Annotated in this window: 106 protein-coding genes, 1 tRNA gene and 11 pseudogenes (2 of these 118 running past the window's edge); 54 read left to right on the top strand and 64 right to left on the bottom strand. The window is 61.6% G+C overall.

The genetic code is table 11. From position 1 onward, the window contains the following. The 6 genes from NKI16_RS17435 to NKI16_RS17410 form a co-directional block, all read right to left on the bottom strand. Positions 1-192, bottom strand: the 5' portion of a protein-coding gene (locus NKI16_RS17435; RefSeq protein ID WP_352923517.1) for a hypothetical protein. Its footprint begins 1,854 nt before the window's first position; 192 of the gene's 2,046 nt are visible here — the first part of the coding sequence; its start codon is at positions 190-192; its stop codon lies beyond the left edge, outside the window. Continuing rightward, the gene (locus NKI16_RS17430) at positions 189-1,529 is read right to left on the bottom strand and encodes a hypothetical protein (RefSeq protein WP_352923515.1); all 1,341 of its coding nucleotides are present in this window, start codon (positions 1,527-1,529) and stop codon (positions 189-191) included. The genes NKI16_RS17435 and NKI16_RS17430 overlap by 4 nt, the downstream gene beginning before the upstream one ends. Continuing rightward, positions 1,526-5,374, bottom strand: a complete 3,849-nt coding sequence (locus NKI16_RS17425) for a coiled-coil domain-containing protein (protein WP_352698370.1) — start codon at positions 5,372-5,374, stop codon at positions 1,526-1,528. Before NKI16_RS17425 ends, NKI16_RS17430 begins: the two co-directional genes overlap by 4 nt. Next, entirely contained in the window at positions 5,371-6,699 is a 1,329-nt protein-coding gene (locus NKI16_RS17420; protein ID WP_352698372.1) for a hypothetical protein, read from the bottom strand. Before NKI16_RS17420 ends, NKI16_RS17425 begins: the two co-directional genes overlap by 4 nt. Further along, positions 6,696-7,826: a hypothetical protein gene (locus tag NKI16_RS17415; RefSeq protein ID WP_245274782.1), complete on the bottom strand. Its 1,131-nt coding sequence runs from the start codon at positions 7,824-7,826 to the stop codon at positions 6,696-6,698. Before NKI16_RS17415 ends, NKI16_RS17420 begins: the two co-directional genes overlap by 4 nt. Positions 7,827-8,198: 372 nt before the next feature. Continuing rightward, positions 8,199-8,753, bottom strand: coding sequence for an Lcl domain-containing protein (locus NKI16_RS17410; RefSeq protein WP_031212469.1), 555 nt, complete (start codon positions 8,751-8,753; stop codon positions 8,199-8,201). A 102-nt stretch (positions 8,754-8,855) separates the two neighbouring features. Here NKI16_RS17410 and NKI16_RS17405 point away from each other — a divergent pair, with 102 nt between their 5' ends. Next, a complete protein-coding gene (locus tag NKI16_RS17405; RefSeq protein WP_352576703.1) occupies positions 8,856-9,197 on the top strand; it encodes a hypothetical protein in 342 nt (113 codons plus the stop codon). 215 nt (positions 9,198-9,412) lie between these two features. On the opposite strand, the gene NKI16_RS17400 is transcribed toward NKI16_RS17405, so the two are convergent. Beyond that, the gene (locus NKI16_RS17400; RefSeq protein WP_245274781.1) at positions 9,413-9,775 is read right to left on the bottom strand and encodes an Lrp/AsnC ligand binding domain-containing protein; all 363 of its coding nucleotides are present in this window, start codon (positions 9,773-9,775) and stop codon (positions 9,413-9,415) included. Between the two features lie 502 nt (positions 9,776-10,277). Between NKI16_RS17400 and NKI16_RS17390 the strand changes: the two genes are divergently transcribed. Beyond that, a complete protein-coding gene (locus NKI16_RS17390; RefSeq protein WP_156937418.1) occupies positions 10,278-10,454 on the top strand; it encodes a hypothetical protein in 177 nt (58 codons plus the stop codon). Between the two features lie 768 nt (positions 10,455-11,222). Here the strand turns inward: NKI16_RS17390 and NKI16_RS17385 are convergent. Both NKI16_RS17385 and NKI16_RS17380 read right to left on the bottom strand, forming a co-directional pair. Next, on the bottom strand, positions 11,223-11,528 hold the full coding sequence (locus NKI16_RS17385) for a hypothetical protein (RefSeq protein ID WP_352457223.1): 306 nt from the start codon (positions 11,526-11,528) through the stop codon (positions 11,223-11,225). A gap of 517 nt (positions 11,529-12,045) precedes the next feature. Beyond that, positions 12,046-12,948: a hypothetical protein gene (locus tag NKI16_RS17380; protein ID WP_352923546.1), complete on the bottom strand. Its 903-nt coding sequence runs from the start codon at positions 12,946-12,948 to the stop codon at positions 12,046-12,048. Positions 12,949-13,216: 268 nt separating this feature from the next. Between NKI16_RS17380 and NKI16_RS17375 the strand changes: the two genes are divergently transcribed. Together NKI16_RS17375 and NKI16_RS17370 are read left to right on the top strand one after the other, a co-directional pair. Further along, complete coding sequence (locus tag NKI16_RS17375) at positions 13,217-13,339, top strand: hypothetical protein (RefSeq protein ID WP_352923508.1); 123 nt, start codon at positions 13,217-13,219, stop codon at positions 13,337-13,339. Positions 13,340-13,673: 334 nt separating this feature from the next. Next, the gene (locus NKI16_RS17370; RefSeq protein ID WP_352678389.1) at positions 13,674-14,729 is read left to right on the top strand and encodes a GSU2403 family nucleotidyltransferase fold protein; all 1,056 of its coding nucleotides are present in this window, start codon (positions 13,674-13,676) and stop codon (positions 14,727-14,729) included. Between the two features lie 226 nt (positions 14,730-14,955). On the opposite strand, the gene NKI16_RS17365 is transcribed toward NKI16_RS17370, so the two are convergent. Both NKI16_RS17365 and NKI16_RS17360 read right to left on the bottom strand, forming a co-directional pair. Beyond that, positions 14,956-15,342: a type II toxin-antitoxin system VapC family toxin gene (locus NKI16_RS17365; RefSeq protein WP_352678391.1), complete on the bottom strand. Its 387-nt coding sequence runs from the start codon at positions 15,340-15,342 to the stop codon at positions 14,956-14,958. Then, positions 15,342-15,651 (bottom strand): annotated as a pseudogene (locus NKI16_RS17360) (type II toxin-antitoxin system VapB family antitoxin). Before NKI16_RS17360 ends, NKI16_RS17365 begins: the two are co-directional and overlap by 1 nt. 487 nt (positions 15,652-16,138) lie before the next feature. On the opposite strand from NKI16_RS17360, the gene trbB reads away from it, so the two are divergent. From trbB to NKI16_RS17300, 12 genes and pseudogenes are all read left to right on the top strand, one after another. Then, entirely contained in the window at positions 16,139-17,155 is a 1,017-nt protein-coding gene (gene trbB / locus NKI16_RS17355; protein ID WP_352923503.1) for a P-type conjugative transfer ATPase TrbB, read from the top strand. Next, a complete protein-coding gene (locus tag NKI16_RS17350; protein ID WP_352572203.1) occupies positions 17,152-17,493 on the top strand; it encodes a TrbC/VirB2 family type IV secretion system protein in 342 nt (113 codons plus the stop codon). The genes trbB and NKI16_RS17350 overlap by 4 nt, the downstream gene beginning before the upstream one ends. Next, the gene (locus NKI16_RS17345) at positions 17,493-17,756 is read left to right on the top strand and encodes a VirB3 family type IV secretion system protein (protein ID WP_023679160.1); all 264 of its coding nucleotides are present in this window, start codon (positions 17,493-17,495) and stop codon (positions 17,754-17,756) included. Before NKI16_RS17350 ends, NKI16_RS17345 begins: the two co-directional genes overlap by 1 nt. 9 nt (positions 17,757-17,765) lie before the next feature. After that, a complete protein-coding gene (trbE, locus tag NKI16_RS17340) occupies positions 17,766-20,273 on the top strand; it encodes a conjugal transfer protein TrbE (RefSeq protein ID WP_352923499.1) in 2,508 nt (835 codons plus the stop codon). Beyond that, a complete protein-coding gene (trbJ, locus tag NKI16_RS17335) occupies positions 20,270-21,019 on the top strand; it encodes a P-type conjugative transfer protein TrbJ (RefSeq protein WP_352875253.1) in 750 nt (249 codons plus the stop codon). The genes trbE and trbJ overlap by 4 nt, the downstream gene beginning before the upstream one ends. A 12-nt stretch (positions 21,020-21,031) precedes the next feature. After that, positions 21,032-21,403: a putative entry exclusion protein TrbK-alt gene (gene trbK-alt, locus NKI16_RS17330; RefSeq protein ID WP_352595173.1), complete on the top strand. Its 372-nt coding sequence runs from the start codon at positions 21,032-21,034 to the stop codon at positions 21,401-21,403. Next, positions 21,400-22,770: a P-type conjugative transfer protein TrbL gene (gene trbL, locus NKI16_RS17325; protein ID WP_352923497.1), complete on the top strand. Its 1,371-nt coding sequence runs from the start codon at positions 21,400-21,402 to the stop codon at positions 22,768-22,770. The genes trbK-alt and trbL overlap by 4 nt, the downstream gene beginning before the upstream one ends. Continuing rightward, positions 22,767-23,453: a conjugal transfer protein TrbF gene (trbF, locus tag NKI16_RS17320; RefSeq protein WP_352923494.1), complete on the top strand. Its 687-nt coding sequence runs from the start codon at positions 22,767-22,769 to the stop codon at positions 23,451-23,453. The genes trbL and trbF overlap by 4 nt, the downstream gene beginning before the upstream one ends. 32 nt (positions 23,454-23,485) lie before the next feature. Beyond that, positions 23,486-24,508: a P-type conjugative transfer protein TrbG gene (gene trbG, locus NKI16_RS17315; protein WP_352923492.1), complete on the top strand. Its 1,023-nt coding sequence runs from the start codon at positions 23,486-23,488 to the stop codon at positions 24,506-24,508. Further along, a complete protein-coding gene (locus NKI16_RS17310; protein ID WP_352923489.1) occupies positions 24,505-25,707 on the top strand; it encodes a TraB/TrbI/VirB10 family type IV secretion system protein in 1,203 nt (400 codons plus the stop codon). The genes trbG and NKI16_RS17310 overlap by 4 nt, the downstream gene beginning before the upstream one ends. Then, a pseudogene (locus NKI16_RS17305) lies at positions 25,704-25,811 on the top strand (DUF2274 domain-containing protein); the annotation flags it as partial. The gene NKI16_RS17310 and the pseudogene NKI16_RS17305, both read left to right, overlap by 4 nt. Before the next feature lie 89 nt (positions 25,812-25,900). Continuing rightward, entirely contained in the window at positions 25,901-26,140 is a 240-nt protein-coding gene (locus NKI16_RS17300; protein WP_502897606.1) for a DUF2274 domain-containing protein, read from the top strand. A 289-nt stretch (positions 26,141-26,429) separates the two neighbouring features. Here NKI16_RS17300 and NKI16_RS17295 read toward each other — a convergent pair whose 3' ends face one another. The 7 genes from NKI16_RS17295 to NKI16_RS17265 form a co-directional block, all read right to left on the bottom strand. Then, positions 26,430-26,849 (bottom strand): Ohr family peroxiredoxin, encoded by a 420-nt coding sequence (locus NKI16_RS17295; RefSeq protein WP_352698397.1) that lies wholly within the window; start codon positions 26,847-26,849, stop codon positions 26,430-26,432. A gap of 55 nt (positions 26,850-26,904) precedes the next feature. After that, a complete protein-coding gene (locus NKI16_RS17290) occupies positions 26,905-27,966 on the bottom strand; it encodes an alpha/beta fold hydrolase (protein ID WP_352698399.1) in 1,062 nt (353 codons plus the stop codon). A gap of 46 nt (positions 27,967-28,012) precedes the next feature. Then, positions 28,013-28,765, bottom strand: coding sequence for an SDR family oxidoreductase (locus tag NKI16_RS17285; RefSeq protein ID WP_352698401.1), 753 nt, complete (start codon positions 28,763-28,765; stop codon positions 28,013-28,015). 91 nt (positions 28,766-28,856) lie between these two features. Next, positions 28,857-29,513: a VOC family protein gene (locus NKI16_RS17280; RefSeq protein ID WP_502897608.1), complete on the bottom strand. Its 657-nt coding sequence runs from the start codon at positions 29,511-29,513 to the stop codon at positions 28,857-28,859. A 221-nt stretch (positions 29,514-29,734) separates the two neighbouring features. Beyond that, positions 29,735-30,382, bottom strand: coding sequence for a cysteine hydrolase family protein (locus NKI16_RS17275; protein ID WP_352698405.1), 648 nt, complete (start codon positions 30,380-30,382; stop codon positions 29,735-29,737). A 47-nt stretch (positions 30,383-30,429) separates the two neighbouring features. Beyond that, positions 30,430-30,966 (bottom strand): hypothetical protein, encoded by a 537-nt coding sequence (locus NKI16_RS17270; RefSeq protein ID WP_352454421.1) that lies wholly within the window; start codon positions 30,964-30,966, stop codon positions 30,430-30,432. A gap of 131 nt (positions 30,967-31,097) precedes the next feature. Continuing rightward, positions 31,098-32,417: an epoxide hydrolase family protein gene (locus NKI16_RS17265; RefSeq protein WP_352698407.1), complete on the bottom strand. Its 1,320-nt coding sequence runs from the start codon at positions 32,415-32,417 to the stop codon at positions 31,098-31,100. 207 nt (positions 32,418-32,624) lie between these two features. Here NKI16_RS17265 and NKI16_RS17260 point away from each other — a divergent pair, with 207 nt between their 5' ends. Further along, positions 32,625-35,486 carry an ATP-binding protein gene (locus tag NKI16_RS17260; protein WP_352698409.1) on the top strand — a complete coding sequence of 954 codons (2,862 nt, stop codon included), beginning with the start codon at positions 32,625-32,627 and terminating at the stop codon, positions 35,484-35,486. A 303-nt stretch (positions 35,487-35,789) separates the two neighbouring features. On the opposite strand, the gene NKI16_RS17255 is transcribed toward NKI16_RS17260, so the two are convergent. After that, on the bottom strand, positions 35,790-35,963 hold the full coding sequence (locus NKI16_RS17255) for a hypothetical protein (protein ID WP_245274779.1): 174 nt from the start codon (positions 35,961-35,963) through the stop codon (positions 35,790-35,792). A 63-nt stretch (positions 35,964-36,026) separates the two neighbouring features. Here NKI16_RS17255 and NKI16_RS17250 point away from each other — a divergent pair. From NKI16_RS17250 to NKI16_RS17210, 9 genes and pseudogenes are all read left to right on the top strand, one after another. Beyond that, a pseudogene (locus NKI16_RS17250) lies at positions 36,027-36,752 on the top strand (NADP-dependent oxidoreductase); the annotation flags it as partial. Between the two features lie 198 nt (positions 36,753-36,950). Next, positions 36,951-37,655: a gamma-glutamylcyclotransferase gene (locus tag NKI16_RS17245; protein ID WP_352698411.1), complete on the top strand. Its 705-nt coding sequence runs from the start codon at positions 36,951-36,953 to the stop codon at positions 37,653-37,655. A 43-nt stretch (positions 37,656-37,698) separates the two neighbouring features. After that, positions 37,699-37,821, top strand: a complete 123-nt coding sequence (locus NKI16_RS17240; RefSeq protein WP_352698413.1) for a hypothetical protein — start codon at positions 37,699-37,701, stop codon at positions 37,819-37,821. A gap of 113 nt (positions 37,822-37,934) precedes the next feature. After that, on the top strand, positions 37,935-38,117 hold the full coding sequence (locus NKI16_RS17235) for a hypothetical protein (RefSeq protein WP_023679139.1): 183 nt from the start codon (positions 37,935-37,937) through the stop codon (positions 38,115-38,117). A gap of 219 nt (positions 38,118-38,336) precedes the next feature. Beyond that, the gene (locus NKI16_RS17230) at positions 38,337-39,269 is read left to right on the top strand and encodes a sugar ABC transporter substrate-binding protein (RefSeq protein WP_352698415.1); all 933 of its coding nucleotides are present in this window, start codon (positions 38,337-38,339) and stop codon (positions 39,267-39,269) included. A 67-nt stretch (positions 39,270-39,336) separates the two neighbouring features. After that, entirely contained in the window at positions 39,337-40,392 is a 1,056-nt protein-coding gene (locus NKI16_RS17225) for an ABC transporter permease (protein WP_352698417.1), read from the top strand. Positions 40,393-40,395: 3 nt separating this feature from the next. Then, positions 40,396-41,175 carry an ATP-binding cassette domain-containing protein gene (locus NKI16_RS17220; RefSeq protein ID WP_352457238.1) on the top strand — a complete coding sequence of 260 codons (780 nt, stop codon included), beginning with the start codon at positions 40,396-40,398 and terminating at the stop codon, positions 41,173-41,175. Next, complete coding sequence (locus tag NKI16_RS17215; RefSeq protein WP_352457239.1) at positions 41,172-42,131, top strand: cyclase family protein; 960 nt, start codon at positions 41,172-41,174, stop codon at positions 42,129-42,131. The genes NKI16_RS17220 and NKI16_RS17215 overlap by 4 nt, the downstream gene beginning before the upstream one ends. A gap of 23 nt (positions 42,132-42,154) precedes the next feature. Continuing rightward, positions 42,155-43,630, top strand: coding sequence for an amidase (locus tag NKI16_RS17210; protein ID WP_352698419.1), 1,476 nt, complete (start codon positions 42,155-42,157; stop codon positions 43,628-43,630). Positions 43,631-43,646: 16 nt separating this feature from the next. Here NKI16_RS17210 and NKI16_RS17205 read toward each other — a convergent pair whose 3' ends face one another. After that, entirely contained in the window at positions 43,647-44,933 is a 1,287-nt protein-coding gene (locus NKI16_RS17205; protein ID WP_352595144.1) for an ROK family protein, read from the bottom strand. 156 nt (positions 44,934-45,089) lie between these two features. On the opposite strand from NKI16_RS17205, the pseudogene NKI16_RS17200 reads away from it, so the two are divergent. Further along, positions 45,090-45,266, top strand: a pseudogene (locus NKI16_RS17200) (SMC-Scp complex subunit ScpB); the annotation flags it as partial. A gap of 30 nt (positions 45,267-45,296) precedes the next feature. Here NKI16_RS17200 and NKI16_RS17195 read toward each other — a convergent pair. The 9 genes and pseudogenes from NKI16_RS17195 to NKI16_RS17155 form a co-directional block, all read right to left on the bottom strand. Continuing rightward, complete coding sequence (locus tag NKI16_RS17195) at positions 45,297-45,455, bottom strand: RES domain-containing protein (protein ID WP_023679132.1); 159 nt, start codon at positions 45,453-45,455, stop codon at positions 45,297-45,299. 14 nt (positions 45,456-45,469) lie between these two features. After that, a pseudogene (locus NKI16_RS17190) lies at positions 45,470-45,631 on the bottom strand (ISNCY family transposase); the annotation flags it as partial. A 413-nt stretch (positions 45,632-46,044) separates the two neighbouring features. Beyond that, a complete protein-coding gene (locus NKI16_RS17185; RefSeq protein WP_023679129.1) occupies positions 46,045-46,761 on the bottom strand; it encodes an ABC transporter ATP-binding protein in 717 nt (238 codons plus the stop codon). Beyond that, positions 46,758-47,498 carry an ABC transporter ATP-binding protein gene (locus NKI16_RS17180; protein WP_156937422.1) on the bottom strand — a complete coding sequence of 247 codons (741 nt, stop codon included), beginning with the start codon at positions 47,496-47,498 and terminating at the stop codon, positions 46,758-46,760. Before NKI16_RS17180 ends, NKI16_RS17185 begins: the two co-directional genes overlap by 4 nt. Before the next feature lie 2 nt (positions 47,499-47,500). Further along, on the bottom strand, positions 47,501-48,487 hold the full coding sequence (locus tag NKI16_RS17175; RefSeq protein WP_352698421.1) for a branched-chain amino acid ABC transporter permease: 987 nt from the start codon (positions 48,485-48,487) through the stop codon (positions 47,501-47,503). Between the two features lie 8 nt (positions 48,488-48,495). Further along, positions 48,496-49,368 carry a branched-chain amino acid ABC transporter permease gene (locus NKI16_RS17170; RefSeq protein ID WP_023679126.1) on the bottom strand — a complete coding sequence of 291 codons (873 nt, stop codon included), beginning with the start codon at positions 49,366-49,368 and terminating at the stop codon, positions 48,496-48,498. Between the two features lie 164 nt (positions 49,369-49,532). After that, positions 49,533-50,804, bottom strand: a complete 1,272-nt coding sequence (locus tag NKI16_RS17165; RefSeq protein WP_352698423.1) for an amino acid ABC transporter substrate-binding protein — start codon at positions 50,802-50,804, stop codon at positions 49,533-49,535. A 1,529-nt stretch (positions 50,805-52,333) separates the two neighbouring features. After that, positions 52,334-52,708, bottom strand: a pseudogene (locus NKI16_RS17160) (transposase); the annotation flags it as partial. Between the two features lie 134 nt (positions 52,709-52,842). Next, on the bottom strand, positions 52,843-54,588 hold the full coding sequence (locus NKI16_RS17155) for an adenylate/guanylate cyclase domain-containing protein (RefSeq protein ID WP_352923474.1): 1,746 nt from the start codon (positions 54,586-54,588) through the stop codon (positions 52,843-52,845). Between the two features lie 656 nt (positions 54,589-55,244). Here NKI16_RS17155 and NKI16_RS17150 point away from each other — a divergent pair. After that, a complete protein-coding gene (locus NKI16_RS17150) occupies positions 55,245-55,394 on the top strand; it encodes a hypothetical protein (RefSeq protein ID WP_502897605.1) in 150 nt (49 codons plus the stop codon). 81 nt (positions 55,395-55,475) lie between these two features. Here NKI16_RS17150 and soxR read toward each other — a convergent pair. Beyond that, positions 55,476-55,909: pseudogene (gene soxR, locus NKI16_RS17145) on the bottom strand (redox-sensitive transcriptional activator SoxR). A gap of 85 nt (positions 55,910-55,994) precedes the next feature. Between soxR and NKI16_RS17140 the strand changes: the two are divergent. The 14 genes and pseudogenes from NKI16_RS17140 (at position 55,995) to NKI16_RS17075 (ending at position 72,947) form a co-directional block, all read left to right on the top strand. Next, positions 55,995-56,717, top strand: a complete 723-nt coding sequence (locus tag NKI16_RS17140; protein ID WP_352923471.1) for an SDR family NAD(P)-dependent oxidoreductase — start codon at positions 55,995-55,997, stop codon at positions 56,715-56,717. Further along, positions 56,714-57,808: an S-adenosylmethionine:tRNA ribosyltransferase-isomerase gene (locus tag NKI16_RS17135; protein WP_352923466.1), complete on the top strand. Its 1,095-nt coding sequence runs from the start codon at positions 56,714-56,716 to the stop codon at positions 57,806-57,808. The genes NKI16_RS17140 and NKI16_RS17135 overlap by 4 nt, the downstream gene beginning before the upstream one ends. A 284-nt stretch (positions 57,809-58,092) precedes the next feature. After that, positions 58,093-59,835, top strand: coding sequence for an adenylate/guanylate cyclase domain-containing protein (locus NKI16_RS17130; protein WP_031212539.1), 1,743 nt, complete (start codon positions 58,093-58,095; stop codon positions 59,833-59,835). A gap of 379 nt (positions 59,836-60,214) precedes the next feature. Continuing rightward, a complete protein-coding gene (locus tag NKI16_RS17125; RefSeq protein ID WP_352757530.1) occupies positions 60,215-61,933 on the top strand; it encodes an adenylate/guanylate cyclase domain-containing protein in 1,719 nt (572 codons plus the stop codon). Between the two features lie 253 nt (positions 61,934-62,186). Next, positions 62,187-62,663, top strand: a pseudogene (locus tag NKI16_RS17120) (site-specific integrase). A gap of 468 nt (positions 62,664-63,131) precedes the next feature. Beyond that, positions 63,132-64,145 (top strand): ABC transporter substrate-binding protein, encoded by a 1,014-nt coding sequence (locus tag NKI16_RS17115; protein ID WP_352923461.1) that lies wholly within the window; start codon positions 63,132-63,134, stop codon positions 64,143-64,145. Between the two features lie 29 nt (positions 64,146-64,174). Then, the gene (locus NKI16_RS17110; protein ID WP_352700855.1) at positions 64,175-65,224 is read left to right on the top strand and encodes an ABC transporter substrate-binding protein; all 1,050 of its coding nucleotides are present in this window, start codon (positions 64,175-64,177) and stop codon (positions 65,222-65,224) included. Between the two features lie 46 nt (positions 65,225-65,270). Next, positions 65,271-66,281, top strand: a complete 1,011-nt coding sequence (locus tag NKI16_RS17105; protein WP_352595954.1) for an ABC transporter substrate-binding protein — start codon at positions 65,271-65,273, stop codon at positions 66,279-66,281. 42 nt (positions 66,282-66,323) lie between these two features. Then, a complete protein-coding gene (locus NKI16_RS17100; RefSeq protein ID WP_352923456.1) occupies positions 66,324-67,331 on the top strand; it encodes an ABC transporter substrate-binding protein in 1,008 nt (335 codons plus the stop codon). Beyond that, entirely contained in the window at positions 67,328-67,912 is a 585-nt protein-coding gene (locus NKI16_RS17095) for an SCO family protein (protein WP_352923453.1), read from the top strand. Before NKI16_RS17100 ends, NKI16_RS17095 begins: the two co-directional genes overlap by 4 nt. Beyond that, a complete protein-coding gene (locus tag NKI16_RS17090) occupies positions 67,878-70,532 on the top strand; it encodes a GAF domain-containing protein (protein WP_352699509.1) in 2,655 nt (884 codons plus the stop codon). The genes NKI16_RS17095 and NKI16_RS17090 overlap by 35 nt, the downstream gene beginning before the upstream one ends. After that, the gene (locus NKI16_RS17085; RefSeq protein ID WP_140762002.1) at positions 70,529-70,894 is read left to right on the top strand and encodes a response regulator; all 366 of its coding nucleotides are present in this window, start codon (positions 70,529-70,531) and stop codon (positions 70,892-70,894) included. The genes NKI16_RS17090 and NKI16_RS17085 overlap by 4 nt, the downstream gene beginning before the upstream one ends. Before the next feature lie 13 nt (positions 70,895-70,907). Then, the gene (locus tag NKI16_RS17080) at positions 70,908-72,056 is read left to right on the top strand and encodes a response regulator (protein WP_352923449.1); all 1,149 of its coding nucleotides are present in this window, start codon (positions 70,908-70,910) and stop codon (positions 72,054-72,056) included. A gap of 294 nt (positions 72,057-72,350) precedes the next feature. Continuing rightward, positions 72,351-72,947, top strand: a complete 597-nt coding sequence (locus NKI16_RS17075; protein ID WP_352699515.1) for a tyrosine-type recombinase/integrase — start codon at positions 72,351-72,353, stop codon at positions 72,945-72,947. Between the two features lie 177 nt (positions 72,948-73,124). Here NKI16_RS17075 and NKI16_RS17070 read toward each other — a convergent pair. From NKI16_RS17070 to NKI16_RS17060, 3 genes and pseudogenes are all read right to left on the bottom strand, one after another. After that, positions 73,125-73,301, bottom strand: a pseudogene (locus tag NKI16_RS17070) (LuxR C-terminal-related transcriptional regulator); the annotation flags it as partial. Positions 73,302-73,539: 238 nt separating this feature from the next. Continuing rightward, positions 73,540-73,734 carry a DUF4062 domain-containing protein gene (locus NKI16_RS17065; protein WP_352458912.1) on the bottom strand — a complete coding sequence of 65 codons (195 nt, stop codon included), beginning with the start codon at positions 73,732-73,734 and terminating at the stop codon, positions 73,540-73,542. A 222-nt stretch (positions 73,735-73,956) separates the two neighbouring features. Next, positions 73,957-74,628, bottom strand: a complete 672-nt coding sequence (locus NKI16_RS17060) for a Crp/Fnr family transcriptional regulator (protein WP_029356805.1) — start codon at positions 74,626-74,628, stop codon at positions 73,957-73,959. A 224-nt stretch (positions 74,629-74,852) separates the two neighbouring features. Here NKI16_RS17060 and NKI16_RS17055 point away from each other — a divergent pair, with 224 nt between their 5' ends. Further along, positions 74,853-75,014 (top strand): hypothetical protein, encoded by a 162-nt coding sequence (locus NKI16_RS17055; RefSeq protein WP_167522729.1) that lies wholly within the window; start codon positions 74,853-74,855, stop codon positions 75,012-75,014. A gap of 829 nt (positions 75,015-75,843) precedes the next feature. Here NKI16_RS17055 and NKI16_RS17050 read toward each other — a convergent pair. The 4 genes and pseudogenes from NKI16_RS17050 to NKI16_RS17035 form a co-directional block, all read right to left on the bottom strand. After that, positions 75,844-76,263, bottom strand: a complete 420-nt coding sequence (locus NKI16_RS17050) for a GNAT family N-acetyltransferase (RefSeq protein ID WP_352756224.1) — start codon at positions 76,261-76,263, stop codon at positions 75,844-75,846. Positions 76,264-76,414: 151 nt separating this feature from the next. Next, entirely contained in the window at positions 76,415-77,035 is a 621-nt protein-coding gene (locus NKI16_RS17045) for a hypothetical protein (RefSeq protein WP_352842416.1), read from the bottom strand. Positions 77,036-77,226: 191 nt separating this feature from the next. Beyond that, the gene (locus NKI16_RS17040; protein WP_352699746.1) at positions 77,227-77,682 is read right to left on the bottom strand and encodes a LysR substrate-binding domain-containing protein; all 456 of its coding nucleotides are present in this window, start codon (positions 77,680-77,682) and stop codon (positions 77,227-77,229) included. Positions 77,683-77,836: 154 nt separating this feature from the next. Then, positions 77,837-77,974, bottom strand: a pseudogene (locus tag NKI16_RS17035) (helix-turn-helix domain-containing protein); the annotation flags it as partial. A gap of 557 nt (positions 77,975-78,531) precedes the next feature. Here NKI16_RS17035 and NKI16_RS17030 point away from each other — a divergent pair. Next, the gene (locus NKI16_RS17030; RefSeq protein WP_352923445.1) at positions 78,532-79,308 is read left to right on the top strand and encodes a GHMP family kinase ATP-binding protein; all 777 of its coding nucleotides are present in this window, start codon (positions 78,532-78,534) and stop codon (positions 79,306-79,308) included. After that, positions 79,305-80,360, top strand: a complete 1,056-nt coding sequence (locus NKI16_RS17025; RefSeq protein ID WP_352923442.1) for a cysteine synthase family protein — start codon at positions 79,305-79,307, stop codon at positions 80,358-80,360. The genes NKI16_RS17030 and NKI16_RS17025 overlap by 4 nt, the downstream gene beginning before the upstream one ends. Positions 80,361-80,400: 40 nt before the next feature. On the opposite strand, the gene NKI16_RS17020 is transcribed toward NKI16_RS17025, so the two are convergent. The 6 genes and pseudogenes from NKI16_RS17020 to NKI16_RS16995 all read right to left on the bottom strand — a co-directional run bounded on the left by NKI16_RS17020 (position 80,401) and on the right by NKI16_RS16995 (position 86,065). After that, positions 80,401-81,132 carry an amino acid ABC transporter ATP-binding protein gene (locus tag NKI16_RS17020; protein WP_352923439.1) on the bottom strand — a complete coding sequence of 244 codons (732 nt, stop codon included), beginning with the start codon at positions 81,130-81,132 and terminating at the stop codon, positions 80,401-80,403. Continuing rightward, positions 81,129-81,785 (bottom strand): amino acid ABC transporter permease, encoded by a 657-nt coding sequence (locus tag NKI16_RS17015; protein ID WP_352458031.1) that lies wholly within the window; start codon positions 81,783-81,785, stop codon positions 81,129-81,131. Before NKI16_RS17015 ends, NKI16_RS17020 begins: the two co-directional genes overlap by 4 nt. Before the next feature lie 107 nt (positions 81,786-81,892). Beyond that, entirely contained in the window at positions 81,893-82,639 is a 747-nt protein-coding gene (locus tag NKI16_RS17010) for a substrate-binding periplasmic protein (protein WP_352458030.1), read from the bottom strand. Positions 82,640-82,802: 163 nt separating this feature from the next. Next, positions 82,803-84,095 (bottom strand): threonine synthase, encoded by a 1,293-nt coding sequence (locus NKI16_RS17005; protein ID WP_352458029.1) that lies wholly within the window; start codon positions 84,093-84,095, stop codon positions 82,803-82,805. After that, positions 84,092-85,251, bottom strand: a pseudogene (locus tag NKI16_RS17000) (M24 family metallopeptidase). The gene NKI16_RS17005 and the pseudogene NKI16_RS17000 overlap by 4 nt, the downstream one beginning before the upstream one ends. Positions 85,252-85,273: 22 nt before the next feature. Next, positions 85,274-86,065 (bottom strand): IclR family transcriptional regulator, encoded by a 792-nt coding sequence (locus NKI16_RS16995; RefSeq protein WP_352458027.1) that lies wholly within the window; start codon positions 86,063-86,065, stop codon positions 85,274-85,276. 128 nt (positions 86,066-86,193) lie between these two features. Between NKI16_RS16995 and NKI16_RS16990 the strand changes: the two genes are divergently transcribed. After that, a complete protein-coding gene (locus NKI16_RS16990; protein ID WP_352638213.1) occupies positions 86,194-86,454 on the top strand; it encodes a helix-turn-helix domain-containing protein in 261 nt (86 codons plus the stop codon). Between the two features lie 27 nt (positions 86,455-86,481). Here NKI16_RS16990 and NKI16_RS16985 read toward each other — a convergent pair whose 3' ends face one another. Beyond that, the gene (locus tag NKI16_RS16985; RefSeq protein ID WP_352756210.1) at positions 86,482-86,697 is read right to left on the bottom strand and encodes a helix-turn-helix domain-containing protein; all 216 of its coding nucleotides are present in this window, start codon (positions 86,695-86,697) and stop codon (positions 86,482-86,484) included. 127 nt (positions 86,698-86,824) lie between these two features. Between NKI16_RS16985 and NKI16_RS16980 the strand changes: the two genes are divergently transcribed. Beyond that, complete coding sequence (locus NKI16_RS16980) at positions 86,825-87,574, top strand: autoinducer binding domain-containing protein (RefSeq protein ID WP_352756209.1); 750 nt, start codon at positions 86,825-86,827, stop codon at positions 87,572-87,574. Then, positions 87,525-88,280 (top strand): acyl-homoserine-lactone synthase, encoded by a 756-nt coding sequence (locus NKI16_RS16975; protein WP_352923435.1) that lies wholly within the window; start codon positions 87,525-87,527, stop codon positions 88,278-88,280. The genes NKI16_RS16980 and NKI16_RS16975 overlap by 50 nt, the downstream gene beginning before the upstream one ends. A 195-nt stretch (positions 88,281-88,475) precedes the next feature. On the opposite strand, the gene NKI16_RS16970 is transcribed toward NKI16_RS16975, so the two are convergent. Then, a complete protein-coding gene (locus tag NKI16_RS16970) occupies positions 88,476-88,949 on the bottom strand; it encodes an Lrp/AsnC family transcriptional regulator (protein ID WP_352756207.1) in 474 nt (157 codons plus the stop codon). A 129-nt stretch (positions 88,950-89,078) separates the two neighbouring features. On the opposite strand from NKI16_RS16970, the gene NKI16_RS16965 reads away from it, so the two are divergent. Next, positions 89,079-91,469: a thiamine pyrophosphate-binding protein gene (locus tag NKI16_RS16965; protein ID WP_352699539.1), complete on the top strand. Its 2,391-nt coding sequence runs from the start codon at positions 89,079-89,081 to the stop codon at positions 91,467-91,469. Positions 91,470-91,573: 104 nt separating this feature from the next. Here the strand turns inward: NKI16_RS16965 and NKI16_RS16960 are convergent, their stop codons facing one another. The 7 genes from NKI16_RS16960 to NKI16_RS16930 are packed head-to-tail and all read right to left on the bottom strand — an operon-like array spanning position 91,574 to position 99,245. Beyond that, entirely contained in the window at positions 91,574-92,326 is a 753-nt protein-coding gene (locus NKI16_RS16960) for an ATP-binding cassette domain-containing protein (RefSeq protein WP_352699541.1), read from the bottom strand. Positions 92,327-92,335: 9 nt separating this feature from the next. After that, on the bottom strand, positions 92,336-93,535 hold the full coding sequence (locus NKI16_RS16955) for an alanine racemase (protein ID WP_352923432.1): 1,200 nt from the start codon (positions 93,533-93,535) through the stop codon (positions 92,336-92,338). A gap of 12 nt (positions 93,536-93,547) precedes the next feature. After that, positions 93,548-94,522, bottom strand: coding sequence for an ABC transporter permease (locus NKI16_RS16950; RefSeq protein WP_352621950.1), 975 nt, complete (start codon positions 94,520-94,522; stop codon positions 93,548-93,550). Positions 94,523-94,557: 35 nt separating this feature from the next. Further along, positions 94,558-95,619, bottom strand: a complete 1,062-nt coding sequence (locus tag NKI16_RS16945; RefSeq protein ID WP_352699545.1) for a substrate-binding domain-containing protein — start codon at positions 95,617-95,619, stop codon at positions 94,558-94,560. A gap of 60 nt (positions 95,620-95,679) precedes the next feature. Next, positions 95,680-96,741 carry a substrate-binding domain-containing protein gene (locus NKI16_RS16940; protein ID WP_352621947.1) on the bottom strand — a complete coding sequence of 354 codons (1,062 nt, stop codon included), beginning with the start codon at positions 96,739-96,741 and terminating at the stop codon, positions 95,680-95,682. A 33-nt stretch (positions 96,742-96,774) separates the two neighbouring features. Beyond that, complete coding sequence (locus NKI16_RS16935) at positions 96,775-98,034, bottom strand: M20 family metallopeptidase (RefSeq protein WP_352699547.1); 1,260 nt, start codon at positions 98,032-98,034, stop codon at positions 96,775-96,777. Continuing rightward, positions 98,031-99,245 carry an ROK family transcriptional regulator gene (locus NKI16_RS16930; RefSeq protein ID WP_352699549.1) on the bottom strand — a complete coding sequence of 405 codons (1,215 nt, stop codon included), beginning with the start codon at positions 99,243-99,245 and terminating at the stop codon, positions 98,031-98,033. The genes NKI16_RS16935 and NKI16_RS16930 overlap by 4 nt, the downstream gene beginning before the upstream one ends. A 218-nt stretch (positions 99,246-99,463) precedes the next feature. On the opposite strand from NKI16_RS16930, the gene NKI16_RS16925 reads away from it, so the two are divergent. Then, positions 99,464-99,545 (top strand) — tRNA-Leu (locus tag NKI16_RS16925). Positions 99,546-99,738: 193 nt separating this feature from the next. Here the strand turns inward: NKI16_RS16925 and NKI16_RS16920 are convergent. The 8 genes from NKI16_RS16920 to NKI16_RS16885 form a co-directional block, all read right to left on the bottom strand. Next, positions 99,739-100,431, bottom strand: coding sequence for an amino acid ABC transporter permease (locus NKI16_RS16920; protein ID WP_352699551.1), 693 nt, complete (start codon positions 100,429-100,431; stop codon positions 99,739-99,741). Between the two features lie 20 nt (positions 100,432-100,451). Next, a complete protein-coding gene (locus NKI16_RS16915; protein WP_023679367.1) occupies positions 100,452-101,168 on the bottom strand; it encodes an amino acid ABC transporter permease in 717 nt (238 codons plus the stop codon). 68 nt (positions 101,169-101,236) lie between these two features. Beyond that, a complete protein-coding gene (locus NKI16_RS16910) occupies positions 101,237-102,064 on the bottom strand; it encodes a transporter substrate-binding domain-containing protein (RefSeq protein WP_352923429.1) in 828 nt (275 codons plus the stop codon). Between the two features lie 24 nt (positions 102,065-102,088). Continuing rightward, entirely contained in the window at positions 102,089-102,829 is a 741-nt protein-coding gene (locus NKI16_RS16905) for an amino acid ABC transporter ATP-binding protein (protein WP_023679366.1), read from the bottom strand. A 168-nt stretch (positions 102,830-102,997) separates the two neighbouring features. Continuing rightward, positions 102,998-103,564 carry a peroxidase-related enzyme gene (locus tag NKI16_RS16900; RefSeq protein WP_023679365.1) on the bottom strand — a complete coding sequence of 189 codons (567 nt, stop codon included), beginning with the start codon at positions 103,562-103,564 and terminating at the stop codon, positions 102,998-103,000. After that, the gene (locus tag NKI16_RS16895) at positions 103,561-104,043 is read right to left on the bottom strand and encodes a CMD domain-containing protein (protein WP_352622741.1); all 483 of its coding nucleotides are present in this window, start codon (positions 104,041-104,043) and stop codon (positions 103,561-103,563) included. The genes NKI16_RS16900 and NKI16_RS16895 overlap by 4 nt, the downstream gene beginning before the upstream one ends. After that, positions 104,040-105,503, bottom strand: a complete 1,464-nt coding sequence (locus NKI16_RS16890) for an NAD(P)-binding domain-containing protein (protein WP_023679363.1) — start codon at positions 105,501-105,503, stop codon at positions 104,040-104,042. Before NKI16_RS16890 ends, NKI16_RS16895 begins: the two co-directional genes overlap by 4 nt. Then, positions 105,500-106,471 carry a LysR family transcriptional regulator gene (locus tag NKI16_RS16885; protein ID WP_023679362.1) on the bottom strand — a complete coding sequence of 324 codons (972 nt, stop codon included), beginning with the start codon at positions 106,469-106,471 and terminating at the stop codon, positions 105,500-105,502. The genes NKI16_RS16890 and NKI16_RS16885 overlap by 4 nt, the downstream gene beginning before the upstream one ends. Before the next feature lie 319 nt (positions 106,472-106,790). On the opposite strand from NKI16_RS16885, the gene NKI16_RS16880 reads away from it, so the two are divergent. The 4 genes from NKI16_RS16880 to NKI16_RS16865 all read left to right on the top strand — a co-directional run bounded on the left by NKI16_RS16880 (position 106,791) and on the right by NKI16_RS16865 (position 110,089). After that, the gene (locus NKI16_RS16880; protein WP_352644367.1) at positions 106,791-107,861 is read left to right on the top strand and encodes an NAD/NADP octopine/nopaline dehydrogenase family protein; all 1,071 of its coding nucleotides are present in this window, start codon (positions 106,791-106,793) and stop codon (positions 107,859-107,861) included. Positions 107,862-108,003: 142 nt separating this feature from the next. Continuing rightward, positions 108,004-108,285, top strand: coding sequence for a metal-sensing transcriptional repressor (locus NKI16_RS16875; RefSeq protein ID WP_352622689.1), 282 nt, complete (start codon positions 108,004-108,006; stop codon positions 108,283-108,285). Positions 108,286-108,295: 10 nt separating this feature from the next. Beyond that, the gene (locus NKI16_RS16870) at positions 108,296-109,630 is read left to right on the top strand and encodes a cation diffusion facilitator family transporter (protein WP_352699556.1); all 1,335 of its coding nucleotides are present in this window, start codon (positions 108,296-108,298) and stop codon (positions 109,628-109,630) included. 24 nt (positions 109,631-109,654) lie between these two features. Beyond that, positions 109,655-110,089 (top strand): YqaA family protein, encoded by a 435-nt coding sequence (locus NKI16_RS16865; RefSeq protein ID WP_352699558.1) that lies wholly within the window; start codon positions 109,655-109,657, stop codon positions 110,087-110,089. Between the two features lie 210 nt (positions 110,090-110,299). Here NKI16_RS16865 and NKI16_RS16860 read toward each other — a convergent pair whose 3' ends face one another. The 4 genes from NKI16_RS16860 to NKI16_RS16845 all read right to left on the bottom strand — a co-directional run. Further along, positions 110,300-111,073: a sulfite exporter TauE/SafE family protein gene (locus NKI16_RS16860; RefSeq protein ID WP_352699748.1), complete on the bottom strand. Its 774-nt coding sequence runs from the start codon at positions 111,071-111,073 to the stop codon at positions 110,300-110,302. A gap of 224 nt (positions 111,074-111,297) precedes the next feature. Continuing rightward, on the bottom strand, positions 111,298-112,185 hold the full coding sequence (locus NKI16_RS16855) for a DUF1259 domain-containing protein (RefSeq protein WP_352699560.1): 888 nt from the start codon (positions 112,183-112,185) through the stop codon (positions 111,298-111,300). 39 nt (positions 112,186-112,224) lie between these two features. Further along, entirely contained in the window at positions 112,225-112,695 is a 471-nt protein-coding gene (locus tag NKI16_RS16850; protein WP_352699562.1) for a chromate resistance protein ChrB domain-containing protein, read from the bottom strand. Beyond that, a protein-coding gene (locus tag NKI16_RS16845; protein WP_352622633.1) for a Fe-Mn family superoxide dismutase crosses the window boundary here: on the bottom strand, positions 112,692-113,502 show its 3' portion. It continues 164 nt past the right edge of the window; only the last 811 of its 975 coding nucleotides appear in the window; its start codon lies off the right edge, out of view; the stop codon is at positions 112,692-112,694. The genes NKI16_RS16850 and NKI16_RS16845 overlap by 4 nt, the downstream gene beginning before the upstream one ends.

Raw genomic sequence — 113,502 nt, 5'->3', positions numbered from 1 at the left:
GTCGGGCAAGTGCAGCAGCCGCTTCGCCTGGCTCCCGCTGGTGCAGCCGGCGAGTTCCACCGCCTTGCCGTCGAAAAGCGCGACATAGACGTCGTTGTTCTGGTCGGTGACGAAAGCGGCAAGCTGCGGCTCGGCGCGGGCCGCCGAAGCGCCCGCGAGAAGCAGGGTGAGCAAGACGGCCGCCTGTCTCATCGCAATTCGTTCAGGCAGCTTGCGGCGCGGGTGGGGTCCATATTGACCTCCATCATCAACGGATCGAGGCCAGCCGACTGGCACAGCGCCTTAACCGAGATTGAGTGCGGCCCCTGGAAATCGACCGTAAGAGTTCCATTGGTGACCTGCCCGTTCTGGCCGACGCACAGCGGATTGTTGGCGAGCGCCGGCCGACGACAGGTGCGGATGACGTCGGCCATCGCGCGGCGGTTGGTCAGTTCGCAGAAGTAGATGCGGCAGAGGGCGCCGACCGCGGCGCGGTTTTCGGCGTCAGCATTGATGATGCGCTTGATGTCGGCGATCAGCGCGCTCGCCTTGCCCCCAAAGGCGAGGCCTTCTACCCGCGTCTTCTCGCCCGCGATCTCGCCCGACCGTTCGGTGATCTTCGGCATCAGGTTGATGTTTTCCGAGGTTATGAACAGTCCGCCTTTCCAGCGGTCGAACTCGTCGAGGATCGAGGTCGCCCTCAGGATCGCCTCGCGGTAGGCGTTGTAGATCGGCCCCATCCTGGTGTCGCGCGCCGCTACGTAGACCTGGTTCAGCGCGGCGTATTCCTTGTTCACTGTGTCGGCGCCTGCCTTGATGTCGTCGATGCCGGCGCGCGAACTCTGCACCAGGCCTTCGGCGCGTTTCAGCTTGCGGGAAAACATCGCCGTGATCGGGCTCTCGACGCTGGCGAAGTAGCTCTCGATCACATTGTCGGCCGCCCCGTCGGCGAAGGCATCGATCTCGATGTCGGACAGATTGGAGATCAGGCCGCACTGGGCGTCGAAATCGGCGCTCAAGGGCCCAGCCTGGCAGGCGCTCATCTCGGCCAGCCTCTGCTCGAGCGTCCGGTTCGAAGCGAGCCCGTCGGCGTACTCGAACAGCGCATGGTTCCATTCGATCGCGTTCAGGTCTGCCTGGCTGTGCCGCCGGTCGCGGCAGAACAGCGTCTGCTCCATCCGGCTCTGGTTGCCCGAAGCGCGGTAGGCGTCGAGGTGACGCGTCGCCTCGGCGCAGATCGCCAGGCCTGAAACCAGCCCGGCGAGCTGCTGGTGGACGGGCGGCAGCCCGCGTGTCTGTGCCTCCCGCATCAGGCTGGCCGCGCGTTGGCTGTCGTCGGGACTGCGGGCTGGGCGGTGGAAGACGCAGAGGCCTTGCTCGAAGGTCTTCAGCGTGCCGTCAGGAATGGCCGGCCCCTCGCAATTTGGAGCGTCGAGAACGCGCGATTCGATTGTATAGCCGGCGAGATTGTCGACGAAGAGGTCGCGCGCGGCCGCTCCCGTCGCGCCAAACGCCAGAGCGAGCGCTGCTGTGGCGACGATGGCTCTCATGACGCGCTCGCGAAGATGAAATAGAGGGTGAACACAGCGCCGTCGAAGGGGCAGTCGCTCGGCTGCAGCGACAGCCGGTACGAGCCGATAAGCGGCGCGCCGAGATAGGGCAGGATCAGGCTGGTGTCGTTCGAAGGTCCGGGCGCGCGCGGAAACTTGCGCGCCTGGTAGCGATCCTGCACCCAGTAGCGGATGATCCGGCTGATCTCGTCGCCGCTGTCGGCCTGGTTGAAAAAGGTCTGCAAGGCGACCCGCTCTGGTCCGACCGAAATGTCGGCGCGGACCTCGTTCGACCCCTTGGTCAGCGGCTTGAACACGAAGCCGCTGCCGCGGTGTTGCAAGGCGAAGCGGTTCCACTGCGCGCCAGTGCACTGGTAGTCGGTGCCGACGAAGACATCGATCAGGGTCAGGTTCTTGCGCTCACGGAATTTGTTGGGCGCCCACAGCGCGAAATAGCCGTTCGCCTTCATCAGCGCGTCGGTCGACGCGAAGGGCGAAACCTCGAACTCGACATTCTCGTCGAGCGCCAGCTTGCGGGCGAAACCGGAATTGGCGGGCACTACGATCTGGGCGACATCGATATTGATCTGCCGCTCGTCGAAGAAGCGCTTGGCAACGATGTCGTCTATCATCGCCTGGAGCTGGGTTGCGTTGCGCACATAGACCACGGGCACGGTTGCGGCCTCGCCGGTGAAGGCCTGCACCACTTCAAAGCGGCGACGCATCAGGTGCATCAGCCGGTTGGCGGTCTCGAGCACGCGCCGCTTGGTCACCAGATATTCGGGAATGCCCTTCATCAGGTCGGCGACGGTCTCCTGGGTCGCGATGAACAGATTCTTGCGCGCCGCCGGATCGTCGATCTGGGTGACCAGCTTTGTCATGTCCTCCTGCTGCTTTGTCACCTCGGCCTGAACGTTGCCCTGGAACTTCAGAATGCTGTCCTGCAGCGCGCGGCTCTTGAGACCGAGATCCTTGGCTTGGTTCAGGCCTGCTACGAGTTCCTCGGTGTTGCCGCGCGACTGCGTGATGCGCTGCTCGACGAAGGCGAGTTCGGCATCGTTCAGCGCCAGCATCTTCTCCTTCTGCCGGTCGCGCAGCTCGTTGATCAAGTTGGTCGAGGCATTTGATTCCTCGGCGAGACCGGTCACTGTCGTCTGCGCAGCGCGGACGCGGTCGATGCGGCCGTTGGTTGCAGCGACCAGTTCGGCGACACGTGCATTATCCTGGTTGAGCTGGGCTTCCGACAGGGACAGCTTGTCGAGTTCCAGATTGAGAATCCCGATCTCGTTGGTCAGCCGGTCGATCGTGCGCTGCTGGTCGGTGATCTGGAAACTGAGCATGTCGTTTTCGCGCGCCTGAAGATCGAGCCCCGCGAGGATGCGTTCGTGGTCGGACTTGAGCCGCGCCACCTGCTCGTCGATGCCGAGATCCTGGCTCTGGCAGTCGACGGCCGCCATCGAGCCTTGCAGCGCCAGTTCCTTGATGTCCTGCGCCCCTTGCGCCAACCGGCCGGCCAATTGGAAATGCGTGTCGACCAGCGCCCTTGCCTTGAGGGCCTTGTCAAGATCGAGTTGCTCGATCGCCTGGCGGAGCTGCGTAAGACGCTGCTTCAGCGCATTGATTTCATTTATATTCGCCTGAGTGATCTGGCCGGTGTTGATGATCGTCGACAGGATGGATTGGGCCGCTTCCAAGGCCGCCCTGATCGGTTTGGCGACGTCTATCACCGTCGCGACGCCGCTGCCCAAACCGCAGGCGCAGGTGATGATTTCGGGCACTGCGGCGCCGATCGAGTATGCACCTTGCACCGACGTCAGGATGATCTGCGCGGCCTGTGTGGTGCCGTTGAACGCGGCAAACCAGGTGATCACTTCCGTCAGCTGGCCGTCGACCTGGTCACGCGCCTCCTCAAGGTCCGCCTTCTTCTTTGCATAGACGTCCCGCTCGGCTTCGTACAGTTTCTTGGCGAAGTCGGTTTCCGTCTGGGAAAAAGAACCGCAATCGACGTTCGCCAGTTCCTGCGGCAGCGGGATGTTCGACGTGATCATTTGCTGGTCGGACATCAGCGGCTCGACATCGGCGAAGTCGGCGTTGCCGATGACGCACTTCATCAGGAACGCTCTCGCTTGTGTCTGCGTGTTCACGAGCTGCGCCCTGAGGCCCGACTGACCGTCCGGGCCGCACATCTGGGTAACGTATTGGTTGCGCGTGAAGGCCGGCGTCACAGTCTGGCATACCTGTTCGCCTGCGAGCAGCGGCGTGAACGGATGGTCGGCCGTGTCTCCAATCAGGGCAAGCTGGTTCTCGATGCCGCAAAGCTGCTCGCGGTCGACGGCCCGGCGGCGCTGATAGAGGTCGGTCTGGCGCAGTTGCAGTTCGGTGATTGCGTCGTTGGCGCGGCCGATCGCACCCTGGTTGTTGGTGATCTGCGTTTGAAGGATCTGCCGCTGGCGAACCGCCTGTTCGAGCTCGTTGGCGTTGCGTTCGGTCTGGCGGGCATATTCGGTGATCTGGCTCTCGAGCGAGGAAATCTGCAGATCGAGGTTCATCTGCGTCATTTCCCAGTTCAGCAGCCAGCGCAGTTCGTTGCGCCGCTCGACTTCGGCCTCCTTGGAGAGGACGATTAGGTCGAGTTCCTGTCTGTTATTGATCTGACGGCGCTGGTTCTCGAACTCGGCGATCTTGGTGCCGAGCTCGATCTCCAGCGACCTGATCTGCTGGCGATAGCCGAACGTGTCCTTCTCGGCGTCGACCGCGTTGATCTCTTGCTGGACGGTGGTGGCGAAGGTCTGCGCTTCGTGCTCCAGCTTGCCGATCTTGTGGGCGATCAGGTTGACTTCCTGGCTGCGGATCGTCCGCTCCTCGTCGAGCGCGCGCGTCGCTTCGCCTTCCTTGTTGGCGTACCACCGCTCAACCAGCGCCTCGACATTGCGCTCGACCTCGGTCAGTCGCTGTTCGCTTTCGGCCAGGGCCTGCTGCAGTTCCTCGAACGGGATCGTCGTGAACTGCATGGGGTCGATGTTGAGGAACAGGAAACCCTTGCGCACGCTTTCCATGCGCGCATCAAGGTCGCTCTGCTGAAGCAGCAGATCGGCGCGTAGGTCGTCGTAGGTGGACTCGCCCGGAATATCCATCTCCGTCTCGACCAGCACCCACATTGCGGCCTCGTAATTGGTGTAGGCCTTGGAGAGGTTGGGTTGACTGTTGAGGCCGGCGCCTCCGGCAGCGCCCAGCGTATCGCTGACCAGGAAGTCGAGTGCCTTGACGCGCGCCTCCGAGAGCGTCTGATACCAGACGTCGCCGGTGTTCATCAGCAACTGGATCTTCAAAGAGGACAGCGCCGTTAGCTGCCGCACGAAGGTGCGGTAACTCGCATCCTCTCCCGCCGCGGCTCCCTGGTCACCGCCTTGCTGTCGTGCGAGAATGCGAAGGCCCCGGTCGACGATCTCGATGCCTTGGCGGCCGAATTCCTGCGCCGCCTGCGGCGAAACCGGCGTATCGTTGCGGCTGACGCCGCTGGCCGACGACAGGAACGGCATGTCGGCGGCGAGGAACAAGCGATAGCGGCCGAGTTGCAGGTGGCAGTCGAAATCGCACACGATCGCCAGCCGTCCGGTCGCCTCGTTGCCGCAGGTCGTCAGGAACTGTTCGAGTTCGGTGGCGACTTCACCCATATATTTCACGTCGGCGCGGAAATTGGCGATCTTGAGCAGCGTCGTCAGCTCGCCGGCATGGCCGGCCGCCGCGTCAACATCGAGCGCCATGCAGTCCTGCGCGCGCGCCATTCCGGCAGCGCCAAAGATGAAGCCGACGACCAGTCCGCAAAGCAGGAAAAACCGTCTCATGGCTGCCCCGTCGTCAACAAGACCTCGGAAATCTGGCGCACGTGCCGGGCAAGTTCGGCCATCTGCACCTTGGAAAGCGATGGGTTCTGGAACCGCCCGACCACAGCCCGGGCATGGTTGATGCAGTCCTCGTAGGGGCCGTTGATCTTTGCGGTCAGTGCGCCGGTCTCGAGCGTGAGGTCGAGCGCCGAATACGCGCCGGCCAGTCCCGCGCAGGAAGAAAGCTCTGCCGTGATTGTCGGATCGTCGACGACATGCGCGAGGCCGGACAGGGCCGTCATCACGCCTTCGATCTGCCCGACGATCTGCGTCATCCTTGCCTTGCCGTCTTCGAATTCCTTCAGCGAATCCGGCTGGTTGAGGCTGGAGAGATCGACGGCTTGCAGCGTGGCGATCGTCTCGGCTGCCTTCAGCTGATCCTCCTTGACGAGCACCATGTTGGCCTGCGCGTTGCCGAGCACACGTTCCAACTCCATCACCTCGGCAGACTTGATCGACACGTCCATTTCGTTGACCAGCGACTGGTATTCGGTCGAAGCGGCGTTCATCAGGTTGAGCGTGTCGTCGACCTTCGTCCTGACCGCCTTGACGATCTGCCCGCGCACCCGCGTTTCGATCAGATTGGTCGTTTCGGCGCGCCCGCGCACTGGCTTGGCCGAACAGACCAGCTTCGCCAGCGCGTCCGAGCCGAGCCGTGCGCGTACGGCTTCGATTATCGGGAATAGCGGACGCCAGGCGGCAGGCAGCACATCCGCGCTTGCGCCCGATAAAGGCCCGGCATCGATCTCGTTCATCCGCGTCAGATGCCGGCATTTCTCCGGCAAGTCGGCCCCGGAGAAGTAAAGCCGCCCGGTAATCAGATAGGCCTCGACGCCAGCGGCGTATTGTCGGCCGACGAGGGCGGCGAGCTCTTCGGCGTTATCGGTCGAGACTGGGGCGAAGAAGCGGTAGCGGCTCAGATAGATCTCCGCCCAGGCGAGGCGTCGCATCAGCACCGAGGCGTCGTCGGCCGAAAGCGGGATGACCGGAAAGCCGACGCTGCGGCTGCCGCCGGAGGGGCCTGACGCCTCGCCGATCACCTCGCCGGTGAAGGGCAGGCCGAAATCGGGCTGCGTCGCCTCGTGACTCGGTTCGACGGCGGCGGGGCCGGGGGCGAGCAGGCTGAACCGGGTCGTCTCGGGCGTCGCGCTGGAGAGCGTCGCGTTCCAGAAACCATCGAGCTTCTCCGACGTGTAAGCGCGCTCCAGGATCGATCCGGCGCCGGCTTCGCCGGCCAACACGCAACTGACGATCACGAACAACGCAATGTCTCGGAAGCTTGTCATCGGCAGTACCACACCCTGTCGGCCGCGCCAGCCTGGGCGCAGATGCCGGTCGCAGCGCCGTGCGCCTTCCAGTCCGCCTTAATCTTGGCGAGATCGTTGAATGCGCCCTGTGCCGCGTTGTCGGCATGAACCTCGGCATCCAGTCGCCAGAAGGGCTTTGCCGGATCGGTCGGCAGCAGCACCCCGATCATGTTGATGTGGAAGGCGGAGACTTTGAGAAAGTCCTCGGCGCTTGCGACCGTCTTGCGATTGAGATTGGCGTATTGCTCAGGCGTTACGTCACCGAGCGCCCGCTTGAACTCTTCCTCCGAGACTTCGACGGAGCGCAGCATCTGCGTCGTCTTCGCCGCCAGCCCGTCGAGGATTGAGGTGTTGGCGACCAGCGTCGCGCCCGCACCGCTCACCGGTCCGAAGATCTCCGCGAAAATGACGCGGATCGCCTTCAAGTGCGTATCGGCCGATTTGATCTCGACGCGGCGCAAAGCGATGCCTGTTTCGAGATCGGACGCCCGACTGACGAAGCCGCTCAGCGCGCCTTGCAGCGTTTTGAACGAGGAACGGGCTTCCGGCGGCGGCTGCAGGAACACGGAGCGCGCATAGCGTACGGCCTCACTGCGGGCGATGTCCTCGACGGTGGCGCGTGTGAGCGCCGATTCCGGGCAACCGGTGACGTCGCCGAGGTCAGTCAGCATCTGCGCGGCATGATAGATTTGATCCATCTGTCGCACCGTCCCGAACGAGCCGCTGGTGGTGAACTTGGCCTCGACTCCGGACAGGTAGTCACTCAGGTATTCGCGCGCGAACTTCACCATCTCGCACTGCACGCCGGCGGCGCGTTCGCGAATGTGGCGGCCGTAGAACGAGGCGCCGACGAAGTATTTCTGGTCAGGCGTCGGTTCGAACCGTTCGACGAAGAGCGACTGGATGACGGTATCATATTCGCCGCACGCATAGGTGCGTTCAAGGCATGCGGGGTCGGTCTGCAGGTCGCACTGCGATAGCGCGGGGCCGCACATTTGCTGAGCTGCCGCAAGGTCAATCCCTTCGCCGTAGACAAGAAACGCTGCCACGACGATCGCCGGATTGAAGATGTATCTCTTCAGCAAGACGATCAAAAGAAAATGCACAAAAGCCCCCCGGCCACCGAAGCGGCGGCCTCATCGCTCCTCTACAGGCAATATTTTTGCAGGATTAGTTTTGTATTGGCTCGTTACAGCGAGGATCGGCCACGGAAAGCGTGGCCAATTCAAATTCAACTTCGCTTTAAAATGCACTGCTAAAGTAAGATAGAACGGTTTGTCTGTCGATACACGTGGCTTTTTGCATTCCGTTACGGAAATCCGTGCCTAAGTGTCGATGCAGTTAACGTTTCGTAAAGAATTGTCTTTTCCGCTCTCTTGGCCCGTCCAAGCATCGTTCGCGCCCACGGTTCGAATGCGGGAGGTCACGATCCGGCCTTGGGCCTAACCTCAACCAATCTGCGCGGGCTGCCAGGTTAGCTAGTCCAAGCCTGTGGCGGGCGCCCCAAAAACGCACCATACGCCTGCCTTCTTGGACGCTTCAAGCGGACGCACCAGAGTGGTGGGGGCACTGAACGCAACGACCGCAAAGGACCCTGCCAGGCCCGGCCATTCAGTGCGGGTCCAGTATTCGGTTTCGCTACGCGCGAGCGGCGGCAGCTTGTATTGCGCGAACGCCTCGCGCTGGCTTGGCCAGTCCGCCGAATCGAGGCTCGTCAGTTCCGCCATCGTCGGAAGCTGCCAGCCCATGTCGCCGTACGGCCCGCCTTGCCCGAGCGTAGCGCAGTACCCCATCGCGTCGCTCAGCGTTGCGGGTTGATCAAGCCTGTCTAGCCGGGCAACGAGGCAAGTGCGTTGGTCGACGAAGGCTTTGCCGTCATGTTCAGCGAGCAGCCAGAAATTTTGATCACTCAGCGGCTGGCGGGCCTGCTTGTGCACGATACCGCAAGGTGCGGCTTGGGATTGTGGCGCTGATATGGTTGCGAAAACGGCAAGCCCTATGCTGAAAGTCGCAAGAGTGGCGATCCGAAGCATGCCTTCCTCCTCCTTGGCCGCGCGTTCGACATGGCAATCGAATAAGCGTAGTTGAACCGGCGAACAATTGAAAGTTCCTGCACTTCCCCGGTTGCCTTGTAGATGATCGAAGCCTTGGCCCGACGAAGCGAATGCGTGCAGGAATCCTCGAGCCGAACACCGATCGTTTTCAACGCATTCATCGAGCACCCGGGAGTATTGCCTTGTGCTCATATGCGCCGAACGATCAATTCTGGTCTGGAAGTAATCCTCGGTCGTTTCTGCGCCGTCGAGCTAGAGAACAAGCTCGACCGCACGCGTCCGCATCTTCGGACCGATGAGCAAGCTTTCGATCTTGGTCTTCACAAGGTCACATCCGCGCAACATGCTAACGACGGCGAGATTGAACAAAGCTCGATGACGCGAGCGACCGTCTCGATCGAGGAAGCGTGGCATAAGGGGTGAGATCAAGCAGTCCTGGCCAGTCAGCGATGCGCTAGCGGGAAATGGCCTGCCGCGGAGAGGGCGCGTGTCTCAAGTCCCCAGGAATCGAGGGTAACTTTGACATAGTTGAACGACAACGCTGGCCGCGCCCTATGTGACCGAAGACATCTTCACCCCACTGGCTACCCGTTAGGTCGTGTGGACACTTGTGTGATCGATAGGACGATCCGCAGGCGTCAAAGCGGCAACAACGCGTCGGGCTTCACATCACCGATCGATGCGAAACGATGCGTTTCCCTGACACCAGGAAGCGGCAGAATGACCCGCTGCAGGAATTCCTGAAACGTCGCCATGTCAGCTATTCGTGCTTTGACCAGGTAGTCGAAACCACCAATCACCATATGGCATTCGATGATTTCGGGTGCCTTCGCAACAGCCTCCGCAAAGCGGTCGAAGACGTGTGGCGCGGTATGATCGAGCCTTACCTCGACAAAGACGCCTGTGATCGAACCCTCGAAGATCGGACGCGGCACCCTGGCGGTTCGGCTTCCTTGCAACCCAAGGGTGTCAGATCTTGCGTCTCGACGCAGGGCTGCCATTGCGCATTTGTGCCGTGGGGCTCCGCGGAAGGAAAGGGACGGGGGGGCACCCATTGAGACGCTGGCGCTGTTCGTCCGCTTTTGGCTCAACTCGACCCCAGCCTTGCCGGAATCCGCACAGACCGAAGCCCGCGCGAAGGGTTTGCAGCGCTATGACAATTTCGTCGATGCGCTCGGTCGCCGGCTCAGCAAAGGACCAAGGCTGAGGCAAGAAATAGCCGACGATGTCCCGCCAGCGCCGCCAGCGACTGGATGAGCTGCCGGCAAGGCAGGCGCTTCAACAGCCCAACGCCGGTGCCCGATTGCGGAGCTATTTTGCGCAGCTGATGCCCATCAGATCACCGTTCATCGGAGCGGCGGGCCTCGGCAAGGGTTATTGCCAGCGAAACCGGACATCGGACCACAATCGATGCTCAGGGCTTCCTTCTTAAGCGCAGTAACTTTGAAACAAATCCTGCCGGCAGGCCTTCCAGGATGGCGGGCGGCGTTGCCGGAGGACCCAATGCCCGACGAATACAATGACATCGTCATCCCCCAAGACCACGATGCATCGCCACTTCGGGAGGAGGAGTATTTCGTCGTCTGCCCGGCGTGCGGTCAGGCGTTCGACATCAGGTGTATGGCAGAGGCGCTTCATCACAACGAGCTGGGCCACGAGCCCTACGACCTTGACTCATAGTCGGCAGTTACCGACGACCCTCGACGAACGTCGAGCCTGGTCGAGACCCACACCGAGGGTAAGTTCTCGCTCATCTGGCCCGGCGTTGCCGTCTGATCGGCTTACAACGAATCCCGTCGCAAGGGCGGAGCTTCGCCGGCACGCTATGTCGTGACAGATACCTTGCGGCCTTTCAGCGACGACTTGATTGCCGTTGCGGTTGTTGTCGATGCGGTCGCGGCCGTCACCGACCGGGTTGTTAACCCAGGGGAGGCGCTTACTCCACCGCAACCATGTCGCCCAGTTCCGTCGCGACGCTCCGAAGCAGACCTATTGCCGGCATCGGGGCCGGGACGAACATGTGATCTCCATAATGGGTACGAGCCGGAGCCCATCGCGATTGAAACTGCTGACCGGCGATCAGGCGCTCGTTGCAGAGAAAGGTTACGATCAATCGCGATGCCCGCGCTGCCTTCACCCGAAATGTGCTGGGCGTCTCCTTCCACAGCGCACACGTGCGACACGTCCTGGACGGGCGCGTCGCCTGTTGCCGAGAGCGACGATCGCGAATCCGAACGCTGGACGGCAGGTGAGGCGCGGTTGCGACTTGCTTCACCAGTAATCCGAAGACGCCAGGGACGCACTACGCTGGACGCGTGCCCTAGCTGTCGAGTTCCCATTTATCCGTTCGTCCGCTCCATATCCGGCTGGACCGCGCCGCACCCTTGGGCTGTTCAAAGGCGTTGGCATCTTCCCTACGCCGACACCGGCCGTTGTATCGCCGGAGCGTCAACCCGCTGAAGTCCGGCGGTGCTTTCTCAGCCGAGTGATCGCCGACTTGTCGACCGTGATCACCCCGCCGCAGTCAATCCGCACAGAGAGTTTGTTCGCCCCGCAATCGATGCGGGTGACGTCCCCAACAAGAACCACTCGGTCGCCGGCCCGGACTTTGGGTGGCGGATCAATCGTATAAGGATGGTCATACGAAGGAATGCTCACCCTGGCGCGCCCGCTGGGGAGAATCGTGATGACGGTACCTGCCAGCGCAACCTCATCGCCGACCTCAAATTCGCGAGGCATGTTAACGTGCAGCATGGTCTTCCTCCCGATGCTTTCCAAATTGATGCTTTGCTAATGCCCGGCCAACCAGGTTGGTTGCTTGCAATCGGCTTCGTACGGTTCCGCACAATTCCAAGCTGGGGTATGCACTCCCAGTTGGCCTCGGATCGGCATTGTGTGCGTCGAATTCTGCAGAAATGGCTTTACATTCAGCGATGACCTTGGCGCGCCCAGGCCCGTGTTAGCGGAGCGGCGAACTTCCTCTCGGTCGGCGATGGCCATAAACGCGGAGCGTGGAGCGAAAATGGATCCTTCGCCTTCGGGTACTTCGTCCGGTAAATTCGAAGAACGCCGACGCTGGCTTCAGCTGCCACGCGGGTTATTGGAGCCAGATCATTGATGCGCGTGTCGCGCGCCTACGGCAGGTCAAGTTCGGTTTCATGCGTCCCGATCTTCAAGGCCAGCGACGCCATCATCCGGCAATGTTCAGCCAGCTCATATGTTGTTCGCAATTGCTGCACATGGAAGGTTCCGATCGGTTGACATTTCAACACTAGAGCAACCGGACAGACGCTGGAAGCGGCCCAAGCCTTGCCCTTCTTCGGGCCAGGCTTCGAGCTTTTTGGCGAGCTATCCTGAGTTCGGGCAGCGTTGGTTGCCACCAGCCTCGTTGCCGTTCCGCTAACTCGGCAGCACGCCGAGCGGGCCATGTTCTAATCAATTCAGCCAACGTCGCCGGACGCCATCTGCCCCAGACATGGTCGACGTTCGCCTCGATCAAATGCGGATAGAACGCTGCTAACTCCGAGGCGTCGACGAGTTCGCCCGAAATCTCGGTGAAGACCACAATGCCGTATTGCTCCGTCGCCACGGCACGGCCAAGCCGGGGTAAATCGTCAGGGGGCAGTGGATAGCGACGTCGCCTGCGTTCGGCATACCGCAATCTAGCGGCTTTATATTCCTCGGAGTCTTTGGACGCTTCCCGTCGCCGTTTCCTCGCCTCCGGTTCTGCGCGGCCTGCGGCCCTTTCGATGCTTGGCCAATGGCGCCTCAACTCCTCGTATGAGCGGAAAGGCACCCTCCAGGCCCGCAGTTCGTCGTCCCAGCTCGCCCATGGAACGGCTCGCAATTCCTCAAGAACCGTCCGCGAATATGGCGTGCGGATTCGTAGGTCGTCCGCGACTTCCAGATACCGGCTCGACAGGGGATCGAAGGCGAAGGCATCCCGTCCCTTGCTGTCATCATGTGCTACTCGTAGATCCGCCTCTTGCGCCTGCCAGCGCAGGATGCGCCGCGCGGCAGTCTTTCCCGGCACGAACCAGCTTTTGCGCTCGTAACTCCACCTGGCGCGCGGAAATGCCTGTCGAAACCGCTCAACCGCCGCGCGATCGTACGGAAAGCGCGCTTCGGCTCCAGGAGCTGGCTGCGGTGCAGCAGGGGCGTCGGATTTTTCCATCAGATTGCGAAGCACAGCACTGCTCGCAAACAACGCGGTGCAGTTCATTTGGGTCCAAGAGCACCAGAACGTATGGTCAGAGCCGCTAGGGGCAGCCAATGAGGCGATCGGTGAAACTGCTGAATGCTAGCGTGGGAAAGCTTCGCCGCGCCGGACCGTTTATTTTGCTCCAGGAGAGGTCCATTCATGCCCAGACTAGATGCAAAAACCCAATTGCCAGACGGCCAACGAGCCCTCGTTCGCGTCCCCTGAAAGCGAGGAGACGGAAGTGAACCGCTTCGTCGAAACGCAAAGTGTATCGCCAGCCCAGGCGCGGGAGCTTGTGCGGCGCCACGGAAACGACTGGCGTAAGATCGATAATGCCGCCAAGTCTTATAAGGACGACAGCTAAGCACTTCCAAGCCGGGGGAAGGGAGCTTTGTCACGACATCCGCGGAGTTGCAAACCGAGCGGATCGGCTTGAGGTGACGAATGACCACCATCGCCATATTGGTAGCTTTCTCAGACCGTTTGCACCGGCCCGGTCTGGGGATCGAATAAAACCATCGAAGGCCGCGTTCGAGCGGCGCTTTTGCTTCGACTGCGCTGCCGTAGAAAAGCCGCTCCGTCGTCATATTTTTTAATTAATACAGTTACTTCAACAGTCGCAGTGGAATCACGTGAGAGCTGTTGCAATCGGGCGCTCCGCCGCCTATTGTGCCTTGCAACAGCTCTGAGCTAAACGTATGGTAACTGTTGAATTGATTGATTTTGTTGAATTAAATAACGATCAGCGTCGGGAAAAAGTCAATTCCGACCAACGTTTCATTGCGCTCCAAGAGGCCCAAAGGAAGGCGAAGAGCTTTCGGGGATCCCTCGTCTGGCACACCGTGAACGGCATCGACCATTTGATGCGAAGCTACTACGACGCCGCTGGCGTACGACACCAAAAGGCAGAGGGTCGGCGCTCGCCGGCGAGCGAAGCTGTCAAGGCGGATTGGGAAGCAGCTCGCGCGTCCGCCCAAGAAACGCTCTCTGCGCGACAGGAGCAGATGGAGCGCCAATCTGCTGTCAATCGCGCGCTCCGGCTTGGGCGTGTTCCCCTGATCGCCGCAAGAATTATCAGAGCAATCGATAACGCCGGTCTTCTCGGGGAAGGCATTCGTATTGCAGGCACGAATGCGATCTACGCCTATGAGGCGGCGGCCGGAGTGTTCGTGGATCCCGGAATCACATCGACGCAAGATATCGATCTCCTCATGGACTCCCGCCAGTCCCTCAGGATCATGTCTGGCGCCAACGTCGAAGATGGAGCGCTCATCAACCTTTTGCGCAAGGTCGATCGGTCTTTCGAGCGTTCATCCGCCACATTCCGCGCGGTGAACCGCGACGGATATCTCGTCGATCTGATCAAACCGCTCGCAAACCCGGCGTGGAAGCCGAGCCGGGGAACTATCGGGAAGGCTGACGACGAATTGGTGGCCGCCGAGATCGCCGGCCTGGCATGGTTGGAAAATGCCCCTGCTTTCGAAGCAATCGCCATCGATGAAAAAGGCGGACCGTTACGGCTCGTGGCACCCGATCCGCGTATTTTTGCCGCTCACAAATTCTGGGTCTCAAAACGAGCTGATCGCGAGCCAATCAAGCGCCGTCGCGACCTGGCCCAAGCGCAAGTGGTTGCCCGGCTGACGTCGCAGTATCTCGAGCATCTCCCCTACGAAGCAAGCGAGCTTCGGGTCCTCCCAAGGGCCGTTTTCGACGAGGCCCATCATTTGTTCGCACAACCAGCGTCGCGGCCGTGAATGTCTGAGCAACATGTTTGCCGGCTGGATTGGCCCTCAACTTCCAACCGATCGAAGACGCGGCCCAGCAGCGCCAGATCGGAGGGACGAAAGACGCCAGCTTGCTCTGCTTTGGGACCAATTGGCACGACACCCCTTGATGCAGGCCCAGCCGACAGGATCGAAACTAATTGGCGCTATTACAGGGTTCAAGCTGGAGACAGCCGGTGATCCTAGAGTCTCGTGCTCATGCCGGTTCGATATTCGTTTGGAAGAAGTCTTTGCCGATGAAAAGCAGCGGTTCGTCTGCACGCTTTGCCAAAGCATAGGACAGGAAATCGGCAAAATTCAGCGCCGCCGGGTGGTGGCCTTTGCCGTAGGTCAGCCAAGCCTGGGTCGCCAGATCAACCAATTCGGAGTCGACAGGAATGATGTCGGCCTCGATTTTGCGCAGCCAAAGATCGATCTCGGCCAATGCGTGTTCGCCGCGCCTGCTGACCAGCACCATGCGTGCCTCGGGCACCCCGGTTGCCGGGACCAGTCGGATTGGGTCGGAGACCAGCGCTCGTTCCAGCCTTGCTGCCTCAGGCTCGCTCCGAAGGATCGCTACAACAGCTGAGGTATCGATCACCATCAGTTAGGGATTCCATGCTCGTCATACCCGATGATCTCCTCGTCGCTGCGAGCATCCAGTTCAGGCAATCGTGCCACTCTTTCTCGGATGGCGCGCAATTCTGCCAGCAGACGCTCCTGAGCGGTCTCTCCAAAGCCCAAGCGATGCAAGCGCTTGATGGATTGCTGCTGTCTTACTGATACCCTGGCGGCGTGCGAGTTCATCGGCGAGAGCAACGGTGGCCGGATTTTTGATATTCAGGGACACGAGAAACTCCAAAAATCTACCTTTCTGGCAATTTCCACCATAGTTCTCTAGGCTCTTCAACATACCTGCTAGCCTCGCCTACACCCGCGCCGGATTGATCATGACAATTGCCAGGCCGTTGCCTGCCAAGGCGGCGACCGCCAGTCTCTCGAAGCTGCCTGTCGACTCCAATCCGACAACGGCCGGCGAAAGGGCTGCCAATCGCCGAACCAGAGCCTCCACCCCGGCATGGTCATACCCACCGAGAACGCCTCGCCGGACGGCAAAACATGCACGTCGAGCCGATCCTTGGAACGTCGCTGCCAATAATGACTTCCCAATCGGGCTTCGCTTGCGGCCCTAGATACAGCCGGCTGTTCTGCTGGAGCGGAGATAGCCAGTCGGGCACCGGGTTGCTGAGCTATCGCGGTCGACGCACCGCATTTCGCAAGTCTCTGCACGTCATTCCACGATCGCCGGTTTTGCTAGTTGCAAGGCCGGCGCTCCTGCCTTTTCTAATGATCCCCGACCGCGCCACGAATCAGTTCGTGGCGAGAAACGGGGACCCCGCATGGCGACCAACCATCATGCCAGCAAGGGAGCGGTATCGCGCGGCGCGCGCATGCTGCGCACCGCCCTCGGCCCGGCGATCGCAGGCTTCCTTGACGATCCAGCCATTGTCGAGGTGATGCTCAATCCCGACGGTCGCCTGTGGGTTGACCGTCTCAGCGAAGGACTCGCTGCAAGCAATGAAATACTGATCGCGGCCGACGGCGACCGGATCGTCAGGCTGGTCGCGCACCATGTCGGTGCGGAGGTGCATTCGGGCTCGCCGCGCGTTTCGGCCGAACTGCCCGGGACCGGCGAACGGTTCGAGGGTCTGTTGCCGCCTGTTGTCACGGCGCCAACCTTCGCCATCCGCAAGCCGGCAGTCGCGGTGTTCACGCTTCAAGACTATGTCGCCGCCGGCATCATGACCGAAGCCCAGGCTGGCGTCCTGCAGCTTGCCGTGAAGACACGGAAGAACGTGCTGGTGGCCGGCGGCACGTCGACGGGCAAGACCACGCTCGTAAACGCGTTGCTGGCGGAGGTCGCTAAAACCGCCGACCGCGTCGTGCTGATCGAGGATACGCGAGAGCTGCAGTGTGCTGCGCCCAATCTTGTGGCGCTGCGCACCAAGGACGGTGTCGCCTCGCTTTCCGATCTGGTGAAGTCGTCGTTACGCCTTCGGCCCGATCGCATTCCGATCGGCGAGGTACGCGGTGCGGAAGCGCTCGATCTGTTGAAGGCCTGGGGCACTGGCCATCCCGGCGGCATCGGCACCATCCACGCCAATTCTGCCATTGGCGCACTGCGGCGACTGGAGCAGCTCGTGCAGGAGGTGGTCATTACGGTTCCGCGCGCACTGATTGGCGAAACCATAGATCTCATCGCAGTTCTCGCTGGCCGCGGCTCAGCGCGCCGGCTCGTCGAGATCGCCCTGGTCGACGGGCTCGATCCGGCCACCGGCGACTACCGCACCCTGGAAGCAAATTTCGAGACCACAACGACCGTGAATCGCCACTCTCCCTATGGAGCTTCAGAATGACCCAGATCCGCTTCAATTCATCGGCTATCCGCAAACTTGCCGTGGAGCTGTCGTATGCGGCGACCGCCGCGATCATTACGACTGCGCCCGCCCATGCTGCCGGTTCCTCCATGCCCTGGGAGGAGCCGCTTCAGCAAATCCTTGAGTCAATCGAGGGGCCTGTCGCCAAGATCGTGGCGGTGATCATCATCATCATCACCGGTTTGTCGCTCGCCTTCGGCGACACGTCAGGCGGATTTCGCCGGCTGATCCAGATCGTCTTCGGGCTGTCGATCGCTTTCGCGGCAAGTTCGTTCTTTCTGTCCTTTTTCTCCTTCGGTGGCGGAGCTCTGATCTGATGGATGAGGAGATCCGTGGCTTTTTCGCGCCGGTGCATCGCGCGCTCACCGAACCGATCCTGCTCGGCGGCGCGCCGCGTGCGGTCGCCATCGCAAACGGCACGCTGGCCGGCGCGATCGGATTGGGGCTTCGCTTGTGGATCGCGGGGCTCATCATCTGGGCGGTCGGACATCTCGTGGCCGTCTGGGCGGCAAAGCGCGATGCGCAATTCGTCGATGTGGTTCGCCGCCACCTGCGCTATCCCACGCATTTCGGATGTTGAGGTTTCGCCATGATGAACCTCGCGGAATACCGAAAGAAGAGTGCCAGCCTCGTCGATTATCTGCCGTGGGCTGCCCTGGTAGCGCCGGGCGTGGTGCTCAACAAGGACGGCAGTTTTCAACGGACGGCGCGTTTTCGCGGGCCGGATCTGGACTCCGCGACGCCGGCGGAGCTCGTCGGCACGACCGCGCGGCTCAACGGCGCGCTGCGCCGGCTCGGCTCCGGCTGGGCACTTTTTGTCGAAGCCCAGCGCAATCCTGCCAGCGGCTACCCAGACAGCCGGTTCCCGGATTGCGCATCCGCACTTCTCGACATCGAGCGTCGCGAACAGTTCGAAGACTCCGGTGTGCTGTTTGAAAGCAGCTACTTCCTCACCTTCGTGTGGCTGCCTCCGGCCGAGGAAGCGTCGCGCATGGAGAGTTGGCTCTACGAAGGCCGGGAAAAGACCGGCGTCGATCCTTGGGAGCTCCTGAAGATTTTTGTCGACCGCACCGACCGCGTGCTCAACCTCATCGAGGGCTTCGTTCCCGAAGCTGACTGGCTCGATGACGGAGAGACGCTGAGTTACTTACACTCAACCATTTCGACCAAGCGGCATCGCGTTCGCGTGCCAGAAACGCCGATGCATCTCGATGCTCTGCTTGTCGATCAGCCGTTGGCCGGCGGGTTAGAGCCGAGGCTTGGCGATGCGCATCTGCGCACACTCACCATCACCGGGTTTCCGACGATGACCTTCCCGGGGATTCTCGACGATCTTAATCGCCTTGCCTTCCCCTACCGCTGGTCGACGCGGGCGATCATGCTGGACAAGACCGACGCGACCAAGTTGGTGACGAAGATACGCCGTCAGTGGTTCGCGAAGCGGAAATCCGTCGCCGCGATCCTCAAAGAGGTGATGACCAACGAGGCATCCGTTCTCGTCGACACGGACGCCGCCAACAAGGCGGCCGATGCGGACGCGGCGCTCCAGGACCTGGGCTCTGACCAGATCGGCGAAGCCTACGTCACCGCCACCGTTTCGGTCTGGGATGCCGATCCGTCGATCGCCGACGAAAAGCTGCGTCTGGTCGAAAAGATCATTCAGGGCAGGGACTTCACCTGTATCGCCGAAGGCGTCAACGCTATCGAAGCTTGGCTGGGCGGTATTCCTGGCCATGTCTATGCCAATATTCGCCAGCCGCCGCTTTCCACGCTCAACCTCGCGCACACGATTCCGCTCTCCGCGGTCTGGGCAGGTCCGATCGAGAACGAGCATCTTGGAGCGCCGCCGCTGTTCTTCGCCAGAACGGAGGGCGCCACACCGTTCCGGTTCAGCCTGCATGTCGGCGACGTCGGCCACACCCTCGTCATCGGCCCGACGGGCGCTGGCAAGTCGGTCCTGTTGGCGATGATCGCGCTTCAGTTCCGGCGCTACGAAAACAGCCAGGTCTTTGCCTTTGATTTCGGCGGCTCAATCCGCGCGGCCATACTCGCCATGAATGGTGACTGGCACAATCTCGGAAGCGATACCGCAAGCGGGCAAGGGTCTGACGATCCGTTGCCCTTGCTCACTTTGACCGATCTGTCGGACGACGTTGACACCGTGTCGCTGCAGCCGCTTGCCCGCATCCATCATACGCCGGAGCGGGCCTGGGCGGCCGACTGGCTTTTCGACATTCTACTGCGCGAAGGCGTGCCCATCACGCCGCAGGTCAAGGAACATCTGTGGTCGGCGCTGACGTCGCTGGCTTCTGCGCCAGTCCAGGAGAGGACACTGACTGGCCTGTCCGTGCTGCTGCAGTCCTCGCCGCTGAAACAGGCGCTTGGTCCCTACTGCATCGGCGGCGCTTTTGGCCGGCTGCTTGATGCCGAGTATGAGCGTCTCGGCGAAGCCTCCGTCCAGGCGTTCGAAACCGAGGGCCTGATCGGCACGGGTGCTGCTCCCGCGGTGCTTGCCTATCTTTTCCACCGCATCGAGCAGAGGATGGACGGCCGGCCGACACTGCTGCTCATCGACGAGGGCTGGCTGGCGCTCGACGATGGCGGTTTCGCCGACCAGCTGCGCGAATGGCTGAAGACGCTGAGAAAGAAGAACGCCAGCGTGGTCTTCGCCACGCAGTCGCTTTCCGACATCGCCGGATCGCCAATCGCGCCGGCAATCGTCGAAAGCTGCCAGACGCGGCTGTTCTTGCCGAACGAGCGCGCTATCGAGCCGCAGATCGCCGAGATCTATCGACGCTTTGGTCTCAACGATCGTCAGATCGAGATCATCGCCCGGGCGATACCGAAGCGCGACTATTACTGTCAAAGCCGCCGCGGCAACCGTCTGTTCGAACTGGGACTCGGTCCGATCGCGCTGGCGCTCTGCGCCACATCGTCCAAATCAGACCAGGCCGCGATCGACCGGACAATCGCCGAGGCCGGCCGAGAGCATTTCCTCGAGGCCTGGCTAGCGGAGCGCGGTCTCTCCTGGGCGGCCGACCTCATCCCAGGTCTCACCAACGTGATCGACCAGTCCACAGAGGAGATTTCGTCATGAATTCCAATCTTGCAGGCAGCCGAATCCGTCGCAAGGCGGCAGCCGGCGCCATCGCCGTCGCCATGGCGCTGTCATCGGCACCAGCATCGGCGCTGATCGTGTTCGATCCGAGGAACTATGCCGAAAACCTGCTTTCGGCATCGCGTGCCCTGGAGCAGATCCACAACCAGATCACCTCGCTGCAAAACGAAGCGCAGATGCTGATCAACCAGGCGAAGAATCTCACGTCGCTGCCGACCTCGCTGCTTGGCCAGATCGAAGGCAATTTTTCCGAGATGAAGAGCCTGCTCGGCGAGGCCGAGAAGCTGGCCTACAGCGTCCAGGACATCGAGAGCCAGTTTACCTCCGCTTACAAGAATTTCGGTTCGGAACTCTCCAGCCAGCAGCTTGTCGAGGGCGCGCGTCAGCGCTGGCAGACCTCGGTGTCTGCCTTTGAGCATTCGCTGAAAACCGGCGCCGTCGCGGTCGACAACATCGCCGGGACACAAGAGCAGACGAGTGCGCTGGTCGGTGCCAGCCAGTCGGCCGTCGGCGTGCTTCAGGCAACGCAGGCCGGCAACCAGCTCCTCGCCGTGCAGGCCAAGCAAGTTGCCGATCTCACTGCGATGCTGGCCGCACAAGGACGAGCCGAAGCCCTTGAGCAGGCGAGGCGGGCGGCCGCGCAGGAGCAGGCACGCGAACAGTTCAGCCGTTTCATGACGGGCAGCAGTTACAGCCCGTCATCGGTAAAAATGTTCCACGACTGAGGCGAGAATCGCATGGATCTCAAGATCGCCGCCCGGATAGCAGCCGTTCTTGCCCTTGGCACCGCCATGACCGCCGCCTCCATGGCGCTGCGCGGCGACGGCTCGCACGACGCGTCCTCCCCGCGCTCCGCATATCCGGGCGGCGAGCCGGCTAAGGTCGAGCTTGCCCGATGCCGGGCCATCGGCATGGCGGCCGTTGACGACGAAGCCTGCAGGAGAGCCTGGGCGGAAAGCCGCCGACGCTTCCTGCAACCATCCCTCCGCCCCATCGCGCCAAACGCGGCTCCGTGGATCGAAAAGGACCAGAGCCGAATGCTGCCGCTCCAACCGCCAACTCCGCCTCGCGCGGAAGACCGGCTGCATCCGGAAACGGTGGCGCCATGAACGACACCGGCGTGATCGATCGCTTCCTGGAGACCTTTACCCGCTATATCGATTCTGGCTTCGGGCTGCTCGGCGGCGAGGTCGCATTCCTCACCTCCACTTTGATCGTCATCGACATCACGATTGCCGGCCTGTTCTGGGCTTGGGGTGCGGATGAGGACGTCCTGCACCGACTGATGAAAAAGACGCTCTATATCGGCTTCTTTGCCTTCATCATCGGCAACTTCAATCGTCTGGCCGGGATCGTCTTCGAGAGCTTTTCCGGGCTCGGTCTGAAGGCGGGAGGTTCGGCACTTTCGGGCGCCGCACTGCTGCAGCCGGGCCGCGTCGCGCAGGTCGGCGTCGATGCCGGCAATCCAATCCTCGAAGCCGCCAGCCAGTTGATGGGCTACGTCTCGTTCTTCGAGAATTTTGTTCAGATCGTGGTCCTGATGATTGCTTGGGCGATCGTGCTGATTGCGTTCTTTGTTCTCGCCGTACAGATCTTCGTCACGCTGGTCGAATTCAAGCTGACGACGCTTGCCGGCTTCGTGCTGATCCCTTTTGCGCTGTTCAACCGGACCGCCTTCCTCGCTGAAAAAGTGCTCGGCAACATCGTTGCCTCCGGCGTGAAAATCCTGGTGCTTGCCGTCATCGTCGGCATCGGCTCGGGCCTCTTCGGCGAGTTCACTCAAGGCTTTGGTGCCGAACAACCGACGATCACCGATGCGCTGTCGCTTGTTCTCGGCGCATTGTCGCTGATGGGCCTGTCGATCTTCGGTCCCGGCATCGCGACGGGGCTGGTTTCGGGTGCTCCGCAACTGGGCGCAGGTGCCGCTGTTGGCACGAGCCTCGCCGTTGGTGGCCTTGGCGTAGCCGGCGCTATGGGCGCCCGCGCCGGATTGAGCGGCGCAGCAGGCGGGCTCAGTGCAGGCGGGCGCATGTCGGCAGCCGCCGCACGTGGTGGCGCGCATCTGGCCGGCAGCACTTCGGCCGCCTGGGAACTCGCCGCAGCCACGTCTGGAAGAGGTGGTGCAGGCTCAATCGCCGCCGGCATGGCGGGTGTCGCAAAGGCTGGTGCCAGCGCTGCCGTTCAACCCGTCAAGCAGGCAATGTCGCGCGCCGCGTCAGCCCTGTCCGATAGCTACGAGGCCGGCCGCTTGGCAGCTTGGGCCGCGACGAGTGGAGAGCGATCGTCGCGAACGGCTTCCTCCGGTGACTGGTCGACCACCCAAACCAGTGCCGACGCCCCGCCCGCATGGGCAAAACGCATGAAGCGCGGCCAGGCTATGAGCCATGGCGCCAGCATCGCCGCGCATTCAGTTCATTCGAGCGATGATGGCGGCGGCTCAATGAATGTTTCCCTCGATCAGGACGACCGCCGATGACCCCCTTTAGACGCCCTTTTGTTCGTTACGGAAAAACGCCTCAACCCGAGACGCCCTATCAGCGTGCAGCCCAGATTTGGGACGAGCGCATCGGCTCGGCTCGCGTCCAGGCGAAAAACTGGCGGCTGATGGCCTTCGGCTCGCTCGTCTTGGCCGGCGGTTTTGCATCCGCATTGGTCTGGCAGTCGACGCGCGGCTCAGTGGTTCCCTGGGTGGTGGAGGTCGACAAGTTCGGCGAAGCGCAGGTTGTCGCTCCGGCCGTTGCCGACTATCGGCCGACCGATCCGCAGATCGCCTGGCATCTGGCCCGCTTCATCGAACAGGTCAGAAGCATTCCGGCCGACCCGGTCATCGTCCGCCAAAACTGGCTGCGCGCCTACGATTACACCACAGACCGCGGCGCCATTTCCCTCAATGATTATGCTCGCTTGAACGACCCTTTTGCCAAAGTGGACAAACTCCAGATGGCCATCGAGGTTTCCAGCGTCATCCGTGCTTCGCCGGATTCCTTCCGCGTCGCCTGGATCGAGCGCCGCTACGAGAACGGCACCTTGGCCGGCACCGAGCGCTGGACCGCAATCCTCACAGTCGTGATCCAGCCAACCCGCGACGCCGACCGGCTGAAAGCCAATCCGCTCGGCGTCTACGTCAATGCCATCAACTGGTCGAAGGAGCTTTCATGATGTCTGCGGCACGAACATTGGCGAGACCGGCCATGCGCAATGGGCCCAGGGCGCGCATGCTTGCCCTGGCACTAACGTCAGCAACGGCGCTCGCCGGCTGTGCTTCGAAAAAATACATTCCACCCGAGATCCAGTATGACGATGCCAGGCCTGCCGTGCAGAAAGTCCACCCACCTGCTCCAGTGAAGGTGGTGGAAGTGCCAAAGCCGCTTCCACTGCCTGGTCAGTTGAAACCAGTAGAGGCCACGAAGGTGAAGCCGGAGCCAGCCGATCCGAAGCAGCGGATCAGCCAGGCCAATGAGGCCGCACGCATGCAGCCGGTTCGCGACGGTTTCGTCAATGCGATCCAGCTCTATCCCTGGAGTGAGGGCGCGCTCTACCAAATCTACGCCGCACCCGGCCAGGTCACCGACATCGCCTTGCAGCCCGGCGAGCAGCTTGTCGGCTCCGGGCCAGTCGCCGCAGGTGACACAGTGCGCTGGATCATCGGCGATACGCAAAGTGGGACAGGGGAGCGCCAGCAGGTCCACATTCTCGTGAAGCCGACACGGCCGGATCTCCAGACCAACCTCATCATAAACAGCGACCGCCGCACCTATCATCTCGAGCTCCGCTCGACCGAAAAGACCTACATGGCCTCCGTCTCCTGGCAGTATCCGCAGGACCAACTGATTGCGCTGCGGCGCCAGAATGCGCAGGCTTCCGCCACAAAGCCGGTCGCGACCGGCATCGACCTCCAGAGACTGAATTTCCGCTACCGCATCGAGGGCGATGCCGCAGCCTGGCGGCCGCTTCGCGCCTTCGACGACGGTGCAAAGGTCTACATCGAGTTCCCGTCGGGCATAGGGCAGGGGGAAATGCCGCCGCTGTTCGTCGTCGGCCCTTCGGGTGGTTCGGAACTGGTCAACTACCGCGCTCGCCAGAATTACTACGTCGTCGATCGGCTGTTTGCCGCCGCTGAATTGAGGCTCGGCGACAAGACGAGTGAAAAGCGCGTCCGCATCGTGCGTACCGACGGGAAACGAACCTCGCCCAGCACGAGGCTGTTTCGATGAGCGACCCCGCAAATGCACCCAACCAGGACATTCGAGCCGAACTGCGCCTGCGGCCCGAACCGGCCAGGGTCACGCGATTGTCGCGCAAGGCGCTGATAGGGGTTGGTGGGGTTGCCAGCGCTGCGATCCTCGGCACGTTGATTTGGGCGCTCGACACTGGACGGCGCGGCACCGAACAACCGCCCGAGCTCTTCACCACTGAAAACCGCTCCACCGCCGACGGGCTGCAGAGCCTGCCGAAGGATTATGCCGGAATTCCGCAACTCGGCCCCGCGCTGCCTGGCGATCTTGGCCGGCCGATCTTGCGTGCGCAGGAACGCGGCCAGCCGACCGGGGCGCCGACCATCAGTGGATCGCGCGCCGATCCGGAGGAGCAGCGCCGACTGGCCGAGATCGAGTCCGCACGCGTGGCGAAGCTCTTCACCGATACGAACACGAGAGCTGGTCCGGCACGACAGAGTGCTGGCAGCAGAGTCGCCCAATCTGGTCTGACTCCGCCCCCCGGGCCGCCACCGATCGATCCTGGTGCCGCGCAAAACGTGCAGGATCGCAAGCTGGCCTTCGTCAAGGCCGAGCCAGACGGTCGCACCGTCAGTCCCAATCGGCTCGCCGAGAAGGCCTCGCCCTATGTGGTGCAAGCCGGCACCGTCATTCCAGCTGCCCTTATCACCGGCATCCGCTCCGACCTGCCCGGCGACATCACCGCTCAGGTCACGGAAAATGTCTACGACAGCCCGACAGGATCCCATCTCCTGATCCCGCAGGGTGCGAGGTTGATCGGCCAGTACGACAGCCACGTCGCCTTTGGTCAGTCGCGCCTGCTGCTGGTGTGGAACCGGCTGATCATGCCCGATGGCACATCGATCGTGCTGGAGCGGCAGCAGGGCGCTGACACGCAAGGGTTTTCTGGCCTTGAAGACGAGGTTGACCATCATTGGGGCCAGATGTTTCGGGCCGCCGCGCTCTCGACATTGCTGGGCATTGGGACATCGCTTGGGTCCAGCGACGACGAAAGCGAAATCGCCAAGGCCATCCGCGAAAGCGCGCAGGACTCGGCCTCCGATATTGGCCAGCAGATCGTGCGCAATCAGCTCAACGTGCAGCCGACGCTCACGGTGCGGCCCGGTTTTCCGGTTCGCGTGATCGTCAATCGCGACCTTGTTCTTGTGCCGTATGGTGCGCCGAAGGATCCGTCATGACCAAGCTGAAACGCTCCGCCATTCCCGATAATCGTCCGGTCAAGATCACGGTCGAACTGCCCGGCGCCGTTCATCGCGATCTCGTCGCCTATGCTGATTATCTGAACAGTCAACATGTCTTTGTCTCACACGCAGGAGGTGAACAATGCCAGATCTGAGGCTCGGTCGGCTGCCGAAGGTTGGTGTCGTCCGCATGACCATCATCCTGCCAGAGCCTCTCAAGGAGGAACTCGATCAGTATGCGGCCGAGCACAGCCGGCTCTATGAACCCGTGGACACCGCTGCCCTGATTCCGCACATGCTGGAAGCCTTCGTCAGTTCGGATCGCGGTTGGCGCAGCCGTAAGGCGAAGGCCGGCCGTGGCCGTCAACGAGGGGCGTCTCCAGCCAGCAGCACGACGCGAAGCGGTGCTGAAGGTGATGGCTCCGCCTGAAGCTGTCCTAATGGCTTTACCCCAAGCGGAATATCGGTTCCGGCCCTAAGCGGAAGCTCGCATGCTCCGGGCCAATTCACGGCCATGACCCAGAGCGGACATTTCGCGCTCAGAAGGGATTATCACGGTGACCGGAGGGATACCCCTCCTGTCATCCTGACCGTATTTGTGCTGGATGCGCTCTGACAGGTGCGATGCCGTGGCAGGTTTTTGCAGACCTTGGCGAGAAGGAATGATCCAAAATGTAACCCTGGCCATGCCAATTGCTTCAATGATCGATGCAATCCACTCAGAGCAGGTTGATCGCAATTTGAACGTTGCCGCGCGTCGCTTTCGAGTACGGACAAATGTCGTGCGCCTCGTCGATCAGGGCTCGTGCGGTATTGTACTCCACGCCGGGCAGGCTGACGTTGAGCCGAGTGCTGAGAGAGTAGCCGTCGTCCCCGAGATTCAGATCAACCTCGGCATCGATTCTCACTCCGGCCGGCAGCGCAATTTTTTGTTCGTGAGCCACAGACGCAACCGCGCTTGCGAAGCTGGCCGACCAGCCGGCTGCAAGCAGTTGCTCCGGGTTGGTGCCGATGCGCGCCGATCCGGGTATGGAAAGCCTGATGTCCAGAAGGCCATCAGAGCTGCGCGAGGCGCCATTCTCGCGGCCACCTGTGGTTGCGGTCCTGGCCGTATAAACAACCCTCGCGATCCGGTTCATAGGCATTCTTTTGGTGGTTGTAGTACCTGCCGGAGGGGCGGCGCCGCGAACTCGATCACGCGTCGACCTCGACAACGGCGTCGGCAAAGGCCTGTGGCGCTTCCTGAGGTAGGTTGTGTCCAATGCCGCCCATGACTACCCGGTGGCTATATCTGCCTGAAAACATCTTGGCGTAAGCGCTGGCGTCCGGATGCGGCGCGCCATTGGCGTCGCCCTCGAGCGTCATCGTGGGCACGGAGATGACGGGTGCCTGAGCAAGCCGCTGCTCCAGTGAATCATATTGCGCCTCGCCTTCTGCCAGGCCGAGCCGCCAGCGGTAATTGTGGATGACGATCGCGACGTGATCCGGATTGTCGAAGGCCGCAGCACTCCGCTCGAACGTGGGCTCATCGAAATTCCATTGCGGCGAGGCGAGCTGCCAAATCAGCCTGGCGAAATCGCGCGTATATTTCTCGTAGCCGACACGGCCGCGATCGGTAGCGAAGTAATATTGGTACCACCATTGCAGCTCGGCCTTCGGCGGCAGCGGCAGTTTGCCGGCTTTCTGGTTGCCGATGAGGTAGCCGCTCACCGAGACCATCGCCTTGCAGCGTTCCGGCCACAGGGCGGCGATGATGTTCGCCGTCCGAGCGCCCCAGTCGCAGCCGGCAATCGTCGCCTTCTCGATACCCAGCGCATCCATCAGCGCGACGATGTCGCCAGCGATGGCCGACTGCTGACCATTGCGCATCGTCTCGTCCGACAGGAACCGCGTCGTGCCGTATCCGCGCAGGTAGGGCACGATCACGCGGTGGCCTTTCACCGCCAGAATGGGCGCAACGTCGACATATGTGTGGATGTCGTAAGGCCAGCCATGGAGAAGGATAACGGGCGGACCGTCGGCAGGGCCGGCCTCTGCATAGCCGACATTAAGGACACCGGCATCGATCTGCCTGGGTGCGCCGAACGAGTTCTTTGCCGTGTGCATCGCAGACGCCGTCGTCTGGTCGACTCCGCTGGGTGCCGCCTTCGCTGTCGCGGTCATGCCGAGTTCGGCAAGCGTCATGCCCATTGCGGCTGCACCGATCAGGCGACGGCGGCGCTCATCGATTTTGTCGCAAACACTGATCGTGTTCATGGTGATGTCTCTTTGTGATGAGGCAATGTGCTTTGTTCCTGCGTAGTCACGAGACGAGCTGCTGGCCGCCGTCGACGTCGTATGTCGCGCCCGTCAGCGCCGTGTTGCTCATGATGTAAACGGCGAGCGCGGCAACATCAGCCGGTCCGACGACACGTCGGATCGGCAGCGTCGCGCGCAGTTCGTCGCGCCGCTTGTCGAGGTTGTCGCCGAGCAGCGACGCCGACAGTGGCGTGTCGACGAAGCCTGCGGCGATCAGGTTGACGCGTATCGGCGCGAGCTCGAGCGCGAGATTGGCGATGAGCGCGGGGAACGCGACGGTAACCGTCGAGACGATCGCGAGGCCTGGTTTTGGGCGGCGTGCGCCCGTGCCGCCCATGAATATCAGTGAGCCGGCCGACCCGACCTTGCCAGCGGCGCTGCGTGCCACATTGAGCGCGAGCAATAGGTGGTCCGTGAGATCGTGTCGTGCCTCCTCGGGAGGAATTTCGAGGGGTGAGCGATAATGGGGAGCGCCGGCAGTAACCATCACATGGTCGATCAAGTCCGGCAGATCTTGAAAGAACGACTTCAGCTGGGTCGCATCGTTGGCGTCGAAGGCGGCGGTGCCCTCAGCGCTAATCTCGCACGCTGCTTGATCGAGGCGGTCGCGATTGCGTCCGGTGAGGATGACGCGGGCGCCTTCGGCGCGGGCACGCCGGGCGGTCTCCAGACCGATGCCGGCGCTACCGTCGATGACGACGACCGTCTGGCCAAGAAGTTCAGGTTCGCGCTGAGTGGGGATGGCTGCGGTACTCATGATTTCCTCCGATAAAGGCCGTCAGGTCGCCACGATCTCCGCAGGCCGCGGACGAATACGGCGGCAGTGTGCCGCCGTCTGGAAGCTCGTCCTACTGCGGCAGTTCCTCGGCAGACTGCTCGGCCACCATGTATTCGGCGTACCAGTCCGGCCAGTTCTCGTCGCGCTGGCCGCCGGTCCGCTTCTCGTGCTCTCCGTGGGCGACCGACGCGCGCCGCATTGCGGCGGCCAGGTCGCCCTCGGAGGCGAAGCTCGTCGCCTTGGAGTCGATCCGGCCCGGAAACCGGGTGGTGATCTCCTGGAGCAGCCAGCCGTTCCCGTCGGGATCGCTGAACGTTGCAAAGGAGACGTAGCTGCGTCCCTCCGGGTCCCGACCATTGACAGCAGGCTGTCCCGGACCGGCACGGTGGAACACTTCGCTCACATCTGCACCATGAGCGATGAGCTCGGCGCGCGCCGCCACGATGTCGGACACGATGAGATAGAGACCCTGTGTCGACCCCGGCGCGGCCGAGGTGACACCCTTGCCGAAGTGGATCGAGCCAGGCGAGCCCGGAGGCGTGAACTGCACAACCCGGAACGTGTCGCCGACCGCGAAGTCGGCATCGAGCCGCCAGCCGAGGCCCTCGTAGAACTGCTTGGAGCGGTCGACGTCTGCGACCGGAATAACGACAACCTCGAACTTCAGGTCGACGGGACGTGCGCTTGCGGTGTCGGAGGTCTTTTCGCCCTGACGGGCCGTTGCGATGTCTGACATGGTCGTTTTCTTTCCAGTTGGGTGGGACCTGGTCCTGCCCGATCGTTGCCACGTAATGACCGAGCCTGTTCTTGATCTCTCTGCTGGATGTCGGCGAGAGCCAAGTTCTCTTCGACGTATTTTGACGCGTCGAGCGCACGGAAACGGTCCGCCGGTGTGAAGAGTGAGATGCGCACGGTTGGCCATTCCCTCGCGTGTGAGATCGATCATCACTACGCCTCGGCGGCCGAGGTCTGGACGGCAGAAATCGAGTCGATGATTTCGTCTGTCGTGACAATCGCGCTGGCGTAGTTCGGCATGTTGACGTCGAGAGCCGCGTGCATCTCCTCATCCGAGTAGTCTGCCGTCGCGTCCCTCACCACGGTTACGTCGTAGCCGAGCTCGGCGGCGAAGCGAACGGTCGCTTCGACGCAGGTGTGTGCGATCAGTCCGATGACAATGAGTTTCTGGATTCCGTGCCTTTTCAGCTGCAGATCCAGATCCGTATTGGCGAACCCACTGGAACACCAATGTTCGGTGGCGACAGTCTCGCCTGGCTTGGGCTCGAACTCGGACCGAATCTCGCCGCCCCAGGTGCCGTATTCAAAGCTCTTGCTCTTCCATGCTCTCTTCTGGACGGGCGCGACGTAAGTCCATGTCTCATAGTCGCCCGGACGGTATTGATGATGCATTGCATAGAAGACGCGAAGCTTAGCTTGACGCGCGGCATTCAGGACTTGCAGCATGTGAGGCACGCAGCCGTTCGCCTCTGCGACAGCCCGGATGCGGGGCCATATCTTGCCCCCATCGGAAATGAAGTCGTTGTACGGATCGATCACCAGAAGTGCGGTGACCTCCCGGTCATGTGCGTGCCTCGTCATTGTGCCTCCTCCATGGAGCGGCTAGATCACAAGCCAGATGCTGCCGCTCAGTTCCTGAGCGCGGCTCGTTCGATGCTGGCCGCAAAAAGCGGCGTCTCGCCCTTGTTGTGAGCGATCGACATGGGCTGGCGCTGTGACCGAAGCACCTCGAACGGGATGCCCTGGCGCTCGAAGAAAGCCATGAATTCCTTCGTGGCCCAGGACCGGACGTGGTTGGTAAACTCACATCGGCGACTGTCGATAGCCTTGACGCTCAGCTCCCAATGCACATGGATCGTGGTGCGGCCAGTAGGCGTGAAGAGGTCTGAAACCGACTCCAGGATGAGGTGATCCTTGCGGCCGAGCGTCTCGACATAATGTTGCACCATCAGGCTGCCGCCGATGATCTCGACATTGATCGACATGCGCTTGCCATCCGGCGTCGTCGTGAAACCCGCCGCTATGTGGGCGGGCGAACACCCCTGATATTCATGTTCCGACAGCGCGAAGCACCAGTTGGGAATGTCGATCTTCTCGATCGGCGCGTTGATGATAGCCGTAAAGCTTGAATCGACGATTTCATGGTCCTCGACGGGGGCTGCCATCTTCGTGATGGGTTCGTGCGATGCGGAAGATTGCGCGATTGCTGACATGACGTTCTCCTTTGTCCCGGGTTCAATCGGGTTGCCTTGGGCAGTCGAGCAGGTGTGACTGCAAGCGGAACCCTGTTGGGGGTTCAGATTTGCTGGCGCAGCGGACGAAATGCCGTCCGGAGTTCGGCGGTGAAGGCCGCGGGCTGCTCCCAGGCTGCGAAATGGCCGCCCTTGAGGAGCCGGTTGTAATGGATAAGCTTCGGATACGCCTTTTCAGCCCAGCTCTGCGGCGCCTGGTAGATCTCGTCCGGGAAGGCGCTCACAGCGACCGGGATCTTGATGCCCCTGGGGTCGAAGAAGCCTCCCGTCGGGTGGTGCGCGTTGTCCCAGTAAAGACGCGCCGAGGAGATCGCCGTGTTGGTCAGCCAGTACATCGTGACATTGTCCAGGATATCGTCCTTCGTCAGCCCTTCCGCCTGCCCGTCGAAGACGCGTGCGATCAGCTCGTAGCTGCGGATGTCGTGGTCGAGCATCCAGGCTGCGAGACCAACCGGCGAGTCGACGATGCCGTAGAGCGTCTGCGGGCGATTGTTCATCTCGATCGCGTAGCCCAGCCCGTTCTTGTAGAAGTCGTCGAGCTGGTCGTAGGCCCGCTTCTCGTCGGGCGAGAGGCCGGCGGGCGCCGGGCCGCCGGCGGCAAGCGCCTTCGAGATGTCGGCGGGCACGGTGGCAGCCATGTTGGTGTGGATGCCAAGCAAGCCTGGAGGCTCTTGCAGCGCCATCGTCTCCGACACTGCGTTGCCCCAGTCGCCGCCCTGTGCGACGTATTTCGTGTAGTCGAGACGCTGCATCAGCGTAGCCCACGCCTTGGCGATGCGGGCAGGGATCCAGCCAGGTGCCGTCGGCTTGCCGGAGAACCCATAGCCCGGCAAGGACGGGATCACCACGTGGAACGCATCCGCCTCGGTCCCGCCGTATGCAGTTGGATTGGTGAGTGGCTCGATGACCTTCAACTGCTCTATGATCGAGCCAGGCCAGCCATGCGTGACGATGATCGGCAAGGCATTCTCATGCCTGGAGCGGACATGGATGAAGTGGATGTCCAGCCCGTCGATCTCGGTGATGAACTGCGGCAGGGCATGGAGCCGGGTCTCCATCTTGCGCCAGTCGTAATCCGTCGCCCAGTACTTCGCGAGCTTCTGCATTGTGGCGAGCTGCACGCCCTGGGTGTCGTCGGCCACATTCTCCTGGTCCGGCCAGCGGGTCGCGGCGACGCGTCGGCTAAGCTCGTCGATTTCCTCCTGAGGAAAGCTGACCTTGAAGGGCCGGATCGCATCGCCCGCGGCTGCGGCGACCGATGGGAGCAGGCTGGCAGTACCTACGGCGGCAATGCCCATTGCGGCCGTGCTCAAAACCAGGCGGCGGTCCTGATCGATTAGTTCGGGAGTCTTGTTCGTATTCATGGGTCTCTCCTGGGGGGTGCTCGGTGCTGCCGAAAACTTACGCCCGCAGGACGAGAATCGCCCGTTATGTGTTGTGAGCCCCCTGTTAGTCGCTGTCAGCGCTGGTGGCTCCGGGCAGCGGGGTCCTGCCACCGTTCGCCTATGGCGCAGGTGTTGTACTTGACTTAGACTATAGGCTTGGTGGCGGGCGGCTCCGAGAGAAGCGCCATGACGATAGTGGCAGGTCAGGCCAAGGACGGACTGTCGTTCGGTCCTTTCCATCTGGTTGCGAGCGAAAGGCTCGTCACAAAAGACGGCGCTCCCTTGGCGCTGGGCTCGCGTGCACTGGACATTCTCATTGTCCTGATATCCACGCCGAATGAAATCGTCGGCAAAAAGGATCTGATGTCGCGGGTTTGGCCCGATGTCGTAGTCGAGGAAGGCAGCCTGCGGTTTCACATGGCCAGGCTCCGCAAGGCGCTGGGTGACGGAAAGGACGGCGCACGATACATCGCGACACTACCAGGGCGGGGTTATTGCTTCATCGCGCCCGTCTCGCAGATCGGCGGTCCGCGCGATGAAGAGCCTGCAGCTGCCGCCAGTTTTCCGCACGCGAATCTTCCGAGCCGCTTGGGCCGAATGGTTGGCCGGGACGACGACGTTCTCCAGCTGTCGGCTCGACTGAATGCGTCGCGCTTCGTCACAATCGTTGGCGCGGGCGGCGTCGGCAAAACCACCGTCGCGATCGCGGTCGGACATCACCTCATTGACGCCTTCGCGGGCGCTGTGCTGTTCGTCGACCTGGGAATGCTCGGCGATCCCGACCTGGTGACGACAGCCGTCGCCTCCATGCTTGGGCTGTCGGTTCAATCGAGTGACGCGACGCCCAATCTGATCGCCTACCTGCGCAACAAGCGGATGCTTTTGATCCTCGACACCTGCGAGCATCTCGTCGATGCGGTGGCGCCTCTGGCCGCAAGCATCATCGACGCGGCGTCGCAGGTCCACATTCTGGCAACAAGTCGCGAAGCGCTTCGGGTCGAAGGCGAGCATATCTACCGATTGGATGCCCTTGCCTGTCCGCCGGACGACCCAAGGCTTACGGCGGCGGTTGTCCAGACGTTCCCGGCCATTCAACTGTTCGTGGAGCGCGCGGTGGCAAGTGGCGCGCGCTTGGATGTCAGCGATGCGGAAGCCCTGATCGTCGCAAGCATCTGTCGAAAGCTTGACGGTGTGGCGCTCGCAATCGAGTTGGCGGCCCGGCGGGTCGAGTCTTATGGATTGCAACAAACCGCCGCGCTTCTCGATCAACGTCTGACTTTGCTGTGGTTGGGATCGCGGACCGCGCCACCGCGTCAAAAGACCCTGCAGGCCACGCTGGATTGGAGCTTTGGGCTACTTACCGACCTGGAGCGCGCAGTGCTTCGCAGGCTCGCTGTATTCCTTGGTCATTTCACGCTCGATGCGGTCTTGGAAGTCGTCACAAGCGCTGCCCTCGACAGGTCGACCGTTCTTAATGCCATGGATAGTCTTGTTGCCAAGTCGATCATAGCGACGCGCCCGCTCGGAGCGATGATGCGCTATCGGCTCCTGGATACCACGCGCGCCTATGTCCTCGATATCAGCATAGATGACTCCGAGGCCGCCGATCTGGCGGTGCGCCACGCCGCCTACTATCGAAGATGGCTTGAGCAAACAGGTATCGAGTGGCCAGGTCTGGCGACCGGCGAAGAGCGGGCTCCTCACTTCGCCGCCATCAACAATGTGCGGGCCGCTCTGGAATGGTGCTTCGGCGAGGGCGGAAACGCCGATATCGGCATCGGACTTGCCACTGCTGCCGCGCCTGTTTTCCTGGCGATGTCCTTGTTGCCGGAGTGTCATCGCTGGTCAGAATGCGCGATATTCGCTCTCGACGATGCCGCTCTTGGCGGACTTGACGAGATGCATCTCCAGGCAGCCTTGGGTGTGTCCCTGATGTTCATGCGGGGAGGGCGTGATGCGGCGCGCGTCGCCCTGGAGAAAAGCCTGGCGATTGCCGAAGAACGCGGTGATACGTTGGATCAAGTGCGCCTGCTGGGTCCGCTCAACATGTTCCACCTGCGGACAGGCAATTTCGTGACCGCCCTCCAGTTTGCAAAACGCTGTTCAGCCATAGCCGCGACCCTGGAGGATCCGGTCGCGATTGCGTTGGCGCATACCATTCTGGGGATATCGCTTCACCTTCGTGGTGACCTGGCCGAAGCCCGCGCGGAGCTTGAGGCGGCGCTGGATCGCGGACCGCGCGCTCAGCGAACCACGACGATCTATCTCGGTTTCGAAGGCAAAATCCTGGCCAAGGCTATTCTGGCCAGGAACCTTTGGCTGCAAGGCCATCCGGATCAAGCCATGGAACGCGCCCGGCAGGCCGTCGAAGAGGCCGCCGCCATGGATCATTCGCTGACGCTGGCGATAGCCTTGATCTGGGGAATATCGGTATTCCTGTGGGCAGGCGAACTGGAGAGTGCTGAGGCATACATAGACATGCTCATTTCCCGCGCCGAGTCCCATTCCATGGCCCCTTACCTGCTGGTCGGTCGGGGATTCAAAAGCGAAGTCGCAATCCGGCACGGGGATGCGACAGGTGGGGTCGGGGGCCTCCAGAGTTCTCTCCAAAAGCTCCACGCAGCACCTTACGAATTGCTCACGACCGAGCTCAACCTCTCGCTGGTTAGAGGACTATCCGCGATCGGTCAGGTCGACGAAGCAGTCGCGCTGATCGGTGATTCAGTTGGTCAAGTCGAAAAGAACGGTGACCAATTGTACCTTCCGGAGTTGCTGCGGATGAAGGGAGGCCTTCTTCTCCAACAACTGTCGGAACCCAATCGCGACGAGGTCGGCGCATACCTAATGCAGGCACTGGAGTTGAGCCGGAGTCAGGGCGCGCGGGCATGGGAGCTGCGAACCGCAATTGATATGGCAACGTTGATGGCTGGGCGAGGGGAGATCGACGGCGCTCGCGAGCTCTTGCAATCGGTTGCGGAGCATTTCGTAGAAGGCGCGAGTACGGAAGATTTGAAGGCTGCCGCGCGCCTGTTGGCGACGCTGAGCTAGCTACCGCCGATACGCGTTTACACTTTTGCAGACGGTCCGACGGCAGCTATTGGCGCACCCAAGGCAATGCAGGCTCAACTGTAAAATTGCCGGGAGAATTTAATCGAAGGACTGACTCGGGTGGAAACCGGAAGTTCGACGCGAACCCAACAGAGAGCTCGCCGGCTGTTCACGGCTGCTCTACTCGCTCAGTCCTCGGACAAGCCGGCCAGAGAACTATCCTTCCAGAAGCGACACGGGATCAAGGGACGTCGCCTGGCCGGACGTGACGCGCAGGAGAGGGCATCTTTGCAAACGCGACGATCACTCCGGCACGCCGGAGATGCCCAGCGCCTCGACGTAACGCTCGGCGAACACCTTGTCCCGCCACGGGTTGATCTGTCTCTGCAGGGTGAGCGTGTAGGTCGGGAACGCCTCCATCAGCCGCCGCGCCGCCGCCTGCGCTTCGTCCAGCCGGTTGAGTTTGACCAGCGCCATGATCACCACCCGGTGCGAGGAGCCGTAGTTCGGCATCTCGTGCAGCGCGCGTTCTCCCCTTTCTGGGAAACATTCACTGTCTCAAGCGGCACGGGATTGCGGAAGGTTGACCTGGATGTTGGGTCCATTTCGACGGCCCTCGGCGTCCTCGGAATGCCAGGCCAGACAGCGTATACCGGAATGCTCAATATCGGCCGGCCGAAACAGGGCGAAACACTTGTGGTTGCAGCGGCCAGCGGGTTGGTCGGCTCATTGGTCGGCCAGATCGGGAAATTGCACGGCTGCCGGGTGGTTGGCGTTGCCGGCGGCGCTGAGAAATGCCGCTATGTCAGGGAAGAACTCGGCTTTGACGTCGCGCTGGACCATCATGCTGCCGACCTCGCGGAGCAGTTGCGCTCCGCCTGCCCGGACGGCATCGATATCTATTTCGAGAACGTTGGCGGGCATGTTTGGAATGCCGTGTTTCCGCTTCTCAATGATTTTGCCCGCATCCCCGTCTGTGGCTTGGTTGCCCATTACAGTGATGTAGGACCTCCGGCTGGTCCAGACCGTCTGGTTGCGTTCATGAGAGCAGTGCTGACGAAGCGATTGACGGTCCAAGGCTTTATCGTTTCTGATTTCGGCGCGCAGATCGACGACTTCCGCAGGGACGTTTCGGCCTGGCTCCAAGCGGGGAAGGTCAAATATCGTGAGGACATTGTCGAGGGACTCGCGAATGCGCCGATGGCCTTCATCGGTCTTCTCAAGGGCCGCAATTTCGGCAAGCTGTTGGTCAGGGTTTCACAGTGAGTAGAAAAGCGTCTCCCAAACCTAGATTGCCGAAACCACATGGAATCGTTCGAGGGCGAATATGCGGGGCGCTTTGCTGTCATCGGTGAAGGGGCAAAGACTCATTCACGCCGTGCATCGGTTCGTATCTTGCAACGCCCGTAGTATCTGCCAAGGATACGCGATCCTGATCCGATGGAGCACGGGATGTCGAGCCAAATGAGAAAGCTGACCTTGACCGCGGACCACGTCGCGCGGGTCCACAAGGTCGTTCAGGACCAGGGTTTGACGCCAGGTGCCGAGCTACACACCGATGCCGACTACGACAGCTGGGTCGAGCAAATGATCCGAACTCATCCGGCCCCGAAAGCACCGACCCGCCTGTTCGCCTACGGCTCCTTGATCTGGAAGCCGGAGATCGAGCATATCGGTGAGCAGGTAGGCCTCGCTCGTGGGTGGCATCGCGCTTTCTGCTTTCGCATGACCCGTTTTCGGGGCACGCCGGAGCAGCCAGGCCTTATGATGGCCCTCGATCGTGGGGGGCAATGCAGCGGCGTCCTGTACGACCTGCCAAAGGACAACCTCGAACGCCAATTCGGCAAACTCTTTCGACGCGAATTCACCTACAAGCCGGCCAACAGCATGCCCCGGTGGATCACGGTGGCGACCGCTTCCGGGCCTATCTCGGCCTTGGCCTTTGTGATGAACCGCGCGTCACCTCTCTATGCCGGTCGTCAGTCGCTTGAAGCCGTTGCCGATGTCCTGGCCCTGGCCTGCGGTCATTGGGGAAGCGGGGCCGAATACCTGTTCAACACGGTTTCTCACCTCGAAGCCAAAGGCATACATGACAGCAGCCTCTGGCGGCTTCAACGCCTTGTGGCGGAGTTGATAGAGCGAAACCCGGCGGAGCGGAACGTTCTTTGAGCCGACGGAGCGGTCGCTTCAAGCATCCGCAGTTGGCGCGAACATGACCTCCAGCATTGTCACCCGCGATGTCCGCTTCCGGGCGGAGGCTGAAGAGACTGCCACCGCACTTTTCAACCTCGCCAAGGAACACCTCGAACGGCTCAAGGCGAGGCCATCGACTTAAGCCTAGCTGTGCGTGTTTCGACATTTCGACGTTGCGGTGTCGGATTATTTGCATGCAAACCAGTTTTACGACGCTATCCTCCCATCCTCAACGGAAGATTCTGGGAGGAATGCATGGCTGCGCATGAGCAACATGCCGTTGAAATCATTAGGGACAAAGAGTGGTCGGTTCGCGTGACGGTCAACGGCACCACCACCACGGTCCCTTTTACATCTGAGAGCTACGCGCGTTCGTTCGCAGACGGTCAGGCGTTCCGACTGGGCGTTCAGGTCGCGGAGATCAAGAAGGCGGCCTAGCTGCGCGCTTGCCCCAAGAGCCCCACAGCGATTGAACCTCGAGTGACCAAAGCCGGTTGAAATTAGCCGTTGCGCGGCATAAGAGCCTGTGCCTATAGTTAGTACGTGGCTCGCACGAACAAACAGACTGACTGTGACGACCTGTAGATGGCGCCGAAGCTGGGCTGCTGCGCGGTCTGGAGGTGAGCCGGAACACTCGGTCAACAGGGGATACGCACAGTGAACCGCTTTCAGAAACTCTCGACCGCAGCGCTCGTCGCAGCATCCTTCACGTCGACCGCCCTCGCCACGAATGACAAGCTGACGATCGGCATCGTCACCTTCTCGACATCCGACGTCGACACAAACCAGATGGTCGACACGATGAGCCAGGAAGCCAAGTCTAAGGGCTGGTCGGTGGAAACGCTCAATGCCAATGGCGATCCTTCGCAAGCGATCACCAGCATCAAGCAGCTGGCAACCAAGAAGGTGGACGCCATCATCGTCACGGTCTTCGATTCGACGGGCCTGGCGGCCGGGCTCCAGGCGGCGGCGGACGCAAAGATCCCCGTGCTTTCGGCCGGCGGCGGCATGGCAGACGGGATCGCGCTATCTGCAAGTACCGGTGCTGCGCAACCGCTGATCGACTTGATGCTGAAGGACATCGGCAAGTCCGGAACTGTACTCGACCTCACCTACCATCCCGGCATTCCGTGCCGCGAACGAGCCGACGCCTTCGATGCGGCGGTCAAGGCAAATCCGGGGCTCAAGGTGACCTCGCACGAGATCAGCATCCCAGGTGCTGCCGAATCGTCGCAGGCCGCGACCAGCGCCTGGCTTGCAGCCAATGCCAACGCCAAGGGGCCGTTCGCCATCTTCAACTGCTATGACGACAACGCTATGGGCGCGATCGCGGCGCTGAAGCAGAACGGCCGCAGCGACGTGAAGGTCTATTCGTTCAACGCCACGGCGCCCGCTGTCCAGGCTGTCAAGGACGGGACGATGACCGCCACGCTCGGTGTCGATCTGACTTCGGCAGGCAAAATGCTAGTCGATCAGATTCCCGACATCCTGGCAGCTGGCGACCAGTGGAAGCCCAAATCCTTCGTGCCAGGCTATACGCTCGTTACCAAAGAGAACGTCGACAAGTTCATCAAGGACAATCCGCAGTAAGCTCTCCTGATTGTGGGTCTGGGCCGGACTTGCCTGGCCGGGCCGGAGTGCTGTCATGAGAGCCGCCATGTCCGCTGATCATTCCCTGCCCGAAACCCACGCTCCGGCAGAGCCGCCCCGCGTCCTGCCGTCAACGCAGACCGGCTATGCCTCGCCCAATGCCCGACAGCGGCGCGCGTTGCTCATGCGCCTGCTTGGAACCTACGGCACCATCATCGTGCTGGCGTCGATGCTGGGGATCTTCTCGGTGCTGGAGCCGGGGACCTTCGCAACCATCGGCAATTTTCGCAACATCGTAAACGACATGGCGATCGGCACCATTGTCGCGGCCGGCCTCACCGTGCCCCTCGTCGCCGGTGATTTCGACCTCAGTATCGGCTATGTCGCGAGTTTCTGCGGGCTTCTCGTGGTCGGGCTGTTGAGCAGCAGTGGCTTGCCGATCCTACCCGCCATCTTCCTTGTCGTCGGCCTCGGAACGGTCATCGGCATTGTCAACGGCATTGTCGTTTCGAAGATCGGGGTGAACGCCTTCATTGCCACGCTTGGCACGGGCACCATCGTCGTCGGGCTGAACTACGCCTATTCGGGCGGAATTCCGCTGCAGCTCACCCAGTCGCGCGAATTCACCAATATCGCGATCGGCCGGATTGCCGGAGTGCCGCACCTCGTCATCATCATGGCCGTCGTGCTTGCGCTGCTGTGGGTGATCCTCAACCGAACAGTGCAGGGCCAACACATCAAGGCCATCGGGGTCAGCCCGGAATCAGCGCGCCGCGCCGGCGTCGCCGTCGATCGCAGCCGCATCGTTGCCTTCGCCATCGCCAGCACCTGTGCTGCTATCGGTGGCGTGCTGATGGCCTCCAATCTCGGCTCCGGCCAGGTGACGGCGGGTGACAGCTTCATGCTGACGTCGTTTTCGGCCGCCTTCCTCGGTTCGGCGGCGCTGCGAGAGGGTCAGTTCCATATCCTCGGCACCTTGATCGGCGTGCTGACGGTCGCCGTCGGCAACAATGGGCTGGCCATGATAGGCGCGCCGATCTTCACGCAGTTCCTGTTCACCGGCTGCCTTCTCGTCGTCGCCGTAGCGCTCGGCGGTATTGGCCGCCGCTATGCGAGGGGATAGGCCATGGCGCAGAAGATGCTGCTCAGCCTGCGCCGGATCTGCCGCAGCTTCGGCGGCATCCAGGCACTCGATGACGTTTCGCTGGACATCGCCAGGGGCGACATACTCGGCCTCGTTGGCGACAATGGTGCCGGCAAGTCGACGCTGATCAAAATCCTGGCCGGCGCGCATGACCCAACTTCCGGCGACGTGATCCTCGAAGGGCGGCCGCAAAAGTTGTCGCCGCCGTCCGAAGCGCAACGCCTCGGCATCGAGACGGTCTATCAGGACCTGTCGCTGATCGGCACGTTCACTGCCGCCGAAAACTTCTTTCTCGGCCGCGAGATTGCGCTTGGCCGCGGCCCGGCGCTGCTGCGCTGGATCCGCCGCAAATCGATGGGCGACATCGCGATGCGCGGCCTCGAGGAACTGCACATCGAGATCCCCGGGGTGCGCAGCAAACCGGTGGATCGCATGTCCGGCGGCCAGCGCCAATTGGTGGCGATCGCGCGCGGTGCCTTTTGGGGCCACAAGCTGCTGCTGCTCGACGAGCCCACCGCGGCGCTCGGCGTACGCGAATCCCGTGAGGTGCTCGACCTCATCAAACGACTCGGCGCCCAGGGGCTGACGATCGTCATGGTCACCCACAATCTCGATCATCTCTGGCAGGTGTGCAACCGCGTGGTGGTGATGCGCAGGGGCCGCAAGGTCGCCGATCTCGCAAGTTCCGGCACCAACATGGAGGACGTCGTCGCTTATATCACCGGCGCCAGGCAGCCGGCGACCGCGCAGGCGGAAGCATGAGCGCGGCTGAAACGATGACGCTGCGCCGGCTGCTGGGCAATGCGCCGAGCCGCTGGGGGCATTGGGGTGCCGACGACGAGATCGGAGCGCTCAACTATCTGACCGCCGACGAGGTCAAGCGCGGCCTGGCGTCGGTGCGGGACGGCCGCACCTTCACCCTCGGCGTGCCGGTCGGGACTTCTGAGGGCGATGCCGTCTTTCCCGGCCGCTGGCCGGCGAAGCATTTCATGGTCGCCGACAAGGCCGGCTTCGAGAACGGTCACTGGCAACCGCTTGCCGGCGGCCTCGAATTCGCAGACGACTATATCACCAGCTTCGCACAGGCCGGCACGCATTGCGACGCGCTCGGCCACATGTGGTTCGACGACACGCTTTGGAACGGCTTCGCGGCAAGCAGTACCAATGGCGGCATGACCAAGGCCAGCATCATGCCGATCGCGGAGCGCGGGATCGTCGGACGCGGCGTGCTGCTCGACATCGCCCGGTTCCGCGGCAAACCGGCCCTTGAGCGCGCTGAAACATTCACGCATCGCGACCTCATGGAATGCGCCCGGGCCCAAGCGGTCGATATACTGCCGCGCAGCATCCTTCTCGTTCGCACCGGCTGGGTCGGCGCACTGGCGGCGGGAAGCCAGCGCGTCGGCGATGGATATTGGGAACCCGGACTGACCTTCAGCCTCGACCTCGTGCGCTGGTTCGACGAGATGCAGATCCCCTGTCTGGTTACCGACACACTGGCCAACGAGACAACCTACGAGCCCGAGACCGGGTTGATGCTGGTGCTGCACGCCGCGCTGATGCGCAATCTGGGCGTGGCGTTCACCGAAATGGCATCGCTCGACCTGCTGGCCGCCGACTGTGCCTCGGACCGCCGCTACGAAGGCTTCTACTGCGCCAGTCCGGTCAAAGTGAGCAAGGGCACCGGCGGCGCGGCAAATCCAGTGTTCATCAAATAGCACCCAACAAGGTGGAACGGCTTATGACTTCTGCAGACGACCAGATCTGTTTCCTGCCGGCCACGGAACTGGCCCAGCGCATCCGGCGCCGCGACCTGTCGCCGGTTGAAGTAACCGAGGCTTATCTGCGCCGCATTGAGGCGCGCAACCCGGTGGTCAACGCCTATACGCTGGTTCTCGGCGACCAGGCGATGGAAGCTGCGCGGGCCGCCGAAAAGGCCGTGATGGCAGGCGGTCCGCTTGGACCGCTGCATGGCGTCCCAGTCGGCATCAAGGACCTCGACGATATGGCCGGCGTGCCGACCTCGATGGGGTCGTGGGCGGTGCACGACCGGGTGCCCAAAACAAGTGCTGTGGCGGTCGAGCGCCTGCTCGACGCAGGCGCCATCGTGCTCGGCAAGACCAACACGCCGGAGTTCGGCCATAAAGGTATCACCGACAATCTGCGCTTCGGGCCGACCAGCACGCCCTTCGCGATCGGCTACAATTCCGGCGGCTCGTCCGGCGGCAGTGCGGCAGCGGTCGCCGACGGCATGGCGGCCCTGGCGCAAGGCACGGACGGCGGCGGTTCGGTCCGCATCCCCGCCTCGTTCAGCGGCACCGTCGGCTTCAAGCCCTCTTTCGGCCGCATTCCTTCGGTGACTCGCCCCGACGCCTTCTTGTGGGGACATCCTCTGGTCCATATCGGACCGCTGACCCGCACCGTTGCGGACGCCGCGCTGATGACCAAGATCATGGCCGGGCCTCACAACCGCGACCCGTTCTGCCTGCCGGATCACGGCGTTGACTATGTCGGCGCCGTTGCCGGGCGGACGCCGAAACTGCGCGTGGCCTACAGCCCGCGACTGGGCAATTTTCCGGTCGAAGCCGGGGTCGCCACCGTCGTTGCCCGGGCCGTCGATGTCGTGCGAGCACATGGCATTGAGGTTGATGAGGTCGAGCTCGATTTCAGGGCCGATCACAAGGAACTGGCGGCGCTTTGGGTGCGCACGATCTCGATCCACTATGCTGCCATCGCCGTGTACTGGAAACAGGAGGGCATCGACCTAATGGGCAAGCACGCCAAGGTGCTCACCCCGCAGTTCCTCGCCATGCTGGAGGGCGCCTACAAGGTGTCCGCCGTCGACCATGCGCTCGACGATCTTTTGCGCACCGGCGTCCTTGACGGCCTCGAGGATGTATTCGAAGCCCATGACCTGATCGTCTCGCCGACGCTGGCCGTTCCGCCCGTCAAGAATGCCCCCGACGGCAACACGATCGGGCCGACATCGATCAATGGCGAGGCGGTCGATCCGCTGATCGGCTGGTGCATGACCTATCCGATCAACTATACCGGCCATCCGGCGATTTCGGTTCCGGCCGGCCTGACGGCGCAGGGCCTGCCGGTCGGCCTGCAGATCATCGGGCGGCGGCACGCCGACGAAACCGTTCTGGCGATGGCGGCTCAGTTCGAACGTATGCAGCCCTGGTTCCAAAGCTATCCGGGGCTCGCTGGATAGTTGGGTGTCGGAATACCTAGATCGGAAGCTGCAGCAGCTCGGAAATCACCAGACCGGCTGCGCCTAGGAGGGCGGCCCGGTCACCTGCATCGCCGGCAATGAATTCGATCGCGCCGCCGGGTCGTGACGGAACCATGGCGCGGACATGCTCCGCGATTGCGCCGAGCAGGCAATCGCCGCCGAGCACGACATCGCCATGCATGATGAAAATGTTGGGCGCCACCGTCTGCTGCAGATTGGCGATGCCGACGGCGACGTTGCGGGCATAGCGGTCGAGCAGCTCAGCCGCTCCCGGCAGCCGCCGCGCCGCCATGTCGACGAGGCGGGCCGAGTCGATCAGGTCTGGCTCTGGCAGAGCCGTGCGGGCGGCCTCCCGCCGGAGCCAGCTCAAGGTGGCAATGGTGTCCCAGCAGCCGCGCCTGCCACAGCGGCAGGGCTCGCCGTCGAGCTGCACGAAAGTGTGTCCGAGTTCGCCGCCTGCGCCTGCCGTGCCACGATAGAGGTGCCCGTCGAAATAGAGTGCGCCGCCCAGCACCTCGCCCGTGTAGACGACCGCGAATTGCCTGACGCCGCGCCCGGCGCCGAACCAGCGGTCGCCGACCAGCAAGGCGCGCGGATGATGGTCGAGCTTGACCGGCAGGCCGAAGCGTCGCCCGAGATCGTCGGCGAGCGGGTAGCGGTCGAGCGCCGGCGCGAGATTGACAGCGACGATCGACCCGCGATCGGTGTCAACCATGCCGCCGACGCCAACACCGATCCCGAGAGGCATGCGCCGCGCCCTGGAGAGAGTGTCGCCGACGCATTCAGCGATCGACTCGATGATTGGCCGGACCGGCCCCCTGCCGTCCGGCAGGGCCATCTTGCGTTCCGATTCGATCTTGCCGTCGAGCGTCGCCACGCAGGCATGCACGGCATCCGGCATCAGCAGCACACCGCAGATCGGACGGGCATTGGGCGAGAACCACAGCGGCCGGGCCGGCTTGCCGCCGCCCGGACTGGGAGGAACCGGGTCGCTCTCGACCAGCACCTGATCGTCGATCAGCGGCTGCACGATTCCGGAAATGGTGGTGCGGTTGACCCCGGCCAGGCGGGCCAGTTCAGCCCTGCTCGTCGGCCCAAGATCGAACAGGGCCTGCAGCACACGGCCGCGATTGGTCGAGCCGACCATCGAGGACGACAGCAGCGCCTTGCGCCGGCGCGAAACCCGCTCCGCGCCGGACGCATCGCCGGGCGGCGTGAACAGAGCGCTGCGTCCGCCATTCGGGCGCCCATCGTCGGTATCGTCCATCGTCGGGTTTTTCATAAGGGGCATCCTGCCAGCTCTTCTAACCCAGGACCTTACCGGTTTCGAGCACTTTGTGCGAGCAGGCAACAAACTCGTGCATTACCAGGACAAGATGCGTCGCAAATGTTCAAAGACACGCCAGCTCGGCGTCTCCTGACTAATTGGTGTCACAATAAGTTCCTGACCCACTTCGGCTTTGACACGTTGCGCGACCTGCCGGATTTCGAGGCACTCGAGGACGCTGGCCTGCTGTCCAAGGACAAGCTGCTCGCCGGCGATATTCCGGTTGGCCAGACGAGCGGGGAGCGTGATGATGAGGTGGACATCGTCGCTGAAGGCGAGATGCCATGAGCAGACAGGTCTCTTCGACTCTCGGCAATCTCACGTCCAGGATGACCGATCGCGTGGCAATCGGTGATCGGGATCATGGACTTCAACCACATCGCCTTCGACAAGATTGGCTGGAAAGATCACCAGATTCGTCCCGCCGGCATGACGCAGCGACGGAAACAAAATACCGCGAAGCCCCTTGATGATCACCTGGTCTGCGAGCTTCCGGTGGCCTTGACGTCGACCCGCACCAAATCGCGCGCCACGAAGCCAAGCAGGTCGCGATGCTCATCCAGCCATTGCGACATCGCCTTCAACTCGCGACCGATCTCGTGCGTGGCGAAAAGATCGAATATGCTGGCTTGGACGGTGCGTTCTTGGCGCATTGTCGGCTCCGGCGGTGGCAGGGCTTTGGAGTCAGTCGCATGATCCAAGATACCTGAAACCGCCGGGCCTTGCTCGCGCAAAGCCGCGGTTCATTCAACAGAATCAACCGTTTGCCGTTGATGGACGGGAACTAGCTAGCACTTTTTCACGATGATTTCGCCCGGCGTCGCTGACCAGACTGGCAAGCCACGGACGCTGGGATCGTCGAACGTCGGCATGCAAAAGGAAAAAGACAGGACGTTGGTGGTTTCAGGTTTTGCGATGGTTTCGAGGTGCGAGAAGTCGGCTCGAGCATTGGCGCGCAGAGCGGCTACCTCGCTGCCCCTTGCGTCCGGGCGTCTATAAGTAATCTCTAGTAAACGAGCTGAATGATTAGGATTGGGACCGCAAGAGCAGAACTGCAAATGCCCTCTCACGCTCCACCCATATAGATATCCATGATCTGCCGATCGTCGCGCACATCCTGAGGCTTTCCCTCGAAGCGCCTTTCGCCGGCCGCCAGGATGTAAAGCTTGTCTGCCATCGGCATCGCCTCACGGATATTCTGCTCCACCATCACGATGCCGATGCCGTGCGCGGTGAGGCTGCCAATGCGCTCGAGCGTCTCGATGACCATGGCCGGCGATAATCCGGCGGAAGGCTCGTCGAGCAGAATGAAGCGCGGTTCCGAGACCAGCGCTCGCCCCAGCCCAAGCATTGCCTGCTCGCCGCCAGAAAGCGAACCGGCCGCGGTTCGCCGTCGCCGCGCCAAAGAAGGATATTGCTCGATCACCGCCTCGATGCGCTGTTCGACTAGCCGGCTGTCCGCGATGGCGTAGCCCCCCATGCGCAAATTCTCCATCACTGTGAGGCGCGGAAACACACCGCCGCCCTGCGGCATCAGCACCAGCCCCTGGCGCACCACCTCATGGACGGCAAGGTTGGAGAGCGTTGCATCGCCCAGGCTGGCCGTGCCGCTCCACACCGGCAGCGCGCCGGCAATCGCCTTGAGCAGGGTCGACTTGCCACAGCCGTTCGGTCCGAAGATGCAGGTGATCTTACCAGCCTCCGCGCTTAGCGAAACGCCATGGACGATCTCCTGCTTGCCGTAGCCGGTGACGATGTTTTCGGCGGTGAGGGTGGTGCTCATTGCGGCCGCCCCAGATAGGTCTGCATAACTTCCGAATTGCGAACGATGTCGTTAAAAGAGCCGCTGGCCACGACGCGCCCTGCATCCATGACGATGATGCGATCGCACACGTTGCGTACCATCTCCATGTCGTGCTCGATGACCAGGAAGGTGATGCCGTGTTCGCGCAGCCGCGCGATGGCCTCTAGGATGATCTTGCGGATGTTGGGATGCACGCCCGCCGTCACCTCGTCGAGCAAAATGAGCGTGGCCTGGCGCATGATGACGCGCCCGAACTCCAGCAGCTTCTGCTGGCCGCCCGAAAGGTCCGAAGCGCGATTGTCGGCGACATGGTCCAGCGTGAGCAGCGCCAGCGTTTCGGCTGCCCGATCACGGGCGCCCTGCCAATGGCCCTCGGCCGCTGCCGCTAGCAGGTTTTCGGTGACGCTCATATTGTCGAACATGGCCGGAATCTGGAAGGTGCGCGCAAGCCCCAGCCGCGCGATCGCGTGAGCCTTTCGGCCGCCAATTTCGTGACCGTCGAAGCGGATCTGGCCACGATCCGGCGCCACCGTGCCCGACACCAGGCTGAACAGAGTGGACTTGCCGGACCCGTTGGGCCCAATCAGGCCGGCGATCTCGCGCCGACCGACCTCCAGAGACACACCGTTGACAGCCTTGATGCCGCCGAAATGGCGGTAGAGTTCGCGCACGACGAGGATAGGGTCGCCGGCCCCGGCCGTTTTGCCCTCGACCACGCTCAATTGGGCCCTCCTTGGCCGTCGCCGACAACCTTGCCGACCGCCTTGTCCAGCACGGCGCCGGACTTGGCCCCGTGCCGCGAAAACAGACCGGCGATGCCGTTCGGCATGAACAGCACCACCAACACGATGGCCGCGCCCAATATGGCGATATAGAAGGCGGTGTCGCCCCAGTACATCCAGATCACGCGGTTGACGACGAACAGCCCTACACCGCCCAGTGCCGGCCCCCACAGGCTGCCTAACCCGCCCAGCAGCACCATTACCACCATCTGGTCGGTGATGTCGCCGCCGAAGACGCTTTTCGGATTGATGAAGGTGACCCAGTAGGCGAAGATCGCGCCGAACACCGAAGCGGTGACGGCGCTGAGTACGAAGGTTTGCAGCTTGACCAGCGACGTGTTGATACCGATTGCCTCGGCAGCCGGCTCGTGGTCGCGCAGCGCCTTGACCTTCAGCCCGAAACGCGACCGCTCGAACAGCGCCCAGGTGATAAGGTAGGTCAGCGCAGCCGCGCCGAACATGGCGAAGTAGAAGAAGCGCTCGTCGAGAAAGGGCGGCAGCCCAATTCCGCCAATGCCGCCGGTGAAGTCCATCACCGAGGTGAACTGGATGAGCACCTCGGCGAAGGCCCAGGTGGCTATAGCGAAATAGGCGCCGCGCAGGCGAAGTGTCGGCGCGCCGATCATGATGGCAAACAGCGCCGTCACCACGACACCGGCCGGGACGGTGGCAAAGAAGGGCCAGGCGAGTTTGTCGCCCATCAGCAGCGCCGTGACATAGGCGCCGAGCCCGAAGAAAGCCGAATGGCCGAAATTGATGTAGCCGGCATAGCCGCCGAGCATGTTCCAGGAGCAGGCCAGCCCCGCCCACATCAGCGCGCCGGTGGCGATGCGCAGCCAATAGTTGTTGACCAGCATCGGCAGGAGCGCCAGCACAATGATCACCCCAATCAGCAGGAGGAGGCCGGTCCGGCGTTGCTTCATGTCCGGCCTCACAGGCCGTGTCGCAGAATCCCGCTCGGGGACAGGAGCAGGACGAGGAACAGCGTGGCGAAGATCGCCAGCAGCGAATAGCTCGACCCGACATAGGTCGCGACGAAGGCTTCGATGACGCCGAGCAGCAAGGCGGCGACAAGGGCACCGCCGACGGAGCCCAACCCGGCAAGCACAGCCACGAAGAACGCGAACAGCGTATAGCGCAGGCCGACCTCCGGATTGACTGAAAAAATTGCACCCATCAGCACGCCGGCCATGGCGGTGATGCCTGCGTAGAGCCCGTACACATTGGCGCTGAGGCGGCGAATGTTGACGCCCATCAGCGCAGCGTTCTGCCGGTTTTCGGCCGTCGCTCGGATGGCCAACCCATAGCGGGTGCGGTAGAGGAACAGGAACAGCCCGCCGGCGATGGCGATGGCGAACACCGCCGCCGCCACGCGGATCAGCGGCACCGTCACCGGCCCGACGGCAAGGCTCTCGCCGCTCAACGCCGTCGGAACGCTGTGGGTATTGAAGCCCCACGCGGTCAGCATGCCGCCGCGTAGCAGCGTGAACAGGCCGAAGGTCAGTGCCAGCGCCATCAATTCCGGCCGCGCCGTGCGGCTGTTGCGGACATTGTAGAGGATCGGCCCAATCAGATAGCCAATGGCGCCGAACAGCACGAATGCCACGGGGATCGCCAGGAATCCGTCTACGCCCAGTCCGGCGGCCATGTAGTACCCGAGATAGCCACCCAGTACGACCCAGCCGCCCACAGCGAAATCGATGACGTGCAGCACGCCGAAAGCGAGCTGGAATCCGATCGTAAAGGTGGCGATGACGCCGCCGATCAGAAGGCCGTTCAGCAAGGTCTGTAGGAAAAGATCCAAGGCGGGAACCATCCGTCAGTCAGCCAAACCAAAAAAACGCGGGGTGCCGCGGCAAGGCGGCCGCACTCTAGGCACGGTCCGTTATTTCTGAGCACGCGCAACCGTCGTCGTTCCCCCAGACAGGGTGATGGCGATGAGGCTGCCCACCCCCTGTCCGAAGCCGCTTATTTCCAGGCCGGCAGCGGGTAGGTGAGGTTTGCCGACGCGGCCTCCTTCGGGCCCACCGCCACCGTCTTGCCGCCCTGAATCTGGATCAGCACCGGAACCGGTTGGACGTTGTCATGGTAGTGGTTGCCTTCCTTCTCGAACTTGATCGGCCCATAGAAGGTCTGGATGTCTGTCTCCGCGATCGCGTCCTTCAGCGCCACCCTGTCTTCGGGCGTTAGTGCCGGCTTCTTGCCGAGTCGCTTGACGGCATCGCCGAAAACGAGCCCGCTGGCCGCGCAGGCCGCTTCGGTGTAGTCGGGCTCGTGCCCGGACTTCTTTTGCGCCATCTCGGCAAACTCCCTTGCGGTGCCGAAGACGTCGTCCTTGTACGGAACCGATGGCAGCCACACCGAGACGCCGCAGGTGCCGTCGGCGTCCGCGGCCAGCGCCTCGGCGAAGGCCGGGTCGGTGACGCCGTAGTGCATTATCAGCGCCTTGGGCCGGAAGTTTAGCGACTTCGAGGTCTTGACGACATTGATCAGCGGCTCCTCATGGCCGCCGACGGCGACGATGTCGGGATTGAGCGCTGCGATCTTAGAGATAACTGGGGTTAGGTCGCCCGAGGCGGGCACCAATTCGTAGGCGACGACTTCCAGCCCGGCCTCCTTGGCTCCGTCGCGGAAACCTTCGCCGGTTTCCTTCGAGAAAGGCTCGTTGACCCCGATCACCGCAATCGTCTTGGCCGTGGGGTTGGACAGTTTCGCCAGCACGGCCAGCGACTTACCGGCAGTGGTGTCTACGGCCGGGATGATGCCGAAGTTGAATTCCGGCTTGGCCTTCCAGACGTTCGGCGATTCCGCGGAGCCGGAAATCATCGGCACCTGATACTTCTGGCAGATCGGCTGCACGGCGATGGTCGAGCCGCTGGTGTAGGGGCCGAACAGCACGTCCACCTCGTTCTGCACGATTAGGCGCTCGGCGGCGTCGGCGCCGGTCGCCGGGTTGCTCTGGTCGTCACCGTAGAACATGTCGACCTTGAAACGCTCGCCGGCGACCTCGACGCCCCCCTTGGCATTGATGGCCTCCGCCCACAGGTCGTAACCGCGCTTGGTCAGGTTGCCGCCGAGGATGTTCTCGCCCGACAGCGAGGTAATAACGCCGGCCTTGTAGGTCGCCACCTGCGCGTGTGCCGTTCGCACGAACGGCATTCCCAACGGACCGGCCGCGAAGGCGACAGCGCTGCCGCCGAGGACCCAGCGACGCGAAAAACCTTTGCTGTTCGTGGACATCATTCAACTCCCTTTGCCCGGCTATGAGATTTGGAAACCGACCATATTCTTGTTCCTACCACTATATGCCCTTTGTGCGGATAAGGAAGATTTCGCTGCCGTCCTCGGATCACGGCGGCGCAGGCGGCGATGAAAGCCATCTGGAATGACGATGGCTCCCGCTCGGTAGCCCTATGTTGATGACTATCGCAAACTCGCCAGCTGATTGCTCATCGGCTTGATTAATGCCAGCGCGGGCCGGCGCTTCCCCAATGCCGCGCCGCTCGCCGTCAACTGCAGAAAGGGGACAGTCGTCATCAGGACAGGTCAGCTCGTCGCTGCTCGACTCCGCGATCGAGAGGAGAAACGCCGGAAGTGGCGGCTTAGCTCAAGCCAGGATGGAGCGACCCGGCGCCCGCAGGTCAAATCCTGCTGTCGCAACGATTAGGAGGGCCCGAGGACGAATATGGCCAGCAGGGCAACAAGAGGGTGATCGCGATGCCCCACAGGAGAGTGCTTTGGCATTGTCCAGAACTGGCAGTTTGGCGCAGGTTCCAGACGGCCGACTGGACGCGTGAGCGAGCATCCAAGAATCTGCCAAAGGGGCCGACCACGCAGTGAAGCCGGGCCGGGGATCATGGTCCCCGTGGAGCATCCTCTCAGGGGCGAAGAAGACTTCCGCCATGCCTCACTGCAGGATTTCTGAGATGACGAGTATCCCGCCGTTTCGATCTGACGAGTTCAAGCAGCTCAGCCTCATCCGCGTCAGCCTCCTGCAAGGCGACCAAAATTTCCAGGGCTAGGTGCTCGGCGTCCAAGGATGACCGGGCGATATGCTGGTCGCTGCATATCTGGTCGAAAATCCGCTGGCAAAGATCGACGTCGGAAGGATATGGGCCGGCGCGTTTGAAAGGCATTTTGAAAGGGCCATTGGGCTGGCTAAGTCAACGGCGTGTAAGAAGCGGACATTCGCGATGATCGTCACGCCCCAACCGGCTACGGACACTCGTCCCACTGGCGTTGGTAGACGCAAACTGGCACCGCGCGTATCGTTTCTCACGATCCGCGACACAGGGGTAAAGCCCGACCAGACCCCAAGCCCCCGTGCTTGGTGCAACGCTCGATCGAACCGTCGCGCTTCGGAGCGCGGCGGGTTTTATCTTGAGCACTCGTTCTAGTCGCGAGACTTTTGCTGCCATAGTGTCAGCCCTGGACCTTGCAATAGTGCCGCCGGGGATGTCGTCGACGAGATCAATCAGCTTGCCGTAGCATTCGGCCACGCCGCGGTCGCTGCAACCGACATGCACAACTATCTTGCAAATGGCGCCGACAGCCGAGGTTCTATTGCCTGTTCATCGCTGCACGCTCTTCACGGTCGGAATCTGTACCCGTTCATGCAACCTCGGGCCCTGCCTTCGCGTTGAGCCGCCCAACGCGGAGAGCGACAACAATGCCGGCGTCTACCTTGATCGCAACGCCACGGTAGTCAAGACGATAGCTGACGCCGCGAAAGCGCTGGAACAACCATGGCCATACATGGGCAGGCAAGGGACGTTGTGGAGGCGTTTCATCAGGAAGTGGGTGGCGCCCATGCGGGCCTTGATCGTGCCGAAGGGATGCTCGACCGTCTCGCGCCTTGTCCGCATGGCGTCGGGATTGGCGTCGAGCCGGCGCTGGATCTCCTCCACGACATGCTCGCGCTCCCATCGGGTGATCCGGCGCTCCTTGGACGGCGTGCATTGCCGCTTGATCGGGCAGGCCGCGCAAGCTGCGGTCGACCAGTAGCGACGCAGCGTCATGCCATTCTCGACGTTGCTGTAGTGGTAGGTCAGCAACGCTCCGGACGGGCAGCGATAGACATCCCGATCAGGTAGATAGGCGAAGTCCTGCTTGCCGAACCGTCCGTCGGCCTTCGCGCCGGCTGTTCACGGCTGCTCTACGCGCTCAGTCCTCGGACAAGCCGGCCAGAGAACTATCCTTCCAGAAGCGACACGGGATCAAGGGACGTCGCCTGGCCGGACGTGACGCGCAGGAGAGGGCATCTTTGCAAACGCGACGATCACTCCGGCACGCCGGAGATGCCCAGCGCCTCGACGTAACGCTCGGCGAACACCTTGTCCCGCCACGGGTTGATCTGTCTCTGCAGGGTGAGCGTGTAGGTCGGGAACGCCTCCATCAGCCGCCGCGCCGCCGCCTGCGCTTCGTCCAGCCGGTTGAGTTTGACCAGCGCCATGATCACCATCCGGTGCGAGGAGCCGTAATTCGGCATCTCGCGCAGCGCTCGTTCTCCCCAAACCAGCGCTTCCTCGTAGCGTTCGAGCATCAGGTAGCTCATCCCGATGCCGGAGAGCGCGATGCCCTTCTCGGGGTCGACCGGACTCAGCCGCATTGCCCTGTGGAAGTGCTCGATCGCGACGAGGGGGTGGCCGGAATGGGCGTTCACCCAGCCGCTGCCCGTATGGCCCTGCGCCGAATTGGGGTTAAGGAGCAGGGACCGTTCGATCGTGTCCAGCGCCGTCTCGCAATCCTTGGCGCTGTAGGCGATCACCTGCGCGGCGAAACGCAAGCTTGTCGGGTCGTCTCGCGCGTCCGCCAGCACCTCGCGAGCCATGCGCACGGCGACGCGGATATCGTCGGGCTCGTGCCAGCACTGACTCACCGACAGGCTGCGGATATAGGCACCGAGTGCCTTCGCTAGGGTGAAGCCTGGGTCGATGCTGAGCGCCTCGTTGGTGAGCCGGCGCACGTCGGCGAAGCCTTCGCGCCTCATGCTGTAGAAGCGCGGCAGCGCACGAAGGTAGAGGTCGTAGGCACCGATGTAGTCGGTCGGCTTCATGCGCGCCTGCTTGATCTCCTGCAGCCGGATGCTCGGTTCGACAGCGCCGACGACGCTCTCGGTCACCTTGTCCTGCAGGTCGAAGATATCGCTCACGTCGCCCTCGAAGCGGTCGGCCCAGACATGGTGTCCGCTGATCGCGTCCACCAACTGCCCACTGATGCGCACCCGCGATCCTGCTCTGCGGATGCTGCCTTCGAGCACGTAGCGGACGCCCAGCTCGCGCCCGACCTGGCGAAGGTCTACCGCCCGGCCCTTGTAGGTGAAGGACGAGTTGCGGGCGATCACGAAGAAGGAGTTCACCCGGCTCAATCCCGTGATGATGTCCTCCACCAGCCCGTCGGCGAAGTATTCCTGGTCGGGATCGCCGCTCATGTTGGTAAAAGGCAGAACCGCGATCGAGGGTTTCGCGGGCAGCGGAGGCGATGCAGCCACCGAGGCACCGGCGTCGGTCTCGACGCGGTAGGCGCGCACAGGCCGCTCGATGTTCTTGAGGCGCAGGTCGCCGAGCGGCGTGAAGCCGCAGTCGAGCTTGCCCTGAAGGTGGTCGTAGGCGGTGCCTGAGACGACCACGGTGCCGGGGTCGGCGATGCTGTCGAGGCGCGCGGCGATGTTGACCCCGTCGCCGTAGAGGTCGCCGTCCTCCTCGCAGACCACGTCGCCGAGATTGATGCCGATGCGGAAGCGAATCCGCTCTTCCTCGGGCATCTCCGCCTCGTGTTCTGCCAGGGCCTGCTGGATCGCCATCGCCGAGGCCACCGCGTTGACGACGCTCGCGAACTCACACAGCATGCCGTCGCCGGTGAGCTTGACGATCCGACCCCGGTGCTCAGAGACCAGCGGTTCGAGGAGGTCCTTGCGGTAGATCTTCAGCCGCTCGAGCGTGCCGCGCTCGTCGCACTCCGTCAGGCGCGAATAGCCGACCACGTCGCAAACCATGATCGCTGCGAGGTGACGCTGCGTGGTCATTGCACCGCTCAGCCAAGCGCCTGCACGCGGGCCGCCCCGCGTCCATGTCCTGCCAACTTCCAGACGCCCCATGTGCATGGTATCCGTCTCTCCCAGTCGCCGCCCGTCGCCGATACAGAACGGAAAACGCAGCTCGACCTTGCCTTCACGAGATTTCGCTATCCCGCTTGCGAGGCGTGGAGCGTTCCAGTCGCCGCGCTAACAGCCAACCGGCGACACGCCCACGCAGCCTCTGGGGACGCTGACATGCCACTCCCAGAAGGCCGGAGATATTTGCTATCCTTGGTAACCGGTTGACGCCACCGTCGCGGTGCTTTTGTCACCGCGATGTAACAGCGAGATGGCCCTACGAACGCGCGCATCGGGCATCACACCAGACGTTCGCGCTTAGAGGTGCTGAGGTCGGAAAGTGGCGCGTTCTTCCGCTTGGCGAACGCGTAACAATGACCCTCGTTGCTGCCGTTTAGTCGCAAAATCCCAAAGCCCGGATCGGGTGACGCGCATCTACTGTTCCGAGACACCGGCCGCGCGGTGCGAGGCCATGTCTGCGGCCATCCGCTCGACATCACTACGGAACTGCGTTCTAAACCAGGACGTGATGGTGAACGTTGGCCGCGCCGCGACAAGCTGCGCCGCCCATCCGACGAGCTTCTTCGATGCGCCCCGCCTGCTCCTGGATCATCATGATGTATTGGCATGGCGCGACCCCAACTACGGCAATGTCGCATATTGCTATTCAGGAATCACTCGATTGCAAGGCCGTCGAGCGGATGGAGAAAGTCAGCGACGAACAATACCGCCGCTGAACCTTACGGGGCCGCAGCGTCTCGCACTTGGCGAAGTCTTGCGCTGCCGAGTTCTGCAATAGTGACAGGCAGGCTGCCAACTCACCCCAGCCAATACCTCGGCCCCGGCCCCTTGCGTCCTGCCATATCGGCAGGGTTCGCAAGGCTACACCGGTCGATCGACAGGCAGCCGCAACCGATGCACTCGGTAAGCCCCGACCTCGGCGCTGCAACTCGGCGATGCGCTGGTCGATGCGCTTGGTCCACTGGCCCGATAACCGCGACCAATCCCGACGCGACGGCACGCGATCGGCTGGCAACTTGGCCAGCTCGCCGCCGATCTCCTCAAGCGTCAGCCCAATGCGCTGCGCGAAGACGATGAAGGCGATCCGGCGCAGCACGGATCGCGGGTAGCGTCTGTGTCCCGAGCCGGCCCGCTCGGACGCGATCAGCCCGCGCTCCTCGTAGAAGCGCAGGGCCGATGATGCGACGCCGCTGCGCCGCGCCACGTCGGTGATGGTCAGCATGGAATCCATGCATGAACGAAAGCACGATTCCCGCTTGACTTCAAGTTAACTTGAACTTGTACCAAGAGGCATACGGATTAAAGGAGCACTGGCAATGGAGACGAATGTCGAACTTCAGGGACTTCGCGTGGCGGTCACGGGCGGCACGTCCGGCCTCGGACTGGCGCTTGTGCGGCAGCTTGCCGCGATGAATGCGTGCGTCGCCTTCGTCGCCCGCACCGCCGCGAATGTCGAACGCATCGCCGACGAGACGGGCGCGCACGGTATTGTCGGCGACGTCGGCAAGAAGGAGGACATCTACCCGATCGCGTTGCAGGTCACTGCCAGCCTCGGCGGGCTCGATGTCCTGATCAACAATGCGTCGAGCCTCGGCCCTGTCCCTCTGGCGCTCCTTGCCGATACCGAGTGCGAGGAGCTGGAAATGGCGCTCGCGGTCAATCTCGTCGGCGCGTTCCGGCTGACGAAAGCCCTGTTCGGTGCGCTTGCCGCGTCCGCACGCGAGGGCCGCGGCGCGCTGGTCATCAACATTTCCAGCGACGCCGCGGTGAACGCCTATCCCGGCTGGGGAGCATACGGCGCGAGCAAGGCCGCTCTTGCCCATCTGACGGCGATTTGGGACGAGGAGGCGAAAGCAGACGGCATCCGGCTCCTCGCGCCTGACCCCGGCGATATGGACACCCCACTGCACGCGCTCGCGATCCCTGATGCTGATCCGGCGACCTTGAAGCGCCCCGAGCAGGCAGCTGCCGAGATCATCGAAAAGATGCTCGACGCGTTGCCGGTCCGCTCTACGCTTCTCGCCGGAGCACATGGATGATTGCCGCCGATCGTCCCGATCGGCGCTCCGCCAGGCTGTTCGTCGTCGAGGCGGACGGCACGATGCGCGACCTGCCGCGAGTTGGACTCGCGACGCTGTTCAACCCCGGCGATCTGGTCGTCGCCAATGACGCCGCGACCTTGCCTGCCAGCTTGCACGGCACGCATGTCCCAAGCGGTGAGGCGATCGAGATCCGCCTGGCGGGCTGGCTGTCACTTCCCGATCCAACCCGTTTCGTGGCGATTGCCTTCGGCTCGGGCGATCACCGCACGCGCACGGAAGACCGGCTGCCTCCGCCTCCGCTGTCACCAGGCGATCGCCTCCGGCTCGGCTCGCTTGACGCCGTCGTCGAGCGCCTTCTCGACCATCCACGCCTTCTCGAGTTGCACTTCCCAGGCAACCGCGCAGCGGTGCTTGCAGGACTGGCGCACTACGGCCGGCCGATCCAATACGCGCATGTTCCCGAGCCGTTGGCACTGTGGGATGTTTGGACGAAGATTGCCGCCGGGCCGGTCGCGTTCGAGGCGCCGTCGGCAGGCTTCGCGCTCGACTGGCGCACGCTCCAAGCCTGGCGTCGGCACGACGTTGGCTTTGCAACCCTCACGCATGCCGCCGGCGTCTCTTCCACCGGCGATCCCGCGCTCGATTCGCGTCTTCCCTTCGACGAGCCCTACCGCATCCCTGGACGCACCGCAGCGCAGGTCGCGCGGGCGAAGCTCCGCGGCAGCCGCATCATCGCGATCGGCACGAGCGTAGTGCGCGCTCTGGAGGCAGCCGCCAATCCCGATGGCGGTGTGCGTGCCGGAAAACGCATTGCGACAGGGCGCATCGCGCGGGGCACGCGGCTTCGCGTGGTCGATGCGATTCTCACAGGCGTCCACCAGCCCGGCGAAAGCCATTTCGAGCTCCTGCGCGCCTTTGCCGACGATGCTCTGCTCGCCAAGGCCTCCGCAGCCTTCACCGCGTATCGATACCGCGCGCATGAATTCGGCGATTCCATGCTGCTCAATCGCCAACCGCTGCTTCTATCGCGCGAACGGAACCGTGCCGAGGTGCTCGAGACGAAGCCTCTACTCGAGGCGTGGCTATGATGTCGGCAGGTTCGGTGGCATTCCGGCCGCACCGCGAACGTCAGCTTCGGAGAAGCGCCGGAAAGGTCGGCAATTGGCGCGATCGAGGCGATGCGGACTTCGCCTACTCAGCAGTTGCCAGCTCGGGTCAAACGGCTTGGTTGGGTGGCAGTCGGTCATCCGCGTCGGCCTTCGGAAGGAGCAGATCGCCGCCGTGCCACGCCACGTCCCGCAGGTGAACTATTCCCAGATTCACGACCCGTCGTATGCTATCCTTGGCCGATTGGTCTGCTTGAGGAGAATTCTTGGAGAGAAGGCTCGCAGCCATCCTGGCGGCTGACGTGGTTGGCTACTCGGCGCTCATGGAGAGTGACGAGGCAGGGACCTTTGAGCGTCTCAGAGCGATACGCACGGAACTGTTTGAGCCCAAAATAGCGGAACGACACGGACGCATATTCAAGCTCATGGGCGACGGACTGCTCGCCGAGTTCTCCAGCGTGGTGGATGCGGTCGAGTGCGCGGTGGCGCTGCAGAGTAGCTTGGTCGAGCGCAACGCGGATTCCGTCGCGAACGATCGCATTGAGGTGAGAATAGGCATCAATCTCGGCGAAGTAATTGTCGAGGGCGAGGATCGCTACGGCGACGGCGTCAACATCGCAGCGCGCCTGCAGCAACTAGCGGAGCCTGGCGGCATCTACATCTCCGGTAAAGTTGCTCGCGAAGTCGAAAGGAAGCTTCCCTTTGGCTTCGAATCGATGGGCGAGCAGCATGTCAAGAACATCGCTGAACCGCTCCCGGTCTATCGCGTTCTTCGCCAGCGGTTCGTCGCCGACATGCAACAGCTCAGATCGCCTTCGTTGCCCAACAAGCCGTCCATCGCCGTGCTGCCGTTCACCAACATGAGCGGTGATCCCGAGCAGGAGTATTTCACGGACGGGCTGGTGGAGGACCTCATCACGGGCCTGTCGAAGATACCCGGTCTGTTCGTCATCGCGCGGAACTCCACTTTCGCCTACAAGGGCAGAACGCTCGATATCCGGCAGGTCGCAAGAGAGCTTGGCGTCCGCTACGTGATGGAAGGGAGCGTGCGGCGGGCTGCCGACAGACTGCGCATAACCGCACAGCTTATCGAGGGCAAAGATGCAACCCATGTTTGGGCAGACAAGTTCGAGGGCGCGGCGGAAGACGTGTTCGACCTGCAGGACCGATTGACCGAGAGTATTGTCGGGACGCTTGAACCCACCCTGCGGCGCGCTGAGATCGACCGAGCGCGCCGCAAGCGGCCGGACAGCCTTGACGCATATGATCTCTTCCTGCGCGCCTTGCCACATGCCTACGCCAACACGCCGGCCGATACCAACGAAGCCCTGCGCCTGCTGAACGAGGTCTTGAGTCTCGACCCGAACTACGCTTCCGCACATGGCTATGCGGCCTGGGGATACGAACAGCGCTTCCTGCGCGGAGGCTTCCATCCCGAAGACAGGGCTGCCGCGCTGAAGCACGCCAACATCGCAATGGCGATCGGCGCCGACGATCCCCAGGCGCTGTCGATGGGGGCGTTCGTTCACGCCACGATTACCCATGACTACGCACGGGCCATCAGCGCTCTCGATAGAGCTTTGAAGCTAAACCGCAACTTAGCTCTGGCATACGGCTTCAGCGCGATGGTGCACATGTACAGCGAAACCTATGAACGTGCGTGCGATCACGCGTTCAAGGCACTTCGCCTCAGTCCTTTCGATCCCCTGAACTATCATTCGTACCTGGCGCTGGCCTGGGTCCACCTCTTCACTGGCCGGTATGATGACGCGGTGAACTATTCGACGCTGGCGATCCAAGTAGCGCCCGGCTTCAGCGTCCTCTATGCCAGCCTCGTCGCAGCCTATGTCAATCTCGACCGCCTGGATGCCGCACGCGCAGCCGCCTCGCGGCTGTTGGAGGTCGCGCCGGGCTGGACAAACAGCGCATTCGTGCGGATGAGCGTCGTCCGACCAGAACTCATGGAAATGCTGGCGTCGGCCCTGCGAAAGGCGGGATTGCCGGAATGACCGGGCGAAGCAAGCGCAGGCAGGAAGGGCTGTCGAGAACCATGAAGCCGGCGGCTGGGGCGCCGTCGGTGCACCGGCTAGGCGTATCGTTGCGGCGTCTGCAGAAGGTGTGCCGAGCGCGGCGAAACGATAATGGCCCGCCTGTGGGACGAGCCTCTGAATCGTGCAGCCGGGCTGCTCATCGTGCCGGATGCGGCGAAGCGGACCATAACCGACATTGCATTCCGCTGCGGCAGGAGAGCCGGAGCGTCGCGCGATCAATAGTCTCAAGAGGCGTGATCTGTGGTATCAAAGGCCGGTAAGGGCACGCCGGAGGCGCCGATCCCTACCCGCCTCTGACCTGCGGCTTGCGTGTCGCGAATCCTAACTGAGGCCCAACATGGAGCGGAAGCTCGCTGCCATCCTTGCCATCGATGTTGTCGGGTACTCGACGCTCATGGAGGCGGATGAAGCGGGCACCTTCGACCGGCTAAAACGTGGCCGCAAAGAGCTGTTCGAGCCGGAAATCGCAACACGACACGGGCGAATCTTCAAGCTTATGGGAGACGGCCTGCTGGCGGAGTTCGGCAGCGTGGTGGATGCGGTCGAATGCGCGGTCACGCTTCAACGCGGCATGGCGGAGCGTAACGCGAGCGTCGCCGAAGACCAGCGCTTCGAAGTCAGGATCGGAATCAACCTTGGAGAAGTGATCGTCGAAGGGGACGATCGCTATGGCGAGGGCGTGAACGTGGCCTCGCGCCTCCAACAACTCGCCGAGCCCAGTGGCATCTGCGTTTCAGAGAAGGTGTCCAAGGAAGTCAGGCAGAAGCTGGCGTTTGCGTTCGAGCCTATGGGCGAGCAGCGGGTGAAGAATATAGTCGAGCCGATATACTGCTATCGCGTAAACCTGCAGCTTCCGAGAGCCGCTCCGGTCGGCCGACTGGCATCGCTGGAATTGCCCGATAAGCCCTCGATCGCGGTTTTGCCTTTCACTAACATGAGCAACGATCCGGAGCAGGAAACCTTTGTCGACGGCTTGACCGAAGACCTGATCACCGACCTATCTCGCTGCGCCGGCCTCTTCGTTATCGCGCGCAACTCGACCTTTGCTTACAAGGGGCGGTCGGTCGATGTGCGTTTGGCCGCGCGTGATCTTGGGGTGCGCTATGTGGTTGAAGGCAGCGCCCGGCGCGCCGCGGGGCGCGTGCGCGTTAATGCGCAGCTGATCGACGCAATCGGCGGCGATCATATCTGGGCCGAGCGCTATGACAGCAGCCTCGAGGACATCTTTGCAGTGCAGGATGAGGTCACGGCCAAGATCGTCGAAGCCCTAGTCGGCCGATTGGCCGGACGGCCGGCGCGCAAACGGCCGACGAGTCTCGAAGCCTATGACCTCTGCGTGCAAGCCCGCGGCGTCAGTTTTCAGACCGGGTTAGGCGCGCGGGAAGCGCGCATGCTCCTGGAAAAGGCGATTGGTCTCGATCCCGACTATGCCGAAGCACATAGCTGGCTGGCCCTCAATCTTTGGCTCGGCTGGCTGTTCTGGGATGAGCCGAAGGAAGCCAACCAGCCTCGCTCGCTCGCGGAAGCGCAGCGGGCAGTGGCGCTCGACCCTAACGATGCCGGGAACCGCTGGGTGCTGGGCATCATACTTGGTCACGAACGGCGTTTCGCGGAATCGGATGCTGAGTTCGAGGCGACCTTCAAGCTCGATCCCAATCATGCCGATGCCTGGGCGATGCGCTCGGATCTCATCACCTTGAGGGGCGACGCGGTCAAAGGCGTCGAATTCGTGAAGCGGGCATTGCGGCTCAATCCGCGCCCACCGGGGTGGTATTATTGGATGGCGGGCCAAGCCTACTATGCGCTCGGCGACTATCAATCCGCGGTCGAGGCTTTACGCAAGCCGGAAACCTACCGCACCACGTCGCGGCGCATGCTAGCGGCAGCCCTCGCGCAGCTCGGGCGCCAGGATGAAGCCCATCAGGAGGCGGAATTCTTCATGATGAGCAATCCCCATTTCAGCATCAGGCACTGGGCAACATCGCAGCCATTCGACGACGAGGAATTGCTCCAGCGCTTCGTCGAAGGCTACCACAAGGCTGGCCTTCCCGACTAAAGGGCGTATCGCTTTGGATCGCCTACTTGCTCTCGTCAGACATAGGCTCGTTTTGGTTGTGAGGGCGATGGCCGTGGGTTCCGATCAATGTCCGTTAAGGGCGGGTTGTGCCCCATTGTGAAGGTGCACTTCATCGGCACCGACAACCAACAACTCTCAAACCGAATCCTTTGTAGCGCTTCCAGGTGAGACGCTAGAATTCGCGGGCTCACGTCGAGCGCTGCGGCTGCGGAGGGCGGCATGGAGAAGAACCATGCCCAGCTGGAACAGAGGCCACATTGTCGGTCAGAAGCCTCCTCTCAAGCCGTGCGAGGTCTGGAGCATTAGAACACGACTGCAGGTGTCAGGCGCGGCACGTGATCTGGCACTGGTCAATTTTGCCATAGACAGCAAACTTCGATGCTGTGACCTCGTCACGATCACGGTCGGCGACGTGGCACTATCCGGCACGTTTCGCGACCGGGCGGTAATCGTCCAGCGCAAGACCGGACGACCAGTACAATTCGAGATCACGGAGCAGACTCGAGCTGCCATCAGCGCCCAGCGTCGGGCTCGATCCCAAGCGATACCGAACTCATTCGATGAGGCGTACCAAAGCCGCGCAGATCTACACGAAGACGGGAAACATTCGCGCGGTGCAACTGCTCCTGGGCCATACGAGAGCACGGTCCGCTATCTCGGCATCGAAGTGGACGACGCTTTGGCGATCTCTGAACAGATCGACCTGTGAAATGAACCTGCGACAACGGACAGAGCGACGCGGGCTGGAAGCGTCGCTTTGTGACCCTTTCGAGACCTTCCGAGGCCGATTTTCCTTCCCGGAACCGGACGTTAAGCGCAACCAGTACTGATGACCCTGTGCAGACCTTTGCGTCGATGACTCGGCCCGGCCGCAGTAAACTCGAAGTGGCCATTCTGAACCGCGCAAACAGTCTCCCTGACAGCGAGGTGCTGGCGGGACGTTTGGCGGAGTAAGTTTTGCGCTCGCAACCAACGCAAATTGGGCGTACCGTGGCATATCGTCGGTTGCTAATACTGGGCCGGCGACTGAGAGCGCAAGACTCCCGCATCAAGACTCTGGGCGCGCTCGTAATTCGCTGTGTTCGGCGCGCTCACAAGACTGTCTGTCACTGCCGGAACCTCTTTTGCTCGGTTCCGGCCAGAATTGCCATTTGCGATTCGGAAGAGGAGCGTTCGGATGCAGATCATGCAAACCCGCCGCCGATTCCTGGCCGGCGCTGCAGCGGTAAGCGCTGCCGGTATTGTCGGTTTTCCGGAGTCGCTTCACGCGGAACCGCCGCTGGAAACGACCACGGTTCGGCTGCCGCGGTGGGTTGGTGGTTCCTACTGCTGGGCCGGCGCGTACATCGCCGGAGAACTGATGCGCGCAGATGGCTTCACCGACGTTCGCTACGTAGAAGCCGACAGAAGCGTCGACCAATCGGAGTGGATCGCACGCGGTGAGACGGATTTCTCGGTCAACTTTCCGCCGAACCAAATCGCGTCGATCGATGCCCGCGTGCCGATCAAGGTGCTAACCGGGTTGCACTCGGGATGCCTCGAACTGATCGCCAAGGAGAGCATCCGCAGCGTCACGGATCTGCGGGGCAAGAGGGTGGGCGTTGATGGTTTCAACAACTCGCGACACGTGTGGCTGTCCCTCATGTCCGCCTATGTCGGGCTCGATCCCGTCAACGATATCCAGTGGGTCTTGACTGAGGGCGTCAAGCCCACGGAACTCTTCGTCCAAGGGAAGATCGACGGATTCCTCGGCACGCCGCCCCAGCCGCAGGAGCTGCGCGCCAAGAAGATCGGCCACACCATCCTCAACAATGCCGTCGACCGCCCATGGTCACAGTATTTCTGCTGCATGATCTCCGCGACGTCGGACTACGTGAATAGGTACCCGGTGGCGACCAAGCGGGTCTTGCGATCCATCCTCAAGGCCGCTGACCTCTGCGTGTCGAATCCGCAGCGGGTGGCTCGGCAGATGGTCGATCGCGATTTCGTCCCATCGTATGACTACGCGCTCCAAACGCTGAAGGATATCCGGTACGACCGGTGGCGGGAATTCGATCCTGAAGACTCCCTGCGGTTCTACACACTCCGCATGCAGGAGACGGGCATGATCAAATCGAGCCCGCAACAGATCATCGCCGACGGAACGGACTGGCGCTTCCTCGACGAGTTGAAGCGTGAGCTGAAAACCTGATCCCATTTGTCTCAAGGGGAGACGTGGACATGGAAATCATCCAGAGCCGCCGGCGCTTCCTGGCCGGCCTTTCGGCAGCCGGCGCCGCGAGCCTAGTCGGGGTCCAGCAATCGCTCCCCTCAGAGCCACCGCCGGAAACGACTAGCGTCCGCAGGCGAGCCGCTGCGGAGCCACCGCCTGAGACGACGCGGATCCGGCTCGTCCGGATTCCCAGCATCTGTCAGGCCCCCCAGTATGTAGCCGAAGAACTGCTGCGCAGCGAAGGGTTCACTGAGGTGCACTACCTCCAAAAAGAGGGGACCGCAGACATCGCGCCGGCCCTCGCCTCTGGTGAAGCCGACCTCAGTGCGCATTTCGCCGCCCCGCTCCTTCTCAGCCTGGAAGCGGGGGATCCCATCGTCATCCTGGCAGGACTCCACGTCGGCTGCTTTGAGCTGTTCGGCACCGATCGCATCCAGTCGATCCGCGACCTCAAGGGGAAGACCGTGGCCGTGCCAGCGCTAGATTCCAGCCGATACGTCTTTCTCGGCGCTATGACGGCTTATGTGGGCCTGGACCTCCATAAGGACATACACTTCGTCACGCATCCGGGACCCGAGTCCATCCGGCTCCTAAGTGAGGGGAAGATCGATGCCTACCTAGGCTTTCCCCCCGAACCGCAGGAGATGCGGGAGCGGCAGATCGGCCATGTGGTGATTAGCAGCACCGTGGACCGGCCCTGGTCGCAATACTTCTGCTGCATGCTGGCTGGGAACCGGGAGTTCGTCCGCACGTATCCGGTGGCCACCAAACGCGCCCTCCGCGCCATCTTGAAAGCGGCGGATTTCTGCGCCAGCGAGCCGGAGCAGTCCGCGCAGTACTTGGTGGAGCAGGGCTATACTAGGCGCTATGACCATGCCCTCCAGGTCATAAAGGGGCTCCCCTACGGTTGGCGTGGGTATAGCGCTGAGGACACCCTGCGCTTCTACGCCTTGCGCCTCCACGAGGTCGGGATGCTAAAGAGCACCCCCCAGAAGCTCTTGGCCCAAGGCACCGACTGGCGCTTCTTCAGCGAACTGAAGGAGGAGTTGAAGACGTAGGCAATCGCCAACACGCCGTGCGCCCTATCGAGGGAAGGAGTGGCTTATGCAGATCATCCAGAACCGCCGCCGTTTCCTAGCCGGCGCTGCGTCAGCCGGCGCCGCGGGGCTTATCGGCACCTCTACGCAAGCCTGGGCTGAGCCGCTGCCGGAGACCACCTCGGTCCGCCTGCCGCGCTACATCGGCGGCGCCTATTGCTGGGCGGGCCTGTACCTCGCCGGAGAGATGCTGCGCGCCGAGGGATTCACCGATGTCCGCTATGTGCAAGGTGACAAGAAGGTTGATCATTCCGCGTGGATCGCAAACGGCGAGACGGATTTCAGTGTGAACTATGTGCCGATTCATCTGGCGTCGATCGATGCAGGAGTGCCGATCAGGGTACTAAGCGGACTGCACTCCGGGTGCCTCGAACTGATCGCCAACGACAGCGTCAAAGGCGTCTCGGACCTGCGGGGAAAGCGGGTTGGGGTCTTTACGCTTGATTCGCCGCAACACGTGTTGGTTTCTCTGATGGCCGCCTATGTTGGGCTCGATCCCGTCAACGACATCGAATGGGTCATCGAAGAGCACAATTTTGCGGAAGGCTTCGTCGAAGGAAAGTACGATGCAGTGCTCGGCCAACCGCCCCGCACGCAGGAACTTCGCTCCAGGAAAGTAGGCCACACAATCCTCAACTCGACCACCGACCCGCCGTGGTCGCAGCACTTCTGCTGCATGATTTCCGCGACTGCGGATTATGTAGACAGATACCCGGCGGCGACAAAGCGCGTCCTGCGGTCCATCCTCAAGGGCGCCGACCTCTGTGTCTCAGATCCGTCATGGACTGCAGGGCAGCTGGTCGATCGAGGTTTCGTCCCCAGCTACGAACTCGCGCTGCAAACGCTTGGCGACCTCCGGTACGACAGATGGCGGGATTTCGATGCCGAAGCCTCGATGCGCTTCTACGCGCTGCGCATGTACGAAACGGGCATGATCAAGTCGAGCCCGCAAGAGATAATCGCCACCGGAACGGATTGGCGCTTTCTCTATCAACTAAAGCAGGAGTTGAAGACGTAGGCAATCGCCGAACGTCGTGTCCCATCAGGGAAGGAAAGGCTTATGCAGATCATCCAGAACCGCCGCCGTTTCCTCACAGGCCTGTCCGCGCTCGCAGGTGTGGGTCTTGCAAAGGGCCGCAACGCGGCCGCCGCCGAAGCGGCACCTGAAACCACAATCGCCCGCTTTGCGGCGGCGCCCGGTATCTGCATTGCTCCGCAGTACGTCGCCGAGGATCTGATCCGAGCAGAGGGGTTCTCAGATTTCGGCTTCGTGGCCGCCGAGGCCGGTATCGCCCAGACCGAGATGCTGGCGCGCGGCGACATCGACTTCGGCATTGACTTTGCCACGGCCCTAATCATTCCAGTCGACACTGGCGCCCCGATCAAGGTGATCTCCGGAGTGCATGTCGGCTGCTACGAGTTGTTCGGACGCGAGAACATCAAGAGCATCGCGGATCTCAAGGGCCGCAAAGTCGGCGTCGGCGGCAATCTATCGTCGGATCCGCATATCTTCGTCAGTGCTATGGCGACCTATATCGGCCTCGATCCGCAACGCGACATCGAATGGATCGTCGGCGAGGCAAAGCCGGCGGAGCTCTTCGCCGAGGGCAAGGTCGACGCCTTCCTGGCTTTTCCGCCTGAGGCTCAGGACCTACGCACCCGCAAAGTCGGCCACGTCATCCTCGACAGTTCCAAGGACCGGCCGTGGTCGCAATATTACTGCTGCATGCTGGCGGTCAACGCTGCGTATGCCGAGAAAAATCCAGCTGCCACCAAGCGCGTCATCCGGGCCATCATCAAATCGGCCGACATCTGCGCGGCCGAACCGGAACGGGTGGCACGCCTCCTGGTGGATGGCGGACACACCGAACAATACGACTACGCCGTGCAGTCGCTCCGCGAGCTCCCATACTCTAATTGGCGCGACTTCGATCCCGAGGACACGATGAGGTTCTTCTCGCTGCGGCTGCATGAAGCCGGGATTGTCAAGTCGAACCCAAACGAGATCATCGCGAACGGCACGGATTGGCGCCTTTTCAACGAGGTCAAGCGCGAGATGAAAACGTGAGCGAGTGGGCGGCGCGCATCTTGGTGCTGGCGCTGATGGCCGGGCCGGCACACGCGCACGACGCGCCGCACGACGAGCGCCTGCCGACGATCGGACAGGCGCCGGACTTTACCTTGGTATCGCAGGACGGTGTGCGTGTGTCGCTGCACGACTTTCGCGGCAAGGTGGTCGCCGTCTCATTCATCTATACGCACTGTACCGACGTCTGCCCCATGCTGACCGCCCATATGGCCAGCGTGCAGGAAAAGTTGGGTAGTGCATTCGGACCGAAAATCGCCTTCGTTTCGATCACCGTCGACCCGGAGCGCGACACGCCCGATGTTTTGAAGGAATATGCGCAGAATTTTGGCGCCGATCTGAAGGGCTGGTCGTTTCTTACCGGTGATCCGGCGATTGTCCATGAGGTTGGACGGAAATACGGGGTCATCGCGAAGAAAGCGGCGAACGGAGATGTCGACCATACCTTGTTGACGTCGCTCGTGGACCCCGGTGGCATCTTGCGAGTACAGTATCTTGGTGTCCGGTTCGACCTGGAGGAGTTCCGGGATGACCTTCTCAGCCTCTTGGACGAATCCAAATAGCATAACGAACCGGCTCGTTGGCTGGGTTGCCCGGCTGCCGGCGCGCGTCCAGACCAAGCTCTTGATCGCGTTCCTGTCGATTGTCGGCCTGCTGATCGTGCTCGGGGCCGTCGGGTTGCAGGTGCTGAGTGGGGTCAATGATCAAACAAACGAGCTGATCAAGTTGCAGCGCCGGATAGCAGCCTATCGCCAGGTCCAGCACGATACGACCACCCAGCTCTACGGCATCTCCACCGCCCTTTTGCTTCAGGACGACCGGATGCTGGATGCGGCGCTGCGCCAGCTCAACCAGTTCGGCTACGACCTCGACCGCATGGAGTTCGTCGCCAAAGCCGAGGTGGAAGTGCTTGGCCAGGTCAGGGAAGAGTACGAACGGCTGACGGCCGGGGTGACGCACGTGGCAGAGCTCGTCCGCGCCGGCCGCACTGAGGAGGCGCGCAAGGTTCAGCTTGATGAAATCATACCGTCGGCTGATAGCCTCGAGCGGCTGACAAACCAGCTGGTCAACATGGCCGAGGCCGACATGGTAGTGGCCATCGAAACGACCGAGGGTGCGTACGGCACGTCCAGACTGATCGTGGTCTCGTTTGCTGTGGGCAGTATCCTGCTGGCGTTGGGGCTCGGCTACATCATCTCCTGGTCGTTGATCGAACCGGTCAAGAAGATCGAGACGCGCCTCAGCCAGATAGCGGCCGGCGACTTCGCCCAACAGGTTGCCGTCGCCAATCGCGACGAACTTGGAGTGCTCGCCGCTAACGTCAACCAGACCTCCGACCAGCTGGGGCGCCTGTATCAGGAGATTGAGACACGCACCCAGCAGCTCGACGAAGCCCTTCAGCAGCAGACCGCCACTGCAGACGTTCTGAAGGTCATCAGCCGCTCTACCTTCGATCTGCAGGTCGTGCTCGATACGTTGGTGGAATCGGCTGTCAGGCTCTGCCGTGCCGACAAGGGTGGTATCGTGCAGTTGCTGGATGGCGTATTCCGCTATGTGTCGACGCATGGCTACCCGCCCAGTTTCCGTGCTTATGTCGACGCCAATCCACTTCCAGCGCTTGCCGCAGGCCGAGGCTCCGCCGTAGGGCGCGTAATCGAAGATCGGCGGATCGTGCAAATCGAAGACGTGACCGCTGATCCGGACTACCGCGTCGCCTTGATCGCTGAGGCAGGCGGATTCCGCACCGTCCTCGCTGCCCCGCTGTTGCGGGAAGGTGATCTCGTTGGCGTATTCGTCATGACGAGGGTTGAGCCGCAACCTTTCAATCCCAAGGAGATCGCGCTCGTCGAGACATTCGCCGACCAGGCGGTGATCGCCATCGAGAATGCGCGGCTTTTCGAGGCGGTGCAGTCACGGACGCGCGAGCTTGCCGCGTCTGTTGGTGAGCTCGAGGCGCTTGGTGAGGTGAGCAAGGCGGTCAATTCGACGCTGGATCTCGACACGGTGCTGAAAACGATCGTCGCGAAAGCGGTCCAGTTGTCGGAGACGGATGCTGGCACCATCTACGTGTTCAGCAGCACGCGGCAGCAATTCCGTCCGCGCGCAAACTTCGGTATGAGCGATGAGCTTATCGCCGCAGTCTCACACCAGACGATCGGGCTGGCCGACATGGGGATCGGCGACGCACCCGGGCGCTGCATGCCGGTGCAGTTTCCCGACCTCAGCGAGGAGGCCTCATCCTTCCTTGTAAGAAAGACGATCCTCGAAGCCGGATATCGCGGTATCCTGATCGTTCCGCTGCTGAGGCCCAACAAGATCGTCGGTGCACTGGTCGTCAGGCGCTACAAGCCAGGTGCCTTCCATGAGCAAGTTGTCCACCTGCTGGAGACCTTCGCAGCCCAATCGGTGCTCGCGATCCAGAATGCCAAGCTGTTCCGGGAGATCGAGGAGAAAGGCCGGGAGTTGGAGGCTGCTAGCCGCCACAAGTCGCAGTTCCTAGCGAACATGAGTCACGAGCTCAGGACACCGCTCAATTCGGTCTTAGGCTTCACAGAACTGCTGGTCGACGGCATCTACGGCGAACTCCCGGACAAGGCAAAGACGACCGTCGCGCGCGTGCAGGCAAACGGCCGTCACCTCCTCGGGCTCATCAACGACGTACTCGACCTTTCCAAGATCGAAGCCGGCCAGCTCACGCTGGCGATCGAGGACTACTCCGTCGCGCAGATTGTTCGTTCGGCCGTTACGGCTGTCGAGCCGCTGGCACGAGCGAAGGGTCTCGAGCTTTCAACGACTGTTGCCGAGAAACTTCCAATCGGCCGCGGGGACGAACGCCGTTTGACGCAGGTCCTGCTCAATCTTGCAGGCAATGCCGTCAAGTTCACCGAAACGGGTGCGGTCGACATTCTTGCCGATGCGGTCGACGGGCACTTCGAGATCACCGTCCGAGACACCGGTCCCGGCATCGCGTCCAAGGACCAGGCTCTCATCTTCGAAGAATTCCAGCAGGTCGACAACAGCAGCACCAGGCAGAAGGGTGGCACAGGTCTTGGCCTGGCGATCTCGAAGCGCATCGTTGAAATGCATGGCGGAACCATAGACGTCGAGTCCGTGATCGGGTCAGGGTCGACATTCCGTCTCAAGGTACCAATCCGGGTGAATGAGGACGTGAGGGCCGCATGAGCAAACGAATCCTGATGGTGGAAGACACCGAGGACAACCGCCAGATCATCCGCGATCTCATTGCCACCACCGAATACGAACTGATCGAGGCAGCGGACGGCGCCGCCGGCATCGCTGCAGCCGGAGCGCACAGGCCAGACCTGATCCTTATGGACATTCAGCTCCCGGTGATCGACGGGTATGAAGCGGCCCGCCGCATCAAGGCCGACCCGGCGCTCCGGCACATTCCGATTATCGCCGTCACCTCCTACGCGTTGTCGGGCGACGAGGCGAAAGCCCTTGCTGCTGGGTGCGATGGTTACATTGCCAAGCCATTCAGTCCGCGCCAGCTGCTTTCCGAGATTCGCGGGTTCCTTTCTTGAGGGAGGCAGCGCTTTGCACGATCCGCCTCGCATTCTCGCGGTCGACGATACTCCGGAAAACCTCGAGATCCTGCGCATGCGCCTCGAGGCGAATGGCTACGAAGTTGCAACCGCCGCCGATGGGGAAGAGGGGCTTGCGAAAGCCCGCGAACTCACGCCGGATCTGATCCTGCTCGACATCATGATGCCGAAGCTCGACGGCATCAGTGTGGTACGCATGCTCAAGCATGATCAATCGCTGCGGTCGATCCCCGTTATTCTGGTCACTTCGAAAGCCGACACGCGCGACGTGGTCGATGGGCTGGACGCCGGTGGCGACGACTATCTGACAAAGCCCTTCGAGCACAGGGCGCTGTTAGCGCGGGTGCGCTCGATGCTGCGTCAGAAGGCGCTTCACGACACTGTCGCGAGCCAAGCCAAACGCCTTGAGGACCAAGCCGCGCAACTTTCCGACTGGAATCGCTCGCTCGAGCAAACCGTGGCCGATCAGGTGACGGAGCTCGAGCGAATGGCGCGGCTCAGGCGGTTCCTGCCCGAACAGGTCGCCGACCTCATCGTTGCGGCGGGCAATGGAGATGCGCTCTTGCAGAGCCACCGTCGCGAGGTGACCGTTGTCTTTTGCGATTTGCGCGGCTTTACTGCCTTCGCAGAGACCGCCGAACCCGAAGAAGTCATGACCGTTCTTGCCGAGTATCATTCCTGTCTTGGTGAACAAATTGTCCGCCACGAGGGGACTCTCGAGCGGTTCGTGGGCGACGGTATCGTCGTGGTTTTCAACGATCCACTGGCATGCGCCGACCACAGCGAGAGAGCTGTCTCAATGGCTGCTGCGATGCGCGACGCGATTGACGAGCATTCAGAGCGATGGCGCAAGCGGGACTATTTGCTTGGCTTTGGGATCGGCATTGCCAGGGGCCACGCAACCATCGGGCGCATCGGTTTTGATCAGCGCTCGGACTATGCCGTCATCGGCACTGTGTCGAACCATGCCGCCCGATTGTGCGAGGAGGCCAAATCGCGCCAGATTCTTGTTAGCCAGCGGGTCCTCGGCGCTGTCGAGTCGCTGGTCGAATCCATTCTTGTTGGCGAACTGACGCTGAAGGGTTTTCGCCGCCCGATGCCTGCCTATGAAATCGTGCGGTGGATCGGTCGGCCAAGCTAGCTTAGACGCATTCCGGCTTCTTTCGGACGATGCGGCGCGTCGAACCGTCGGCACAAAGCATCCCAGCCACGACCGATCTCGAATCCGCCCGCAACGGGGAGAAAGTGTGCGTTCTGCCAGCAGCAACCCGATGGCAGCCTGTGGCGCGACTGCGCCCATTACCGCGGTCAGCTTCAACGGGAGAGCCGGTATCCGACCTATTGAAGTACCCCTCATTGTCGGCTCCGGAGGCGCTAGAATGCGCGAGCCCGCATCGGGCGCTGCGGCTGTGGAGGGCGGCATGGGAGAAGGACCATGCCTAGTTGGAACCCAGGCCACATTGTTGGCCAGAAGCCTCCGCTCAAGCCACGAGAAGTCTGGAGCATCCGGACGCGACTGCAGGTATCAGGCGCAGAACGCGATCTTGCGCTGTTCAATCTCGCGATCGACAGCACGCTGCGCGGTTGCGACCTGGTTACGATCACCGTCGGAGACGTCGCCCTTTCGGGTAGCGTGCGTGATCGGGCGGTTATCGTACAGAAGAAGACAGGGCGGCCAGTGCAGTTCGAGATCACGGAGCAGACACGCGCGGCCGTCGGTGCATGGATCGCAGGCCGAGGCCTGACCGAAAGGGATTTCCTTTTCCCCAGCCGGGTTCGCGCTAAGCCGCACATGTCTACGAGGCAGTATGGGAGGATCGTAGGCAGATGGGTGGCCAGCATCGGCCTCGACCCGAAACGATATGGTACGCACTCAATGAGGCGGACAAAGGCATCACAAATCTACAAGAAAACGGGCAACATCCGCGCCGTCCAGCTGCTACTCGGTCACACGAAGCTGGAGAGCACCGTCCGCTACCTCGGGATAGAGGTCGATGACGCGCTGGCGATTTCCGAGCAAGTCGAACTATAGGCTACGCGGAGCGGCGCCGGCATGAAGCGTCGCTCCGTGACCCGAACCGGACCTTGCTGACACGCAGACAGTGTCCGCCGCGCGACGTGGCCGCAGTGGTTGCCGGTTCCAAGAAGACGCCCGCCGCAGAGTCCGCCTGCGATCCGTTCCGACATCACACACCAATTGCAGAGGCTATTACAGCGGTATAGCCAGCGAGTGGGCGAGCTTGATGAGATCGGCCTGGCGGCTTGCTCCCGTCTTGAGGAAGATGTGCTCGAGATGTGTCTTAACGGTCGTGCGCCGGATCCCAAGCGCCGCTGGCGTCTCCAGCGTCGTCCTGCCGGCAGCGATCTGCTCGAAGACGTGCGCCTCGGCGGCGGTAAACCCGCAGCATGCTCACCGAAAAAGACGATCGCTGATCACCCCTCACCATAGCGTCATGGTCCAAGACAGCGGGGATCCTTGTCCAACGCATTGTCTGAATCGATAGCCGACAATCGATTCACGACATCGATGGAAATCTGAGATGTCGTCCCAGCCTATGGAAGGGCCGGCATCTCCCCGTCACCGACCCGCCAGGTCCACGCACCCATCTCTGGCCGGTTCGCGATCATGTCCTGCAACGAAGCCTCGAACGCTTCGTCCGCACCGGCCGGGATGACAAAGAGTGTCGTCGCTGGCTTGGAATGCCTCCATCCCCACAGGAATATGCCCGAGGGTTAAGAACGGCCTCGATGACCGACCGTCTTTCGTCCACCAAATCGGCATAGGTCGAGCTGACGAAGATCTGGTATTTAACGTCCATGCGGCTTCACCCTTCGATCCGCCCTTGTAAGTCTGCAAGCAGGCTGGGGATAACGCCGTGCCCGCATCAAGAAGCCGAGTCATGATTCTTGCAAGGGGTGAAGCGATCAAAGCCCGACCCGCGCGCTGGCACGCTAGGTTGCCCGGTTTGCCGGAAGGAATAATCACTTGCGGCCGAGGAGTATGAAACGTGCGGTGCCCCCCGCCGCAGCGACAGCCTTCGCTATTCCTTCTTGTCGACCAGCGCCCGTAGTGCCGAGACGTCATGCAGCAATAACCTGCTGCCGCGCTTTTCGATCAGGCCTCTCTTGGCGAGGTCGCTCATTTCGCGCGAGACCGCTTCCCTGTGCGTGCTCATCGTTGCCGCCAGCTCGGAATGCGTCGGTGCCGGGCTTATGGACACCTCGCCGTCCACGAGTGCGGCTTTCTCCGCCCGATGCAGGAGCTCGACGATCAGCCGTTTTCGCACGACCAGAGTGCTGTATTCGAATACCCGCTCGGTCATGCGCCGGAGCTGGGCAGACAGATGCTCAAGCAGCATCCAGGCAAAAGTCGGGTGGGTCATCACGATATCCCGGAATGCTGTGCCGGACAGCCGTGCAGCGCGGGTTGCCTCCAGCGCGACTACGCTGGCAGAGCGTGCAATCCCGTCAATGCCTCCGAGCTCCCCGAAAATGTCACCCGGTTCGACATCGCGATACGCTATCTCCCTGCCGTCCGCTGAAACCAGTGTCACGCGAGCCCGTCCTTCCAGCAGGAAGAAGACATCGCGACCAGTGTCGCCGTGGGAAATGATTAGCTCGTTGTGTCGATAGCTGCGCTCATGCCACCGTTTGGTCAGCGCGGCGAGGTCGGCATCGCAAAGTCTTGAGATGAAGGCCAGAGAGCCTGTCACAACGGTCTCTTGTTCAATCAAGGGTACTTCACCTTACTCCCTATCCAAGGAAATTTGATGGCCGCGGGCCCCGCTTTCCGGGATGCAAACTGGGAGCGGATTTCGCCAATGTTTTCCCCGGTGTGGGAATTCCCACAGCCGAGCCTGGTTCGACTGTCATATCCTTGTTGCAACGTCAGGCCCGCCGGCTCGTGTGCAAGCCGGCGAAGGGAAAGGGAACAGTCATGAAATTCTTGGCTCCCGTCACAAAACTTGCTGCGGGGTTTCGCAAATTCGTCGCGCCGCGCTACCGCCCGGAGCTTTATTACATGCGTGGCCCGGGGCCAGCCACCGCCCGCCGTATGGGCACGCCGCGGCAAAACCAATCCATCGACCACTACGCCTAATTTGCCTCGCGGACGGCTGACGCTCTCGCCGGGAGTGCCGTTCGCGCCGTTCCGTACCGGTCAATTCAGATCAATGAAGGGACGATCTGATCATGGTTATAATTCATGCTGCCGCCATTGGTCCATTTCGCAGGTGGTTACGCCTCCGCGCCGAGCGAAAAGCTCTCTTGTCGGCAACGGACCAGTTGAGCCGTTTACCCGATGACGTCCTTGGCGACATCGGCATCTCACGTGACGAAATCATGTGCGATTTGCGAAGCCGCGCCATCCGTCATGCGGAGGCAGGCGCGGCCGGCACGACGATCGAGCGCACCAGGATCGCTTCGGCCTCGATCCCGAAACGGTTGGCCGCCGGCAGTGGCTACGCCTCGGCCGAGATCCCCTTTGGCTGGTCCACGAGCGCGCGATCGAGCCTTACATCGCGGCTTCGACAAGCAGCGGCGCGCGGACGGGACCTTCGAACGGCACTACACCTGCGACCCCAAGGACTGAATGTTGACCGACGGGAGCTGGGGAGGATCTCAAAATGATCATGTCAGTTGTTAAGTCCCTCGCGTCTGTGACGCTCGGCACCGTGCTGATCGCAATCAGTCCGGCTTCATTGTCGGCTTCTGACGCTCAGGATCTCGCGTTCGCTCACGCTGACATGCCAATCAAACAGCTGAAAGACGTCTATTTGGATTGCGAGCGGGGAGGCCGCCGGTGCGCTGGGGACGGAAGACGTGATGTACTGTTCGATGCGCGAGTTCCGACTAGGCGCGAGATAGCAGTTTGCGCATAATCAACGATGCATGGCCTTCTGCACCGTGCGACGCGGCCCTGCGATCGATCACTTCGAACCATGTTTGCGGTAAAAGGCCATTGCCCGGTCGTTTCCCTCGAGCACTTCGAGTGCGATGCTCGGGATGCCGGAATGGGCGGCAAAGACAGCGTGCAATATATTAGCGGCTAGCCCGGTGCCGTACTCGCTTTGATCGATGTGGAGCCCGTCAAGCATGACGTCGCCGGCTTCATTCATCTTAGCCATCGCGTAGCCGGCAATCGAGCCGTCTGGCCGTTCTGCCACGAACGACATTTTGTTGGTGTCTGTCAGTTTCGCCGCAATCCGCTGCAGCGTGTGATCTTCATCCGAAATCCGGGCCGCGGTCTCGGCACCCATGATTGGCGAGTACGTCCTGCGCCAAGACTCTCCAATGAGCAGCGATACCGACGGCACGTCCTGCTCAGTCATGGCTCTGATTTGCGTCATCGATAATGTCCCCTGCCGGTCAATTATAGCGTTGCCGGACGGGCCGCTCAAATTCGGAGCGGCGGCCTACCGCCGCTTCATCGCATGGGGTCACGCCGTTCCCTTACACCTACCATCAGGCATGGTCCGCAGGTCGACTCCTACCGATGAGCTAACGTCCGCTCTGGAGAAGCACCGCGAATGTCTGAACATGGCGCTCCTTGCCCGTTCGGGTGGACAAAACGAACAGCCGCTGTCCACCTCTGAGCGGCAGTTTAGTTGGGTGCCAAGCATTAGATTTTGGCAGGAAGCGGCCGGCTTTGCGACCGCCAAGCCGACCGCGGTCGATCAGCCCGCGCAGTTCTGGAACAGGTTCGGTAGCCGGTGGACCTCGTCGAGCATAACCAGCTTGTCCTGATGCTCGGCCAAATAAAAGCTCCGGCTCGGCAAGCCGTGCGCGGTCGGCGTCCGACTCGAGGTCAAGGTAGATCGAAGGACGCCGTTCGGCTATTTCCGGCGCCAGGGTTGTCTTGCCGACCTGAAGCGGCCCGAGCAGCGCAACAGCGGGCATGCTGTCCAGCGTCTCGGTGAGTTCTATGCTGATGCGGCGTCCAATTATCCTTGCAATTATGGAGTACAGTTCCAGTTTTGCAAGGAAACCGGCAGCCCAGCCGTGCAAGACGCGCAGAGGCAAGGGCGTTAAAAGGCGCCGACGCCTTAGTTGTGAGATTGGCCCGGAACCGATCCCCCCGATGCTGACCCGGTTCATCACAATAAACAGAGCATTCGCCAAGGCACGACGGACTCTGAAACCGGGTTGATTGTCCGACCATGACGGTCGGATAACTGTCAGGACGAATACCGATCGCGCAGGAACGCGACGAAGATCGGTAAGGCAGGATTGGCGTTGTCGGGTCGCCAACGGGCTAAACTGGAGATCTGAATTGGTTTGCCCCGATCCGCAGCTTACGACAGATCGCATCTTTAAGAACCCTGTCGGCATCTCGGTCGTGGATCAGAGCGACTACAAGCCCGTTTCCGACGAGGTGCAAAGATGCCTGCACTGACGTGATGTTCGAGGATTGGAGGATGCTGCACGCCGCGTCCAACAGCGTCGGCGAGCAGAAATGCTTCGCCTCTGCGGACGAGCAACGTCTCTTGGTCCAGATCCTGCCACTCGATCACGGAATGGCTTGCGAGAGAATGATTTGAAGCAAGAACGACAGCCAGAGTGTCTTTCCACAGTGTCAGTTCGCATGCGCCGCCGGTGAATCGGGAGGAGAAGGACACGACGACGTCGGCCTGGGTGGCACCCAGAGCAGCCTTCGGCGAAGGATAAGAACTCTCTATCAAGCTGACGGTCACATTTGCATGAGATTGCCCGAACTCGATGATTGCATCCAAGCCTCGCCCGGCGAGGATGATTCCGTTGGAGCCGATGGAAAGCTTTCATGTTCATCTTTGGTGGCGGTCCTGGCCAGAGTGAGAGTATCATCAAGCTCGAGCAGCACGGAGCGCGGACGCTCCAGGAAAGCGCTCGCCTGCCGGGGTTGGGCCGATGTCGCGGGCATGGCGGCGAAATCCTCGTTCCCATGGCGTATTCGAGATCGCGTATGCGCCGGCTGACGGCGGAGTGATCGATCCCTGCGCGTCGCGAGGCGCGAAGAAAGCTGCCCTCCTCCGCGACCACAAGTGCATAATTGAGGGTCGCGAGTTGGACGGAGCTCCGCATCTCTGCTCAAAGTCAAGTTGGCGACAAAACGCGTTTGAGCGCTTTTGGCCGCTGCGGACTATCGCCAGATCTCAGTATTGACAAAGGGTGGGCAGTCCAACCCTCCTTAGAAGAACAATACTGAAAACACCGTGCATGGCCGCACTCGTTTCGGATTACTTGGCGCATGGCCAACCGTTCCCGAAACGTGTGCTGCTGTGTTTAGTCCAGTATTGGAGGCTCCAATTGGTGGGGTAATCTTGTCCGTATCTTTGCACGATGTGCTTGCCAATGGCACTACCAAGATTTGGCGAGTGACAGCACGGGTCAGTCGCACGCATCATCGCCCAATGCCATGGTGAGGAGATGATGCGGTGATACAGACAAGCACACCGAGATCCGGCCAGCAGACACATTCGAGCAACATCAATTGCGAGACTGTCGCGTGGCCTCTGGTGGTAGGAGTCGGTCGGGCACACGCCCATCACGGGGAATTCCTCCAAGGCGTCTTTGAAGCGGAAAACGGACGGCTTTGTCGCGGACTCGTCACGCTTCCGCTGACGTCGCAAGAGTCGCTAGTGACCTTCTGGCCGGATGAACAAGATGGCATTCGGCCGCGACCCGCAAACCGGATCAAGGCGGCGCGCGCGGCGGCCCTCACGCTCGAGCATGTCGGGGTAGCTGGAAGAGGGGGAGAATTGACGATCGAAAGCTCTATCCCGATAGGGCACGGCTACGGTTCCTCTACGGCAGACGTCATTGCGTCGATCCGCGCGGTCGCGGCTTCGGCGCGCGTCACGCTGCGCCAGTCAACTGTTGCGCGACTGGCGGTGGCCGCGGAAGGCGCAAGCGACGCCATCGCCTACTGCGACCAAGCTCTCCTCTTCGCTCACCGGGAAGGCCGTACAATCGAACATTTCGGAGGCGAGTTCCCGCCCTTTCTCGTTGTGGGTTTCAGGGACGGCAGTGCCCGGCCCATCGACACGCTGGGCATGCGACGAGCACGCTACGATAGTGAGGAAATCGGAGTCTTCCGTGTTCTGCGCGGATTGGCGTGTCGCTCAATTAGGCAACAAGATCCCCGCCTGCTTGGACGTGTCGCAACCATCAGCGCCAGGATAAGTCAGAGGTATCTGCCGAAGGCAGCTTTCAACACTGTTCTGGACATAGCGCGCGGGCATGACGCATGCGGCGTGCAAGTGGCTCACAGTGGCACTTTGATCGGCATCCTCCTGGATGCTGCCGCACCGCGACCCGCCATGCGCGCCGTCGAACTCGCAAGGCAGTTGAGGGGCGCAGGCTTCACAGATGTTCATACATTTGGCCTTAACGCCGAAACGAGAGTAATCCAGTGAGCGCAGGTGAAGACTACTTACGCGCCTATGAAACACCGCGATTTGCCCAGCTCGCGCCTAACCTCAACGTCGCCTGCTTTTCCCTCATGAAGCTGCTGCCCGCCCGATTCATGGTGGACCGTGCAGAAGCATCAGGACGCCTTAAGCGCGGTGGGCACATCATTGAAACGACGTCGGGCACGTTCGGCCTGGCCATCGCCATGCTAGCTGCCGCCCGTGGGTATGGGCTTACGCTCGTCACGGCCTCCAGCCTCATCGACGTGAAACTCAAGAGACGGCTGGAACAGCTCGGTGCCAAAGTGATGGCCATCGATGATCCTCAGGGAGACGGCAATCAGCGTGGTCGGCTCGAGTACCTTCAGAAGACCTTGCAAGATAACCCGGACACGTATTGGCCACGACAGTACGACAGTCCGGAAAACCGGCTTGCCTACGCGCGCCTGGCGGATCTCGTTGTTCGTTCACTCGGCCGCGTCGATTGCCTCGTCGGCTGCGTGGGAACAGGGGGATCGCTGTGTGGAACCGGAGGTTTCCTTCGTGAGCTCTTTCCAGATCTCAGGATGATTGCTGTCGATACCCACAGAAGCATGCTCTTCGGCCAGCCTGTCGGAAGGCGCATGCTGCGCGGGCTCGGCAACAGCGTTTTGCCGGACAATGTTCGACATGAGATGATCGACGATATTCATTGGGTGGGCGCATTACCAGCTTACGCCATGGCGCATGGGCTTTTTCGCGATCACGGGCTGTTCATGGGCCCGACCAGCGGCGCCGCAGCCCTGGTCGGCGCATGGTTCGCCAAGCAAAATCCCGAAGCCTCCACCGTCGTCATAATGCCAGATGAAGGGCATCGTCACTCCGATACAGTCTATAACCCGGATTGGCTCGCCGGCTTGAAGGACTGGCCAATCTCAATTCCACTTGAGCCAACAGTTCTCAAGCGAATTCACCCGGCCGAGGAGACGGCATGGACCAGATTTCCTTGGGACCGTAGAACTCTAAGCGCCGTTCTCGCAGAGTTTGAGGGCTCGTCCCCGGCGGAGCGACAGGTCTGAATTCAGAGCTTTGACGCGACAAGGCAGCACCGGCCAAGAGTCAGACGGGGTGCATCACCCGGTGAAGAAAATCCCTAGTGCGTTCGTGCTTCGGGTGTCGAAGGAGCTCCTTGGCCGGACCTTGCTCGACGATCCGGCCGCCGTCGAGAAAGAGGACACTATCGGAAACCTCGCGGGCGAACTGAATTTCGTGCGTAACCACGAGCATGGTCATGTTCTCGTGTGCGAGCGCGCGCATGACCTGCAGGACCTCGCCGACCGTTTCCGGGTCAAGTGCGGAGGTGGGCTCGTCGAAAAGAATGGCCTGTGGGCGCATCGCCAGGGCGCGGGCGATGGCCACGCGCTGCTGTTGGCCGCCCGACAATGACGCGGGATAGGCATTCGTCTTATCGGCCAAGCCGACGCGATTGAGCAATGCCGTGCCCCGCTCCCGGACCTGCTTCCTATTTTCCTTCAGTACGTAGAGCGGCCCTTCCATGACATTTTCCAGGGCTGTGCGGTGCGGAAACAGGTTGAAACGTTGGAAAACCATGGAAACGCGGGCGCAGATGGCGTGAACCTGGGGCGAGGCGGCATCGACCACGGTGCCGTCGATGCTGATGCGACCGCGCTGATAGGTCTCAAGCCCGTTCACACATCGTAGAAGCGTCGATTTGCCGGAACCCGAGGGCCCAATCAGACATACGACCTGTCCTTTGGCGATCTCGGCGTTGATCCCCTTGAGGACTTCGTGGGCACCGAAGGACTTGTGCACGTTGTCAAAGGTGATCATCCCGCCGCCCCAAGATAGCTTTCGACTCTGCGCATAAACAAGTTCAGCGGAACCGTCAGGCACAGGTAAAGCAGTGCCACCAAGGTAAAAACTGTCATGTTGTCGAATGTGGACGACGCAAGCATCTTGCCTTGCATGGTCAGCTCCTGAACCGAAATCACCGACACAAGCGAGGAGTCCTTCAGCAGCATGACCATGTTGTTGGCGTAAGGCGGCAGGATAATCTTGAATGCCTGCGGCAGCACGACGCGGCGCATCATCAACGGACGCTTCATTCCGATCGATTTTGCCGCTTCGACCTGACCCTTATCGACCGCCTCGATGCCAGCCCGGAAAGTTTCCCCGAGATAGCAGGAGTGAGCCAGCCCCAGCCCGATCGTGCCAGCCTGGAGCGCAGTCAGGTTGATGCCGATCTCCGGCGCGACAAAGTAGATATAAAAGAGAACCACCAACAGTGGTATGCCGCGCACGAAGTCGACAAGTAGCCGCGTCGGCACGGCGACACAGCGTATCCCCGATGTCCTGAACAGCGCCCAGACAAGGCCGAGCGCCGTCGCAAGACACAGCGCAAGAAAGGTTATCATGACGGTCAGCCAAACGCCGTTAAGAAGAAGCGGCAGATATTCCGTTGCATGCGCGATGAATTTGGTCATGGCCGGCTTCCTCTTGGCACGTACCCCGGCCGTCAAAGCCGGTCATTCCGATGCGATCCTTTGGTCCTGCCAGCCGGCGCTTCTGTCGAGGTCAGTGCGGGTTGGCCTCAAAGGCCATATTTGGCAAATATTCGGCTTAATTCGCCGCTTTCCTTCAGCTTGGCGATGGAGGCATTCACCTTTTCGAGAAGCAGTGGATTTTCCTTGGCAACCGCCAACGCGACCTCGCCTTTTTTCATCGGCTGATAGCCGTCGACGAGGCGAACACCCAGGTCGGGATTCTTTGAAAGCTGATATGCGACGATCGGGGCGTCACCGAAACCGGCCTTGATGCGGCCCAGAACCACATCGCGCATCATGTCAGCGATTGAGTCGTAGAGCTTGACTTGACCGAAGACGCCAAGCGCTTCCAGAGCGTCAGCGTAGGTCGAGCCGATCTGCGCCCCGACGGTCGCACCTCTGAGCTCCTCGATCGTGTAGTTTTTGCTATCGCCGGCAGCAACAAACATCGCCTCGCCATACGCGTAAACCGGCGTGCTGAAATCGATCACCTGCTTTCGTTTGTCCGTTATGAACATGCTGGCGGAAATCAGATTGATTTTGTCGGTCGTCAATGCCGGGATCAGGGCTGGAAAAGCGTTTATTTGAAAATCGGCGGTCGTACCAAGGCTCGCGGCAATCGCACTTGCCAGATCGACCATCGCGCCTGTCGGCTTTTGGGTTGCGGTGTCGACAAACGTGAACGGCACTCCGGTTGGCGTGACGCCGACTCTGAGCGTTTCCTCAGCCATCGTCTGAGTTGCCATTGCGACACTGAGGGCTGCGAGCCAGCCGATGAGTGTTTTGCGAAGCATGAAAATTCCCCTTTCATCATGTTTGAATCGAGGTTCCGCTCGCTAAGCGAGTTGAATTTGCCTCTCGTGGATAGCTTTTGGAAGTCGCAATTACGTCCAGTGGCGGACGAGATCATCAGTCGATCAGAAGTCGTATCTGTTCATGATCGTCTCTATCTTCTCTTCAGGACATCTTGGCCGCGCGTTGTTCATCAGAGGGCGTGAAATAGTCGCTGTCCTGGGCAAGGTGTTCCCACGCTTCGGCAACTGACCGAAACGATTGTTGTGCTTGGCCCGCGCCGGTCGAACGATCCAAATCCTTGAGGCCGCTCGCTGTCACGATGGCAACGACGCTGTCCGACCGCGCGATGGTGCCTTCTCGCCTCAAGGATTCGATAGCTGCAAATGGCGTCACCGAGGCAAGCTCGGCAAAAACACCCTCGGTGGCCGCAAGCTGCTGCTGCATGGCTATCAAGCCGATATTGCCGACCGGCATTGCCGTGCCGCCAGATTCACGCAGGGCGTTGAGCGCCTGAAACGTGCTTCGTGTGGTGCCGATCGAGATGGCAAGCGTGTTGAAGCTTGCGGGGACTTCGGCAACCAGATCTCCCTTGCCGGCAAGGGCTCTGGCCAAAGATCCATGCACTTCCGCCGCCACGAGTCTCGGCAACCGCTCGATCTTGCCTTGGCTAAGAAGGTCCTTAAATCCGGCCCACAGCCCGGCAAGCGCGTCCCCATAGCAAACAGGCAAGGCGCACCAGTCCGGCACGGCACCGTGCATTTGTTCGACGATTTCGTAAGCCAGGGTCTTGTAGCCCTCGATCCCGACAGGATGACTGCCCACCACGGGGCTGTGAAACGGTGATGTTGCAAACCATCCGAGGCGCTCGGTACCAGCGGCAAGCAATGGCCAGCGATGGGACTTGTCGGCCAGGGATACGACGCTTGCGCCGTATTTGCGGATCTGCGCCAACATTGCGCCGGCGGTGCCTGAGAATGTGACAACGACGCATTTCAGGCCCGCCCGTGCAGCATAGGCGGCAAGTGAGGCCCCGGCGTTCCCCGACGAAGCAGTCGCCACCACGCGTGCGCCACTCAAACGTGCCATCGACACCGCCACGGTCGAGAAGCGGTCCTTGTGGGACCAGGTAGGGTTTGCGCCCTCGTCCTTGATAAGAAGCTTGGGGACGCCGAGCTGCTTTCCCAGCTTCTCGGCGCTCAGCAACGGCGTCAGGCCCTCGCCCAAGGAGATTGCATCGCTGAGTCCACAAGGAAGCATGTCGGCATAGCGCCAGAGCGAGGGCAGGGCGGCACCCGCTGCGGAAGCGGCCGATGTAGCTCCGGATGGATCGTAGGCGACCTTAAGATTGGCCGGTGCTTCGGCACAGCATATCGGGCAGCCGCGTGAGTCGATTTTGGTATCGATCCGGAACAAGGCGCCGCATCGAATACAGGAAAACCCTGCCGCGCGGCTCATAACGGCACCCGGGTGATTGCATCGTGCGTCTGCGTCAGCCGCTCCACTCCGCGCTGGCGAACAACCACCATGTCCTCCACCTGGAGTCCCCAGCGGCCGATTTCGTAGTAGGGGGTCTCCACGCACAGCACCATTCCTTCTTCAAGGATGTCTGTACTGCGCGCCGAGAGCGTCGGCGCATCATAACCATCAAGGCCGATGCCATGTCCGACGTGATCGCGCTGGTAGTGGGCAATTCCTTCGCGCTTCACCACACGCACGACCGTCTCGAAGAGCTGTGCTGCTGCCATGCCGGCCGGATAATGTCGCAGGCATGCTGAACGCCGCGCAGCAGCGCCTGCTGAAGCCGATGCGCCTGCGGCGGCGGCTCGCCCAGCGCGGCGATGCGGGCAATGTCGGCGCGGTAGTGCCGAAACCGGCCACCGACGTCGAAGCGGATGATTTCCCCAGCGCGCAACCTGCGGTCAGACGGCTGGACGTTCATGAGCGCGCTGCGCTCGCCAAAGCCGATGCATCCCAATACGGGCAGGGCGCCTTCCTCGACCGTCCTGACATGAAAAGCGCGCGCCAGATCTGCTTCGGTGGCGCCTTCCTGAGCAACGCCGAGTGCTGCTTGAATGGAGCGTTCGGCAATCTGGGCAACTTGGCCGAGCCGTTCGATTTCATCTGCCGTTTTTACGGCACGAACCTCGCGAAGCAATGCGGTGGCTGGTAGGAACGACGCATTGGGAAAATGGGCTCTGAGGGTTTCCTGGTATCCTGGCGCGAGTCCCGCCTCGTCTATGCCGATCCGCCCACGGGTGAGCTTGGCTTCCTCCAATGCGGCGACCAAAGCCGCAATGGCATCGCCATGCCTCGGCAGGTCTCGAAGCTGGAGGTGTCGTTCATTGGCGAGGTCCACGGTGGCCGAGGAACCGACATTGGCGTAAAAGTCGCCATAGCGCCGAACCTTGCTTACCCACAGTTCCTGATCGGCAACGAGGTCGAGGGTGCTGGAGCTGGCGATGATTTCAGGCGTGCCCTTGTCAGGAGCCGGCCACACCACATAAGCCTGCGGGCCGCGACGGATCCATTGCGGCAGAGCCCAGAAGCCGCTCATATAGGTCACGTTTTCCGGGGCAGTCGCTATAATTGCGTCAAGCCCGGCTGCCGTCATGCATTGTTTCAGGCGCGCTTCGTTAAGCAGCATGATGGGAATCCCGTGCCTGTTTTGCTTCCAGAAAGCCGAGACCGGCGGAAATGCGCGCCGCAGCCGCCATTACTGCCTCTCCAATCTCAGCAATCTCCACATGCGGTCCCACTGACCGGGGGTAGGCCGCACTTATCGCCGCGATGATTGTGCCTGATGCATCTCGAAGCGGTGCGCCGACCGCAATCAGCCCGGTAAAGTTCTCGTCCAGGGATGTTGTGTAACCAATGGGCTCGGACGCTCTGATTTGAGCAACGAGCTTGTGCGGATCGGTGACTGTGCGTGCGGCAACCTGCTCCAGTGGACCTCGTCCAAGAATCCCAATGACCGCCTCGCCGCTCAGCTCCATCAGGAGCGCCTTGCCCAACGCGGTGGAATGCAAGGGGAAGGTCTCGCCAGGTGAAGAACGAATGACGACCGGACTCTTGCTTTGCACTGTCAAGAGATAAATTCCGCAGCTGCCCCGCCTGATACCGAGGAATGCGTTGAAGCACCCTTCGGCGGCCAGCGCCTGCAGTTCGATTTCAGCCAAACCAACCAGGCGATCTCTGCCCAGGACCTTCCGCGCCAGCGCCAGCACGGAGTGACCCAGCCGGTAGCGCCGCGAGTCTGGCGACTGCTCGACATAGCCCTGCTCTGCCAGGGTATTCAGAATTCGCTGCACGGCGGGAGCACTCTGCTCAAGCCGGCGGGCTAGTTCGCGCACCCCGACAGCTTCGTCCGCTTCCTTGAGGACATTGAGAACCGCAAGCCCACGTTCCAACGAAAGATTTCCTGTCACTGACGTTCCTTATTTCGGAATGGCGTTCCGTAATATGATGAGAAAAGCAGCAATGGCGGCGTCTGTCAATGCCGAATGTTCACTATAGTGTGTCGTCCTAAAGTGTACGCAGCGACGACCATGCCCTCATGGACCTACGGGTGGTTGTCGGCTTGAACGTACAGAGGATTCGGCGCGCACAAGCCCTCTCTCAGGAGGAACTGTCGTTCCGTTCAGGGTTCACGCGCGCCTACCTGAGTGGTCTGGAGTCCGGCCGGCGCAACCCCACACTTCTGTCGCTTGCAAAGCTTGCCACCGCATTAAGCGTCGACATCGAGGAATTGACCAAACGGCCAGGCAAAGACGCCCCAGCTGTGGTGCAACGTGGGCGGCGCAGCAGAAAATCCTGATCCTCCCGCGGCCTCTTGGCCGGTGGATCACGGCGAGTTGCGACGGACGAGCTTCTCCACGTCAACCTGCAATGCCAACGCCAGTACCTCCAATGTATCGAGGGTCGGTGAGTTCTCCTCCCGCTCGAGCTTGCCGACATAGTTTCGATCAAGGCCGGCAAGGTCCGCGAGCTGTTCCTGCGACAAGCCGGTGCCCTGGCGAAGCAACCTCAGATTGCGAGCAAAAACCGACCTCAGCCTCATGCTGCGAGGCAGTCAGAACGCGCCCTTTAGTGCCACCTACTATAGTAGTCAAACGTCATGCCGCATGTTGCGGTCGGGGCCAACTCATTTATTCTTTCTTTGTCTCAGTACATTGAAGGGGCGTGAAATGCCGGCAGTTCATGGGAGCGTCTTACAGCACCAGTTAACGCAAATCTTTGAAGCAACCGCGCTGATTGACCGTGCAACCAGCGCCGCCGAGATCATCCGGCAACTGCGCAAGAGCATCGAACGTCACGGCTACGCAGCCTGTCTCGTCACCGAATTGCCACGCCAGGACACCGGATCGCTGGATGGACACATCCTTGTCAACGGTTGGCCGCAGGAATGGTACGACCGCTACATGGCTGCCGGACACTATCGCCATGACCCTTGTGTTGCTTTGTGCCGTGGTGCGATCGGGCCCTTCCTTTGGCGGGACGTCCATCACGGCTTGACGGACGGAAATGCCAGGAGGGTGATGGATGAAGCGAAAGAGTTTGGGCTTTGCGACGGGATTTGCATCCCGATCCAGGCTGCGTTTGGCGATCCGGCCTGTGTAACGGTTGCTGGAAATGAAATTGATTTGGCGCCGACGGTGCGCTGCACCATTCATGCCCTTGCGCGCCATGCCTATTCGGCTGCCGAACGCCTCGTTGGCAACTCGCGCAGGCGGCCGAGACAAAAGCTTTCCCAACGAGAGCGTGAAATCCTGCAGTGGGTCGCGGGAGGAAAGACCGCATGGGAGGTTTCCCGAATACTTGGCATCTCGGAAAACACTGTGACGACCCACCTGCGCAACATCAAGCAGAAGCTCAGCACCGCCAACGTTGTGCACGCGATCGTCGAGGCTTTTCGCAGGCACGAAATCGAGCTTTGATCCATCCTCAGATCTGGGTATTTCACGGGCAATCGTCGCGTGGTCGGATGGGGTTCCATCTCGAGGAACCACAATGATTCAGGTCCATGTCGTCGACGCGTCAAACTGCTTTGCCTATCGAGAGGATCTCGACAGCTACTTCCGCCTGAGACATGAAATCTATGTCGATGAACGTGGCTGGCATGAGCTGAGGCGCCCCGACAGTCGCGAGATCGACCCGTTTGATACATCCGAGGCGATTCATCTGCTCGGCATCCAGCCGGGAAGAGGTGTCGTTGCCGGATCCCGCCTGGTGCCGAGCCTCAGACCGCATCTGATGAGCGAAATCTTTCCGCAACTTGCCGATGGTGGCGTTCCGCGCCGACCCGATATCTATGAGTGGACGAGATTTTTCGTGGCCCGGGATTTTCGCGAGCCTGGTCGACCCTCCCAGGCCGCCGGCGTGATCTACTGCGGAATTCTGGAATTCTGCATTCAAAGAGGCATAGGCAATCTGACGATCGTCTGTGAGGACTACTGGTTCGACCGCTTGGCATCGATCGGCTGGTGCCCAAAGCAGCTTGGGTCTTCATTCAAGTGCGATGACATGACCATCATCGGCGTGATGGTGGACGTCGGCCCGTCTGCCTTGGCCGCGACGCGACAATTCTACCGCATAACCGACCCCGTGCTTTGGGCCGACACGCCAATCAAGCAGCTGGCCTGACCGTAGGCCGTCGCTGGGCGTTACGCCTGGAACGACATGCTGCCTGGCGGACAAGTTGGTGGATGCCGGCGAATGCGCATCCACCTTTCAGCCATAACGCTAGTCGCAAAATCGGCCGCTCCAGTCACCACCGGGCGAAATCGTGCTGTTCGAAACCGAAAACTAAGCGATTGACTGGCCAACGTTTGGAAAAAATCATGTCTCGACCGGCAGCCGGTTCGACCGCTTGATCTGCGCAAGCGCGAAGCTGGACTCGATGGAGGAGACGCCATCGAGCCGCGTCAGCTTTTCCTTCAGGAAGCGCTCATAGGCGTGCAGGTCGCGCACCACCACACGCAGCAGATAGTCGCGCTGGCCAGTCATCAGATAGCAATCGACCACCTCCGGCCAGCGCGCGATTGCCGCGTTGAACCGCTTCAGCTCGTTCTCGCGCTGGCGCTCAAGCTTGATCGAGGCAAACACCGAGATCGGCAGATCGACCATGTCCTGGTCGATCAGGGCGGCATAGCCGGTGATCACGCCCATATCCTCCATCAGCCGGACCCGGCGGGCGCAGGGGGAGGCCGAAAGGCCGACCCGCTCGGCAAGCTGCTGGGCCGTCATCCTGCCATCGACCTGCAGCGCAGCAATGATCTTTCGGTCGATACTGTCTAGTCGAGTTTTTGGCATGGAACGTTACTCCATTGGTCGATATTGGCGAAACCAGCTAACGCAGCTGCCAATCTCATGCAAGTTTAGCGACAATCGGTTCTTGCTCAGCCCTATGATTGCGACGATCGCAACCGGGAGTCTTGCAGCATGGACAAACAAAAACTGGAGGCACTTTCGGCGCTGGAGAAAAAGGTGCTCTGGCTGTCGACATGGATGATCCATAACGCCAATCACCTGCGCGAAAACACGGACGGCTTGAAGGTTGGCGGACACCAGGCGTCCTCGGCCTCGCTTGTGACGATCATGACCGCGCTTTATTTTTCGGTGCTGAGGCCGGACGACCGCATCGCGGTGAAGCCGCATGCTTCGCCAGTGTTTCACGCTATCCAGTATCTTCTGGGCAATCAGACGAGGGAGAAGCTCGAAGGGTTTCGCGCCTTCGGTGGCGCGCAAAGCTATCCGTCGCGGACCAAGGATGTCGACGACGTCGATTTCTCCACCGGCTCAGTTGGGCTCGGTGTCGCGCAGACGCTGTTTGCCTCCCTTGTGCAGGATTATCTCAGCACCCGCGACGAAAGCATGCCCGAAGGCCGCATGGTGGCGCTGATCGGCGACGCCGAGATGGACGAAGGCAACATCTTCGAGGCGCTGCTCGAAGGGTGGAAACACGGCCTGCGCAACTGCTGGTGGATCGTCGACTACAACCGACAGAGCCTCGATGCCGTGGTTCGCGAAGGCCTTTGGGAACGCTTCGAAAACATTTTCCGGAATTTCGGCTGGGACGTCGTGATCCTGAAATACGGCTCGCTGCTCGAAGCCTCCTTCACCGAACCGGGGGGCGAGGCGCTGAAGGTTTGGATCGACGCCTGCCCGAACCAGCTCTATTCGGCGCTGACCTATCAGGGCGGCTCCGCTTGGCGCAAGCGCCTGATCGCCGACATCGGAGACAAGCCGGGCCTGGCATCGCTTCTCGACCGGCGCTCCGATGCCGAACTCGCCGCGCTGATGACCAATCTCGGCGGCCACGACCTACCAGGCCTGATCGAGGCCTTCGGGACGGCACGCGGCAACGATCGACCGACATGCTTCATTGCATATACGATCAAGGGCTTCGGCCTGCCGCTCGCCGGCCACAAAGACAACCACGCCGGCCTGATGACCAGGGATCAGATGGCGGTCCTCCGCGCCTCGATGTCGGTCGGCGACGGGCGGGAGTGGAACGCCTTCGAGGGATTGCCTGTTGGGGATTTGGAGCTGCAACGGTTCCTCGATGCCGTTCCGTTCGCGGCAAAGGGCCAGCGGCGCCGGCGCGCCCAGCGCATCGTGGTCCCTGGTCGTCTCGTCGCGGAAGCCAAAGGCAGCGTCTCCACGCAGGTCGGCTTCGGCAGAATTCTGGACGAGATTGCGCGGGCTGGCGGGCCGCTCGCCGACGCGATCGTCACGGCATCGCCCGATGTCACGGTTTCGACCAATCTCGGCCCCTGGGTCAACCGGCGCGGCCTGTTCGCGCGTCAGTCACTCGCCGACACTTTCCGCAGCGAACGCATCGCCTCGGCGCAGAAATGGGAATTCGGCACCTCCGGCCAGCACATCGAACTCGGCATCGCCGAGAACAATCTGTTCATCCTGCTGTCGGCCCTTGGGCTGTCGCATTCGATTTTCGGCAAACGGCTACTGCCGATCGGCACGCTCTACGATCCGTTCATCCAGCGCGGTCTCGATGCGCTCAATTACGCCTGCTATCAGGACGCGCGCTTCCTGCTGGTCGCCACGCCGTCCGGGGTCACATTGGCGCCGGAAGGCGGGGCGCATCAGTCGATCGCCACACCGTTGATCGGCATAGCGCAAGACGGGCTTGCCGCCTACGAGCCGGCTTTCGTCGACGAGTTGGGCGTCATCATGCGCTTTGCGCTGGATTATATGCAGCGCGACGGCGACGCCGTGCAGTCGGAGCGCACGTGGCTGCGCGACGAGACGGGCGGTTCGGTCTATCTGCGGCTCTCGACGCGCCCGGTCGAGCAGATCACGCGTAGCGTGACGCCCGTACTCGAGCAGGACATCGTCGACGGGGGCTACTGGCTGCGGCCTCCGGGTCCCAATGCCGAAGTGATTGTTGCCTATACCGGCGCGGTTGCGCCGGAGGCCATCGAGGCTATCGGCATGATGGCGGAGGACCGTCGCGACGTCGGTCTCCTGGCGGTGACCTCGGCCGATCGGCTGAACGCAGGCTGGACTGCCGCGAGCCGGGCACGCGAACGCGGCCTTGTTCACGCCAGGAGCCATGTCGAAAGGTTGTTTGCCGACCTCCCGGCGCATTGCGCCATCGTCACCGTCACCGACGGCCATCCGGCCGCGCTCGGCTGGTTGGGCTCGGTCTACGGCCATCGCACGCGCAGTCTCGGCGTCGAGCATTTTGGCCAGTCGGGCACGATCGGCGACCTTTACCGCCACTTCGGCATTGACGCCAATTCCATAGCCACAGCGGCCGACCGGATTGCCGGTGGCCGCCCCATCCGCTATCTGCGCGCTCTAGATTGATGCTGGCGACATTCTCTGGCCGAGGCCTGATCGTGGATCTGAAGTCATCCCACTCGCTGCTCGGGTAACGCAATATCTGAACGGCGCGCCTCTGTCGGACCGGGCTAGTGCTGAAGCCCGGTGATCATGGCGACGATCTCGTTCTTGTCGGTCTCGCTGGTCCTGCGCACGCCGATCTGTTTGCCACGTCTCAGAACACAGATCCGATCTGAGAGCCTGAACACCTGGTCGAGGCTGTGGCTGATGATCAGCACGCCAATGTTGCGCTGCTTCAGCGACAGAACAATCGTCTCGACCTTGGCGGTCTCGGCAACGCCGAGCGCGGCGGTTGGCTCGTCGAGCAGGATCAGCTTGCTTGCCCAGTGCGTGGCGCGCGCGATCGCCACGCCCTGGCGCTGCCCGCCCGAAAGATCGCGGATGGTGGCGTGAGCCGATGGGATGCGAACGTCGAGATCCTTCACCAGCTTTTCGGTGTCGTCGATCATCCGGCGTCGGTCGAGCAGGCCGAAGCGGTTCACCGGCTCGCGGCCAAGAAACATGTTCATGTAGACGGTCTGCTGATCGGCGAGCGCCAGGTCCTGATAGACCACCTCAATGCCGTGGGCGCGCGCCATGGTGGCGCTCGACATTGCCACCGCCTGCCCCTCGATGATGATCGTCCCGGATGTCGGAGCATGCACCCCCGTCACGATTTTGACCAGCGTCGACTTGCCGGCACCGTTATCGCCGACCAACGCCACTATCTCGCCGGGATAGAGCTCGAGCGAGAAATTTTCGATGGCGGTGAGGCCGCCGAAATTCTTGCGGATGTCGCGCAGCTGCAAAACAGGGCCCGTGCCGGTCGTGGTCGCGTTCATCACTTGCTCCTAGACAGGCCAGGCAGCGGTTTCGCCAAAACCGTTTTCGATCGTTTCGACTTGGGGCGCCCGCTTTGAGACACCGGAGATGCCGACCACGTAGGCGCGGGTCACGAACGCCTGGCCGCGAAAGCCGAACACCGCCGTGTCGCCGGGGCGTGGAGCATTGGCGCCGCTAGCGTCAATCATTGCGTAATAGTCGATTGCCGCAGGCGGCGGCACCTCGACGCTTCTAAGCGCGGCGGCGGCCGTGGTGGGTTCTGCGGACACGATTGCCTTCACCTCGTAGTCCGGAAAGATCGGATCGATATAGAAGCCGCCACCCAGGCAGTAGGCTTTGCCGCCAGACAAATGCGAGACCTCGGTCAAATACAGAACGGCAGGGAGCTCCGGCAGATCCTCCATGACGTGCAGCGCGGTGGTGCCGGCCAAGCCATTGCCCGGTTCACATTGCGTGGCGCCGGCTTCGGCCAGCGCGCCAATCAGGACACTCGACGTTGTGCCGGGCGCGTTCACCTCTATGTTGCTGCGGCCGGACTTGGCGAGCGCTTCGGCAGCTCTGCCCAGTGTCGCCAGATTGTGTGTCGGCAGGACCGTTCGCGTGGTCTGGTCGAACAACAGCGCCGGGAAGGTGGTGATACCAGCGAACCGTGCGCCTTCGAGACCATCCAGTTTTTCGGCGACCGCGGCGATATCGGCCGCCTCAAAACCACCTTCGTGGCCGCGGTAGAAAACGTCACCATCGGCGCGGATGCGGGCAAGCAGGTTTTGCGTGTACCCGGCGAGCCTTGCGCCGGCAGCGGCTTCTTCAGCCTTGGTGTCGTTGAAGACGGTCCAATAGTCCGGCCTGAACGTTTTGGCCGCCGCAGTGGCCTCGTGCCTTGCGATCTGCTGCAGGTGGCCAAGATGACCGAGCCTCAGGCCGGCTCTGTGCGTTGCCCGCGCGCAGGCCATGTCGACGGCAACGGCCTGATCGATGCCGCCACGCTTGAGCGCATGGCAGAACGAACTGGCGCGGCCGACCTGCTTGGTCATGGCGAAAATCTTCAGGCCGAACCGGTCGGCCTCGCGCTTCAGGACCCGAGCGTTGCTTTCGACGGCATCGAGGTCGAGCACATAGGAATTAGCCGGCAGCTTTCCTTCCTGGTGCAGGCGCGTGGCGCTTTCTATAAAGCTCGGATTGCGGCGCCGCAGAACATCGAGGAACATGACAAAACTCCTTCAACGGGACTTTTCGCGCAGCGATACGGCGACCGCCGCAAGAATGATCAAGCCGCGCACGATCATCTGGTCGGAGACGGACAGGCCCATCAGGATGAGGCCGTTGTTCAGCATGCCCATCATCAGCGAGCCGACCAGCGCACCGACAATCGATCCCTTGCCGCCGTTAAGCAGGGTTCCGCCGACAATGACGGCCGCTATCACCGTCATAAGGTCGGTTTCGCCGAGCGTATATTTCGCAGCCTGCAGCCGGCCGGCATAGAGCAGCCCGGCAAGGCCGGCGAGCCCGCCGCTTATGGTCAGAACGGCCAGCCTTATCTGCGCCACGCTAATGCCGGAAACACTGGCGGCACGGCTGTTGTCGCCGGTGGCCAGCACATGGGCGCCGAAGCGCGTCTCGCGAAAGATGAGATGCGCGATCGCAACGGCAATGACCGTCCACCAGATCAACGACGGGACACCCAGCAAAGAACCCGAGCCGAAGAAACCGGTGAAGGCGTCGTTGGTGACCGGGATCGACCGCAAATCGGTCATCGAGCGAGATACCCCGGCAAACAACCCGAGCGTCGCCAGCGTTACCAGGAATGAAGGCAACTTGACGTAAGCCACGAGGGCGCCGTTGAGCAGGCCGATCAGCAGGCCGGCGCCGAGGCCGGCCAGCACCCCGGCCAACAAGCCGTAGGCGTTTATCGCCACCGCGGCGGCAAGGGCTGCCACGGCAACGATCGAACCTATCGAAAGATCAATCTCGCCCGCCGACATGACAAAGACGAGGCCGATCGCCATGATCGTCACGGGTGCTGTCTGCAGCACGATGTTCGACAGGTTGCGGACCGTCAGAAAACCGCTGTCCTTCAGTACGATCGCGAAGAACAGGAAGATCGCCAGAAATCCGAGATAGACGACATATTGCTGCAGGTTGAAGCGGCTGACCAAGCTCGCTGCCCGGCCGGGGCTGGTGTTGATACTCGACATTCTCACTTCCTCCGGCGGGGCGCCATTGTCTGCCGCTACTTCATGGCGGCCGCGACGGTCGCGGGCACGTCCTTGTTGAGGGACCGCTTCCACCCGTCCTTGACAGTGTCCTTGGTGACGGCGAGGGAATCGACCACGATGAACGGCGCGGCCTTCTTGCCGATCAACGAGGCGGCCGTGGCGCGTGCCAGCGTCACGCCGATGTCGTAGGCTTCGTCTGCGATGAGTGCCGCAACGTTGCCGCCTTTCACCATGTCCAATGCCGCCGGTTCGTTCAGGTCGAGCGTGACGATTTTGGTGTGGCTGTTGCCGGCCGCCCGCAATGTGGACAGCACGCTAAGCGCCGGCTCAGCCCAGGTAACGTAGATACCGTCGAGGTCTGGGTGCTGTGTGATCATCGCCTGCGCGATTTCCTCGCTGCGCGCGGGGTCGGCCATTCCGGCCTCGGCCACGATCTTCATGTCCGGATAGTCCTGCTCGATCGTGTGCTTGAATGCTCCATCGCGCTGGTTGGTGACGTAGAAATCGGCATCGTGAAAGATGTAGCCGACCTTGCCCTGCTTGCCGAGCGCGTCGGCCATTGCGATCCCGGCCTTGTTGCCCATCTGGAAAAGGTCGTCCGAAACGATGGTCACATAGTCCTTGTCCTGAACGTAGCCTGCCGGCGAATTGTCGACGAATCCCAATTTCACGCCGGCCTGGCGCGCAGGATCATAGACGGTGGCCGCACTTGCGGGATCGACCGGTAGGGACAGTATGATCGAGGGCTTTTTGGCGAGTACTGTCTCGACGTCGGATTTCTGCCGGGCTGCATCAAAGCCAGCGTCGGTCTGAGCGACCACCCTGATGCCGAGCCGCTTCAACTCGTCCTGGGCGCCGCTGTTCACCGCGTTGGTGTATTCGCTCATCTCATGCCAGACCAGCGCGGCGGTGTATTTGCCGTCCTTGATCTGCTGCTCCTCAGCTGGTGTGAGCACGACGCTCTTTGCCGGCGTCGGCTTTTCCCCGTTCGGTCCCGTGGTGGTGCCCTCGGCTGCGAAGGCGTTGGCGGCGACGAGCGCTACCAGTGCCGACAACATTCCAATTGCTGTGCGCATGTCAGTTCCCCTTGCTTTTATGGTGTCGGCGGCCCTGATTGGCCGCCGGGCATTCGCCTGTCACTTGGCTGCGTCGAGCACCGATTGCGGCGCGTCGCGGTTCAACGAGTCCTTCCAGCCCTGCGCAACGTTCTGCTTGGTCACGGTAAGCGCCGGGGCAACGACGAAGGCCGGCGTCTCCTGGCCGAGCAGCGCCTTGACGCCGACAGCGGCCATGGCGCGACCGAGCTCATACGCCTTGTCGGCCACCAGTGCGGTCACGTTGCCGCCCTTGACCATATCGAGCGCGACCGGTTCGGCGAGGTCGAGCGTAACGATCTTGGTCTTGGTGTTTCCGCTTGCCCGCAAGGCCGACAGCACGCCGTCGGCCGGTTCGGCCCAGGTGACGTAGATGCCGTCAAGGTCGGGATGCTGCACGAGCATGGCGCTGGCCAGCTCTTCTGCCCGCGCCGGATCGGAGATCCCCTGCTCGGCGACGATCTTGATACCGGGATAATCCTTCTCGATCGTTGTCTTGAAAGCCTGGTCGCGCTGGTTCGTCACATAGTAACTGGCGTCGTGGAAGATGTAGCCGACCTTGCCCTTGCCATCGAGCGCCTTGGCCAGTGCATCGGCCGCCTGCTTGCCCATCTGGAACAGGTCGTCAGTGACGATGGCGGCATAGTCGGTTCCGTGCTTGTAGCCTTTCGGCAGATTGGAAAGGAATACCAGCTTGGTGCCGTCGGTGAGCGCCTGACGGAACGCCTCGGCCGAAGTGACCGGATCGAGGGGCAGGGACAGGATGACGTTTGGCTTCGCCGCGAGCGCGGTTTCGATGTCGCTGCGCTGGCGCGCGGCGTCAAAGCCCGCGTCGGTGGTGGCGACGATTTGAATGCCGGCACGGGCAAATTCATCCTTGGCACCGGACGTGACCGCATTGGTGAAGTCTGAGGAGGTGTGCCACAGCAGCGCGGCCTTGTAGCCCTTCTCCTTTACTGCGGCCAGGTCTGCGTCCGACAATCTAACCTCGGCGCTGGGTGTCGCCGTCTCGCCGCTTGGTCCCACTGTCTGTGCGCCGGCTCCGCCGGCCAACAGCATAAGGCTGCCTGCAAGTGCTGTAGCAACAAGTCTGTCTATCAGCATGGTAGTTCTCCCATTTTCGCTCTCAGTTGTCCTTCATTCCGTAACGCCGCAATACTCCACCATGAACCGGGCGAAGCCTACGACGCCCGCCAGATATTCCTCGACATCGACGTGTTCGTCGAAGGTGTGGCAGTTGCGAATGTCGCCTGGCGCGCAGTACACGGCGGGGATGCCGAGCCGGTTGGTGAAAAATGATGACTCTGACCAGAATGGCGCGCCTTCGATGGCGCCGCGACCAGCCATCGATCGGGCCATGGCGGCAGCAAGAGCGCCGACCTCCGGCCTGTCAGGTGCAATCTCGGCGGCGTTACCCCCGAGCGGATGATCGCGGCCTGCCGGATAGGCGAACGCCAACATAATTTCGGGATCGGTGATGGCGCCGCGCACCACTGCCTCGATTTCGGCGGCGGCCTCGTCCAGCGACTCGCCGGGCAACAGCTTGCGGATCAGCGACAACGTGCAGCGTTCGGGCACCGCGATGTAGCCGCCGCCCGCAAGCCCGGTGATCAGCAGGAAGCCACGCCCAATCAGCGGGTGCTCGGCTCTTGTTGCAACATCTTCCGAATGCTTCCATAGCGCGCTCATCACGGCGTGGCTTGCACGCAAGGCATCCTTGCCGAGTTCGGGTACGCCGAAATAGGCTGATCGTCCGGTGATGGTGATGTCGGTAATGAAGAAGCCAATTTGGGCCGGATAAACCGAAAGGCGGGTAGGCTCCACATAGACGACGAAATCGGGCGCCAAGACTTCGCCTCTCTCGATGCGGCCGACGAAGTCCTTGATGCCGGCGGAGACGCCGGTTCCAGGCTGGCCGCTCTCCTCGTCGCCGACGAAGGCAAAGGCAACATCGCCGGCCAGTTGGATGTCGGCGGTGTCGAGCAGAGAGAGTGCCGACAGCGCGGAGCAGATGCCGGCCTTGAGGTCACCAGCGCCGCGGCCCCAGATCTGCCCGTCGATCATTGGCGCGGCAAACGGATCCTGCTTGGTGGTGCCAGCCCAGTGCTCGCGCCAGCCCTCGACATGGACCGTATCGGTGTGGCCGATGAAGAGCAGCCGCTTGCCGGCGCCAGCACCTTTGCGCTCACCCCAGACGTTGGGCCGGCCGGGCGCGAATTCCGCACGCCGAATTTCGCTCAAGCCAAGCACGCGCATCCGGTCTTCAAGGAAGGCGACAAAGTTTTCTTCGTGACCGGTTATGCTTTCGCGGCCGATTGCCCCCTGCAGAAGCTCCACCGCTGCGTCGCGATCGAGGGCGGCGCGCAAGCGGGCGGTGATGTCCTTTAAGGCGGTCATAGCGTGGCCTCGCGCAGCACGGCCGAACTGGCTGGGGGGAGCGAAATGCGTCCGTCGGGCGCGTCGACGCCGAACAGTGTGTTGTGCAACTGGCTGAGCCCGATGGCGGCAGCGCCGATGAGCGCTGCCCGCGACCCCAGTTCGCTGGCCTCAACGGCGATAGGATAGGGGAAGCAGCGCGGCAGCAGGTCCCTAACGCGCAACAGGATTTCCGGCCGCAGCCCGATCGAGCCGCCCAGGACGACCTTTTGCGGATTGGCAATTGCCGCTATGGCCACAATGCCTTGCGCCAGGTAGCGCGCGGTTTCTTCGAGCACCGTCGCGGCATGCCTGTCTCCGGCCAATGCACTGTGGAAAATCGTCGGCACGTTGACGATGTTGCCCGTCAGCGCTGCGTAGCGTTCAACCATGGCGTTGGTTGCGACCACGCGCTCGAAAGCGCCGGCGCGCAACGATGTCGGCGCGAAAGGATCGGCGCCAATCGGCAAAAAGCCCATCTCGCCGGCTGCATTGCTGGCGCCCCGCACCAGATTGCCTCCAACCATGAGGCCGCTGCCGATACCGGTACCCAGCGCTATGAAGGCGAGATTGTCGATACCGCGGCCGCACCCCTGCCAGTTCTCGCCGAGCACCGCCAGATTGACATCGTTCTCGATCACTACATGAAACCCGAATGCCTGCTCGAAAGCGCGAACGACATTCATCGTGCCAAAGCCGGCAATATTCGGGGCAAGCAGGACGCGGCCCGTCTTCTTGTCAGGTGCGCCGGGAACACCAATCACCGCCAGCCTTATCTTTGTGCGCGAGATTCGGTGCCTCTCGGCCGCCTGAAGCGCCAGATCCACGATCTGGTCGACGATGAACTGTCCGCCCCGAGGATCGGTCGGCGCCGTTTCCTCCGCGAATATCTGGCAGGCAAGATCGGTGAGGGCGACCCGGACTTTGGCGCCGCCGAGGTCGACGGCCGCGATGTAGGCCGCGTCAAATACGAGTTCGTAAGTGACAGCCGTGCGTCCGACATGTCCGCTCGTGCGCCCTGTCTCCTGCACCCAGCCTTCCTGCTCGAGTGTCCTGACGATCTCGGAGATTGTCTGCTTGGACAAGCCGGTCTGCTTTGCGATCGAAGCGCGCGAGATCGGCCCGCCTTGCACGATCGCCTCCATGACGGAGCGCTGCGAGAACTGACGAGAAATGCGCGGGACGTCGTTCAACAGCGGCTCCGATTAATTCGTTCTATGACCGAACTTAATAATCATTTTGGACGGCCGTCAACTGGCCGCTCAAAATCAGGATGCGTCTAGCTTCAGCACGCAGGGCAATAGGATTAGAGTTCAATAGGTTAGGAGTTGACGGCCGCCTAATTCTCAAACTGCCACTTTCTACCTAGGTGCAGTATGAGAGCGTTAAGAGGTCAATGAGATAGCACCTTGCGGGTGTGGTGAAACTGCTAGACGCGCTGGATTCAAAATCCAGTTCCGAAAGGAGTGTCGGTTCGATTCCGACCACCCGTCCGAGCATGCACATCGTAGCGTCGTCGGGCGGGATGGTGATGGCGGAGGACCGCTATCCACGGAATCGCGTCAAATCACCAGTACCTACATCGGCTATTTGAGGTTCGCCTCAAGCTTTTCATCCCCAAAAGAATTGCCTCCCAGGTGCGGCTCGATATCCGAAGCTTGGCTATCCTGTGCCACATGCTTGCCCTCACGTCCGCACCCTAAGGGCTTGCTCCAGTCTGTCGGCGATCTGTGTGACGATATAGGCAATCACCATGTAGATCACGACGGCAATCACGAACGCTTCGAGGTAGTAGTAATTCAGCGCGGCGGTCAACTGGGACTGGGCGAAGATGTCGACAACCTCGATGGCGAACCCGAGGGAAAGCGCCTTCATGATCACCATCATCGAGGTTGTCAGGTCTGGAATTGCGGTGAGGGCCACCTGGGGAAATAGGATCCGTCGGAACAGTTGGCCGCTTGTATAGCCCAGCGAATGGGCGGCGTCCGACTGACCGGTATCGAAGGCGTTGAGGGCTCCTTTGATGATCTCCGCTTGGAACGCCGCAACACAACCGGTGACTGCAATGACAAGGATTACCCAGTTGGGCGTTTCGTGGGCGTTGAAGTTGATCCCGAGCAACGAGAGCAGGAACTGGAGTGCCGGGGGCAGACCGAAATAGGCGAGGAAAATCACGATCACCATCGGAACGCCCTTGAAGACGACCTTGTAGGCCATGATGAGCTCTCGCAGCACGGGAATCCGCCTATGTTCGACGAGCGCAAAAAGGCTGCCGACGATCGTCGACAGGGCGAAAATCGTGAACGCCATGGCAAGCGTTACGGGTACGGCGCCCAGAATTTCCCGCGAGTCTTGGAGCAAAATGTCGGTATCAAACATGGTCGAATACCCTCGTTACGTCACACGCTCGCGACGGCCGCGTTCTTGATCTGAGCTGTTGTCGTTGTCTCTGGCGCTTGCATCGGGGAGCGGAGCTCGAAGAAGCGCACGACGAGCCACGCGACAAGGCACATCAGCGAATAGATAACCGCCAGCACGAGGTACGTTTCGAACTGGTACTGGTTATAGTCGCGCTCCATGATCAAGTGCGCGGTCGCCATCACGTCCGCAGCCCCGATGTACATGACCAGCGCAACGTTATGGATCAGGTAGATGATGGAGTTTCCATAGCCCGGCAATGCGAAGTGCACCGCTTGCGGGCCAACGACGCGGGTGATTTTCTGGCGGAAGGTATATCCCAGACTGTCGGCCGCATCATGCTGGCCGCGATCGACGGCCAGGTATGCAGGTCGCATGACTTCCGACAGATACCCTCCATGATAGAGGCTCAGCCCCACCATCGCAGCGATCGTTGCAGAAATAAAATCCTTGGCGCCGAACAGGATCACCAACAAGGGCAGCCCATAGAACGCGACGAACAACTGCAGGACGACGGGAACACTCCGGGCATAGGACACGTAGAGGTCAGTCAGATGACTGATTACCGGTATCCTCCGAACCCGGAGTGTTGTCGCGACGAGAGCCAAGCAAAAGCCGACGACCATGGCCGTAAAGGTAATGGCGAGCGTCAGCGGCAACGCCGAGAGCAGCTCGGGAATCATAGCAGAAACATCCACTTTGAAACGCTCCTTCTTTCAATTCAGCCTTACCGCTGGCTATCGCTATAGTGTGGCGAAAGGTCCTGTTACTTCATGTATTTGACGATGTCCTCGCCGAACCATTTCTGCGAGAGTTTTTCGATCGTGCCATCGTCTTTTAATTCCTTGAGAACCTTGTTCACGTCGTCGGCTAAAACCTTGTTTTCGTCCGACCTGTGAATCAGCATGTAGGTGTTGTTGCTGAAGACCGGATCGGATGCCACAATATCGAGCTTCTTTTCCTCGATGACGGTCTGCTCACCGAGATTAGACGGCAAGACAAGCGCGTCGAATTTGCCGTTCTGAACTTCGTCCAGGCGGTTCGGATAGGGAATACCGGCGCCAGATGCCGTTACTTCAAGCTTGTATTGTGGATTTTCTTTTTGCCAATTCATGATGAACTTGTATGTTCCACCGCCGGCCGTGGTCGGAACGATCCTCTTGCCGACCAAGTCCTTCATTTCCTTTATGCCGCTGCCTTTTTTGCTGTAGATCTTCATCAGGCTGGCGCCCATGGGGTTTTCCGGAATGAAGAACTGCTTGGCGCGCTCAGGCGACTTGTAGTAGCCACCGACCGCGATGTCGTACTTGCCCGTGGCGAGGCCGGTTTCCTGCGCGATATCCGAAACACCTTCCATCTCAAACTTGTACTGCGGGAGCTTTGCGTTGATCGCTCTCAGAAGATCGGGCTCATAGCCTTGCGGCTCGACGCCGATCGCGCCCCATGCCAGCGGCTTGGATTCGGCAGACGTCGCGATCTTGATCGTGCGAACGGTCTGACCATAGCTGATCCCTGCGGTTGCAAGGGCAATTGCGATGCTGCCAGCGACAGCCAAGGCATAGCGACGGGAAAAATTGGATTTGATAGCAGACATTTCTTGGTTCCCTTCTTGTTTGGACTATTGAAATGCGAGTTCTGACTGCAGGAATTGAGCAAGTCTTGGGCTGGAAGGTGCATCGAAGATCTCAGCCGGACTGCCATCGGCGGCAACGACGCCCCGATCCATGAAGACGATGCGGTTTGAGATGCTTTTTGCAAATTGCATCTCGTGGGTCACAAGCAGCGAAGTGATGCCAGAGGACGTGACGTCTCTAATCACCTTCAGAACTTCGCCAACAAGTTCAGGATCCAGCGATGACGTGGGCTCATCGAAGAGGATCACATCCGGACGAACTGCCAACGCACGTGCAATACCGGTACGCTGGAGCTGACCGCCCGAGAGCTGGGATGGGTAGCTGTCTCGCTTCGAGGAGAGGCCAACCCGCTCAAGCTCCCGTTGGGCGATTTCCTGCGCTTCTTCCCTGGATTTGCGCTGCACCACAACGAGCGGATCCATAACGTTCTGAATCACCGTCATGTTCTTGAAGACGTTGAACTGCTGGAAGACCATGGCTGTTCGCAACCGTATCGCCTGGACCGCGGTCTTGTCGGCATGCTGGTAATCCATCTGGATCTGATCGAACCCGATGGTCCCGGATGACGGCTTGGCCAGGTAGTTGATGCACTTCAGCAGCGTGGTCTTACCGGTGCCGCTAGGCCCGATAATCGACACCACATCTCCGCGTTTCACCGAAAGATTAACGCCGTTCAGGACCTGCGTGCTTCCGTAGGACAGTTTTATATCTTTGAGTTCGAGCATTTCTGATTGGTGTCCTTCATTTCCTAGAGGAGGGACAAACAGCCAGAACAGCTGGATGATTGCGGAGCAGCCAAGAACTCATCTGCATTGGTTCCCTCTTATCCTTATGAGCCACCAGTTCAGCTGGCTCTGATTGGAGACGCCTGGGCGTGGTGATGATACGCAATGTCATTTCCCGGTCTCCGCATGGCCGAGAACGTGCATCAGCCGGTTTGCCCAGCCGAAGATCGAGATGGCGTGGATAAGGTCGATGATCTCGGCATCATTCATGCCGACGGATCGCAGCGTGGCGATATCGTCTGCGGTCGCTTCCGAAGGCGCCGCCGACAGCCGGCGGGCAAAGCTGTAGATTGCCGCATCGCGCGGCCCAAGCTTTTCGGGTTCGTCGAGGTACAGCGCGGTGACCACATCGTCGCTCTTGGTCAACTCCGCATGTCGGCGGGCGTGAACAACGGCACAGAATTTGCAACCATTGACCATCGAGGCGCCCAAGGCGCCAAGCTCGCGATCGGGACGGGCGAGCCCACCCTCGACGTACATGATCGCGTTGAACAAGATGGTGCGGGCAAGATAGCTTTCCGGATCATGCACAAGGGTCCGTACATATTCCGAAACTTTCTTGGCGGAGGGTGTAACCTTCATCGCATTGAGCTGTTCCGGCGTGGCCTCGGATAGCTCGACCGGCGCGATGTATGGCTGCCAGTTCAGCGGCTTCAGGCGCACCGAGGAAATCATGCCGACCTCATCAGTCTTAAGCCCGTCGCCACCCGCGTCTGGAAGTTGATGAAGGCAATCAGTTCGGAGAGCGCGACGATCTGCGGATTGTTCAACCCGGCTTTGGCGAGCAGGGCGATGTGGCTCGCCTCCGCCCTTTTCGGTGTCAGCGTGATCAGGTCGACATGCCTGGCGATGGTCGCCAACGGTTCCTCCAGATCCTTTTCCCCGCGGGCCAAGGCCAGAAGCTGCTCCGTCGAACCAAGCTGAGCCAGTTGCACATCATATTCGGCCATCAGGACTGGATCAGCATTCAGAGCGGCCATGCGATGGGCCAGAGCAACCCTCAAATTCGGCGCTAGCCCCTGATCGTTTGCCGGCTGTAGGACTGAGAGGCGACATTCCTCCGCCCCTTGAACGAATTCGGGCCGAAACCGACGCGCGGTGAAAAGAGCATCGTCCGGGGAAATCCCCGCGGCCTTATCCATGGCGTCGATCACAGTGCGGCCTCCTTATGCAACGTTGAATCGACCCATTCGTCCCCCAGAAGTTCCGGGATGTCGTAAGCGATCAGATTGGCGAAGTGGGTTTCGACATCTTCGGCAAACAGCGATGCGGCAATGCCGCGGACCAGACGGTCGGCCCCGGCGCTGACGGCTGGGATGTCGCCGGAGACCTTGCCGTGGGTCAGCATGGCGGCGTCGTTGAAGCAGTGGATATGCGCCAGCATCGGGCAGGAGCCGGGGACGCGTTCGCGAAACTCGAAGGCGGGACCGAGATCCGGCGCGTCCGACATGCCTGCACGAGCCGGCCCCATATCCGGCCTATATCGGCCATCCGACCAGGTGCGGATATGTGGGGCGATCGCCGCAAATTCCGGGCGGCCGCTGAAGTCATTTGAAAAGCCGGTTGCCGCGATCAGGAAGTCGTAGCGAATCGGCCCCTGCGTGGTTTCCACCAGCAGGGTCCCTGCCTCCTCCTTCACCGCAACTATGCCGCAGTCAAGAAGGAACCGAGCATTGGGGTGGCGAGACACGCGGAGTGTCGATGAACGCGGCGGCGGTGTCTGGGTCGAGGCGGTATAATCGAAGAATTTCCACTTCCAGGCATCGGGCAAGTGATGCATGCCGAGTACAACACCCGGGCTGCCAATGCCGGTCAGCTTGTTAATGCGCGGCATTTCCTTGCGCCGGATCAACATGTCAACAGAGCCGACTCCCGCCTCGAGTGCCGTTGCGGCATTATCCATGGAAGAGGCACCGGCACCGATCACCGCCACGCGCTTGCCTTTCAGCGCATCGAAATCGATGTCGTCGGCAGAATGGGCCCAATAGGCACGATCGATGCCGCTGAGGAAATCGGGCACGGCAAAACCGCCCAAACCGGACCGACCGGTGGCCAGAACGAGACGACGGGTGAGGACCTGGCCGGTTTCCGCGCCCTCGACATCGATCGCAATCAGATCTCCAACGGGTGCCAGTCCGGTCATGCGCACGCTGTTGCGCACCGGCAGACCGAGAACCTTGCGGTACCAGACCAGGTAGTCCATCCACTGGCCCTTGGGGATTTTGTCCAGCGACCGCCAGGCCTCAACGCCCCATTGCGCCGTGAACCAGGCGCGGAACGTCAATTGCGGCAGGCCAAGCGACGGACCGTGCAGGGTTTTCGGCGACCGGAGCGTTTGCATGCGGGCAAACGTTACCCATGGTCCTTCGAGCCCGGCCCTAGCCGCATCATAGGCCACGACATTGGTTATCCCGGTCAGTACCAGCTTTGCCGTGGCAGCAAGTCCGCACATGCCGGCGCCGATCACCACGACATCACGGACCGGCACGCCATCGCGCGAACGCGCGGGAACCCATGGCTTGGCGGGCAGTTCGAGAAAGTCGAGATCCTGCGCGAACTGTGCTTCGAGCGCAGCAAGACCTGTCGACGTTGGCGCGGCGGGGGTATGCTTCATATTCCCGTTCCGTGATTTGTGCCGGATGCAGGATCGTTCACCAATTGGCCAGCGAGGGTCGGATCTAGTTTCTTGAAGCCGACGATCGACCGTTCAGCCACCGCCTCGACCGCATCCATCAACGCCTGCGCGACTGGACGGAGGGGGCGTTTCTCGGCAGCCACAACGCCCCAATAGAAAAGAACGGTCACGTCGATCGGGCGAATGACGACCCCGGGCAAGGCCACGCCATAGGCGGTGAGAGGATCGATGACAGCCGCAACGCCAGTCCGCCGAACGATCTGCAACGCGCCATATGCTGTATTCGTCCGGATCACTGGCCCGGTGTCGATGCCCCTGGCCGCCAATGCCTTGGAGACATGCAACTGGAAACGTAGGGGGTTGAGCAATGTGGCGACGCGGCGACCGGCAAAAGCGGAAAGCGGTATGACGTCAAGTTCAGCCAGCGGATCGTCCTCCCGCACGGCAGCAACATCAGGCGCCGAATAGAGCCTCAGGACATCCAGACCGGGCGTATCGAGCGGCAAGCTCGAAAACCCGATCTCGGCACGTCCGCTGCGCACTTCCTGCGCGACGATCGAGGGGAGAAACTGCCCGAGATGCGTCTCGTCTGGAAGCTCGACACCGTTGAGCTCGGCCATAGCCGTCGGGATCAAGCCAGTTCCGATCGCAGAGGTCGCAACGATTTGCAGAATCCGACCTTTGCCGGCGGCAATCATCTTGGCCCGCGCCGCTAGCTCGGTGAAGGACATCAGCAAGCGCCGCGCCTCCTCCTCGAAGGCCACACCCTCCTCGGACAACTGCACCCGCCGACCGACACGGTGCAGCAATTCGAAGCCGAGCTCCGCCTCGAGATCCTGAATGGTGCGTGTCACCGAAGGCTGGGAACACCCGAGCATCTCGGCAGCCTTGGTGATGCTGCCACTGGCAGCAACAGCAAGAAAGGCCTGTAGATCTCGTGTTTCCATTTACGCCTACATGCGCGTTGTGTATGGATAAGATCGTCTCATGCGGATTTGATATATGTCAAGGCGGAAATAATATGGCCGGAGACGCCTCGGTGATTCGCCGTACGGTCGGAATGATTCGCAAGCCCACAGAGCGTCGCCGGCCGTCTCGGCCGTGTGGCTCGAACGCGTTCCAGCTGAACCCCATGGATGACGATTTCATGGGTAGCCAGGCTCAAGGAAGCGATAGGTTTCGATCGAGTTGTGCCTGCCTGCTGGGCGTGCATGCAATGGCGGTCGCCGCGCTGCGATACATAAAGACTGGAACAGGAGAAATCCTATGAGGGTGAGTATTCTGGGGGCCGGCGCAATTGCTTACGGCCTTGCTGCCTACTTGGCGGAGGCGGGGCACGATCCAATGCTTTGGTCGCCGTCGGGAGAGCGCACCAAGGCACTGGCCACCGGCGAATCGCTAACGGCTACGGGCGCTATCGAGGCAACGGTGTCGGTGCGTATCGCCAAGGATTGTAAAGATGCCATTGCCAATGCGGACGTGGTGATGATCGCGCTGCCGGCTTACGGCCACAAGATGGTGATGGATGCTGCCACTCCTTATCTGAGCGAGGGTGTACCGGTCATCATCAGCTCGCATAGTTCTTTCGGGGCGCTGTATCTCTCCAAGCAACTGGCAAAGCGCAAGGTCAGCCTGCCAATCGTCGTCTGGGGCACAACGCTCGTGACCGGCCGCCAGCTCGGACCGACTGAAATCGATGTTGTCACCGTTCGCCAGAAGCTTGATGTTGCGACGCTGCCTTTCGATGCGCTGGACCAAGGATTCGAGCTTTGTACGGCCCTGTTCGGCGATCGTTTCGTCAAGCGCGACGGCCTGCTTGCGATCGCGCTCAGCAACCTCAATCCGCAGAACCATCTGGGGATTGCCCTTCTCAATCTCACACGCATGGAGAAGGCCGAGCAGTGGAGCCAGGGTGGAAACGTCACGCCGGCCGTCGGACGCTTTGTCGAGGCTCTGGACGCCGAACGATTGGCGATCGCCGCCCATTTTGGAATTGCCGTGCGCACAGTTGAAGAGCATTTTTCATTGTCGTTTCACGTCCCCATTGGCACCGTTTCGGAAATGAACCAGGAGATGGATCGCCAAGGCCGCGGCGGCTTCGGCCCGTCAACTATCGAAAGCCGCTATGTTCTCGAGGACGTTCCTTTCGGGCTGCTACCGACGGTACTTTTGGGGAAGATCAGTGGAAATCCAGCGATCCTCCATGAGTCTGGAATCAACATATTCTCGGCAGCCTATGGTCGCGATCTCAAGAGAGACAACAATATCCTTCCAGCACTCGGCATCGAAGGACTGGCAAAAGCGGATATTGAAAACCTTTGCCGTAAGGGATTTTGACGAGACAAAGAGCTGCGCCGCTGATCCGATTCGGCATGAGCGGCGACTATTCTCCAAATCCTAACGAATGGTTGTTGCTTAAACCAGAATCGAGGCCGCTCTGAGGCTTGTCGTATCCCCTCCAGGAGGATAGTATCAAGATATGAGCCAGCAATCTCACGTCCACGAAACCCACCCCGATATCGTCAAGCGCCTGAAACGGGCCGACGGACATCTCAAGGGCGTCATCGAAATGATCGAAGCGGGTCGGCCCTGCCTCGACCTTGCCCAGCAGCTTCATGCTGTCGAGAAGGCCATTTCGCAAGCCAAGAAGACCCTGATCCAGGATCATCTCAACCATTGCCTTGAAGACGTCGTCGGGCCGCTGGCGCGCGAGCAGCGCCGCTCGATCGACGAGTTCAAGGACATCACCAAGTACCTGTGAGAAGCGCCAGATGGACAAAGTTCGCGATTGGTTCGGGTTTGGCCCGATGACGCATGGCATGGGCGGCCACGGACATGATCACGGTGATGGCGGCCATGGCCACACACACGGCGTCATCGATCCGACGATCGCCACGACAACGCGCGGCATCTGGGCGATCAAATGGTCATTCGTCGTTCTGGCCATTACGGCAGGGCTTCAGCTCGTGGTAGTGTTCCTCTCCGGCAGCGTGGCGCTGCTGGCCGACACGATCCACAATGGCGGCGACGCGGTTACTGCTATTCCGCTGTGGATCGCGTTCGTGCTGGCCCGCCGCAAACCGAGCAAGACGTTCACCTATGGCCTGGGCCGGGTCGAGGATCTGGCCGGGATCGTCATCGTTCTCATCATCCTCTTCAGTGCCATCGTCGCTGGCTATGAGGCGATCGACAGGCTGATCAATCCGCGTCCCATCGCATTTCTTGGCTGGGTCGCCATCGCCGGCCTCATAGGCTTCATCGGCAATGAAGCGGTCGCCGTATTTCGTATCCGCGTCGGGCGAGAGATCAACAGCGCTGCGCTGATCGCGGACGGCTACCATGCTCGCACCGACGGCTTTACCAGCTTCGCGGTCGTGCTGGGCGCTATTGGCGTATGGCTGGGCTTTCCGCTTGCCGATCCGATCATAGGACTGCTGATCACCGTGGCGATCTTCGCCATCGTCTGGCAGTCGTCGAAAGCCGTGTTGACGCGCATGCTCGATGGTGTCGAGCCCGCCATCATCGACGAAATCCATCATGCCGCCGAGCATGTGTCGGGCATCGGGCGCGTTGAAAGCGTGCAGGCACGCTGGATCGGACATCGCCTGCATGCCGACGTCGCCATCAGTGTTCCGGAGATGGCGACGGCCAAGGACGTGCTGGGCGTAACCGATGCCCTCAAGCAGGAGTTGTTCGCCCATTTGCCGGCGTTGGTGGAAGCCAATGTCCGCCTGTTGAGCCCGGCCGCGCCGGCCGTCACTGGCGCGGAAACCTCTCATGCTCACCATCATGCGCCGGAGCCCTTTAAGGTCGCCTGCGGTCTGGCTGCGGGGACGTTGGAAATCGTCGACACACCGGCCGGCGAGCGGATACGGCTGACCATCGATCGCCACGCCAATGATCTGGCAGCGACGGTGATCATCGACCGGCCCGGCGGGCCGGAGACGCTTCGCCTCGAACCTGTCGGCGACAACCATCACCGCCTTGAGAGCACCGTCGCCCCTGCCGAACCGCATGAGTTCCAGGCAAGTCTGGTGCTGACCGCGAAAGATCGCGAACAGGTGCTGCCGTTCAAGATGGTCGAACCCGAAGGTCACCATCATTAGGTCGACTGGCGGATATGCGGTTCAATGACCGATCTCGCGGCCTATGCTGGTCTGTTCCTGGCGGCCTTGCTCGCCGCTACGATCCTGCCGATGCAATCGGAAGCAGTGCTGGTCGGGCTGCTGTTTGCGGATTACTCGCCCTGGCTGCTCATCGGAGTCGCGAGCGTCGGCAACGTGCTTGGATCGGTGATCAACTGGCGGCTCGGGCGAGGCATCGAGCGCTTTCGGGGCCAACGGTGGTTTCCGATGAACCACGCGCAACTGGACCGCGCGCAAATGTGGTATCGGCGCTATGGAAAATGGTCGCTCCTGCTGAGTTGGCTGCCGGTTGTCGGTGATGCCCTGACTGTCGTCGCGGGCGTCCTGTGCGAGCCTTTTCGGGTTTTCCTTTTGCTGGTCACTGCCGCCAAGGTCGGCCGTTATCTTGTTCTTGCCGCCGTGACGCTGAGCGTGATCTGACGTCGCGAACCTTCTCGAAGCTGAGCTGGTTAGGTCGGCTGGTTCGAAGGAACCAGCCCAAGAGCCCGTCTGATGCACGCGGACGGGAAGCCTAGCTCTTTTTGACGGCGACCTTGTCGAGGGCTGCGCGCAGGCCTTTCGCCAGCTTCTGCGCATCGCGCGACCGGCCAACCAAGCTACGGCGCAGCGCTCCAGCCAACAGCGACATTGTTAAGACATTCCCGTGGCCGCGCGCCAGGCCTGCATAACGAAGCTGTGCTGGTTCCAGATCATCAGCGCTCCACTCACAGCCATGAGCGCGACCACAAGGCCGCGGAATTGTCGTCCACTCAGGCGTTCGAGCCAGGGCTTGGCCAGCAGATTGGCAAGCGCAGCGCCCAAACCCGCGGCTGCGCCGTACATGGCCGCCTGACCACCGAGCGCGCCGAGTCCGGTGAATACCGCGACCTTGACGACATCGGTCACAAACGAGTTCACGGATTTCGTGGCGACCAACGTCTCCTTCTCCGAACCGTAGTTCAGATAGAGCGAATTCAAGACGGGTCCCACCGAGCCCATCAGCGCCGACAACAGCGCGACGATCAGGCCGGCCGGGAGGAACCACCAGCGGCGGGCTCGGTAGCTCCGCTCGCGCGCGCCGCCGCGAAATTCCCAGACTGCACTGATCAGATAGATCCCTATGAGTATCTGGAGCCATTCCGCCCGACTGTTGGCGAAGAGCCAGGAGCCCGCCGCGGCACCGGCGATGGCGCCGGGCAGGTACCAACGGACCAGGCTCCAATCGATGTCGCGCCGGAAGGCCAGGGCGCGGATGGGATTGCCGATGAGCTCGGTCAAGGTGATGACCGGCGCAACCGCCGCGCTCCCTGTGATGAAAGTCACGGCGGGGATCAGCAATAGACCTCCGCCTCCGGCCGAGAGGGTGTTCAGTGTCCAGGTGAGGAACCCCGCCAACGCCAGGAGGCCTAGTCTAATCCAGTCCATCCGATCAGAACGAAGCGGGCCTTTGATCGTTCCGAACGCGTCGGTTCGCAAAAGCCCGGCCCGCCCCTTGAGTCTCGTGTGCGATGGAAAGGTGATCTCAGGCGCAATGCTGGTGGCAGAAAGACGCCGTGCCAGCGAACCATTCCCGAGGCGGCGGGAAGAAGGCCGACGATCCCTCCGAGCCGGCCGAACTCCGCCGTTGGACGCGCGCGCGGACGCCCAATCTAGCTCTTTTTGACGGCGACCTTGTCGAGGGCTGCGCGCAGTCCTTTCGCCAGCTTCTGCGCATCGTCGTACGCCCAGAAATGCATGAAGAAGAGCCGCGGTTGCTCATCGAGCATGTGGCTATGCAACGCGGTGATCTCGATGCCGTTGTCCTGCATGGCTTTGATAACCTGATTGACCTCCTTTGCTGTCAGCACAAAATCACCCGTGATCGCCGCCTTGCCGCCACCTGTCGATTGGAAGTTAATCGCTATTGCCGAGCCCATGGCCGCCGGCACTTCCATTCCATTTTCCTCGACCGGCTCAGCGCGCGAGATCGTGAACTGGTAGACCGCACCATTGGCCTTACCCTTATAACCGACGGTTTGGTCGACACCGGCCGTGTCGAACTCGATCTGTGGTGCGGTTTGCGGCTGGGCGCCGCCTCCCATCGGTGTTTTGCTCAGCGCCAATCCGGCATGAAGCGCTGTGGCGAGCGTAACCGGGTCGCCCTGGCCGAAGACGTGCATGTAGAGTGTCATCGGCTCCGCGCGCAGCAAGTGGTTGTGTACCGCAGTGATCTCGATCCCGCTTTCTTCAAGCTTCTTCATGACCGGGTTCACCTCGTCCTGCGTCAGAACGATGTCGCCCATGACCATTGCCTGATCTCCCATGGGTTCGAACGCGATCCAGCCTCCAAGCGCAAATCCGGGTTTCAGGGCCACGCCGTCGAGCGAAACCTTCAGGTCCGTTCGCGGCAGCCCGACCCGGTAGACGCCATCAGGCGTCTCGGTTCCGGATTTGCCGAGCGCCTTAGCGATTGTTTGCCAATCGGGTGCCGCCGATGCCGGTTGGAGCAGCGCCGACATCGCGATCAGCATTGCTCCGGTCACGAGTTTTGCATGCATGGGATTTCTCCTTGTGATCTGCCCCCATTGCCCAATTCGTCATGCGGCTGCTGGCTTCGTGGCGGGAGGCCAGCTGTGCGTTTCCGCTCTGCGGCCCGAAGCCCACGCGTAGAGCGCGTCATAGATGACGAAGCCGTGCTTCAGCACCTCGTGGTCGTCAGGCGTCAGGTCCCGCAAACCCATGGAGATCGCCAGCAGCCCCGCCGACTGTGGCGTGAGATCGTGCCGGTCCGTGTCGGCACCGCGCACTATCGCGGCAATGGTCACGATCGCCGGGTCGCGCTCGAGGCCGTATTTCGAAACGAAGGTATCGAAACTGCAGCCGTCGCCGACATGGGTGAATTCGACGCCAGGCACGTCGTACGGCGTCGCGCCCGTTTCCTGGGCGACACCGACCACTTGATCTGGCGGCACGAAGAGGAACTCAGGTTCCTTGTCGATAAAGCGCGCAATCAGCCAGGGGCAGGCGATGCGGTCGATGACCGGACGTTCTCGGGTAACCCACTTCATGACGCAATCCTTTCTTCGCTCATCACCAGAGGGACAGTTGGCGCGCCGATCGCATGCCAGGCGGCAATGCCGCCTGAAAGCGCGCTTGCATCGACGCCGCGGCGGCGCAGTTCGGCAACGGCATCACCGCTGACCTGGAAGCCATAGACGCAATAGACGATGACCGGTCTGCCCTTCGGCAGTTCACCCGCCCAATCGGCGATCTTCTCGGGTGCTCGCAGCTTGGCCCCTGGCAGCATATCGCTGCGCTTTGCCAGATCCTCGGCGAGGCAGACGTCGAGCACTACGAGATCTTCTCCTCGATCGAGGCGCGCCCGCAGTTCCTCCGGCGCGATTACTGGAACCGTGTCGTCCGATGCCGATCCTGTTGAAGGATCACGCTGCGCGACGGTTCGGCGGTGGCGGGCAGCCACTCGTTCCCAATGGATGTTCTTCATGAAGGCATCGACATAGGCGCCGGCCTTGGTGCCGAAATCCATGTGGTAGGCGTGCTCGTACATGTCGAGCGCAAGGATCGGCATGCCGCCGGCGAGACAGTTGGTGTGATCCGCCGCCCATTGGATCGTCAGCCGATCGCGGCGCTCCGACCACACCAGCAGGGTCCACCCCGAGCCTCCGGCCTGCGCCTTGGCACAGGCCATGAACTTGGCGCGCCAGGCGGCCACGCTGCCGAAGTCGCGCTCCAGCGCTGTGGCGAGATCGCCTCCGGCATCGCCGGAGCCACCGAGCCCATCGAAATAGATCTCGTGCAGGATCGCTGAATTGGCGGCGACCAGTTCCTCGCGCTTCAGACCGTTGATGTCGAAG

The organism is Mesorhizobium sp. M0698, assembly GCF_040320455.1.
GTDB lineage: Bacteria > Pseudomonadota > Alphaproteobacteria > Rhizobiales > Rhizobiaceae > Mesorhizobium.
The sequence above is the reverse complement of the archived record's forward strand: the minus strand, read 5'-3'. Positions and strand labels throughout refer to the sequence as shown.

Coding starts and splice junctions, on each gene's coding strand:
- NKI16_RS17430 (WP_352923515.1), bottom strand. CDS start 1,529: ATGAGAGCCATCGTCGCCACAGCAGCGCTCGCTCTGGCGTTTGGCGCG.
- NKI16_RS17425 (WP_352698370.1), bottom strand. CDS start 5,374: ATGAGACGGTTTTTCCTGCTTTGCGGACTGGTCGTCGGCTTCATCTTT.
- NKI16_RS17420 (WP_352698372.1), bottom strand. CDS start 6,699: ATGACAAGCTTCCGAGACATTGCGTTGTTCGTGATCGTCAGTTGCGTG.
- NKI16_RS17410 (WP_031212469.1), bottom strand. CDS start 8,753: ATGCTTCGGATCGCCACTCTTGCGACTTTCAGCATAGGGCTTGCCGTT.
- NKI16_RS17405 (WP_352576703.1), top strand. CDS start 8,856: ATGATCGAAGCCTTGGCCCGACGAAGCGAATGCGTGCAGGAATCCTCG.
- NKI16_RS17400 (WP_245274781.1), bottom strand. CDS start 9,775: ATGGCAGCCCTGCGTCGAGACGCAAGATCTGACACCCTTGGGTTGCAA.
- NKI16_RS17390 (WP_156937418.1), top strand. CDS start 10,278: ATGCCCGACGAATACAATGACATCGTCATCCCCCAAGACCACGATGCA.
- NKI16_RS17385 (WP_352457223.1), bottom strand. CDS start 11,528: ATGCTGCACGTTAACATGCCTCGCGAATTTGAGGTCGGCGATGAGGTT.
- NKI16_RS17380 (WP_352923546.1), bottom strand. CDS start 12,948: ATGGAAAAATCCGACGCCCCTGCTGCACCGCAGCCAGCTCCTGGAGCC.
- NKI16_RS17370 (WP_352678389.1), top strand. CDS start 13,674: ATGGTAACTGTTGAATTGATTGATTTTGTTGAATTAAATAACGATCAG.
- NKI16_RS17365 (WP_352678391.1), bottom strand. CDS start 15,342: ATGGTGATCGATACCTCAGCTGTTGTAGCGATCCTTCGGAGCGAGCCT.
- trbB (WP_352923503.1), top strand. CDS start 16,139: ATGGCGACCAACCATCATGCCAGCAAGGGAGCGGTATCGCGCGGCGCG.
- NKI16_RS17350 (WP_352572203.1), top strand. CDS start 17,152: ATGACCCAGATCCGCTTCAATTCATCGGCTATCCGCAAACTTGCCGTG.
- NKI16_RS17345 (WP_023679160.1), top strand. CDS start 17,493: ATGGATGAGGAGATCCGTGGCTTTTTCGCGCCGGTGCATCGCGCGCTC.
- trbE (WP_352923499.1), top strand. CDS start 17,766: ATGATGAACCTCGCGGAATACCGAAAGAAGAGTGCCAGCCTCGTCGAT.
- trbJ (WP_352875253.1), top strand. CDS start 20,270: ATGAATTCCAATCTTGCAGGCAGCCGAATCCGTCGCAAGGCGGCAGCC.
- trbK-alt (WP_352595173.1), top strand. CDS start 21,032: ATGGATCTCAAGATCGCCGCCCGGATAGCAGCCGTTCTTGCCCTTGGC.
- trbL (WP_352923497.1), top strand. CDS start 21,400: ATGAACGACACCGGCGTGATCGATCGCTTCCTGGAGACCTTTACCCGC.
- trbF (WP_352923494.1), top strand. CDS start 22,767: ATGACCCCCTTTAGACGCCCTTTTGTTCGTTACGGAAAAACGCCTCAA.
- trbG (WP_352923492.1), top strand. CDS start 23,486: ATGCGCAATGGGCCCAGGGCGCGCATGCTTGCCCTGGCACTAACGTCA.
- NKI16_RS17310 (WP_352923489.1), top strand. CDS start 24,505: ATGAGCGACCCCGCAAATGCACCCAACCAGGACATTCGAGCCGAACTG.
- NKI16_RS17300 (WP_502897606.1), top strand. CDS start 25,901: ATGACCATCATCCTGCCAGAGCCTCTCAAGGAGGAACTCGATCAGTAT.
- NKI16_RS17295 (WP_352698397.1), bottom strand. CDS start 26,849: ATGAACCGGATCGCGAGGGTTGTTTATACGGCCAGGACCGCAACCACA.
- NKI16_RS17290 (WP_352698399.1), bottom strand. CDS start 27,966: ATGAACACGATCAGTGTTTGCGACAAAATCGATGAGCGCCGCCGTCGC.
- NKI16_RS17285 (WP_352698401.1), bottom strand. CDS start 28,765: ATGAGTACCGCAGCCATCCCCACTCAGCGCGAACCTGAACTTCTTGGC.
- NKI16_RS17275 (WP_352698405.1), bottom strand. CDS start 30,382: ATGACGAGGCACGCACATGACCGGGAGGTCACCGCACTTCTGGTGATC.
- NKI16_RS17270 (WP_352454421.1), bottom strand. CDS start 30,966: ATGGCAGCCCCCGTCGAGGACCATGAAATCGTCGATTCAAGCTTTACG.
- NKI16_RS17265 (WP_352698407.1), bottom strand. CDS start 32,417: ATGAATACGAACAAGACTCCCGAACTAATCGATCAGGACCGCCGCCTG.
- NKI16_RS17260 (WP_352698409.1), top strand. CDS start 32,625: ATGACGATAGTGGCAGGTCAGGCCAAGGACGGACTGTCGTTCGGTCCT.
- NKI16_RS17255 (WP_245274779.1), bottom strand. CDS start 35,963: ATGGCGCTGGTCAAACTCAACCGGCTGGACGAAGCGCAGGCGGCGGCG.
- NKI16_RS17245 (WP_352698411.1), top strand. CDS start 36,951: ATGAGAAAGCTGACCTTGACCGCGGACCACGTCGCGCGGGTCCACAAG.
- NKI16_RS17240 (WP_352698413.1), top strand. CDS start 37,699: ATGACCTCCAGCATTGTCACCCGCGATGTCCGCTTCCGGGCGGAGGCT.
- NKI16_RS17235 (WP_023679139.1), top strand. CDS start 37,935: ATGGCTGCGCATGAGCAACATGCCGTTGAAATCATTAGGGACAAAGAG.
- NKI16_RS17225 (WP_352698417.1), top strand. CDS start 39,337: ATGTCCGCTGATCATTCCCTGCCCGAAACCCACGCTCCGGCAGAGCCG.
- NKI16_RS17220 (WP_352457238.1), top strand. CDS start 40,396: ATGGCGCAGAAGATGCTGCTCAGCCTGCGCCGGATCTGCCGCAGCTTC.
- NKI16_RS17215 (WP_352457239.1), top strand. CDS start 41,172: ATGAGCGCGGCTGAAACGATGACGCTGCGCCGGCTGCTGGGCAATGCG.
- NKI16_RS17210 (WP_352698419.1), top strand. CDS start 42,155: ATGACTTCTGCAGACGACCAGATCTGTTTCCTGCCGGCCACGGAACTG.
- NKI16_RS17205 (WP_352595144.1), bottom strand. CDS start 44,933: ATGAAAAACCCGACGATGGACGATACCGACGATGGGCGCCCGAATGGC.
- NKI16_RS17185 (WP_023679129.1), bottom strand. CDS start 46,761: ATGAGCACCACCCTCACCGCCGAAAACATCGTCACCGGCTACGGCAAG.
- NKI16_RS17175 (WP_352698421.1), bottom strand. CDS start 48,487: ATGAAGCAACGCCGGACCGGCCTCCTCCTGCTGATTGGGGTGATCATT.
- NKI16_RS17165 (WP_352698423.1), bottom strand. CDS start 50,804: ATGTCCACGAACAGCAAAGGTTTTTCGCGTCGCTGGGTCCTCGGCGGC.
- NKI16_RS17155 (WP_352923474.1), bottom strand. CDS start 54,588: ATGACCACGCAGCGTCACCTCGCAGCGATCATGGTTTGCGACGTGGTC.
- NKI16_RS17150 (WP_502897605.1), top strand. CDS start 55,245: ATGCGCCCCGCCTGCTCCTGGATCATCATGATGTATTGGCATGGCGCG.
- NKI16_RS17140 (WP_352923471.1), top strand. CDS start 55,995: ATGGAGACGAATGTCGAACTTCAGGGACTTCGCGTGGCGGTCACGGGC.
- NKI16_RS17135 (WP_352923466.1), top strand. CDS start 56,714: ATGATTGCCGCCGATCGTCCCGATCGGCGCTCCGCCAGGCTGTTCGTC.
- NKI16_RS17125 (WP_352757530.1), top strand. CDS start 60,215: ATGGAGCGGAAGCTCGCTGCCATCCTTGCCATCGATGTTGTCGGGTAC.
- NKI16_RS17115 (WP_352923461.1), top strand. CDS start 63,132: ATGCAGATCATGCAAACCCGCCGCCGATTCCTGGCCGGCGCTGCAGCG.
- NKI16_RS17110 (WP_352700855.1), top strand. CDS start 64,175: ATGGAAATCATCCAGAGCCGCCGGCGCTTCCTGGCCGGCCTTTCGGCA.
- NKI16_RS17105 (WP_352595954.1), top strand. CDS start 65,271: ATGCAGATCATCCAGAACCGCCGCCGTTTCCTAGCCGGCGCTGCGTCA.
- NKI16_RS17100 (WP_352923456.1), top strand. CDS start 66,324: ATGCAGATCATCCAGAACCGCCGCCGTTTCCTCACAGGCCTGTCCGCG.
- NKI16_RS17090 (WP_352699509.1), top strand. CDS start 67,878: ATGACCTTCTCAGCCTCTTGGACGAATCCAAATAGCATAACGAACCGG.
- NKI16_RS17085 (WP_140762002.1), top strand. CDS start 70,529: ATGAGCAAACGAATCCTGATGGTGGAAGACACCGAGGACAACCGCCAG.
- NKI16_RS17075 (WP_352699515.1), top strand. CDS start 72,351: ATGCCTAGTTGGAACCCAGGCCACATTGTTGGCCAGAAGCCTCCGCTC.
- NKI16_RS17065 (WP_352458912.1), bottom strand. CDS start 73,734: ATGGACGTTAAATACCAGATCTTCGTCAGCTCGACCTATGCCGATTTG.
- NKI16_RS17055 (WP_167522729.1), top strand. CDS start 74,853: ATGAAATTCTTGGCTCCCGTCACAAAACTTGCTGCGGGGTTTCGCAAA.
- NKI16_RS17050 (WP_352756224.1), bottom strand. CDS start 76,263: ATGACGCAAATCAGAGCCATGACTGAGCAGGACGTGCCGTCGGTATCG.
- NKI16_RS17020 (WP_352923439.1), bottom strand. CDS start 81,132: ATGATCACCTTTGACAACGTGCACAAGTCCTTCGGTGCCCACGAAGTC.
- NKI16_RS17015 (WP_352458031.1), bottom strand. CDS start 81,785: ATGACCAAATTCATCGCGCATGCAACGGAATATCTGCCGCTTCTTCTT.
- NKI16_RS17010 (WP_352458030.1), bottom strand. CDS start 82,639: ATGCTTCGCAAAACACTCATCGGCTGGCTCGCAGCCCTCAGTGTCGCA.
- NKI16_RS17005 (WP_352458029.1), bottom strand. CDS start 84,095: ATGAGCCGCGCGGCAGGGTTTTCCTGTATTCGATGCGGCGCCTTGTTC.
- NKI16_RS16990 (WP_352638213.1), top strand. CDS start 86,194: ATGGACCTACGGGTGGTTGTCGGCTTGAACGTACAGAGGATTCGGCGC.
- NKI16_RS16985 (WP_352756210.1), bottom strand. CDS start 86,697: ATGAGGCTGAGGTCGGTTTTTGCTCGCAATCTGAGGTTGCTTCGCCAG.
- NKI16_RS16980 (WP_352756209.1), top strand. CDS start 86,825: ATGCCGGCAGTTCATGGGAGCGTCTTACAGCACCAGTTAACGCAAATC.
- NKI16_RS16970 (WP_352756207.1), bottom strand. CDS start 88,949: ATGCCAAAAACTCGACTAGACAGTATCGACCGAAAGATCATTGCTGCG.
- NKI16_RS16965 (WP_352699539.1), top strand. CDS start 89,079: ATGGACAAACAAAAACTGGAGGCACTTTCGGCGCTGGAGAAAAAGGTG.
- NKI16_RS16960 (WP_352699541.1), bottom strand. CDS start 92,326: ATGAACGCGACCACGACCGGCACGGGCCCTGTTTTGCAGCTGCGCGAC.
- NKI16_RS16955 (WP_352923432.1), bottom strand. CDS start 93,535: ATGTTCCTCGATGTTCTGCGGCGCCGCAATCCGAGCTTTATAGAAAGC.
- NKI16_RS16950 (WP_352621950.1), bottom strand. CDS start 94,522: ATGTCGAGTATCAACACCAGCCCCGGCCGGGCAGCGAGCTTGGTCAGC.
- NKI16_RS16945 (WP_352699545.1), bottom strand. CDS start 95,619: ATGCGCACAGCAATTGGAATGTTGTCGGCACTGGTAGCGCTCGTCGCC.
- NKI16_RS16940 (WP_352621947.1), bottom strand. CDS start 96,741: ATGCTGATAGACAGACTTGTTGCTACAGCACTTGCAGGCAGCCTTATG.
- NKI16_RS16935 (WP_352699547.1), bottom strand. CDS start 98,034: ATGACCGCCTTAAAGGACATCACCGCCCGCTTGCGCGCCGCCCTCGAT.
- NKI16_RS16920 (WP_352699551.1), bottom strand. CDS start 100,431: ATGTTTGATACCGACATTTTGCTCCAAGACTCGCGGGAAATTCTGGGC.
- NKI16_RS16910 (WP_352923429.1), bottom strand. CDS start 102,064: ATGTCTGCTATCAAATCCAATTTTTCCCGTCGCTATGCCTTGGCTGTC.
- NKI16_RS16905 (WP_023679366.1), bottom strand. CDS start 102,829: ATGCTCGAACTCAAAGATATAAAACTGTCCTACGGAAGCACGCAGGTC.
- NKI16_RS16900 (WP_023679365.1), bottom strand. CDS start 103,564: ATGATTTCCTCGGTGCGCCTGAAGCCGCTGAACTGGCAGCCATACATC.
- NKI16_RS16890 (WP_023679363.1), bottom strand. CDS start 105,503: ATGAAGCATACCCCCGCCGCGCCAACGTCGACAGGTCTTGCTGCGCTC.
- NKI16_RS16885 (WP_023679362.1), bottom strand. CDS start 106,471: ATGGAAACACGAGATCTACAGGCCTTTCTTGCTGTTGCTGCCAGTGGC.
- NKI16_RS16880 (WP_352644367.1), top strand. CDS start 106,791: ATGAGGGTGAGTATTCTGGGGGCCGGCGCAATTGCTTACGGCCTTGCT.
- NKI16_RS16875 (WP_352622689.1), top strand. CDS start 108,004: ATGAGCCAGCAATCTCACGTCCACGAAACCCACCCCGATATCGTCAAG.
- NKI16_RS16870 (WP_352699556.1), top strand. CDS start 108,296: ATGGACAAAGTTCGCGATTGGTTCGGGTTTGGCCCGATGACGCATGGC.
- NKI16_RS16865 (WP_352699558.1), top strand. CDS start 109,655: ATGACCGATCTCGCGGCCTATGCTGGTCTGTTCCTGGCGGCCTTGCTC.
- NKI16_RS16860 (WP_352699748.1), bottom strand. CDS start 111,073: ATGGACTGGATTAGACTAGGCCTCCTGGCGTTGGCGGGGTTCCTCACC.
- NKI16_RS16855 (WP_352699560.1), bottom strand. CDS start 112,185: ATGCATGCAAAACTCGTGACCGGAGCAATGCTGATCGCGATGTCGGCG.
- NKI16_RS16850 (WP_352699562.1), bottom strand. CDS start 112,695: ATGAAGTGGGTTACCCGAGAACGTCCGGTCATCGACCGCATCGCCTGC.